The sequence below is a fragment of the Enterobacter cloacae complex sp. IR53030 genome (assembly GCF_049238365.1).
Taxonomy (GTDB): Bacteria; Pseudomonadota; Gammaproteobacteria; order Enterobacterales; family Enterobacteriaceae; genus Enterobacter; species Enterobacter kobei.
Genome location: NZ_JBMKHA010000006.1, coordinates 115,344 through 230,686, shown reverse-complemented (window position 1 = coordinate 230,686; position 115,343 = coordinate 115,344). Strand labels below are relative to the sequence as shown.

The following is a 115,343-nucleotide window of genomic DNA, read 5'->3' as shown; positions in this document are numbered from 1 at the left end:
TCTGCTGTCTGCCTCCGCAAATGGCAAAAAGGCCGTCGATGCGCTGGCCGGGCAGAGCGCGAAGCTGCTGAACGGTATCCCGATTGATGAGGATGATTTCTTCGGTCGCCAGCTGGCGTTCAACATGCTGCCACTGCTGCCGGATCGTGAAGGTTCCGTGCGCGAAGAGCGCCGTATCGTCGATGAAGCGCGCAAAATTCTGCAGGATGAGGGGCTGATGATCTCCGCAAACGTCGTGCAGTCGCCGGTATTCTACGGTCACGCGCAGATGGTAGGTTTTGAAGCCCTGCGCCCGCTGGCGGCGGAAGAAGCGCGCGATGCGTTTGGCCGCGGTGAAGATATCGTACTTTCCGAAGAGAGCGAGTTTCCGACGCAGGTGGGTGACGCCACCGGTAGCGCCCATCTTTCAGTCGGTTGCGTGCGGAACGATTACGGTATGCCGGAGCAGGTTCAGTTCTGGTCCGTTGCGGACAACGTTCGTTTTGGCGGCGCGCTGATGGCGGTCAAAATTGCTGAGAAACTGGTGCAGGAGTACCTGTACTGATGTCAGAAGTGGAACAAAAGCCGGTTCATAAAATTGCCCTCGGTATCGAGTACGATGGCAGTAAATATTATGGCTGGCAGCGTCAGAATGAGGTGCGTAGCGTCCAGGAAAAGCTGGAGAAAGCGCTCTCTCAGGTGGCAAACGAGCCGATTAACGTTCTGTGCGCAGGCCGTACGGATGCGGGTGTTCACGGTACCGGGCAGGTGGTCCACTTTGAAACCACTGCCGTGCGCAAAGATGCCGCCTGGACGCTGGGTGTAAATGCGAATTTACCTGGTGACATTGCGGTGCGTTGGGTGAAAGCTGTGCCGGATGATTTTCACGCGCGCTTCAGCGCGACGGCGCGTCGCTACCGCTATGTCATCTACAACCAGCGTCTGCGTCCGGCGGTGCTAAGCCAGGGCGTAACGCATTTTTATGAACCGCTCGATGCTGAACGCATGCATCGTGCGGCGCAGTGTCTGATTGGTGAAAATGACTTTACGTCGTTTCGTGCGGTGCAATGTCAGTCCCGTACGCCGTGGCGTAACGTTATGCACATAAACGTCAGCCGTTTTGGCGCGTATGTGGTGGTGGATATCAAAGCCAATGCCTTTGTACATCATATGGTGCGGAATATTGTAGGCAGCCTGATGGAAGTGGGTGCCGGACACCAGCCGGAGAGCTGGATTGCAGACCTGCTGGCAGCGAAGGACAGAACGCTTGCGGCAGCCACGGCGAAAGCAGAAGGACTGTATCTGGTTGCGGTAGACTATCCGGATCGGTTTGACCTGCCAAAACCGCCAATGGGCCCGCTGTTTTTAGCGGACTAAACAAAGGTGCAATTAAGGCTTAGACAATATGGACGTAATACGTTTTCTGATTGATTTCATTCTGCATATTGATGTTCACCTGGCGGAACTGGTCGCGCAGTATGGCGTCTGGGTTTATGCCATCCTGTTCCTCATTCTGTTCTGTGAAACCGGTCTGGTCGTTACCCCCTTCCTGCCGGGGGACTCCCTGCTGTTTGTTGCGGGTGCGTTATCGGCCCTACCGACCAATGACTTGAACGTGCATCTGATGGTGGTGTTGATGGTGATTGCCGCAATTATCGGGGATGCCGTCAACTATACCATTGGCCGGGTGTTCGGTGAGCGCTTGTTCAGCAATCCTGATTCGAAAATTTTCCGTCGCAGCTATTTAGATAAAACCCATGCGTTTTATGAACGTCATGGCGGAAAAACCATTATCCTTGCGCGTTTTGTGCCTATTGTGCGCACATTTGCACCGTTTGTGGCGGGAATGGGGCATATGTCCTATCGTCATTTTGCGATGTATAACGTCGTGGGCGCGCTGCTGTGGGTGCTGTTGTTTACCTATGCAGGCTACCTGTTTGGCGACTTGCCGGTGGTTCAGGAAAACCTTAAGTTACTGATTGTAGCGATTATTGTGCTTTCCGTACTGCCTGGCGTTATCGAGATTATTCGTCACAAACGCGCGGCGGCAAAGCAAGCGAAGTAAATGCACGCTGGCGGTTCGACCACTTTTTTATCCAAAGTTTCGGGCTGTTATGTTTTAATGTGCAACATTCATGGTCTGTTGGAGGCAAAAATGGCATTATTCGCCTCTTATAGCAAAACTGGCATACGACCAGGTTCAGGCAGAAAGGTTATCAATGAGCTGGATTGAACGAATTAAAAGCAACATTACCCCAACGCGCAAAGCGAGCATTCCTGAAGGGGTATGGACGAAGTGTGATAGCTGCGGCCAGGTTCTGTACCGTGCAGAGCTGGAACGCAATCTTGAAGTGTGTCCGAAGTGTGACCACCATATGCGTATGTCGGCGCGTAACCGCCTGCATAGCCTGCTGGACGAAGGTTCACTGGTAGAACTGGGCAGCGAGCTTGAGCCAAAAGATGTGCTGAAGTTCCGCGACTCCAAAAAATACAAAGATCGTCTGGCCTCTGCGCAGAAAGAGACTGGCGAGAAAGACGCGCTGATCGTCATGAAAGGCACCCTGCATGAAATGCCGGTTGTCGCCGCGGCGTTTGAGTTCTCCTTTATGGGTGGCTCAATGGGCTCTGTCGTGGGCGCACGTTTTGTGCGTGCCGTTGAGCAAGCGCTGGAAGATAACTGCCCGCTGATCTGCTTCTCTGCCTCTGGCGGAGCACGTATGCAGGAAGCGCTGATGTCTCTGATGCAGATGGCGAAAACCTCTGCGGCGCTGGCGAAAATGCAGGAACGCGGTCTGCCTTACATTTCCGTGCTGACCGACCCAACCATGGGTGGCGTCTCTGCAAGCTTCGCGATGCTGGGCGATCTGAACATTGCTGAGCCAAAAGCACTGATCGGTTTCGCTGGTCCTCGCGTCATTGAGCAAACCGTTCGTGAAAAACTGCCGCCGGGCTTCCAGCGCAGTGAGTTCCTCATTGAGAAAGGCGCCATCGATATGATCGTCCGCCGTCCGGAAATGCGCCTGAAACTGGCAAGCGTTCTGGCGAAGCTGATGAATCTGCCCGCGCCAAACCCGGATGAGCCGCGCGAAGGCGTGGTGGTACCGGATCAGGAACCCGAGGCCTGATAACTGAAAAGGGCAGGGCCAGATGGCGCTGCCCTTTTGCTTTATAACCTGCTAATGACAACCGGGCATCATGGAAAATAAAAGCATTCCTCAAGCCACGTCGCCCCTGGCCGCGTGGCTTTCTTATCTGGAAAACCTGCACAGTAAAACCATTGATATGGGGCTTGAGCGCGTAAGCCAGGTTGCCGCGCGTCTGGGCGTGCTGAAACCTGCGCCTTTCGTTTTCACCGTCGCAGGCACCAACGGTAAAGGCACTACCTGCCGTACGCTGGAATCCGTCCTGATGGCGGCGGGTTACAAGGTAGGCGTTTACAGCTCACCACACCTGGTACGTTACACTGAGCGGGTTCGCGTGCAGAACAGCGAGCTGCCGGAATCGGCGCATACGGCGTCGTTCGCGGAAATCGAAGCCGCGCGAGGTGATATCTCGTTAACCTATTTCGAGTACGGCACGCTTTCGGCATTGTGGCTGTTCAAACAGGCGCAGCTGGATGTGGTGATTCTGGAAGTGGGTCTTGGCGGGCGGCTTGATGCCACCAATATGGTGGATGCGGACGTGGCGGTGGTCACCAGTATCGCGCTGGACCATATCGACTGGCTGGGGCCGGATCGTGAAAGCATTGGTCGCGAGAAGGCCGGTATTTTCCGGGCGAATAAACCCGCCGTGGTCGGTGAGCCGGATATGCCGCACACTATTGCTGACGTGGCCCAGGAGAAGGGCGCTCTGTTGCTGCGCCGTGGCGTTGACTGGCAATATCAGGTTCAGGATAACGGCTGGCGCTTTAGCGATGCGCAGGGAGTGCTGGACAACCTGCCGCTGCCGCAGGTGCCACAGCCTAACGCGGCAACCGCGCTGGCGGCCTTGCGCGCCAGCGGATTAGCGGTCAGCGATCAGGCGATCCGCGACGGCATTCAGAATGCGCTGCTGCCGGGACGTTTTCAGATAGTGAGTGAGTCACCGCGCCTGATCCTGGACGTGGCGCACAACCCACACGCAGCGGCGTACCTCGCAGGACGTCTCAAATCGTTACCAAAAACCGGGCGCGTGCTGGCGGTTATCGGTATGCTTCATGATAAAGATATCGGTGGCACGCTGGCCTGCATGGAGAGTGTGGTCGATAGCTGGTATTGTGCTCCTCTTGAGGGGCCGCGTGGTGCGACGGCCGAGCAGTTGATGGAACATCTCGGCAAAGGCGCAATCTATAGTAGCGTGGCTCAGGCCTGGCATGCCGCGATGGCGGATGCTAAACCAGAAGATACCGTGCTGGTGTGTGGCTCTTTCCACACGGTGGCACATGTCATGGAAGTGATGGACGCGGGGAGAACCGGTGGCGAGTAAGTTTCAGAACCGTTTAACAGGAACCATTGTGCTGGTCGCGCTCGGGGTGATTATTCTTCCCGGGCTGCTCGACGGGCAGAAAAAGCATTATCAGGACGAGTTTGCAGCCATTCCGCTGGTGCCGAAACCGGGCGACCGTGATGAACCGGATATGCTGCCTGCGGCGACACAGGCGCTGCCTGCCCAGCCGCCGGAAGGGGCGGCTGAAGAAGTTCGCGCGGGCGATGCCGCTGCGCCGTCGCTCGACCCGTCGCGTCTGGCGGCGAATAACAACATCGAGATTGATCCGGTACCGGTAGAGAAGCCGAAGCCTGTTGAAAAACCGAAGCCGGTAGAGAAACCGCAGCCGAAGCCACCGCGTGATAAAGCGGCAGAGCAACTGGCTGCAGCGTCAGAAACCCCTCCGCCAGCGAAGCAAGACGCAGCCCCGACCGGCAAAGCCTATGTTGTGCAACTGGGCGCGTTGAAAAATGCCGATAAAGTTAACGAGGTCGTGGGTAAACTGCGCAGCGCGGGCTATCGTGTTTACACTTCACCTTCCACGCCGGTGCAGGGTAAAATTACCCGTATCCTGGTGGGGCCGGAAGCGTCTAAAGATAAGCTGAAAGGCTCGCTGGGTGAGCTGAAGCAGATCTCCGGTCTGAGCGGTGTGGTGATGAACTATAGCGCGAACTGATAAGATCTCCCCCTCACCCTAACCCTCGCCCCTCAAGGGAGAGGGCCTGGGTGAGGGGGAGAAGACGTCCACAGAGATGTCAAAAGGACCGTGGCGTTGATTATTTTTTCAGCGCCTTTTTTATTTACGCGCGGGAAGGAAATCCCTACGCAAACGTTTTCTTTTTCTGTTAGAATTCGCCCCGAACTGGATGACAGGGCGTTAAATCGTGGGACACATATGGTCTGGATTGATTACGCCATCATTGCGGTGATTGGTTTTTCCTGTCTGGTTAGCCTGATCCGTGGCTTTGTTCGTGAAGCGTTATCGCTGGTGACTTGGGGTTGTGCTTTCTTTGTTGCCAGTCATTACTACACTTACCTGTCTGTCTGGTTCACGGGCTTTGAAGATGAACTGGTCCGAAATGGAATCGCCATCGCGGTGCTGTTTATCGCGACGCTGATTGTTGGTGCTATCGTCAATTACGTGATAGGTCAACTGGTCGAGAAAACCGGTCTGTCAGGAACGGACAGGGTACTCGGGATCTGTTTCGGGGCGTTGCGAGGTGTGCTGATTGTGGCCGCCATCCTGTTCTTCCTGGATACCTTCACCGGGTTCTCCAAAAGTGAAGACTGGCAGAAATCGCAGCTCATTCCTGAGTTCAGCTTCATCATCAGATGGTTCTTTGACTATCTGCAAAGCTCGTCGAGTTTTTTGCCCAGGGCATAAACCCTGAGATGTGGCTTAACGAGGAAAAGACGAATGTGCGGTATTGTCGGTATCGCCGGTTTCATGCCGGTAAACCAGTCGATTTATGACGCGTTAACGGTGCTTCAGCACCGTGGGCAGGATGCTGCGGGTATCATCACCATTGATGCAAACAACTGCTTCCGTTTACGTAAGGCGAATGGCCTGGTAAACGATGTGTTTGAAGCCCGCCATATGCAGCGTCTGCAAGGTAATATGGGGATCGGTCACGTTCGTTATCCTACTGCTGGCAGTTCCAGCGCCTCTGAGGCACAGCCTTTCTACGTCAACTCACCGTATGGCATCACCCTTGCCCATAACGGCAACCTGACCAACGCCCATGAGCTGCGTAAAAAGCTGTTCGAAGAGAAACGTCGCCACATTAACACCACCTCTGATTCTGAAATCCTGCTCAACGTGTTCGCCAGCGAGCTGGATAACTTCCGTCACTACCCGCTGGAAGCAGACAATATCTTTGCTGCTATTGCTGCGACCAACCGCCAGATCCGCGGTGCATACGCCTGCGTGGCGATGATTATCGGTCACGGTATGGTTGCCTTCCGCGATCCAAACGGCATTCGTCCGCTGGTGCTGGGCAAGCGCGACCTTGGCGATGGCCGTACCGAATATATGGTTGCCTCTGAGAGCGTGGCGCTGGATACCCTGGGCTTCGAATTCCTGCGTGACGTTGCGCCGGGCGAAGCGGTGTATATCACCGAGAAGGGCCAGCTGTTTACCCGTCAGTGTGCCGACAACCCGGTCAGCAACCCGTGCCTGTTTGAATACGTCTATTTCGCCCGCCCGGACTCCTTCATCGACAAGATTTCCGTCTACAGCGCGCGCGTAAATATGGGCACGAAGCTCGGCGAGAAGATTGCTCGCGAATGGGACGATCTCGACATCGACGTGGTTATTCCTATCCCGGAAACCTCCTGCGATATCGCTCTGGAAATTGCCCGTATTCTGGATAAACCTTACCGTCAGGGCTTCGTGAAGAACCGCTACGTTGGCCGCACCTTCATCATGCCGGGCCAGCACCTGCGCCGTAAGTCTGTACGTCGTAAACTGAACGCCAACCGCGCCGAATTCCGTGATAAGAACGTTCTGCTGGTGGATGACTCCATCGTGCGTGGTACCACCTCTGAGCAGATTATCGAGATGGCGCGCGAAGCGGGGGCGAAGAAAGTGTATCTGGCGTCTGCCGCACCGGAAATTCGCTTCCCGAACGTGTACGGCATCGATATGCCAACCGCCAATGAGCTGATTGCGCACGGTCGCGAAGTGGACGAAATTCGTCAGATTATCGGCGCCGATGGCCTGATTTTCCAGGATCTGAACGATCTTATCGACGCGGTGCGCGCCGAGAACCCGGAGATTCAGCAGTTCGAATGCTCCGTGTTTAACGGCGTCTATGTGACCAAAGACGTCGACCAGCAGTACCTTGACTATCTTGATTCGCTGCGCAACGACGATGCGAAAGCCGTTCAGCTGCAAAACGATCTCGAAAGTTTAGAGATGCACAACGAAGGTTGATCTCTCTGCAGGTGAGGGCGCTCGCCCTCACTTGCAACTCCCCGCGAAATCCTGCACAGTCTGCCCTGAAATCAGTAAGGGAGAAAATCATGAAACGACTCATTGTTGGGCTCAGCGGTGCCAGTGGCGCTATTTACGGCGTACGTCTGCTGCAGGTTTTGCGCGACGTAGCGGAAGTCGAAACCCATCTGGTGATGAGCCAGGCGGCGCGACAAACCCTCTCCCTTGAAACCGATCTCTCCCTGCGTGATGTTCAGGCACTGGCCGACGTCGTGCACGACGCGCGCGATATAGCCGCCAGCATCTCCTCAGGCTCGTTTAAAACCGCTGGCATGGTGATCCTGCCCTGTTCAATTAAAACGCTCTCCGGCATTGTGAACAGCTATACCGACACGCTGGTGACGCGCGCGGCGGATGTCGTGCTGAAGGAACGTCGCCCGCTGGTGCTTTGCGTGCGGGAAACGCCGCTACATCTGGGGCATTTGCGCCTGATGACCCAGGCCGCCGAGCTGGGCGCCGTGATCATGCCGCCGGTACCGGCGTTTTATCATCGCCCGCAGTCGCTGGATGATGTGATCAACCAGACCGTCAACCGCGTGCTGGATCAGTTTGATATCGACCTGCCGGAAGATCTCTTCACCCGCTGGCAGGGAGCCTGATTCTGTGCACACATGCTGTGCATGAAAAGAGACGTTGCCCTGTTTCAGGGCAATTATGCAACGGCGATCATATCCTCGACATTTAATTCGTTTTTTCCCTTTTTCTCTCTCCGGTTCGTTCGGCAGACCTGCTATCTTTCACCATTAAGGCAATATCGCAACGTTTTATTAACATATTTAACGTCGAAGTTTTGACCAGACGGCAATGTGGCATAAGACCTGCAAGAGAAGCCTGCAACACAACACACAACACAATACATAATAAAATCACGGTACTTGAGGGTAAATGTATGAAGAAGACGGTTCTGGCTCTGTCTTTGCTGGTGGGGTTAAGTGCGGCGGCAGGTAGCTATGCGGCGCTTCCACAGACGGTTCGTATCGGTACAGACGCAACCTACGCGCCATTCTCTTCCAAGGATGCGAAAGGCGATTTCGTGGGGTTTGATATCGATCTGGGAAATGAAATGTGCAAACGCATGCAGGTAAAATGCACATGGGTGGGCAGCGACTTTGACGCATTAATTCCGTCGCTGAAAGCCAAGAAAATCGACGCCATTATCTCTTCTCTCTCTATCACCGAAAAACGTCAGCAGGAGATTGCCTTCTCTGACAAGCTCTACGCCGCTGATTCACGTCTGATTGCTGCTAAAGGCTCCCCGATCCAGCCGACCATCGACTCGCTGAAAGGCAAGCATGTTGGCGTGCTCCAGGGGTCAACGCAGGAAGGTTATGCCAATGCCAACTGGCGCGAGAAGGGTGTCGACGTGGTTGCCTATCAGAATCAGGATCTGATTTACTCTGACCTTTCGGCGGGCCGTCTGGATGCCGCATTCCAGGATGAAGTCGCCGCGAGCGAAGGCTTCCTGAAGCAGCCAGCCGGGAAAGACTACGCTTTTGCAGGCCCGTCCGTGAAAGACAAAAAATACTTTGGTGACGGCACCGGTATTGGCCTGCGTAAGGATGATACCGAGCTGAAAGCCGCCTTTGACAAAGCGTTTACAGAGCTGCGTAAAGACGGTACTTACGACAAACTGGCGAAGAAATACTTCGACTTCAACGTCTACGGTGACTGAGACCTGACGGTGATGCACTGAAAAGAGGCATCAGGCGAAGGGGTGATCCAGTATGGTGCGTTAAATGCACTATATTGGATCGCTTTGTGCATACTTACGCATTTATAATGCAAAATATCCCGGCCCGAAGGCATTAATCTTTGCCTGAAGGTGGGGATTAATGGCACATTAGCACCACCCCGTCGTCGTAAAAATCCCGTATGAAGACAGTTTGTTGAGGACAAATATGAAAAAACTCGTGTTGTCACTATCTCTGGTGCTGGCCTTTTCCAGCGCCACCGCGGCATTCGCAGCCATTCCGCAGAAAATCCGTATTGGTACCGATCCAACCTATGCGCCGTTTGAATCGAAGAATTCAAAGGGTGAGCTGGTGGGTTTTGACATCGATCTGGCCAATGAGCTGTGCAAACGCATCAAAGCGCAATGTACCTACGTTGAGAACCCGCTGGACGCGCTGATCCCATCCCTGAAAGCAAAAAAAATCGACGTAATTATGTCCTCGCTCTCCATCACTGAAAAACGCCAGCAGGAGATTGCCTTCACCGACAAACTCTACGCGGCCGATTCACGTCTGGTGGTGGCGAAGTCTTCTGATATTCAGCCAACGCTTGAGTCGCTGAAGGGCAAACGCGTGGGTGTGCTGCAGGGCACCACCCAGGAAACCTACGGTAACGAACACTGGGCGCCGAAGGGGATCGAAATTGTCTCCTATCAGGGCCAGGAAAATATTTACGCAGACCTGACGGCCGGCCGTATTGATGCGGCATTCCAGGATGAAGTCGCGGCAAGCGAAGGCTTCCTGAAAACGCCGGTGGGCAAAGATTACAAGTTCGGCGGTCCGTCCATTAAGGATGTGAAGTTGTTCGGTGTGGGTACCGGTATGGGCCTGCGCAAAGAAGACAACGAACTGCGCGAAGCGCTGAACAAAGCGTTTGCGGAAATGCGCGCTGACGGTACCTATGACAAGCTGGCGAAAAAGTACTTTGATTTCAATGTGTACGGCGGCTAATCGCTCCGTCAAATAACGTGCGGCCCCTCCCGATGCGGGAGGGGAAAAGACACGGTTTCACCACTCACGATACGACAGGGCTCGCGGTATGCTGTACGGATTTTCTGGCGTCATTTTACAGGGCGCGCTTGTCACCCTTGAGCTGGCTATCAGCTCCGTGGTGCTGGCGGTGCTGATAGGTCTGGCGGGCGCAGGGGCGAAGCTTTCGGCTAACAAACCGCTGGCGCTCATTTTTGAAGGCTATACCACGCTCATTCGCGGCGTACCCGATCTGGTGCTGATGCTGCTCATCTTTTATGGTCTGCAGATTGCGTTAAACAGCGTAACGGATGCGATGGGACTGGGACAAATTGATATCGACCCGATGGTGGCCGGTATTATTACCCTCGGTTTTATCTACGGTGCCTACTTCACCGAAACCTTCCGCGGTGCTTATATGGCCGTGCCGAAAGGTCACATTGAGGCGGCAACCGCATTTGGTTTTACCTCTTCACAAACGTTTCGCCGGATCATGTTCCCGGCCATGATGCGCTATGCGCTGCCGGGCATTGGTAACAACTGGCAGGTTATCCTCAAAGCGACGGCGCTGGTCTCTTTGCTCGGTCTGGAAGATGTGGTCAAAGCCACTCAGCTGGCGGGTAAAAGCACCTGGGAGCCCTTCTACTTTGCGGTGGTCTGTGGCGTGATCTATCTGGTCTTTACGACCGTCTCCAATGGTGTGCTGCTTCTGCTTGAGCGTCGCTACTCCGTGGGTGTGAAGAGGGCTGACCTGTGATTGAGATTATTCAGGAATACTGGAAATCCCTGCTGTGGACGGATGGCTATCGCTTTACCGGCGTGGCGATCACGCTGTGGCTGCTGATTTCGTCCGTGGTGATGGGCGGCATTCTGGCGGTGTTTCTCGCCATTGGCCGCGTGTCGAACAATAAATTTATTCAGTTCCCCATCTGGCTGTTTACCTACGTCTTCCGCGGTACGCCGCTGTACGTGCAGCTGCTGGTCTTCTATTCAGGCATGTACACGCTGGAAATCGTAAAAGGCACGGAAATGCTGAATGCGTTCTTCCGTAGCGGCCTGAACTGTACGGTGCTGGCGTTGACGCTCAACACCTGTGCCTATACCACCGAGATCTTCGCCGGGGCTATTCGTTCCGTGCCTTATGGTGAGATTGAAGCGGCGCGGGCGTATGGTTTTTCGTCGGTAAAACTTTATCGCTGCATTATTCTGCCATCGGCGCTGCGTATTGCGTTGCCTGCGTACAGCAACGAAGTGATTCTTATGCTGCACTCCACTGCGCTTGCCTTTACCGCGACGGTGCCGGATCTGCTCAAAATCGCGCGCGATATTAACTCCGCGACCTATCAGCCGTTTACCGCGTTTGGCATTGCGGCGGTGCTCTATTTAATTATCTCTTATGTCTTGATTAGCCTGTTCCGCAAGGCTGAAAAACGCTGGTTGCAGCATATAAAACCTTCTTCGACGCACTGAGAAAGATGATGGCTGAGAACAAATTAAACGTTATTGATTTGCACAAACGCTACGGCGAACATGAAGTGCTGAAAGGGGTGTCGCTGCAGGCGAATGCAGGCGACGTAATCAGTATCATCGGCTCATCCGGCTCGGGTAAAAGTACCTTCCTGCGCTGCATTAACTTCCTCGAAAAACCGAGTGAAGGCTCGATTGTGGTGAGCGGGCAGAATATTAATCTGATACGCGATAAAGACGGCCAACTGAAGGTGGCGGATAAGAATCAGCTGCGCCTGCTGCGCACGCGTCTGACCATGGTGTTCCAGCACTTCAACCTCTGGAGCCATATGACGGTGCTGGAGAACGTGATGGAAGCGCCGATTCAGGTGCTGGGCCTGAGCAAACAGGAAGCCCGCGAGCGCGCGGTGAAATACCTGGCGAAAGTGGGTATCGACGAGCGTCAGCAGATGAAATACCCGGTGCACCTCTCCGGCGGTCAGCAGCAACGTGTCTCCATCGCCCGCGCGCTGGCGATGGAACCCGAAGTGCTGCTGTTCGATGAACCGACTTCAGCGCTGGATCCTGAACTCGTTGGCGAAGTGCTGCGCATCATGCAGAAGCTGGCCGAAGAGGGCAAAACGATGGTGGTGGTGACGCACGAGATGGGCTTTGCCCGTAACGTTTCTAACCACGTCATCTTCCTGCATCAGGGCAAAATTGAAGAGCAGGGCCACCCGGACGACGTCTTAGCGAATCCGCAAAGCCCGCGTCTGCAGCAGTTCCTGAAAGGCTCCCTGAAATAACGGGGGTTTTCCCTCTCCCCGTGGGAGAGGGTTGGGGTGAGGGCATCAGACCGCAGTACAGCCCAATCGCCCGGTGGCGCTTCGCTTACCGGGCCTACAAAAACCGTAGTGCCGCCCGGCATTCAGACCGCACCACACTCCAGCCGATAGACCCAGTCGTCATACCGCACCCCATTAATTTCATATGCCTTTTCCAGTACCTGCGTACGCACAAACCCGGCTTTCTCCAGCACGCGCACTGACCCGCCGTTATCCGCCAGCACAAACGCGTTAATGGCCTTCACGCCGGTCTGGTTAAAGGCGTAATCACACACCGCGCGCAGCGCCTCGCTGGCAATACCTTTCCCCTGCGCAGCAGGCACAACCGTATAGCCGATATCTGCCTCTTCATGATTCGCCGGGCTGATTTGCAGGCCAATATCGCCAAGCGGGGTCTCCTCATCCCGAAAACGGATCACGAAAACATGCTCGGCCATCAGGCGCGCGGCAAACACGCGTCGGGTCTCTTTTTCCGGCGCGATGGCGGACATATAGCGCATGATGTCGCGGTTTTCACGCAGCGAGCGGAAGAAGGCCCAGTCGGTGGGTTCGAAAGGGGTGAGATGAAGCCGGGGAGTGGTGATGGTTGCCATTGTTACGCCATTTCATCGGAACATGGCGTACAACTGTAACATATTCACCGCACCACATCCCCCAGCGCCTCTTCTAAGTCATACCAGCGGAACGCGAACCCCGCCGCTTCCAGCCGTTTGGGGAGCGCCCGTTGTCCGCCTAAAACCAGCACGGACGCTTCACCCATCATCAGGCGAATCACCGTGGCAGGTACGCGCAATATCGCCGGGCGATGCAGGGCGTGCCCCAGAGCGTGAGCAAACTGTTCATTACGCACCGGATATGGCGCGACCATATTAAACGGTCCGCGCAGATCGTTATCCAGCAGCCAGAGAATGCCGTTGACCATATCGTCGATATGGATCCACGCCAGATACTGACGGCCGTTGCCAATGGGTCCACCGAGTCCCAGCTTAAAAGGCGGGAGCATTTTGCCCAAAATACCGCCGTTCGGCGCCAGTACCACACCGGTACGTAGCAGGCAGACGCGGGTACGATCGCTTTGCGCCGCACAGGCGATGCGTTCCCACTGGGCACAGAGTTTATGGGTAAATTCGTTGTGGGGCGGCTCTTCCTCGGTCACCACCACTTCGCCAAGATCGCCGTAATAGCCCGTCGCTGAGCCCGAAATCAGCACCGACGGCGGCGTGTGGCTGTTGCGAATCAGCTCAACCAGCTTCTCGGTGATGTTCCAGCGGCTGCTGCAGAGCCGCTGTTTCTGCTCTTCGGTCCAGCGCTTATCGGCAATGGGTTCACCCGCGAGGTTGATGACGGCATCAAAGCCGTCCAGATTTTGCTGCTCAGCCAGCCCTTTCCAGATGTCGACGCCTGCGCCCAGCACCTGACGCGCTTTTTCCGGGCTGCGCGTCACCACGGTGATGTCATGATGCAGCGCCTGAAGACGCGCAATGAGATGGCGACCAATCAGGCCCGTACCGCCGGTCAGCAAAATCTTCATACAACCTCCAGGTTTATCCCTGGCGTCGCCAGCTTAACGTCATAGAGACGGAGTCGGCGTAGCGCAGGGCGTGAAGTTTATCGATCTCTACTTCAGCATAAGTGACCCAGTGATGATCGCGTGCGATATCGAGCACATCCTGAGTTAATTTCTCCAGCAGAGAGAAGCGGTTGTTCTCCACGTACTGAATGATGTTTTTGGTTATCGTGCGATAGTTCAGCGCGTCATTGATGTCTTCGCTGGCCCGCGCTTTGTCGGCGGGATAGTGAATAACCACATTAATGACAATATCCTGACGGTTGGCAATCTCTTCCTCTTTGATACCGATGAAGGTACGCAAGCGTAAATTTTTTATACGAATAATAGCGTCTGGCTGTGACATTGCAGGTCTTCTCCGTGTCAGTAATTGCCGCCCATAATACATGAGAGGCTTGCAGGCACACAGCCTCCTATAAGGTTAAATCTGCTGGATTTTTTGCAGTGCGCGTTCGGTGGCCGGGCGGGTACGGATACGTTCAAACCAGTTGTTCACCGCCGGGTAGGACGCGAGATCAATCCGGTGTTTTTCATGGGTATTCACCCACGGCCAGCAGGCGATATCGGCAATGCTGTAATGATCTCCCCCAAGCCACGGCGTTTTTTCCAGCCGCTGGTTTAGCACGCCATACAGACGTTGCGTCTCCACCTGATAGCGTTCTATCGCATAAGGGATGGGCTGCGGGGCGTAAGCGGTAAAATGGTGATTCTGTCCCAGCATGGGCCCAAGTCCGCTCGTCTGCCAGAAGAGCCATTGCAAGGTATGGTGACGTTCACGCAGCTCCCCGCTCAGGAGTTTGCCGGTTTTCTCCGCCAGATAGAGCAAAATTTCGCCGGATTCAAACAGGCTCAACGGTCTTCCTCCGTCGGCCGGCTGATTGTCAATAATGGCCGGAATTTTATTGTTCGGCGAGATAGCAAGAAAGAGAGGACTGAACTGTTCACCTTTGCTGATATCCACGCGAATGATTCTGTAATCCAGTTCGGCTTCTTCGAGAAAGAGGGTGATCTTATGGCCGTTTGGGGTAGGGGCGTAATAAAGGTCAATCATTCTCAACTCCTGTCCATGCGAATAGTAGTGCCACGACAACTGAGTATAGGTAATTGTTGTAAATCGTGAGTTTTCATCAAGTGACAGCGGGGCAAAGAGATTATATGTTGAGTAAAAAACCGATCAGCCGATGAGGATGTTATGAACCAGCCCCTAATCACGTTGTGGTCCGATGCGAATTTCTTTTCCCCCTATGTCATGAGCGTGTACGTTGCGCTGGCTGAAAAAGGGCTTACTTTTACGCTGAAGACCGTTGATCTCGACGGCGGGGAACATCTCAAACCGCAGTGGCAGGGTTACGATCTCACCCGACGCGTGCCGGTGCTGGAGGTTGACGGCTTTGCGCTGAGCGAATCATCAGCGATCGATGAATACCTGGAAGATCGTTTTGCGCCGCCCGAGTGGGAACGGATCTATCCTCACGATCTGCAAAAACGCGCCCGTGCGCGGCAGATCCAGGCGTGGCTACGTAGCGACCTGGTGCCGATTCGTGTAGAGCGCTCGACGGATGTCGTGTTTGCCGGGGTGAAAAAGCCAGCTTTGAGCGCGGAAGGCACGAACAGCGCCCAAAAGCTGATTGAAACGGCCACGTCGCTTCTCGCGCACGGCAATCCGAACCTGTTTGGTGAATGGTGCATTGCCGATACCGACCTGGCGCTGATGCTGAACCGCCTGATCCTCAACGGCGATGAAGTCCCTCAGCTGCTGGTGGATTATGCAGCGTTCCAGTGGCAGCGCGCCTCTGTGCAGCGCTATGTGGCACTCTCCGCTAAGCGCGCGGGCTGATAAGACCTGACGCTTCAGGTATGATAAGGGCAGTGAGTTTTCCGAGGGAGAGACGAATGAAATTGATGTTTGCGTCGGATATCCATGGATCGCTGCCCGTGACCGAGCGCGTGCTTTCTCTGTTTGCGCAAAGCGGCGCGCAATGGCTGGTGATTCTGGGGGATGTGTTAAACCATGGCCCGCGCAATGCGCTGCCGGAAGGCTATGCCCCTGCGCAGGTCGCGGAGAAGCTCAATCTGTTTGCCTCGCGCATTATTGCCGTGCGCGGTAACTGCGACAGCGAAGTCGACCAGATGCTACTGCACTTTCCCCTTACCGCTCCGTGGCAACAGGTACTGCTGGAAAACAGCCGCCTGTTCCTGACCCATGGGCACCTTTTCGGCCCGGATAACCTCCCGGCACTCGCGGCTGGCGATGTCCTGGTTTACGGTCATACTCATATTCCGGTGGCTGAAAAACGCGGTGAAATTTATCACGTTAACCCGGGGTCGGTCAGCATACCCAAAGGCGGATATCCTGCGAGCTATGGCATGCTGGATGGAAATACCCTGAGCGTAATCGCACTTAATGATCAGCAAGTTATTGCGCAGGTAGCGATTAATCCGTAAGTTACACCTCAACTGCAAACGCGCCGAAAGAGCGCTTAGACGAGAAGGTTTCCCGATGGTGGAGCAGAATCATTTGGCAAGTACTGAATGGGTTGACATTGTCAGCGAAGAAAATGAAGTGATCGCGCAGGCCAGCCGCGAACAAATGCGTGCTGAGCGTCTGCGTCACCGTGCAACCTACATTGTTGTGCATGACGGCATGGGCAAGATTCTGGTTCAGCGTCGCACGGACACGAAAGATTTTCTGCCAGGTATGCTGGATGCCACAGCGGGTGGTGTCGTGCAGGCCGATGAAGTGCTGCTGGATTCCGCGCGTCGTGAAGCGGAAGAAGAGTTAGGGATTGCCGGTGTGCCATTTGCTGAACACGGGCAGTTCTATTTCGAAGACGAGCATTGCCGCGTCTGGGGCGGACTGTTTAGCTGCGTTTCCCACGGGCCTTTCGCCCTGCAGGAAGAAGAAGTGAGCGAAGTCTGCTGGATGACGCCGGAAGAGATTACCGCGCGTTGCGACGAGTTCACGCCGGATTCGTTAAAAGCACTGGCGCTGTGGATGACCCGCAACGCCAAAAACGAATCCGCTAAGCCGGAAAATAAAGCGGAAAAAGAGGAAGAGGCTGAATAAGCCTTAACAGCTTTCCCGCAGACACAGGCTGGACGCGATAGGTTTATGGTCGCGCCAGTCTCCATCATTCAGACGTTCCAGTAACGCTTTCCCGGCCTCAATTCCAATCTTTCGATGCGGTACCGCCATGGTCGTCAGCGGCGGCTGACAGACGCGGCTGACGTCGCTATCCCCAAAGCCCACGACGGCAAGATCGTCCGGCACTTTGATTCGCCGACGCTGACACTCATATAGCGCACCACAGGCCAGTTCGTCTGAAACGCATACCAGCGCATCCAGCTCCGGCCACGCCAGCAGAAACTCAGGCAGCTGCGCCGCACCGGTCGAGAAGCTCGGCGGCATGGCGGCGTTAATTACCCGGTTCGGCGACAGATGATGGCGCAGCATCGCTTTGTACCAGCCCTGTAAATGCTGTTGAAAAATCCACTGTTCCTGGTTGGCGCACAGCAGGCCGATATTCTGGTAGCCGCGCTTAATAACCATTTCTGTTAGCTCATACATGGCCGCCACGTTATCAATCCCGATATTCATATCAATCGGGTCGGCGCGCATAGCACCCATCTCCATCACCGGGATGGAGGCATTTTTCAGCCAGTGGCGAACGGTGTCGGTATGCTCCACGCTGAGCAGTATCGCGGCGGCAATATTTGACGCCAGCAGCGTTTCCAGCAGCTTTTCCTCCTGTTCAAGACGATGCTGAGACTCGGCCAGCATGATTTGGTATCCGGCAGGCTGAAGCACCTGCTGTAGCCCGGCAAACATCTCTGAACACCCAGCTTCGGAAAGATTAGGAACAACCATTGCGATCGTCCATGACGACGCGGATGCCAGTGCGCTGGCGGCGAGATTGGGCATATAACCCAGTTCCTGCACCGCAGCTTCAATTTTTTCACGCAGTTTATCGGAAACCTGTTCCGGCGTGCGGAGCGCACGGGAGACGGTCATCGTGCCAACTCCGGCAAGCTGTGCGACATCCGCGAGCGTGACTTTTCCGGTACTGCGCCGTTTTCGGGTTAAAGACATACACCTTCCTGCTGACCAGACGCGTTCTTATTTCCTTCACTCCAGGTGACAGGCAGTATACGCCTTAAATCCCTTTTTTTGCTGTGATTTCACACGATGATGGCATTTTGATAGCGCTATCACACTTCTGCATGTTAATAGTTGGTAGCGCTATCTTTGTGACAGGGATCGCAGTCAAGGATTGATGGGTTGAATAAAGTTTGCTCATCTTTGGCGTGACGACGGAGTGAAAAGTGCTCAAAAAGTGGATATATGATACAACCATCACGCTTCAGGAGAGCGTTGAAAGCTGGCCTCAGGCGCTGGAGATATGCGCGAAACCGTTACTGGAGCTGCAGGTGATTGAACCGGAATACGTGACGGCAATCATTCAGCAGCACCATGCTTTAGGACCGTATTATGTGCTGGCACCAGGGCTGGCCATGCCGCATGCGCGGCCGGAAGAAGGCGCCAAAGGACTGGGGTTGTCATTACTAAAACTAAAACAGGGTGTCTCTTTTGGTGCCGGGGAGTTTGACCCTGTCGATGTCATTATTATGCTCGCGGCACCGGACAAACATAGCCATATCGAGATGATCTCATCGCTGGCAGAGTTATTTTCCAGCGACGAAGATATGGAAAAATTACATCAGGCGAATACCCTGGAGGACATTAAAACCATTATTGACCGCTTCTGATTTAATTCTTTAATCCGATTATTCACAACATTACGCGCCAGCGTGATGGGGCGTGCTCTACTCATAAAAGGGGACAACAATGAAAATCATGGCTATTTGTGGGTCTGGCCTGGGCAGCAGTTTTATGGTCGAAATGAACATTAAAAAGGTGCTCAAAAAGCTGGAAATAGACGCCGAGGTTGAACACTCCGATCTCTCCTCCGCCACGCCGGGCGCGGCTGACCTGTTCGTGATGGCAAAAGATATTGCCGCCAGCGCCAGCGTACCGGAAAGCCAACTGGTGGTGATCAATAACATCATTGATATCAACGAACTTGAAGCGCAACTGCGCGCCTGGTTCGAAAGACAATAATCCTGATAAGGCGAGGTGGATATGTTTATCCTTGAAACGCTGAATTTCGTTGTTGATATTTTAAAAGTCCCTTCGGTGTTGGTCGGATTAATTGCCTTGATCGGTCTGGTTGCGCAGAAAAAAGCGTTTTCAGATGTGGTGAAGGGAACCATTAAAACGATTCTTGGTTTTATTGTGCTGGGCGGTGGCGCCACGGTACTGGTGGGGTCATTAAATCCATTGGGGGGTATGTTCGAGCACGCCTTTAATATTCAGGGCATCATTCCCAATAATGAAGCGATTGTTTCGATTGCGCTGGAAAAATACGGTGCCTCTACCGCGCTGATAATGGCGTTTGGGATGGTGGCGAATATTATCGTCGCGCGCTTTACCCGTCTGAAGTACATCTTCCTGACCGGGCACCACACGTTTTACATGGCGTGCATGATTGGCGTCATTCTCACCGTGGCGGGCTTTGAGGGGGTAGGGCTGGTCTTTACCGGATCGCTGATCCTCGGCCTGATTATGGCTTTCTTCCCGGCCATTGCGCAGCGTTACATGAAGCGCATCACCGGCAACGATGAGATCGCCTTCGGCCACTTTGGCACCCTGGGCTACGTGCTGTCTGGCTGGATTGGCAGCAAAGTCGGCAAAGGCTCTCGTTCAACCGAAGAGATGAACCTGCCGAAGAACCTGAGCTTCCTGCGCGACAGTTCGATCTCTATCTCCCTGACGATGATGATTATCTACCTGATCATGGCGGTGAGCGCCGGGCGGGAGTACGTCGAAGCCACCTTCAGCGGCGGTCAGAACTACCTGGTTTACGCCATTATCATGGCGATCACCTTCGCGGCGGGCGTTTTCATCATCCTGCAGGGCGTGCGCCTGATTCTGGCGGAAATCGTTCCGGCCTTTACCGGCTTCTCTGAAAAACTGGTGCCGAACGCACGCCCCGCGCTGGACTGCCCGGTGGTCTACCCGTATGCGCCAAATGCCGTGCTGATTGGCTTTCTGTTCAGCTTCCTCGGGGGGATTGTCGGGCTGTTCATCTGCGGGCAGTTCAGCTGGGTGCTGATCCTCCCGGGCGTCGTGCCGCACTTCTTTACCGGTGCAACGGCGGGCGTGTTCGGTAATGCCACCGGCGGACGTCGCGGGGCAATGATAGGCGCCTTCGCCAATGGTCTGCTGATTACCTTCCTGCCGGTTCTGCTGCTGCCGGTGCTGGGCGCGATTGGCTTTGCTAACACCACCTTCTCGGACGCCGATTTCGGCGCGGTGGGGATTGTGCTCGGTAACCTGGCGCGCTTCCTGTCACCGCTTGCCATCACCGGGCTGGTCGTGGCGCTGTTCGCGCTGCTGGTGGCCTACAACCTGTTTGCGAAAAACAAACCTGCGGGCGGTAACGCGCAGGAAAATACCGGAGCCAAATCATGAATGAGAATGAGATAACCGAGCTGGCGCGCCAGATTCGCCTTGAGACGCTGAAATCGCTGACGCAGCTCGGATTTGGACACTACGGCGGCAGCATGTCGGTGGTCGAAACGTTGGCCGTGCTGTACGGCGCGGTGATGAAAATCGACCCGGCAGATCCGGACTGGCCAGAGCGAGATTATTTTGTCCTGTCAAAGGGCCATGCGGGCCCGGCGCTGTACAGCACGCTGGCGATCAAGGGCTACTTCCCGGTGGAGGAACTGAGCACCCTGAACCAGAACGGTACGCGCCTGCCGAGCCATCCGGATCGCCTGAAAACACGCGGCGTGGATGCGACCACCGGTTCGCTGGGGCAGGGGATTTCCATTGCCGGCGGGATGGCGCTATCGCACAAGCTCGCGGGGCGACCGAATCGGGTTTTCTGCATTGTCGGTGATGGTGAGCTGAACGAGGGACAGTGCTGGGAAGCCTTCCAGTTTATTGCCCACCATCGTCTGAACAATCTGACGGTATTCGTCGACTGGAACAAACAGCAACTGGATGGAGAACTGGATGAAATCATTTGCGCGTTTGACCTCGAAGGGAAATTCCGTGCCTTTGGTTTTGACGTGGTGACCGTGAAGGGAGACGACATTCCGGCGCTGCTGGACGTGACGTCGCGCGTGCCGGCGAAAGACGCCCGCCCGCAGGTGGTGATCCTCGACAGCATTAAAGGGCAGGGGGTGCCGTATCTCGAACAGCTCAGCAATTCGCACCACCTGCGATTGACCGCGGAGAGCAAAGCGGCCCTCAACGAGACGATTCGCCAACTGGAGGCTTCATATGATTAAGGTTGCACCGGCAGGACAGAAAGACGCCGTTGAGATGCGCAAGGTCTACGCGGGCTTCGTGGCAAAGCAGATTGAGGCCGGAAGCGAGATTATCGCCCTGGAAGCGGACCTGATGAGTTCGATGGCGATGGACGGCGTGGCGCGCGATTATCCGCAGCACGTGATTAACTGCGGCATCATGGAGGCCAACGTGATCGGTACAGCTGCCGGGCTGTCGCTCACCGGTCGCAAACCGTTCGTGCATACGTTCACCGCGTTTGCCAGCCGACGCTGCTTCGACCAGCTGTTTATGTCCCTGGACTATCAGCGTAACAACGTGAAGGTGATAGCCTCGGATGCTGGCGTGACGGCCTGTCACAACGGTGGGACGCATATGTCGTTCGAGGATATGGGCATCGTGCGCGGTCTGGCGCACTCGGTGGTGCTGGAGGTGACCGACGCGGTGATGTTTGACGATGTGCTGCGCCAGCTTATCGATCTGGAGGGCTTCTACTGGGTACGCACCATCCGTAAGCAGGCGCCGAGCGTGTATGCGCCGGGCTCAACCTTCACCATCGGCAAAGGCAACGTGCTGCGTGAGGGAAGCGATATTACGCTTATCGCCAATGGCATTATGGTAGCGGAAGCGCTGGAGGCGGCGCGTCAGCTGGAGCAGGAGGGGGTCAGTGCAGCGGTTATTGATATGTTCACCCTGAAGCCCATCGACCGTATGCTGGTGAAAAACTACGCTGAGAAAACCGGGCGCATCGTGACCTGTGAAAACCACAGCATTCACAACGGCCTTGGCTCGGCGGTGGCGGAAGTGCTGGTGGAAACCTGCCCGGTGCCAATGCGACGCGTGGGGGTGAAAGAGCGTTACGGTCAGGTGGGGACGCAGGACTTCCTGCAGAAGGTGTACGGCCTGACGGCACATGACATCGTGTCGGCGGCGCGAGAGCTGCTGTAATAAAAAAGGCGACCCTTTGTGGTCGCCTTTTTGTTGCCCGGTGGCGCTAGCGCTTACCGGGCCTACGGTCCTGTAGGCCGGATAAGCGAAGCGCCATCCGGCAAGACCTTACAATTACTGCTGCTGTGAAGACTGGATCGCCGTCAGCGCGATGGTATAGACGATATCGTCAACCAGCGCACCACGGGACAGGTCGTTCACAGGTTTGCGCATACCCTGCAGCATTGGCCCGATGGAGATCAGGTCTGCTGAACGCTGTACCGCTTTATAGGTGGTGTTACCGGTGTTCAGATCCGGGAAGATGAACACGGTAGCGCGACCTGCAACCGGAGAGTTCGGCGCTTTGGATTTTGCCACGTCAGCCATCACGGCGGCGTCGTACTGCAGCGGACCGTCGATCATCAGATCCGGACGTTTTTCCTGAGCAATACGGGTCGCTTCACGCACTTTCTCTACGTCGCTACCTGCACCAGAAGTACCGGTGGAGTAGGAGAGCATCGCAACGCGCGGCTCGATGCCGAAGGCAGTCGCGGAATCTGCGGACTGAATAGCGATCTCAGCCAGCTGCTCTGCGGTTGGATCCGGGTTGATCGCGCAGTCGCCGTAAACATAAACCTGTTCAGGCAGCAGCATGAAGAACACGGAGGAGACCAGAGAGCTGCCCGGTGCGGTTTTGATCAGCTGCAGCGGTGGACGGATGGTGTTTGCGGTGGTGTGAACTGCACCGGAAACCAGACCGTCAACTTCGTCCTGCTCCAGCATCAGCGTACCCAGCACCACGTTGTCTTCCAGCTGCTCGCGCGCAACGGCTTCGGTCATGCCCTTGCTCTTACGCAGTTCAACCAGACGGGCAACGTAGCTTTCACGAACCACTTCAGGGTCAACGATTTCGATGCCCGCACCCAGCTCAACGCCCTGAGACGCCGCAACGCGGTTGATCTCATCCGGGTTACCCAGCAGCACACAGGTCGCGATGCCGCGCTCTGCACAGATAGCCGCCGCTTTAACGGTACGTGGCTCGTCACCTTCTGGCAGAACAACACGTTTGCCCGCTTTACGCGCCAGCTCGGTCAGCTGGTAACGGAATGCAGGAGGAGACAGACGGCGGCTGCGCTCGGAGGTCGCGGTCAGGGATTCGATCCAGTCTGCGTTGATGTAACCTGCAACGTATTCCTGAACTTTCTCGATACGCTCGTGGTCATCAACCGGCACTTCCAGGTTGAAGCTCTGCAGGCTCAGGGAGGTCTGCCAGGTGTTGGTATTCACCATGAAGACCGGCAGGCCAGTGGCAAACGCGCGTTCGCACAGCTTGCTCACGCGTGGGTCCATCTCGTAAGCGCCGGTCAGCAGGATGGCACCGATCTCTACGCCGTTCATCGCCGCCAGACACGCTGCAACCAGCACGTCAGGACGATCGGCAGACGTTACCAGCAGGGAACCTGCGCGGAAGTGTTCCAGCATGTGCGGAATGCTACGCGCACAGAAGGTCACGGACTTCACGCGGCGGGTATTGATATCGCCTTCGTTAACGATGGTCGCGTTCAGGTGACGCGCCATATCGATTGCACGGGTGGCAATCAGATCGAAGCTCCAGGGTACCGCGCCGAGAACAGGCAGCGGGCTGGAATCCTGCAGTTTCGCCGGATCAACTTTGACGACCTTCGCTTTGGAAGAGTCGTCGAAGATCTCAGACAGGTCTGGGCGAGTACGGCCCTGATCGTCAACCGGGGCGTTCAGTTTGTTCACGATCACGCCGGTGATGTTGGTGTTTTTCGTGCCGCCGAAGCTGCTGCGTGTCAGTTCGATACGCTCGTTCAGCTGTTCCGGGGTATCAGTGCCCTGGGACATGACGAAAACGATCTCTGCGTTCAGGGTTTTCGCGATTTCAAAGTTCAGAGACTGAGCAAACTGGTGTTTGCGCGTCGGGACCAGACCTTCAACCAGCACCACTTCTGCGTCCTGCGCATTTGCATGGTAGTTGGCGATGATCTCTTCCATCAAAACGTCTTTTTGATTGCTGGAGAGCAGCGACTCAACGTGACTCATCTTCAGCGGTTCAGCCGCAGGCAGATTGGAGTTTTTGCGAACGATGGTGGTGGTCTGGTCAGGCGCATCGCCACCGGCACGAGGCTGGGCGATTGGCTTAAAGACGCTCAGACGAACGCCTTTACGTTCCATAGCACGGATTACGCCAAGGCTGACGCTGGTCAGGCCGACGCTGGTTCCGGTAGGGATCAGCATAATAGTACGGGACACGGTTTATCCTCTTTCGTTACCGCCGACACGGGGCGGGTTACAAAACAGCACCGCCAGCATTGCTGGCGGTGTGGAATCAGGCAGTCAGGCGGTGTGCGTCTTGCGCGATGACCAGCTCTTCGTTAGTTGGGATAACGATAGCCGGACGGGTGCCTTCTTTGTTGATGAAGCCAGACTTGCCGAAACGCGCAGCCAAGTTACGCTCGTGATCAACGTCGAAGCCCAGAACGCCCAGTTTGCCCAGGGACAGTTCACGAACCATAGCCGCGTTCTCACCGATACCACCGGTGAAGATAACCGCGTCCAGACGACCGTCCATCAGCGCAGTGTAAGAACCGATGTATTTCGCCAGACGGTGGCAGTAAACGTCCATTGCACGTTTAGCGTCTGCTTTCTCTGCGTAGTTGTCTTCAACATAGCGGCAGTCGCTGGTGACTTCGGTCAGACCCAGCAGGCCAGACTCTTTAGTCAGCATTTTGTTGATGTCGTCAACGCTCATGCCCAGAGTGTCGTGCAGGTGGAAGATGATCGCCGGGTCGATGTCACCGGAACGGGTACCCATCACCAGACCTTCCAGCGGGGTCAGACCCATGGAGGTATCAACACATTTACCGTTGCGGATAGCAGAAACAGAACCACCGTTGCCCAGATGGCAGGTGATGATGTTCACTTCTTCAACAGGTTTGTTCAGGATTTTTGCGGCTTCCTGAGTCACAAAGAAGTGGCTGGTGCCGTGCGCGCCGTAACGACGTACGCCGTGCTCTTTGTAAAGGCTGTATGGCAGGGCATAGAGGTAAGACTCTTCCGGCATGGTCTGATGGAACGCGGTGTCGAACACGGCCACGTTTTTGTCTTTCAGATTCGGGAAGGATTTCAGCGCTTCAGCGATACCGATCAGGTGCGCCGGGTTGTGCAGCGGAGCAAAAGAGGCAGAATCTTTGATGCCCTGGATAACAGATTCGTCGATCACGACGGAGCTGGTGTATTTTTCGCCGCCGTGGACGATACGGTGACCAATCGCAGTCAGCTGAGCAGACAGTTCTGGTTTTTGTGCCAGAATAGTGTTAACGATAAAGTTCAGCGCTTCACTGTGAGCGGCGCCTGCACCTAAAGCCGCTTCTTGTTTGCTGCCGTCCATCTTCCACTTGATACGTGCTTCAGGCAGATGGAAACATTCGGCCAAACCAGAGAGGTACTCGTCACCGTTGAGCGCATCGATGATGGCGAATTTCAGTGAGGAGCTACCGCAGTTCAGAACCAGTACTAACTTACTCGACATGGAAGTACCTATTATTGATACGTGGCTAAAAAAACGTCAGTGAGTCTAACAGCGTAACGCATGATGACTCGGACATTTATGATTAACATCATGCCAAACGAACATTGTGGCATGATGGAAGAAATAACTATGATTTTATGCCATTTTGCACAATTTTCAGCCAATGGCATAATGTGCGATAATTTGACGAGTGAATGATTCTCGTCTATGGCCCAATCAGGCTGGCACAGGATACCCGATACGGGGTAGCGATGACAAAATATTTTGAACGTTGTCATAGCCTGTTGTGGTTTTGCACAAAAATTTTAATTTTTATACGTGAAGTTGAGGTACAGCCATGTCGACACCCGAAACCCCTACCGTGAATTTCTTCAGTCTGTTTCGTCGGGGACAGCATTACGCAAAGACGTGGCCGATGGAAAAGCGCCTTGCGCCAATGTTTATTGAGAATCGCACCATCCGCGCCACGCGCTACGCGATTCGCTTTATGCCCCCTGTCGCCATTTTTACCCTGTGCTGGCAAATAGCGTTAGGCGGACAGCTTGGCCCGGCCGTGGCGACAGCACTCTTTGCGTTAAGCCTGCCGATGCAGGGGCTGTGGTGGTTAGGAAAACGGTCCATCACGCCACTGCCACCTTCTATTTTACACTGGTTTTATGAAGTCCGTGGAAAACTGGAGGAGGCCGGGCAGGCGCTTGCTCCGGTTGAAGGCAAGCCAGATTACCAGGCGCTGGCGGACACGTTAAAGCGCGCTTTTAAGCAGTTGGATAAAACATTCCTCGATGACTTGTGATTGATCATCGAAACGACTAACAAAAAAAGGCACAGTAACAAACCGTTACCGTGTCTTTTTTTTTACAGTGCCATGCGCTACAGGAGTCGAAAGATGGAAATGACCCATGCTCAACGTCTGATTTTGTCTAACCAGTACAAAATGATGACAATGCTTGATCCCGATAACGCTGCGCGCTACAGCCGCCTGCAGACTATCGTCGAACGGGGGTTTGGTTTGCAAATGCGCGAACTGGACCGCGAGTTTGGTGAGCTGAAAGAAGAAACCTGCCGCATCGTGATCGACATTATGGAGATGTACCACGCCCTGCATGTTTCCTGGACTAATCTCAAAGATCAGCAGTCCATTGACGAGCGCCGTGTCACCTTCTTAGGCTTTGATGCAGCGACGGAAGCGCGTTATCTGAGCTATGTCCGCTTTATGGTGAATACCGAGGGGCGTTATACCCACTTCGATGCGGGTACCCACGGCTTTAACGCGCAGACCCCAATGTGGGATAAATACCAGCGCATGCTGAGCGCGTGGCACGCCTGTCCGCGTCAGTACCATTTAAGCAGCAACGAAATTCAACAAATCATTAATGCCTGACGGAGGTGCGTGTGCAGTGTAGAGGTTTTCTGTTTGATCTGGACGGTACGCTGGTGGATTCGCTGCCGGTTGTGGAGCGTTCATGGTGCCATTGGGCTGACAGACAGGGTATCGACCATCAGGACGTACTGAATTTCATCCATGGCAAGCAGGCCATAACCTCGTTGCGGCACTTCTTAGCGGGGCGTTCTGAGGAAGAGATTCAGGCGGAGTTCAAATACCTGGAGCAGATTGAGGCCACCGATACGGAGGGTATCACCGCGCTGCCTGGCGCACGCGAGCTGCTTGAACATCTTAACGAAGCGCAGATCCCGTGGGCTATCGTCACGTCCGGCTCTGTTCCGGTCGCGCATGCCCGCCACAAAGCGGCCGGTTTACCGAAGCCCGAGGTGTTCATTACCGCTGAGCGCGTTAAGCGCGGCAAGCCAGAGCCGGATGCGTTTCTGCTTGGCGCTGAACTGCTGGGCCTCGCTCCCGCTGAGTGCGTGGTCGTGGAAGACGCGGCGGCCGGCGTGCTGGCCGGGCTGAACGCCGGGAGTCACGTCATTGCCGTTAACGTTCCGGCGGGGTCTCCCCGGCTGAGTGAGGCGGACTTTGTGCTGGATTCCCTGACGGCACTGGCGGTGTCTAAGGCGCCCGATGGCGTTGTAACCGTCTCGCTAAAAATGTAATCCCATGATTTAGCCCCACGTTGCTGGGGCTTTTTTATGGCAAAATTCCTCATCTTCCACTGACAAGGATAGGTTGTGAACGGTGAACTGATTTGGGTCCTGAGCCTGCTTTTAATCGCCATTATTCTCTTCGCCACAGGCAAGGTGCGCATGGATGCCGTTGCCCTGTTTGTCATCGTCGCGTTTGTGCTGAGCGGCACGCTTACGCTACCGGAAGCTTTCTCCGGGTTCAGCGATCCTAACGTTATCCTGATTGCCGCCCTGTTTATTATTGGCGACGGCCTGGTGCGCACCGGTGTGGCGACCATCATGGGCGCGTGGCTGGTTAAAGTGGCCGGCAGCAGTGAAACCAAAATGCTGATCTATCTGATGCTGACGGTTGCCGGGCTGGGGGCGTTTATGAGCTCAACGGGCGTGGTCGCTATTTTTATCCCGGTGGTACTGAGCGTCTCCATGCGGATGCAAAGCTCGCCGTCGCGACTGATGATGCCTCTGAGTTTTGCCGGTTTGATAAGCGGTATGATGACGCTGGTGGCGACGCCGCCGAACCTGGTCGTCAACAGTGAGCTGCTCCGGGAAGGTTTTCAGGGCTTCAGCTTTTTCAGCGTCACCCCGTTGGGTCTGGTGATTCTGGCGATGGGCGTGGTCTATATGCTGCTGACCCGTTTTGCCCTGAAAGGCGAGAACCAAGACAAAAACAAAGACGGGTGGAAGCGGCGCACTTTCCGCGATCTCATCAAAGAGTACCGCCTCACCGGGCGGGCACGGCGTCTGGCCATTCGCCCCGGCTCGCCGATGGTCGGCCAGCGTCTTGACGACCTGAAACTGCGCGAGCGCTATGGGGCGAACGTGATCGGCGTGGAACGCTGGCGCCGTTTTCGCCGGGTGATCGTCAACGTCAATGGCGTATCGGAATTTCGGGCGCGTGACGTCCTGCTGATCGATATGTCCACTGCGGATGTGGATTTGCGCGAGTTCTGCAGCGAACAACTGCTGGAGCCAATGGTGCTGCGCGGGGAGTATTTCTCCGATCAGGCGCTGGATGTCGGTATGGCTGAAGTCTCGCTGATCCCCGAGTCCGAACTGTTGGGCAAAACCGTGCGCGAAATGGGGTTCCGCACCCGGTATGGCCTGAACGTCGTGGGGCTGAAGCGCGACGGCGTGGCGATGGAAGGGGCCGTCGTGGATGAACCGATCCTGCTGGGGGATATCTTCCTTGTGGTGGGAAACTGGAAGTTGATTAGCCAACTCGGGCAAAAAGGGCGTGATTTTGTGGTGCTCAACATGCCGGTTGAGGAGAGCGATGCGTCTCCGGCGCACAGCCAGGCGCCGCACGCGATTTTTTGTCTGGTGCTGATGGTCGCGCTGATGCTGACCGATGAAATTCCAAACCCCATAGCCGCCATCATTGCCTGTCTGCTGATGGGGAAATTCCGCTGTATCGACGCCGAGAGCGCTTATAAAGCCATTCACTGGCCGAGCATCATTCTTATCGTGGGGATGATGCCTTTTGCCCTCGCGCTGCAAAAAACCGGCGGGGTAGATTTAATCGTTAAAGGGCTCATGGACATGGGCGGCGGGTACGGACCGTATTTGATGATGGTGTGCCTGTTCATTATGTGCGCCACGATCGGGTTGTTTATCTCCAATACCGCCACGGCGGTGCTGATGGCACCCATTGCGCTGGCGATGGCGAAATCCATGGGCGTGTCACCCTACCCGTTTGCGATGATGGTGGCGATGGCGGCTTCCGCGGCATTTATGACGCCGGTTTCATCCCCGGTCAATACGCTGGTGCTGGGGCCAGGAAATTATAAATTCAGTGATTTTGTAAAGATTGGCGTGCCATTCACCGTGCTGGTGATGGTGGTGTGCGTGGTGTTAATTCCGGTTTTATTCCCGTTTTAGCGTGAGCGCAGAAACGAAGGCCGGGTAAGGCGAAGCCGCCACCCGGCTAAAATTACAACGGTGAATCCTGGCTAATCTCATCCAGCGATAAATGGAAGCTCGGCACAAACACCTGCATAAAATAATCCATCTCGTCGCTGCGGCGGGATGCCAGGGTTTTTTCCAGACGCGTTTTCGCCAGTAAAAACTCGTTATTGCCCGCAGACAACTCTTCAAGACACTTCAGATAGGCGCACAGCGCGTCGGCCTGTTTGACCAGCGACTTTTCATCTTCCGTATACTGATGCTCGTCGATGAGCGGTTCAAAGATATCGCGCAGCTCCTCCGGCACCATGTCGATCAACTTCTGCTGGGCGATTTTCTCAATGGCCTTATATTCCTGCGCAATCTGTGAGTTGAAATATTTCACCGGCGTCGGCAGATCACCGGTTAACACTTCTGACGCGTCGTGGTACATCGCCAGCAATGCGATGCGCTCGGCATTCACCTGCCCGTTAAATTTGCGGTTTTTAATGGCGGCCAGCGCGTGCGCGACCATGGCAACCTGAAGACTGTGCTCTGATACGTTCTCTGTTCGCACGTTGCGCATCAGCGGCCAGCGGTTGATGAGTTTCAGGCGGGAGAGGTGGGCAAAGAAATGACTCTGACTCATAGGTTACCTTTTGTCTTCACTGCGACAGGACTTCATTGTGCGGGGAGGGGAGGCAAGATGCAAATTTGCGGATTTTGTAGGCCGGGTAAGCGCAGCGCTACCCGGCAGAATGGCTACGTTACTGATGATAACCTGAGAGGAATCGCCCGAAGCGGCTGATAGCCATTTCGAGATCGTCCTCGCGCGGCAGCGTCACGATACGCACATGGTCCGGCCACGGCCAGTTAAATGCTGTCCCCTGAACCAGCAGCACTTTTTCCTGCAACAGGAAATCGAGCACCATCTTCTGATCGTCGTGAATATTGAAGCGCTTCGCGTCGATTTTCGGGAACATATAGAGCGCCCCATTTGGCTTCACGCAGGAGACGCCCGGGATATCGTTGATCAGCTCCCACGCGCGGTTACGCTGTTCGTACAGGCGGCCTCCAGGGACGATAAACTCGCTGATGCTCTGATAGCCACCGAGCGCGGTCTGGATTGCATGTTGTGCCGGCACGTTGGCGCAAAGACGCATAGACGCCAGCATTTCCAGCCCTTCAATATAGCCTTTGACGTGCTTTTTCGGGCCGTTGAGTACCATCCAGCCCTGGCGGAAACCGGCCACGCGGTAGGTTTTAGACAGGCCGTTAAAGGTAACGGTCAACAGGTCCGGGGCCAGCGCGGCAATGGAGTGGTGTTGCGCCGCGTCATAGAGGATCTTGTCGTAAATTTCGTCGGCAAAAATGATCAGGTTGTGCTGGCGGGCGATCTCAACGATCTCCATCAACAGCTCTTTTGAGTAGACCGCGCCCGTCGGGTTGTTCGGGTTGATAATTACGATGCCGCGCGTGCGAGGGGTAATCTTCGCGCGAATATCATCCAGATCCGGGAACCAGTCAGAGGATTCGTCGCAAAGATAATGGACAGCTTTACCGCTGGACAGTGATACGGCAGCCGTCCACAGCGGATAGTCTGGCGCGGGAACCAGCATTTCGTCACCGCTGTTCAGCAGCGCCTGCATGGCCTGGACGATCAGTTCAGATACACCGTTGCCAATGTAGATATCTTCTACGGTAACGTCACGCATGCCGCGAGCCTGGTAGTGCTGCATAATGGCTTTACGTGCGGAATAAAGTCCTTTTGAGTCGCAATAGCCTTGCGCTGTGGGCAGGTTGCGGATCACATCAACCAGAATCTCATCCGGCGCTTCAAAACCAAATGGCGCAGGGTTACCAATGTTGAGCTTCAGAACCTTATTGCCTTCTTCCTCAAGGCGTTTTGCCTCTTTCAGAACCGGGCCACGGATGTCATAACAGACGTTATCTAGCTTGCTGGATTTTTCGATAGGGGACATGAACCTTTAACCTTTTCGCTATTATTGCCACTCCCTGCCGTGGAAGTCAGCACGGAATAATGTACTCCCCCCACGCTTCGTTTTGAAGGGTGTGCAGTAGAAGATTTTGTGCATGTTGTGAAATTCTGGTGAATCTTTTTTGCTGTTTGTTGACGCTTTTACTGTCGTAACGTAAGGTAAAATGCGCTGGTTAAGGGTGATTGTGCTGAAAATCATTGTAAAAAATGGATATTATCCCGGTGTAAAATAAATGACCCGTAGAGGAGAGACGGAAGTCACGCTGCGTGACTTTTCGTAAAACCTGAGTGTTGAAAAAATCTTGCAGTAATACCCTGCAGCGGCTAAAAGTTACTCATGTGAAAATAATGTTAAGTGTTATTAATGAATGACCTTAATCGAAATTAAAATTTATTTATTATTAACCAACAAAATGCAACTTTAGTTAATTTTAATAAAATTAGTTGAGAAGCTTAACAAAGCGCTTTACTCCTTAATATTGCAATAAGACTTATAAATAAAGTGGATTTGGGTTAAGATGTCTTTAGGTAAAGCAGATGAAAGATACCCAAATGTTGTATATCTGAAACTGGTTTTCCGATTTAATTGATTGTTATTGTTAGAGTTATCTCTGGCTGGAATGTGTAAAACATCTCCTGCTACGTTGACAGCGCTGCGATAAAGATGGCAGAAAAGGTGTCACGCCTTTAATGTAATTTACATAAACCTGCGAACATCTAAATATCCTGAACGTTTAAGAGAATAAAAATATCGTCATGAAACGTGCTTTCTGACTGTTGATATAAAGCAGCACAATAACTATCTGTCAGGCAGTCTGCCGGGCCGGGATGCGAGGGAAAATCTTCAGAGGGAATTGCTTAACTGTTACACACACAGCTTCAACCCGGGCAGCTCCGCACGAGCAACCTGAAAGTGAATAGATATGATAAATGCAAATCGTCCGATAATGAATCTCGACCTCGATCTGCTGAGAACGTTTGTTGCGGTCGCCGATCTCAACACTTTTGCAGCAGCTGCTGCCGCCGTCTGCCGAACTCAGTCCGCCGTTAGCCAGCAAATGCAGCGGCTGGAGCAACTGGTCGGTAAAGAGCTTTTTGCCCGTCACGGACGCAATAAGCTCTTAACGGAACACGGTATTCAGCTACTGGGTTATGCCAGGAAAATTCTTCGCTTTAATGATGAAGCATGTATGTCACTTATGTTTAGCAACCTTCAGGGGGTGTTAACCTTAGGGGCATCTGATGAGTCAGCGGATACGATATTACCGTTTCTTCTCAACCGAATTAGTTCGGTTTATCCGAAACTTGCGCTGGATGTGAGCGTCAAGCGCAATGCTTTTATGGTTGAGATGTTAAATGAGAATAAGGTCGATCTGGTGGTCACCACGCATCGTCCCGGGCAGTTTGATTGCCTGACGTTGCGCAGATCGCCGACGCACTGGTATTGCGCGGCTGAATATGTGTTGCAAAAAGGGGAGCCCGTTCCACTGGTTTTACTGGACGATCCGAGCCCTTTCCGCGATATGGTGCTGACGGCATTAAATGAAGCCAATATTCCATGGCGTCTGGCGTATGTAGCGTCCACGCTGCCTGCGGTGCGTGCCGCCGTCAAAGCAGGACTTGGCGTAACGGCCCGTCCGGTGGAGATGATGAGCCCTGACCTGCGCGTTCTCGGTAAATCTGATGGTCTTCCTGCGCTGCCAGATACTGAGTATCTGCTTTGCCATAATGCGTCCAGTCATAACGAGCTGGCGAAAGTGGTGTTCGAGGCGATGGAAAACTACCATAACCCGTGGCAGTACGAGCATGTTACCTCCGAAGGAGGGGATGATTCCCTGATCGTTGAAGGTGACTTTGAGTGATCAAACGCTCAAAATTCTGGTAACAAAATGTAAGTGTAAAAAAAAGCCACTCGTGTCGTTTTCGCACGCAGTGGCTTTTTTTTGTCAATATTATCCCTGTTTGACGAAGGGGCTTCATAAATAGGGTCTATTTATCAATGCTATAAATGCTTTTGCTTAAATCTTGTTCGTTTTCAGTTCTAACTTCATCCATAACCTAACGATGTTAAAAAAACAGCAAATATGTTGCTGGTTTTTTGGTTGAATTAACAAAAGCGTGTCTCAGATCAAGAAAATACTCCTATTTGGGGGGAGGAATCGTTGGCAAATCCTGTCAAAATAGGAGGGTTATTTTTTTTACTTCCAAAACGGACACGATTCAACAACCTGCATTTGACGGAAAGTCATGTACCCACCAGGGTTAAAGGGCACCAAATGTTAATGAGAATCGCTCGATGTAATTTAATGTGAAGAAACCTTTGTTAAAGTTGACAAAAGGTTATAGAAAGGAGTAAAAAACCCCATCATTTTGCTGTCTACGTCTCATTTCAGACAGTTAGTGTAAGGTTATTTGTTCCTCCCCATGAATCGATGTGATGCCTATCTGCCAGCAAGAGCAGTGTCGTCGGTATCACTTTTGATGAGTAAGCAATGAGTATGTCAACATCCACAGAAGTCATCGCTCATCACTGGGCATTCGCAATCTTTCTTATTGTAGCCATTGGCCTGTGCTGCCTGATGTTAGTCGGCGGCTGGTTCCTGGGCGGTCGCGCCCGTGCAAGGCACAAAAACACACCTTTCGAATCAGGTATTGATTCAGTAGGTTCCGCTCGCTTACGCCTGTCTGCCAAGTTCTATCTGGTAGCGATGTTCTTCGTCATCTTCGACGTGGAAGCGCTCTACCTGTTCGCATGGTCGACCTCCATCCGCGAAAGTGGTTGGGTGGGCTTTGTCGAGGCCGCAATTTTCATTTTAGTGTTACTGGCCGGTCTGGTTTATCTGGTGCGTATTGGCGCGCTTGACTGGACGCCTGCGCGTTCACGTCGTGAACACATCAACCCGGAAAACAGTATCTCTAATCGTCAGCAGTAACAGCGAGGCAATAAGATGGATTATACGCTCACCCGCATAGATCCTAACGGTGAGAATGACCGTTACCCCCTGCAAAAACAGGAGATCGTAACCGACCCCCTGGAGCAAGAAGTCAACAAAAGCGTGTACATGGGCAAACTCGAACATGCCATGCACGATATGGTCAACTGGGGTCGTAAGAACTCTATCTGGCCCTACAACTTTGGCCTTTCTTGCTGCTACGTTGAAATGGTGACGTCATTCACTGCGGTGCATGACGTTGCGCGTTTTGGCGCCGAGGTACTGCGTGCATCCCCGCGTCAGGCTGACCTGATGGTGGTAGCCGGTACCTGCTTTACCAAGATGGCACCTGTTATTCAGCGTCTTTATGACCAGATGCTGGAGCCAAAATGGGTTATTTCCATGGGCGCATGTGCAAACTCTGGCGGCATGTACGACATTTATTCCGTTGTGCAGGGCGTTGATAAGTTCATTCCGGTGGATGTTTACATCCCGGGCTGCCCGCCGCGTCCAGAAGCCTATATGCAGGCGCTGATGCTGCTGCAGGAGTCTATCGGTAAAGAGCGTCGTCCGCTTTCATGGGTTGTTGGCGATCAGGGTGTCTACCGCGCGAACATGCAATCTGAGCGCGAGCGTAAACGTGGTGAACGTATTGCCGTCACCAACCTGCGTACGCCTGACGAAATTTAATTTGCGCCTGTGGGCCTGGAGAACACCTTCGCATATCACTACTCAAATAGCGCGAAGCCAGGCTTAACAGTCACCACGGACCATTTGCAATGGTGAACAATATGACCGACTTAACCGCGCAAGAAGCCGCATGGCAGACACGGGATCATCTGGATGACCCCGTCATTGGCGAACTGCGCAACCGTTTTGGGCCGGATGCCTTTACCGTTCAGGCGACCCGCACCGGGGTACCCGTTGTTTGGGTGAAGCGTGAACAATTACTGGAAGTGGTCGATTTCCTCAAGAAATTGCCAAAACCTTACGTCATGCTGTTTGACTTACACGGCATGGATGAGCGTCTGCGTACTCACCGCCAGGGTCTCCCTGCTGCGGATTTTTCCGTTTTCTACCACCTGATCTCAATAGACCGCAACACGGATATCATGCTCAAGGTGGCATTGTCTGAAAACGACATGCATCTGCCGACGATCACCAAACTTTTCCCGAACGCGAACTGGTATGAGCGTGAAACCTGGGAAATGTTCGGCATGACCTTCGACGGCCATCCACATCTGACGCGCATCATGATGCCGCAGACCTGGACCGGCCACCCGCTGCGTAAAGACTACCCGGCACGTGCAACCGAATTCGACCCGTTTGAGCTGACCAAAGCCAAGCAGGATCTGGAGATGGAAGCACTGACCTTCAAGCCGGAAGACTGGGGCATGAAGCGCGGTACCGAAAACGAGGACTTCATGTTCCTCAACCTCGGTCCGAACCACCCGTCTGCGCACGGTGCATTCCGTATTATTCTTCAGCTTGATGGCGAAGAGATTGTCGACTGCGTTCCTGACATCGGTTACCACCACCGTGGTGCTGAGAAGATGGGCGAGCGTCAGTCCTGGCACAGCTACATTCCGTATACCGACCGTATCGAGTACCTCGGCGGTTGCGTCAACGAAATGCCTTACGTGCTGGCCGTTGAGAAACTGGCGGGTATCGTTACGCCGGATCGCGTTAAAGTGATTCGCGTAATGCTGTCAGAACTGTTCCGTATTAATAGCCACCTGCTGTACATCTCCACGTTCATTCAGGACGTCGGCGCGATGACCCCGGTCTTCTTCGCCTTTACCGATCGTCAGAAAATCTACGATCTGGTGGAAGCGATTACCGGTTTCCGTATGCACCCGGCCTGGTTCCGTATCGGCGGTGTGGCACACGATCTGCCGCGCGGCTGGGATCGTCTGCTGCGTGAATTCCTCGACTGGATGCCGAAACGTCTGGCCTCTTACGAGAAAGCCGCACTGCGCAACACCATCCTGAAAGGCCGTTCCCAGGGCGTTGCTGCCTACGGCGCAAAAGAAGCGCTGGAGTGGGGGACGACAGGTGCAGGTCTGCGTGCGACCGGTATTGATTTCGACGTGCGTAAAGCCCGTCCTTACTCTGGCTATGAGAACTTCGACTTTGAGGTCCCGGTGGGCGGCGGTGTTTCCGACTGCTACACCCGCGTGATGCTGAAAGTGGAAGAACTGCGCCAGAGTCTGCGCATCCTTGAGCAGTGCCTCAACAATATGCCGGAAGGCCCGTTCAAAGCGGATCACCCGCTGACCACGCCGCCACCGAAAGAGCGCACGCTGCAACATATCGAAACCCTGATCACTCACTTCCTGCAGGTTTCCTGGGGTCCGGTCATGCCGGCGCAAGAATCCTTCCAGATGATTGAAGCGACCAAGGGTATTAACAGTTACTACCTGACCAGTGACGGCAGCACCATGAGCTACCGTACCCGCGTGCGTACGCCGAGCTTTGCGCACCTGCAGCAGATCCCGTCCGCCATTCGCGGCAGTCTGGTCTCCGACCTGATTGTGTATCTGGGTAGTATCGATTTTGTTATGTCAGATGTGGACCGCTAATTATGCACGAGAATCAACAACCACAAACCGAGGCTTTTGAGCTGAGTGACGCAGAGCGTGCCGCCATTGAGCACGAGATGCACCACTACGAAGACCCGCGTGCGGCGTCCATTGAAGCGCTGAAAATCGTACAGAAACAGCGTGGTTGGGTGCCGGATGGGGCGATCTACGCGATCGCAAAAGTGCTGGGTATTCCGGCCAGTGACGTAGAAGGCGTAGCCACGTTCTACAGCCAGATCTTCCGTCAGCCGGTGGGCCGCCATGTGATCCGCTACTGTGACAGCGTGGTCTGCCACATTACCGGTTATCAGGGCATTCAGGCTGCCATTGAGAAGAAACTCAATATCAAGCCGGGCCAGACCACGTTCGATGGTCGCTTTACTCTGCTGCCAACCTGCTGCCTGGGTAACTGCGACAAGGGGCCGACCATGATGATTGATGAGGATACTCACAGCCATCTGACGCCGGAAGCGATTCCTGACCTGCTGGAGCAGTACAAATGAAAACTGTAATTCGTACTGCTGAGACGCATCCGCTGACCTGGCGTCTGCGTGATGATAAACAGCCGGTATGGCTCGACGAATACCAGAGCAAAAACGGCTATGCCGGTGCGCGTAAAGCCCTTGGCGGCATGGCGCCGGACGACATCGTTAACGCGGTGAAAGAGTCGGGTCTGAAAGGCCGCGGCGGCGCAGGTTTCTCCACCGGTCTGAAGTGGAGCCTGATGCCGAAAGACGAATCCATGAACATCCGTTACCTGCTGTGTAACGCGGATGAAATGGAGCCGGGCACCTATAAAGACCGCCTGCTGATGGAACAGCTGCCGCACCTGCTGGTGGAAGGCATGCTGATCTCCGCGTTTGCGCTGAAAGCCTACCGTGGCTACATCTTCCTGCGCGGTGAGTACATCGAAGCGGCGGAAAACCTGCGTCGTGCGATTGCCGAAGCCACCGAAGCCGGCCTGCTGGGTAAAAACATCCTGGGCACGGGTTTTGACTTCGAACTGTTTGTGCACACCGGTGCCGGGCGATATATCTGCGGTGAAGAGACCGCGCTGATTAACTCCCTGGAAGGCCGCCGCGCGAACCCGCGTTCCAAGCCACCGTTCCCGGCAAGCTCCGGCGTATGGGGTAAACCGACCTGCGTCAATAACGTTGAAACCCTGTGTAACGTTCCAGCTATCCTCGCCAACGGCGTGGAGTGGTATCAGGGCATCTCCTCAAGCAAAGATGCCGGTACCAAGCTGATGGGCTTCTCCGGTCGCGTTAAAAATCCTGGCGTCTGGGAACTGCCGTTCGGTACCACCGCACGTGAAATTCTTGAAGACTACGCTGGCGGCATGCGTGATGGCCTGAAATTCAAAGCCTGGCAGCCGGGTGGGGCAGGGACAGACTTCCTGACCGAAGCCCATCTTGACCTGCCAATGGAATTCGAAAGCATTGGTAAAGCAGGCAGCCGTCTGGGTACGGCGCTGGCGATGGCCGTCGACCACGAGATCGGCATGGTCTCGCTGGTGCGTAACCTGGAAGAGTTCTTTGCCCGCGAGTCCTGCGGCTGGTGTACACCTTGCCGTGACGGACTGCCGTGGAGCGTGAAGATCCTGCGTGCTATCGAACGCGGCGAAGGTCAGCCGGGCGATATCGAGACACTTGAGCAACTGTGTCGATTCCTTGGCCCTGGTAAAACCTTCTGTGCCCACGCACCGGGTGCCGTCGAGCCGCTGCAGAGCGCGATTAAATATTTCCGCGACGAATTCGAAGCAGGCATCAAGCAGCCGTTCAGCAATACCCATTCTATCAATGGGATTCAGCCGAACCTGCTGAAAGCACGCTGGTAAAGACAGAATTTTGATTAACGCTCGGTTACGACCGAGCCAACTGGAAGCATGCTAATGGCTACGATTCATGTAGACGGCAAAGAATACGAAGTCAACGGGGCGGACAACCTTCTGGAAGCTTGTCTGTCTCTTGGCCTCGATATTCCGTACTTTTGCTGGCATCCGGCGCTGGGCAGCGTCGGTGCTTGCCGCCAGTGTGCGGTGAAGCAATATCAAAACGCGGAAGACACGCGTGGTCGCCTGGTGATGTCCTGTATGACGCCAGCCACCGAAGGCACCTTTATTTCGATTGATGACGAAGAAGCCAAACAGTTCCGCGAAAGCGTGGTGGAGTGGTTGATGACCAACCACCCGCACGACTGTCCGGTCTGTGAAGAGGGCGGTAACTGCCACCTTCAGGATATGACCGTAATGACAGGTCACAGCTTCCGTCGCTATCGCTTTACTAAACGTACCCACCGTAACCAGGATCTGGGGCCGTTCATCTCTCACGAAATGAACCGCTGCATCGCCTGCTACCGCTGCGTGCGTTACTACAAAGACTACGCAGACGGTCAGGATCTGGGCGTGTATGGCGCGCATGACAACGTCTACTTCGGTCGCCCGGAAGACGGAACGCTGGAAAGCGAGTTCTCCGGTAACCTGGTAGAAATCTGCCCGACCGGCGTATTCACGGATAAAACTCACTCCGAGCGTTACAACCGTAAATGGGACATGCAGTTTGCGCCTAGCATCTGCCAGCAGTGTTCCCTCGGCTGTAACACCAGCCCGGGTGAGCGTTACGGCGAACTGCGTCGTATCGAAAACCGTTACAACGGTACCGTTAACCACTACTTCCTGTGCGACCGCGGTCGTTTCGGCTATGGCTATGTGAACCTGAAAGACCGTCCGCGTCAGCCGGTTCAGCGCCGTGGCGATGACGTCATTACCCTGAACGCTGAGCAGGCGATGCAGGGCGCAGCAGATATTCTGCGTCAGTCGAAGAAAGTGATCGGTATCGGCTCCCCGCGCGCCAGCATCGAAAGCAACTTCGCGCTACGCGAGCTGGTTGGCGCGGATAACTTCTATACCGGTATCGCCGAGGGCGAGCAGGAACGTCTGCAGCTGGTTCTGAAAGTGCTGCGTGAAGGCGGTATTCATACCCCTGCGCTGCGCGAAATTGAATCCTACGATGCGGTTCTGGTGCTGGGTGAAGACCTGACGCAGACGGGCGCACGCGCGGCTCTGGCGGTTCGTCAGGCGGTGAAAGGAAAAGCACGTGAAATGGCTGCCGCGCAGAAAGTGGCTGACTGGCAGATTGCGGCGATCCTGAACATCGGTCAGCGTGCGAAGCATCCTCTGTTTGTGACCAACGTCGACAACACCCGTCTGGACGATATCGCTGCGTGGACCTACTGCGCGCCGGTTGAAGATCAGGCACGCCTTGGCTTTGCCATCGCCCACGCGCTGGACAACAACTCTCCCGCCGTTGAACTGGATCGCGATCTGCAAAACAAGGTTGACGTGATTGTTCAGGCCCTGGCAGGTGCGAAGAAACCGCTGATTATTTCCGGTACCAACGCCGGTAGCGCGGAGATCATTCAGGCGGCAGCTAACGTGGCGAAAGCGTTGAAAGGCCGTGGTTCAGACGTTGGTGTGACCATGATTGCCCGTGCGGTGAACAGCATCGGTCTGGGTATGATTGGCGGCGGCTCGCTGGAAGCGGCGTTAAGCGAACTGGAGTCTGGTTCTGCGGATGCCGTTGTGGTGCTGGAAAATGACCTGCATCGCCATGCTTCTGCCGCTCGCGTTGACGCCGCGCTCTCCAAAGCGCCGCTGGTCATGGTCATCGACCATCAGCGCACCGCGATCATGGACAAAGCACACCTGGTGCTCTCTGCGGCAAGCTTCGCAGAAAGTGACGGTACCGTTATCAACAACGAAGGTCGCGCACAGCGTTTCTTCCAGGTCTATGATCCGGCGTACTACGACAGCAACACCGTGATGCTGGAAAGCTGGCGCTGGCTGCACTCCCTGCACAGCACCGTACAGAGCCGTGAAGTGGACTGGACGCAGCTTGACCACGTTATCGACGCGGTGGTGGAAAAACTGCCTCAGCTGGCGGGCATTAAAGATGCAGCCCCTGAAGCAAGCTTCCGTATTCGCGGCCAGAAACTGGCACGTGAACCGCACCGCTACAGTGGCCGTACCGCAATGCGTGCCAACATCAGCGTACACGAACCGCGTCAGCCGCAGGATAAAGACACCATGTTCGCCTTCTCAATGGAAGGGAACAACCAGCCGTCTGCGCCGCGTTCGCAAATCCCGTTCGCATGGGCTCCGGGCTGGAACTCTCCGCAGGCGTGGAACAAGTTCCAGGCTGAAGTGGGCGGTTCCCTGCGCCACGGCGATCCGGGCGTGCGTCTGATTGAAGCGTCTGAAACCGGTCTGGATTTCTTCACGACCGTGCCAGCAAGCTTCCAGGCCCAGGACGGTAGCTGGCGTATTGCGCCGTACTACCATCTGTTCGGTAGCGACGAGCTGTCCCAGCGTTCACCTGTCTTCCAGACCCGTATGCCGCAGCCGTACATCAAGCTCAACCCGGCGGATGCCGCAAAGCTTGGCGTTAACGCGGGTGCGAACATTGCCTTTAGCTATGACGGCCAGACCATCAGCCTGCCGCTGATTATCTCTGAAAGTCTGACAGCAGGGCAGGTGGGGCTGCCGATGGGTATGCCAGGCATCGCGCCGGTTCTGGCGGGTGCGCGTCTTGATAATCTGCAGGAGGCAAAAGCATGAGTTGGTTAACGCCGGATCTTATCGACATCCTGCTGAGCATTCTGAAAGCGATTGTTATCCTGCTGGTGGTGGTCACCTGCGGCGCGTTCATGAGCTTCGGTGAACGTCGTCTGCTCGGTCTGTTCCAGAACCGTTACGGACCGAACCGCGTGGGCTGGGGTGGTTCACTCCAGCTGGTCGCGGACATGATCAAGATGTTCTTTAAAGAGGACTGGATCCCGCGCTTCTCGGACCGCGTGATCTTTACGCTGGCGCCGATGATCGCCTTCACCTCGCTGCTGCTGGCATTTGCTATCGTTCCCGTTAGCCCGACCTGGGTGGTCGCTGACCTGAACATCGGCATTCTGTTCTTCCTGATGATGGCAGGCCTCGCGGTTTACGCGGTCCTGTTCGCAGGCTGGTCCAGTAACAACAAATACTCGCTGCTGGGTGCGATGCGTGCTTCCGCGCAGACGCTGAGCTACGAAGTGTTCCTGGGACTCTCCCTGATGGGCGTGGTGGCGCAGGCCGGTTCATTCAATATGACCGACATCGTCAACAACCAGGCTGACATCTGGAATGTTATCCCGCAGTTCTTTGGTTTTATTACCTTTGCTATCGCGGGCGTGGCAGTGTGTCACCGTCACCCGTTTGACCAGCCAGAAGCCGAACAGGAACTGGCCGACGGTTACCACATTGAATATTCCGGTATGAAGTTCGGTCTGTTCTTCGTGGGCGAGTACATCGGTATCGTCACCATTTCCGCGTTGATGGTAACGCTGTTCTTTGGTGGCTGGCATGGCCCGTTCTTACCGCCGTTCATCTGGTTCGCGCTGAAAACCGCGTTCTTCATGATGATGTTCATTTTGATTCGCGCAGCGTTACCGCGTCCACGTTATGACCAGGTAATGTCCTTCGGCTGGAAAGTGTGCCTGCCGCTGACGCTCGTCAACTTGTTGGTAACGGCAGCTGTCATTCTCTGGCAGCAGCCATAAGGGGCTATAGACCATGACCTTAAAAGAATTACTGGTAGGCTTCGGTACCCAGGTACGCAGTATCTGGATGATCGGCCTGCACGCGTTTGCCAAACGCGAAACCCGGATGTACCCGGAAGAGCCGGTATATCTGCCGCCGCGCTACCGTGGTCGTATTGTGCTGACGCGCGACCCGGACGGTTCCGAGCGCTGCGTTGCCTGTAACCTGTGTGCGGTAGCGTGTCCGGTCGGCTGTATCTCTCTGCAGAAAGCAGAGACGGTAGATGGCCGCTGGTACCCTGAGTTCTTCCGCATCAACTTCTCACGCTGCATTTTCTGCGGTCTGTGTGAAGAAGCGTGCCCAACCACGGCGATTCAGCTGACTCCAGACTTCGAGCTGGGTGAGTACAAGCGTCAGGACCTGGTGTACGAGAAAGAGGATCTGCTGATTTCCGGTCCGGGCAAATACCCGGAATATAACTTCTACCGGATGGCGGGTATGGCAATCGACGGCAAAGATAAGGGCGAAGCAGAGAACGAAGCTAAGCCTATCGACGTCAAGAGCCTGTTACCGTAAGGAGAGGGCAATGGAATTCGCTTTTTATATCTGTGGCCTTATCGCCATCCTGGCTACGCTGCGAGTGATTACGCACACCAATCCGGTGCATGCGCTGCTGTACTTAATCATCTCGCTGCTGGCTATCTCCGGGGTGTTCTTCGCACTGGGCGCGCACTTCGCCGGTGCGCTGGAAATCATCGTCTACGCCGGGGCCATTATGGTGCTGTTCGTGTTCGTGGTGATGATGCTGAACCTGGGCGGCTCTGAAATTGAGCAGGAACGTCAGTGGTTAAAACCGCAGGTGTGGATTGGCCCGGCAATTTTGTCGGCCATCATGCTGGTTGTGATTGTTTACGCCATTCTGGGCGTGAACGATCAGGGCATCGACGGCACGCCGATCGGCGCTAAAGAGGTGGGTATCACGCTCTTTGGCCCATACGTTCTGGCGGTGGAACTGGCCTCTATGCTGCTGCTGGCAGGCCTGGTGGTTGCTTTCCACGTTGGTCGCGAAGAGCGTGCTGGCGAGGTGCTGAGCAACCGCACTGACGACCGCGCGAAAAGAAAAACGGAGGAGCGCGCATGATCCCCTTAACACATGGACTGATCCTCGCTGCGATTTTATTCGTTCTGGGTCTGACCGGTCTGGTTATCCGCCGCAATCTGCTGTTTATGCTGATCGGTCTGGAAATCATGATTAACGCCTCCGCGCTGGCCTTCGTGGTCGCCGGAAGCTACTGGGGCCAGACCGATGGTCAGGTGATGTACATTCTCGCCATCAGCCTCGCGGCTGCTGAAGCGAGTATTGGCCTGGCGCTGTTGCTGCAGCTCCATCGTCGCCGCCAGAATCTGAACATCGATTCAGTAAGTGAGTTGCGTGGATGAACATGCTTGCCTTAACCATTATTTTTCCGCTGATTGGCTTCGTGCTGCTGGCGTTTTCTCGCGGCCGCTGGTCTGAGAATCTGTCTGCGACCGTGGGCATTGGCTCAATCGGTCTGGCTGCGCTGGTCACAGCGTATGCGGGGATCGACTTCTTTAACAACGGACGTCAGCCTTTCAGCGTGCCGCTGTGGACCTGGATGTCGGTCGGTGATTTCAACATCGGCTTCAACCTGGTGCTGGACGGCCTCTCGCTGACCATGCTCTCCGTGGTCACCGGCGTTGGCTTCCTGATCCACATGTTCGCCTCCTGGTATATGCGCGGTGAAGAGGGTTACTCCCGCTTCTTCGCCTACACCAACCTGTTTATCGCCAGCATGGTGGTTCTGGTGCTGGCCGATAACCTGCTGCTGATGTATCTGGGCTGGGAAGGCGTGGGTCTGTGTTCTTACCTGCTGATTGGCTTCTATTACACCGATCCGAAGAATGGCGCAGCGGCCATGAAAGCGTTCGTCGTGACCCGCGTGGGTGACGTCTTCCTCGCTTTCGCGCTGTTCATTCTTTACAACGAACTGGGCACGCTGAACTTCCGCGAAATGGTGGAACTGGCGCCAGCGCACTTCGCTGCAGGCAACAACATGCTGTGGTGGGCAACGCTGATGCTGCTGGGTGGCGCTGTGGGTAAATCCGCACAGCTGCCGTTGCAGACATGGCTGGCCGACGCGATGGCGGGTCCAACCCCTGTCTCCGCGCTGATCCACGCCGCGACCATGGTCACCGCCGGTGTCTACCTGATTGCGCGTACCCATGGCCTGTTCCTGATGACCCCGGAAATTCTGCATCTGGTGGGTATCGTCGGTGCGGTCACGCTGGTGCTGGCAGGCTTTGCTGCGCTGGTACAGACCGACATCAAACGCGTTCTCGCGTACTCCACCATGAGCCAGATTGGTTATATGTTCCTGGCGCTGGGCGTTCAGGCGTGGGACGCGGCCATTTTCCACCTGATGACGCACGCGTTCTTTAAAGCGCTGCTGTTCCTCTCATCCGGTTCGGTGATTCTGGCCTGCCACCACGAGCAGAACATCTTCAAGATGGGCGGACTGCGTAAGTCCATTCCGCTGGTGTATGTCTGCTTCCTGGTGGGCGGCGCGGCGCTGGCGGCACTGCCGCTGATCACCGCGGGCTTCTTCAGTAAGGACGAAATCCTTGCGGGTGCCATGGCGAATGGTCATATCAATCTGATGGTTGCGGGTCTGGTCGGTGCATTCATGACCTCCCTGTATACCTTCCGTATGATTTTCATCGTATTCCACGGTAAAGAACAAATTCACGCTCACGCAGGGAAGGGGATTACCCACCACCTGCCGCTGATTGTGCTGCTGGTACTGTCCACCTTCGTTGGCGCAATGATTGTGCCGCCGCTGCAGGGCGTACTGCCAGACACCACCGAGCTTGAGCACGGTCGCGTTCTGACGCTTGAAATCACCTCCGGTGTAGTCGCTATTGCGGGCATCCTGATTGCGGCATGGCTGTGGCTGGGCAAACGCACGCTGGTGACCGCCGTTGCCAACAGCGCGCCTGGCCGTCTGCTGGGCACCTGGTGGTACAACGCGTGGGGCTTCGACTGGCTGTACGACATGATCTTCGTTAAGCCGTTCCTGGGCATTGCGTGGCTGCTGAAGCGCGACCCACTGAACAGCCTGATGAATATCCCGGCGATCCTCTCCCGCTTTGCAGGTAAAGGCCTGCTGTACAGCGAGAACGGTTACCTGCGCTGGTATGTGGCGTCCATGAGCATCGGTGCGGTTGTCGTGCTGGCGCTGCTGATGGTGTTGCGTTGATCGTTAAGTGAATTTTATTCGAATTCGTTGAAAATCAGGCCCCTGCTGGGGGCCTTAAAAAGGAATGTAAATCGCCATGTTACTACCCTGGCTAATATTAATTCCCTTCATCGGCGGCTTCCTGTGCTGGCAGACTGAACGCTTTGGCGTGAAGATGCCGCGCTGGATCGCGCTGATCACCATGGGATTGACGCTCGCGCTTGGCCTGCAACTGTGGTTGCAGGGCGGTTATTCACTGACCCAGTCTGCGGGCATCCCGCAGTGGCAGTCTGAGTTCATCCTGCCCTGGATCCCACGTTTCGGTATCACCATCCACCTGGCGATTGACGGTCTGTCGCTGCTGATGGTGGTGCTGACCGGTCTGCTCGGTGTTCTGGCGGTACTCTGCTCCTGGCGAGAAATCGAAAAATACCAGGGCTTTTTCCACCTGAACCTGATGTGGATCCTGGGCGGCGTGATCGGCGTGTTCCTTGCCATCGACATGTTCCTGTTCTTCTTCTTCTGGGAGATGATGCTGGTGCCGATGTACTTCCTGATCGCGCTTTGGGGCCACAAGGCTTCCGACGGTAAAACGCGTATCACGGCGGCGACCAAGTTCTTCATCTACACCCAGGCGAGCGGTCTGGTGATGTTGATTGCCATTCTGGCGCTGGTGTTTGTTCACCATAACGCAACGGGCATCTGGACCTTCAACTACGAAGATCTGCTGAAAACCCCGATGTCACACGGCGTTGAATACCTGCTGATGCTGGGCTTCTTCATCGCATTCGCGGTGAAAATGCCGGTGGTTCCGCTGCACGGCTGGCTGCCAGACGCGCACTCTCAGGCACCCACTGCGGGTTCCGTTGACCTGGCGGGCATCTTGCTGAAAACCGCGGCCTACGGTCTGCTGCGTTTCGCGCTGCCGCTGTTCCCGAATGCGTCCGCTGAGTTTGCCCCGATTGCCATGTGGCTCGGTGTGATCGGTATCTTCTACGGTGCCTGGATGGCCTTCACGCAGTACGACATCAAGCGTCTGATTGCCTACACCTCCGTTTCCCACATGGGCTTCGTGCTGATTGCCATCTACACCGGCAGCCAGCTGGCGTACCAGGGCGCGGTGATCCAGATGATTGCACACGGTCTGTCCGCTGCCGGCCTCTTCATCCTGTGTGGTCAGCTGTACGAACGTCTGCACACGCGTGACATGCGCATGATGGGCGGTCTGTGGAGCAAAATTAAATGGCTGCCAGCGCTCTCCATGTTCTTCGCGGTTGCCACCCTGGGGATGCCAGGCACCGGTAACTTCGTCGGCGAATTTATGATTCTGTTCGGCAGCTTCAAAGTGGTGCCGGTGATCACCGTGATCTCCACCTTTGGTCTGGTGTTCGCTTCCGTCTACTCGCTGGCGATGCTGCACCGCGCTTACTTCGGTAAAGCGAAGAGCGAAATTGCTGCACAAGAACTGCCGGGGATGTCGCTGCGTGAGCTGTTCATCATCCTGCTGCTGGTCGTACTGCTGGTGCTGCTGGGCTTCTTCCCGCAGCCGATTCTGGATACCTCGCACAGTGCGATGGGCAACATCCAGCAGTGGTTTGTTAATTCTGCTTCTACTACAAGGCCGTAAATCGCCATGACAATAACTCCACAACAACTGATTGCGCTGCTACCGCTGCTGATCGTCGGATTGACGGTGGTGGTTGTGATGCTCTCCATTGCGTGGCGACGCAATCACTTCCTGAATGCCACGCTGTCGGTCATCGGCCTGAACGCCGCGTTAGTCTCTCTCTGGTTTGTTGGCCAGGGCGGTGCGATGGACGTCACGCCGCTGATGCGCGTTGACGGCTATGCCATGCTCTACACCGGTCTGGTGCTGCTGGCGAGCCTGGCGACCTGTACCTTTGCGTACCCATGGCTCGAAGGCTACAACGACAACAAAGAAGAGTTTTATCTGCTGGTTCTGATTGCCGCGCTGGGCGGCATTCTGCTGGCGAATGCTAACCATCTGGCCGCGCTGTTCCTCGGTATTGAGCTGATCTCTCTGCCGCTGTTCGGTCTGATTGGTTACGCCTTCCGTCAAAAGCGCTCTCTGGAAGCAAGCATCAAGTACACCATCCTGTCTGCTGCTGCGTCCTCGTTCCTGCTGTTTGGTATTGCGCTGCTGTACGCACAGTCCGGTAACCTCTCTTTCATGGCGCTCGGCAAGAGCCTCGGCGACGGCATGCTCCACGAGCCGCTGCTGCTGGCGGGTCTGGGCATGATGATTGTAGGCCTTGGCTTTAAACTCTCACTGGTTCCGTTCCACCTGTGGACACCAGACGTATACCAGGGCGCGCCTGCGCCGGTGTCGACCTTCCTGGCGACAGCGAGCAAAATCGCTATCTTCGGTGTGGTCATGCGTCTGTTCCTGTACGCGCCGGTGGGTGACAGTGAAGCGGTTCGCGTGGTGCTGGGCATCATCGCGTTCGTCTCCATCATCTTTGGTAACCTGATGGCGCTGAGCCAGACCAACATCAAGCGTCTGCTGGGCTATTCATCCATCTCTCATCTGGGCTACCTGATGGTGGCGCTGATTGCGCTGCAGAGCGGTGAAATGTCGATGGAAGCCGTGGGCGTGTATCTGGCCGGTTACCTGTTCAGCAGCCTCGGCGCCTTCGGCGTGGTGAGCCTGATGTCCAGCCCATACCGTGGCCCGGATGCCGACTCACTGTTCTCTTACCGTGGTCTGTTCTGGCACCGTCCGATCCTGTCCGCGGTGATGACCGTGATGATGCTCTCTCTGGCGGGTATCCCGATGACGCTGGGCTTTATCGGTAAATTCTACGTGCTGGCCGTCGGTGTGCAGGCACACCTGTGGTGGCTGACTGCCGGTGTGGTTATCGGTTCCGCGATTGGTCTCTATTACTACCTGCGCGTTGCCGTGAGCCTCTACCTGAGCGCGCCTCAGCAGCTCAACCGCGATGCGCCATCTAACTGGCAGTACAGCGCCGGTGGTATCGTAGTGCTTATCTCAGCCCTGCTGGTGCTGATCTTCGGTATCTATCCGCAGCCGCTGATTGATATCGTGCAGCGAGCGATGCCGTTGATGTAAAAACAAAAAACCCGCCTCGGCGGGTTTTTTTTATGGTTTTCTCCCTCTCCCTGTGGGAGAGGGCCGGGGTGAGGGCACCAGCCCGCACCAGACCTAAGCCAGCTGCTTGCGGCTAATCAACGGCCCATCAATCTTCTTCATCGAGCGATCCAGCACCTCTTCAATCACCGACGACAGCTCGTTCAGCTCAAACTTCGCCACGTACCCGTCCGCCTTCACCTTGCGAATATGGTCTTCGTTGGCGTTGCCGGAAAGGGAAGAGTGGATCACCACCGGAATATCCTTCAGTACCGGGTCGGTTTTGATTTTGCGCGTCAGCGTAAAACCGTCCATCTCCGGCATTTCGAGGTCGGTCAGCACCAGGGCAATCTTATCGGTGAGCGGCACACCTTCGGCCTGCGCCTGAGCGGCCAGCAGGCTAATTTTTTCCCACGCATCTTTGCCGGTGATATGCAGCTGCGCCGGGATCTCCATCGCCTGCAAACCTTTCTCCAGCATCGAGCGCGCCACTTTGGAATCTTCCGCCACAATCGCCACAGAACCCGGCTTGATGTTGAATTTAGTGGTCTTCAGATTCGTGGCGTGCAGGTCGTGATTCGCCGGGGTGATGTCATACAGGATCTGCTCAACGTCCAGCACCATCGCCAGTTCGTTGGTATCGGCCTTCTCGTCCAGGCAGGCAATACTGGTGATGTAGCGCCCGCTGACGGCAGTTTCCGCCGCGTGCACCTGCTTCCAGTCCAGACGCATGATGTTCTCAACCGACTCCACGGCAAACGCCTGCACGCTGCGGGCATATTCGGTAATCAGCAGGATGTTCAGCCCGGTGGTGGGTTTACAGCCCGCCACGGCGGCCAGATCGATCACCGGGATCACCTGATCGCGAATATTCACCATCCCCATCAGCGGAGACTTCATGCCGGCAGGTTTCGTGAACTCCGGCATCGGTACAATTTCGCGCAGCTTGAAAACGTTAATACCAAACAGCTCGGATTTGTTGTCGTTCAGAGAGGTGCCAAGACGGAACAGCAACAGTTCAAAACGGTTCGACAGGGTCAGATTCGCCCTGTCATCAATATCTTTCTGGAAATTATCCATTGTACCCTCGAGAGAAATGCTGGCCTTTTAATCGTTATCGGCATCCTGAGGGAAAAATGAAGGGCTAAACGCTGACCTTAGCGAAATCTTCGGCCAGCTCACATTCCGGGAACAGCGCCCGACACTCTGCCAGCAGGCTTTCGCACCCCCGCGCGTCGTAACGCGAGCTGACATGGGTGATAATGAGCCTGCCGACAGCTGCGTCACGGGCAAGCAGCGCCGCCTGACGCGTTGAGCTATGGCCCCGACTGTTGGCTTTCTCTTCCATCGCCGTCTCCAGCGTGGCTTCATGCACCATCACGTCCACGCCCTGAGCAAGCTGAACGGCGGCAGGGCACGGTGCCGTGTCACCAAAAATGGCCAGTTTTTTGCCCGGCTGAGGTGCGGCGAGATAATCCTGGCCGTTGATGATGCGCCCGTCCTCCAGCGTAACGTGCTCTCCGTGCTTCAGGCGCTGGAACAGCGGTCCAGGCTTTACGCCATCGGCGATGAGCGCGGCGGCATCCAGCGCGCCGGGTTTGTCGTGTTCCTCAATGCGGTAGCCATAGCACTCCACCGGATGATTAAGCGGTCGGGCGGTGACCTGATAATCCCCATCGTCGAAAACCAGGCCTTCGGTAATCTCAACGACCTCAAGCGGATAGTCGGTCCAGGAGCCGCTGAGGCGTAGCGCGGTTTCAACAAATTCCCGGATCCCCACAGGCCCATAAATCGTCAGCGGGTTGGCATTACCGGCCATTGAGCGGCTGCAAAGCAAACCGGGAAGGCCAAAAAGATGGTCGCCATGCAGGTGAGTGATGAAAATTTTATCCAGCTTGCCGGGGTGATAAGCGGTATGTAAAAGCTGATGTTGTGTCCCTTCACCACAGTCAAACAGCCATAGCCCGCCACGGGTGGGATGTTTAAGATCCAGCAGTATCGCGGTCACATTTCGTGATCGGGTTGGCACGCCAGCAGACGTCCCCAGAAAAATCAGTTCCATAATGCAATCAGCCCTTTGCCGAACGGGGAGGGGTTTAGTATAACGTGATGAACCCCAGGAAGGAGAAAGAGATGATCCAGTGGCAAGATTTACACCATAGTGAGCTCACCGTTCAGTCGCTCTACGCGTTGCTCAGACTGCGCTGCGAAGTGTTTGTGGTTGAACAAACCTGTCCGTATCAGGATATCGACGGTGATGATCTCACAGGGGAAAACCGTCATATCCTCGGCTGGAAGGATAACGAGCTGGTGGCGTATGCGAGGATTCTGAAAAGCGAGGACGATTTTGAGCCCGTCGTGATAGGTCGCGTCATTGTCAGCAACAAAGCACGGGGCGAAAAACTCGGCTATCAGCTGATGGAAAAAACGCTGGATGCGTGCCGGGAACAGTGGCCGGACAAGGCGTTATACCTGGGCGCGCAGGCGCACCTGCAACCCTTCTACGGCCATTTTGGTTTTACGCCGGTTACCGACGTTTATGACGAAGATGGCATCCCGCACATCGGCATGGCACGGGAAGTGAAACAGGCGTAATGGCACGTCGTTGTCTATAGTTAGCGGACTGGTGTACTAACATGGAGAAAAATATGTCATTTCAATCCTGGGATACCCGTATCGACGACGACCTGGCTTTGCTGAGCGAAACGCTGGAAGAGGTGTTACGTTCCTCGGGCGACCCTGCCGATCAGAAATATATTGAGTTAAAAGCCCGTGCTGAACAGGCGCTGCATGAAGTGAAAAACCGCGTCAGCCATGCGTCTGATACTTACTACTACCGTGCCAAAAAAGCGGTTTATCGTGCCGATGACTATGTCCATGAAAAACCGTGGCAGGGCATTGGGGTGGGTGCTGCCGTAGGGCTGGTGCTGGGTCTGCTGCTGGCCCGTCGTTAAGCCGCTTAACCACTCCCTATACGTGGGTACTGCTATTTATGTTCAGTACCCCGTATAATATGCGGTTTTAACAGGGAGAGGTTCGCGTGAATTCGATTTTCCTTGCGCTGGAGCAACTGCAAACCCAGCTTTCGCAAGCGTTACCCGCCACACCCGGCCTGCGTCATTTCGACGTCTCTTTCCCGTTAAACGACGCCTTCGATCCTCTCGCCTGGCTTGGCGAGCAGCAGTGCTATCCGCAATTTTACTGGCAGCAGCGTAACGGTGATGAAGAGCTGGCTGCGCTGGGGGCGGTCACCCAATTTTCCTCTCTGGCGCTGGCCTCACAGTTTTTGCGTGCAGAACATGCGCCAAAAGAGACGCGCATCTGCGGCCTCAACGCATTCAGCCCGGAGCAGGGCAGTCTTTTTCTGCCGCGCCTGCTCTGGCGACGTACCGCTGGCAACGCCACCTTGCGCCTGCAGCTGTGGAGTGATCGCTCGCTTCAGGACGACGCGCGCACTGCCCTGGAATTACTCCAGCAACTCCGTCCAGCCAGAGCCATTCGTCCGCTGTCTGTCCAGGTTGAGCGCGAAACGCACCTGCCGCAAAAACCGGAATGGTTGACCCTGATCGGCAAGGCGACGGAGACTATCGCGCGCGGCGATTTCGAAAAGGTCGTGCTTGCCCGGGCCACCGATCTGCTGTTTAAACAGCGGGTTAATCCTGTCGCACTGATGGCCGCCAGCCGCGCCCTGAATCTCAACTGCTATCATTTCTGCATGGTATTCGACGCCCGCAACGCGTTCCTCGGCTCCACGCCCGAGCGCCTCTGGCGGCGACGTGGCAAGCTGCTGCGCACCGAAGCGCTGGCGGGCACCGTCGCCAGCCATACGGATGATAAACAGGCGCAGCGCCTGGGCGAGTGGTTGCTGAATGATGATAAAAACCAGCGTGAAAATATGCTGGTCGTGGAAGATATCTGCCAGCGTCTTCAGCACCATACGCAGACGCTTGAGGTATTGCCTGCTCAGGTCGTCCGGCTGCGTAAAGTCCAGCATTTACGACGCTGTATCTGGACGGAGCTAAAACAGGCCGATGACGAATTGTGTCTGCATGTGCTCCAGCCGACAGCCGCCGTTGCCGGGCTTCCGCGACAGCCCGCGCGTGCGTTTATCCACAACGTTGAGCCTTTCAACCGCGAATGGTACGCCGGTTCGGCCGGGTATTTATCGCCCGATCAAAGCGAGTTCTGTGTGGCGTTGCGCTCGGCGCGCGTCCAGGATGACGCCCTGCGGCTCTACGCCGGGGCGGGCATCGTCAGCGGATCTGACCCGGAGCAGGAGTGGCAGGAGATCGAAAACAAAGCCGCTGGCTTGCGCTCTCTGCTCCTTAGGGATTAATACTGATTCGCGCAATCCCGATTCATATCAAAATTCCAATTTTTTCTATTATTTATACTGTGTCGCATTCTTGATACCGGACAATCTCATGTCAGTAAGTTCTTTTAACCGACGCTGGGCGGCGGTGATCCTTGAAGCCCTGACGCGCCATGGCGTCAGGCACGTGTGTATTGCACCGGGTTCTCGCTCAACGCCGCTGACGCTGGCGGCCGCCGAAAATCGGGCGTTGATTCATCACACCCATTTTGATGAGCGTGGCCTTGGGCATCTGGCGCTTGGGCTGGCAAAGGTCAGCAAAGAACCTGTGGCGGTGATTGTCACCTCCGGTACCGCCGTGGCGAACCTCTACCCGGCCCTGATTGAAGCGGGGCTAACCGGTGAAAAGCTGATCCTGCTGACGGCCGACCGTCCTCCTGAGCTTATCGACTGCGGAGCGAATCAGGCCATTCGTCAGCCGGGACTCTTTTCCTCGCATCCTTCGCAGACGGTTTCGCTGCCGCGTCCTACCCAGGATATTCCGGCAAGCTGGCTGGTCTCCACGGTCGATCACGCCATGGAGACATTGCGCAGCGGGGCGTTGCACATTAACTGTCCATTTGCCGAGCCGCTGTATGGCGAACTGGACGATACCGGCCTTGACTGGCAGCGCTCCCTCGGTAACTGGTGGCAGAGTGAAAAACCGTGGCTGCGCGGGCAAACGCATCTTGAGAGCGCGAAACAGCGCGACTGGTTCTTCTGGCGCCAAAAACGCGGCGTGGTAATTGCCGGGCGCATGAGCGCCGCCGAAGGCCGGCGGGTCGCCGAATGGGCGCAAACCCTCGGCTGGCCGCTGATTGGCGACGTGCTTTCCCAGACCGGTCAGCCGCTGCCGTGCGCCGATCTCTGGCTCGGGAATGCGAAGGCGGTCACTGAGCTTTCACAGGCGCAGATTGTGGTCCAGATCGGCGCCAGCCTGACCGGGAAACGCCTGCTGCAGTGGCAGGCGACCTGCACGCCGGAAGAGTACTGGCTGGTCGACCCGCTGGAAGGGCGGCTTGACCCGGCGCACCATCGCGGCCGCCGTCTGGTGAGCAACATTGAGAACTGGCTGGAACTGCATCCGGCGGAAAAACGTCAACCCTGGGCGGTGGCAATCCCCGAATTGTCTCGTCAGGCGTGGGAAATCACCAAAGCGCACTGTGAGACATTCAGCGAAGCCGGTCTGGCGCACCGTATTCGTCAGTATCTGCCTGAACAGGGCCAGCTGTTTGTCGGTAACAGCCTGGTGGTGCGTCTGATTGACGCCTTTTCGAAGCTGCCTGCGGGCTACCCGGTTTACAGCAACCGCGGCGCCAGCGGCATCGATGGGCTGATCTCGACGGCGGCGGGCGTGCAGCGCGCCAGCGCGAAATCGACGCTGGCGATCGTGGGCGATCTCTCCGCGCTCTACGATCTCAACGCGCTGGCGCTGCTGCGTCAGGCTTCCGCACCGTTTGTGCTGATCGTCGTGAACAACAACGGCGGGCAGATTTTCTCTCTGTTGCCAACGCCCCAGAGCGAGCGTGAGCGTTTCTATCTGATGCCGCAGAACGTGCAGTTTGAACATGCTGCGGCAATGTTCAGCCTGAAATATCACCGCCCGGAGAGCTGGGAACAGCTGGAAGCCGCGCTAAGCAGCGCCTGGAAGCAACCGGGCGCGACGCTGATCGAGCTGGTCGTGAACGATGCCGACGGTGCGCAGAGCCTGCAAAGCCTGCTGGCACAGGTGAGCCAGCTGTGATCCTCGCAGGCGTGCAGCAGACCGGAGAACCAGGCTATCCCTGGCTGGTCTTTTTGCACGGTTTTTCCGGAGACTGCCGCGAGTGGCAGGTTGTCGGGGAGACGCTGAGCGAGTATCCCCGGCTCTATCTTGACCTGCCGGGGCACGGTGAATCCCGGAATATTACCGTGACGGGGTTCGAGGAGATGAGTACGTTACTTACCCGAACTCTGATTAGTTACAACATACTTAACTACTGGATGGTGGGGTACTCCCTCGGCGGCCGCATTGCGATGTTTCACGCCTGCCAGCAGCCGAAGGGGCTGTTGGGCGTGATGGTTGAGGGCGGACATCCGGGCCTGCAGAACGCCGACGATCGCCATGCGCGGCGGGTATCCGACCACCGCTGGGCGACACGTTTTCGCACCGAACCGTTGGATAAGGTCTTTGCTGACTGGTACCAGCAGCCGGTGTTTGCCTCTCTCCCGGACGCTGAGCGGAAGGCGCTTATTACCCTGCGCAGCCAAAACAACGGCATAACGCTGGCGAAAATGCTTGAAGCGACCTCGCTGGCTGGGCAGCCGGATTTACGTCCCGCGCTCAGCACCCGCCATTTCTCTTTTGATTACCTCTATGGCGAACGTGATAAAAAGTTCGCGGCCCTTGCCGCCGAACTGCACGCTGTTAGCCATGCAATTCCAAACGCCGGACACAACGCCCACCGGGAAAACCCCGCTGCGGTCGCCGCGAGTCTGGCTCAGATACTGCGTCTTCGAACAAAGGACACTCTATGATCTATCCTGATGAAAACATGCTTTACGCGCCGGTCGAATGGCAAGACTGCTCCGAAGGCTACACCGACATTCGTTACCACAAATCCGCTGACGGCATCGCCAAAATCACCATCAACCGTCCGCAGGTGCGTAACGCCTTCCGTCCGCTGACCGTCAAGGAGATGATCCAGGCCCTGGCGGATGCTCGCTATGACGATAACATCGGCGTGATTGTCCTGACCGGCGAAGGTGAGAAAGCCTTCTGCTCCGGTGGCGATCAGAAAGTGCGCGGTGACTACGGCGGATACCAGGACGATGCGGGTACGCATCACCTGAACGTGCTCGATTTCCAGCGCCAGATCCGCACCTGCCCGAAACCGGTGGTGGCGATGGTGGCGGGTTACTCCATCGGCGGTGGTCATGTGTTGCACATGATGTGTGACCTGACCATTGCCGCCGAGAACGCCATCTTCGGCCAGACCGGTCCGAAAGTGGGCTCTTTCGACGGCGGCTGGGGCGCTTCCTACATGGCGCGCATCGTCGGGCAGAAAAAAGCGCGTGAAATCTGGTTCCTGTGCCGTCAGTACAACGCCCAGGAAGCGCTGGATATGGGCCTGGTGAATACCGTGGTACCGATTGCCGATCTCGAAAAAGAGACCGTCCGCTGGTGCCGTGAAATGCTGCAAAACAGCCCAATGGCGCTGCGCTGCCTGAAGGCGGCACTCAACGCTGACTGTGACGGTCAGGCGGGCCTGCAGGAGCTGGCGGGCAACGCCACCATGCTGTTCTACATGACCGAAGAGGGTCAGGAAGGACGCAACGCGTTTAACGAAAAACGCCAGCCTGATTTCAGCAAATACAAACGGAACCCGTAATGCGTCGCGCGCAGGTTTACCGCTGGCAGATACCGATGGACGCGGGCGTGGTGCTGCGTGAACGGCGGTTAAAAACCCGTGATGGCTTCTTTGTGTATCTTCAGCAGGGTGAGCGAGAAGGCTGGGGCGAGATTTCGCCGCTGCCGGGCTTTAGCCTGGAATCGCTCGATGATGCACAGGCTGCGCTGCTGGCGTGGGCAGGTGCGTGGCGTGAGGGCGCGAACCCGGCGTTGCCGGACGTGCCTTCTGCGGCCTTTGGTATCAGCTGTGCGCTGGCAGAACTGGAGGGCAGCCTGCCGGAAGAGGGCAATTACCGCGCGGCACCGCTGTGCACGGGCGACCCGGACGAGCTCTTTGCGTTGCTCTCCACCATGCCGGGCGAGAAAGTGGCGAAAATTAAGGTCGGTCTCTACGAAGCGGTGCGCGACGGAATGGTCGCCAACCTGCTGCTGGAAGCGATTCCCGATTTGCACCTGCGTCTTGACGCAAACCGCGCCTGGACGCCGCTTAAGGCGCAGCAGTTTGCGAAATACGTCAACCTGGCGTACCGCAGCCGCATCGCCTTCCTGGAAGAGCCGTGCAAAACCCGCGACGATTCGCGCGCGTTTGCTCGTGAAACGGGGATTGCTATCGCCTGGGATGAAAGCCTGCGCGAAGACGATTTTGAATTTATTGCCGAGCCGGGCGTCAGCGCAGTGGTGATTAAACCGACGTTAACCGGCAGCCTGGCGAAGGTCCGCGAGCAGGTTGCCGCGGCGCATGCGCTGGGTCTGACGGCGGTGATCAGTTCGTCGATTGAGTCCAGCCTTGGGCTGACCCAACTGGCACGTATTGCCGCCTGGTTAACGCCTGACGCTGTCCCCGGCCTCGATACGCTGAACCTGATGCAGGCTCAGCTTCTCCGCCAGTGGCCGGACAGCGCGCTGCCGTGCCTCAGCGTTGAGGCGCTGGAGCCGCTGCTATGAGTTTTACCGACTGGCCATGGCGGCACTGGTGTGCGCAGTTTGCCGACAAACCTGCTCTCAGGCTGAACGACGACGCGCTGAGCTGGCAACAGCTGTGCACGCGTATCGATCGTCTTGCCGCGGGCTTTCATCAGCAGGGGGTGGAGGAGGGTGACGGTGTTCTGCTGCTGGCCTATAACCACCCGCAAACGCTGATGGCATGGCTGGCGCTGCTCCAGTGCGGCGCGCGTATTCTTCCAGTGAATCCACAGCTGCCGCGTCCGCTGCTGGACGTGCTGCTCCCCCAGATGACCCTGCGCTTTGCGCTGGTGCTGGACGGCAGCTACGACGCTCTTCCTGCCCTGAGCATGCGTGAGCCAGCCGACGCGTACCGCGTTGCATGGCAACCGGCGCGGCTGGCCTCGATGACGCTCACCTCCGGCTCGACCGGGCTACCGAAGGCGGCGGTGCATACCTGTGCCGCCCACCTTGCCAGCGCACGCGGCGTGTTGTCGCTGATGCCCTATGGGGACAACGACGACTGGCTCCTTTCGCTGCCGCTGTTTCACGTTTCCGGTCAGGGAATTTTATGGCGCTGGCTGGTGGCCGGGGCACGCTTAACGGTGCGCGAGAAACAACCTCTGGAACAGGCGTTACGCGGCTGCACCCACGCCTCGCTGGTGCCGACCCAGCTCTGGCGTCTGCTTAATCGTCACAAGCCTGTTGCACTGAAAGCGGTGCTGTTGGGCGGGGCTGCAATCCCCGTTGATTTAACACAGCAGGCGCGCGAACAGGGTATTCACTCCTTCTGCGGTTACGGCCTGACCGAGTTTGCCTCTACCGTCTGTGCGAAAGAGGCAGACGGCGAGCAGGACGTAGGGTATGCGCTGCCGGGCAGAGAGGTGCAGGTCGTTGACGGTGAAGTCTGGATCAGGGCGGAAAGTATGGCTTCCGGCTACTGGCGGGACGGTGCGCTGATGCCGTTGACCAATGCGCAGGGATGGTTCGCCACCCGCGACCGTGGGGAATGGCATAACGGGCGACTGACGATTTTAGGCCGCATAGACAATCTCTTTTTCAGCGGAGGAGAGGGGATCCAACCGGAATCGCTGGAACGTGTTATCGCCGCACACCCGCAGATTAACCAGGTGTTTATCGTCCCGCTGGACGATGCCGAGTTTGGACAACGTCCGGTGGCGGTGGTGGAGTGCGAGCCGGGAACGGATATCGCGCAATTTCCTGACTGGATCCAGGGCAGACTGGCGCGCTTTGAGCAGCCGGTCCACTGGCTGGTACTGCCGGCTGAGCTAAAAAATGGCGGGATTAAGATCTCCCGCCAGGCGTTAAAACAGTGGGTGAATGCCCAGCTGTCGGCGTAATTATCCGATATCCGGCTCCGGTTTGCGCTGGCGACGGCGCAGCAGGCGTAATACCGGCGGCACCACAATCACCATGATTGCCAGCGCTAACAGGACCTTCGCGACGCTGCTGTCCCACAGGATCGACATATTGCCGTTACTGATGGACAGCGCGCGGCGCAGGTTCTGCTCCAGCATCTCGCCAAGCACGAACCCCAGAATCAGCGGTGACATCGGGAAGTGCATCTTACGGAGTATGTATCCCAGCACGCCCAGGACCACCATCAGCACCAGGTCAAACGTGGTGCTGTGCACCGCGTACACCCCTACAGCAGAGACGGCGGCAATCGCCGGGACCAGGAACCACAGGGGAATGGTCAACATGCGGGTGAACAGCCCAATCAGCGGGATATTCATCACCAGCAGCATCACGTTAGCGATCAGCAGGGCGGCAATCAGCCCCCAGACAATATCCGGCTGCTCGGTAAACATTGCCGGTCCCGGCGTGATGTTGTAGAGCGTCAGGGCGCCCATCATCACCGCCGTGGTGCCGGAGCCCGGTACGCCAAGGGTCAGCATCGGGATAAACGAGCCACAGGCCGAGGCGTTATTGGCCGCCTCAGGCGCCGCCACGCCGCGAATATCGCCTTTACCAAAGCTGTCGCTGTTGCCGCTGAGCTTTTTCTCGGTCATGTAGGTAATGGCGCTGGCGATGGTGGCCCCGGCGCCCGGCAGGATGCCGACAAAGAAGCCAATTACCGATGAGCGCAGCGTGGTGCCGATGCACTGCGCGCCCTCTTTAGCGCTAAAGAGCATCCGGCCGGTTTTGCGCACCAGCGTCTGCCCGCTGCTGGTATGTTCCAGCATCAGTAAGATTTCAGAGACAGAGAACAGACCAATCACGACCACGATAAACTGCACGCCGTCGGACAGGTGAACGCTGTCGAAGGTAAAGCGATAGACCCCGGTGTTGGCATCCACGCCGACGGTGGCTAACCCTAAGCCAATCAGCGCGGACAAAAACGACTTGAGCGGATTTTGCGCCATCATGCTGCCGAGACAGGCAATGGCAAACACCATCAGGGCAAAATATTCTGCCGGACCAAACGCCAGCGACCACTGGGCCAGCGCAGGCGCAAACAGAATGATGCCGCCAATGGCAACCAGCGAGCCAAAGAACGAACTGACCGCTGAAATGGAGAGCGCCACGCCCCCGCGACCCTGTCGCGCCATCGGATAGCCATCCAGCGCGGTCATGATCGCCGCCGCATCTCCCGGCACGTTAAGCAGGATCGACGAGATGCGCCCGCCATATTCACAGCCGATATAGACCGTTGCCAGCAGGATCAGCGCCGATTCCGCAGGCAGATGCAGGGCAAAGGCCAGCGGAAGTAAAATTGCTACCCCGTTGATCGGCCCAAGACCCGGCAGCAGGCCGACAATCGTGCCCACGAAACAGCCGATCAGGGCGATCACCAGGTTTTCCGGGGTCATCGCCACGGCGAACCCCTGTGAGAGGTAAATCCAGGTATCCATAGCGTGCTCCGTTAATTAAGCCAGGCGCCGAGCGGTAACGTCACGTCCAGCAGGCGGTCAAAGGCGTACCACAGTAAAATCCCCATCACCACGCCTGAGATCCCTGCCGCAGGCAGGGTGGCGTTAAATAGCATGCCGATCACCATCGTCAGGATGGCGGTCGCCACCGGGAAGCCGAGCCATTCAAAGCCCCAGGCGTACATCAGCAGGACAATGACCATCACCAGCAGACGCTGCAGAATGCGACGCGGTGGCCACTCGACGGTGTCCGGGTGGCGCAACAGCAGCGCCACCGAGCAGAGCAGCATCAGGCCGACGATGCCCATCGGGAAGGGGCGTGGCCCTACGGGTTCATAGCTGTATTCGCTGTGGATCTGCCAGGCGACAAACATCCCGCCAACGCAGAGCAGCAGCCATATCCCGGCAAAAATACGATCGCTCATAGCGCCTCCGGTTATTTCGCCAGACCAAAGGCTTTCGCCTGCTCGCGGTAGTCATTTACCTGTTTTTTGACGTACTCATCCAGTGGCTTACCGGTCAGGTTAAATTCAAACAGCCCGCGCAAATCGCGCTGTTTCTTAAACTCTTCGGTCTGCTGGAGTGTGTTGAACGCGTCGACCCACCATTGGTACTCGGCATCGGTCACTTTTGGCCCGACGAAGAACCCGCGGATGATCGGCCAGACCAGGTTGTAACCCTGCTCTTTGGCGGTCGGCACGTTAGCCAGCTGTCCCGGCAGACGGTTTTCCGAGAAGACCGCCAGCACGCGGATTTTGTCCCCGTTCAGGTAGGGCACCATCTCGCTGAGATCGCCGGAAACGGCCTGAACGTGGTTGCCCATCAGTGCCGTAACCGGCTCGCCGCCGCCTTCAAAGGCCACGTAGCGCATTTTGTGTGGGTCAACCTTCGCCTGTTGCGCGAGAAGGGCGGCTTTCATCCAGTCCTGGCTACCGATCGACGCGCCTGCGCCAATCACCACGCTGTTCGGATCTTTTTCCATGGCGGTGAGCAGGTCTTTCAGGGACTTCCACGGTGAGTCGGCACGCACGGCAATCATCCCGTAGTCGGTACCGACGGTCGCCAGCCAGCGCACGTCATCCACGCCATACCGGCCAAACTTGCCCTGAGACAGGTTCAGCAGTGAACCACCGGAGAAGGCCACCACCGTCCCCGCTTCCGCAGGTCGTTGTGCGACGATGGCGTTATAGGCCACCGCGCCCACGCCGCCGGGCATGTAGGTCACGCGCATCGGTTTCTCGATGGCCTTCGTCTCCAGCATGCTGACCTGAATCAATTTGCAGGTGAGATCGAAACCGCCACCCGGTTTGGCCGGGGCGATACATTCGGTACGGGACGGGGCGTCCTGCGCCTGAACGACAGAGGTACTCAACAGGAATGCGCTTGCAGCAAGGGTAGAAAGTAAGTGTTTTTTCATCGTTTATCCTCACGCCGGGGTACGGGTATGGGTCTTTTTTCTGATTATGTGAACCGCCTTGTAGCGGTTCCGTTGCGTGATTGTTAAAACAATAACCTTTCATTTCCCTTTCAATGGGGAACCAACTTTACAGGATGTGACATGCGTCTCTTACTCGCAGAAGATAATCGTGAGCTGGCTCACTGGCTGGAGAAAGCGCTGGTGCAGGAGGGCTTCGCCGTGGATTGCGTGTCTGACGGGCGTGCCGCCGACCATCTGCTGCAGGGGGAACATTACGCGGTTGCTATTCTGGACATCGGCATGCCCGGTTTTGATGGCCTGGAAGTGGTCCATCGCCTCAGAAAACGGGGGCAGACGCTGCCCGTCCTGTTCCTGACTGCGCGCAGCAACGTGGCGGACCGGGTAAAGGGCCTGAACGCCGGGGCGGATGATTATCTGCCAAAACCGTTTGAGCTGGAGGAGCTTGACGCCCGGCTGCGTGCCCTGTTGCGAAGAAGCGAGGGGCGCACGCAGGAACGTCAGCGTCTTGGGGAGCTGGAGTATGACGACGAGGGCTTTTTCCTGCTCCGCGATGAACCGCTTTCCCTGACGCCGCGCGAGCTCTCTCTGCTGAAAGTGCTGATGCACCGCCGCACACGTCCGGTTTCGCGGCAGCAGCTTTTTGACCAGGTGTTCAGCCTGAACGACGACGTCAGCCCTGAAAGTATCGATCTTTATATTCACCGCCTGCGAAAGAAGCTCACCGGCAGCGGCGTGCGGATCACCACGTTACGGGGGCTGGGATACGTGCTGGAGTGCGGCGATGAGAGGGTTTAAGCCGCAGTCGCTCTACCTGCAACTGCTGCTTTTTCTTGGCCTGCCGCTACTGTTGCTGTGGGGATTGTCAGCCTTTAACAGCTACGTCAGCGCGTTGCAGGCGGCCACGCAGGCTTACGACCGCACGCTGTTATCCTCTGCCCGCACCATCTCGGAACGACTGGAGGTGCGCGACGGCAAGCTGGCGGTGGACGTGCCCTGGGTGGTGCTTGATAGCTTTGAGCTCAACATGAACGACCGGCTCTATTACAAGGTGGTCGACCCCGACGGGCGGGTGATCTCCGGCTATGACGATCTGCCGAAGATGCCGCCTGCAACGTCGCGTACCACGCTCTACCCCGCGCTGGCGTGGTTTTACCATACCGAATATCGCGGGCAGGCGATTCGGGTGGCGCGTCTGCTGCAGCCCGTGAATCAAGATTCTATTTTTGGCATGGCGGAAATTTACGTTGCGGAGACGCTCCAGTCACGCCGCTATCTCGCCAGCCAGTTGCTCTTTTCATCCTGGGTTTCGCAGGGGCTGCTGGTGCTGCTGACGCTGGTGCTAACCGCCTGGATGCTGCGCCGCGTGTTGCGCCCGATGCGCCAGCTCTCCTCGCTGATGGTGCGGCGCGAGCCGGGCCTGCTGGCACCGCTGCCGGAGCTGCTGCCCTGGTCCGAGACCCGGCTGCTGATTGTGGCTTTTAACCGCTATATCGACCGTCTGCGCGGCGTGCTTTCGCGTCAGGAACGTTTCAACGCGGATGCATCGCACCAGCTCAAAACGCCACTGGCGGTACTTAAAACACAGGTGTCTGTCGCGCTTACTCGCCAGGATCCCGCTTTGTGGCAGGAGAGTCTGCGGGCAATGAACGCCACGCTGGATGAGACTATCGTACTCACCGAGCGGCTGTTGCAGCTTTCGGCGGTGAAGGGGAGAGAGCAGGGCGATCGTCAGTTCTCGCCTGTGGATCTGGTTCAGGTGGTGCAGAACTGCTGCTTCTCCCGACTGGCGCAGGCGCGGAGCAAAGGGATCGATCTGGGTTACGACGGTGTGGAGCAGCCGGTCATGATCGAAGGCGATGACGTCCTGCTGGGCGAACTGTGCGCTAACCTGCTGGAGAACGCGATTAAATATACCCCAGCAGGCGGGACCGTGACCGTTTTCCTGCGCGCGGAGGCCGGTGCCGTTGAGCTGCGCGTTGAAGACAGCGGCCCCGGCATTGAAGAGGATCAGATCCACCAGGCAATGCTCCCTTTCCACCGCCTGGACAACGTCGGGGACGCTGCCGGTTCCGGGATCGGGCTGGCACTGGCGGGTGACATTGCCCGGCTGCACCGCAGCCATTTGCAACTCAACCGCAGTGAATCCCTGGGTGGCCTGTGTGTCAAAATGCGCTTTCTGTTGCTTGCATAAAAAAGCCGCAAGTTTCAAATCGTTACAATCTTCCCCCCCGCCGCACGCAGAGTGCTTGATCCCCGGGAGACTCAGGTTAAAATCTCGCGGTTTTGGGACTTCTCTATAAAATTGCGCGGGATCATGACAATGAAAAAAGTGGCATTACTGGGCTTCGGCCTGATGGTTGTATCTGCGGCGGCTAACGCCATCAGCTTCAACGGCTCGGCGGGTCAGGACTATACCCACCTGGGCTTTGGCCTGGGAACAGAGACTTCCGGTCTGGCGATGACCGGTGGCTGGACGCATAACGATGACGACGGCGATGCGGCAAGTCTCGGTCTGGGTCTGAACATTCCTCTTGGTCCATTCCTGGCGACCGTCGGCGGTAAAGGTATCTATACCAACCCGAACGACGGTGACGAAGGGTATGCGGCAGCGGTGGGTGGCGGCCTGCAGTGGAAAATTGGCGACAGCTTCGGTCTGTTTGGCGAGTATTACTACTCTCCGGACTCGCTCTCCAGCGGTATCGACAGCTATGAAGAAGCCAACGCCGGCGCGCGCTGGACCATCATGCGTCCGATTACCATCGAAGCGGGCTATCGCTACCTGAACCTGGCGGGCAAAGACGGCAACCGCGACAACGCGCTGGCCGACGGTCCCTACGTGGGCGTAAGCGCAGGCTTCTAATCCTGTCGGCGCGGCGTTCCGTCGCGCCAGTTTCTCTCTTCTCCCTCCCGCGATTGCGCTATAGTGTTTTCACCAAATAAGCGGGAGAACACAATGATTAACGTGGAGATGTTATCCACCGGCGACGAAGTGCTGCATGGACAAATTATTGATACCAATGCTGCCTGGCTTGCCGATCTTTTCTTTGAGCAAGGATTACCGTTAACGCGTCGCAATACGGTAGGCGACAATCTTGAGTCGCTGGTCAGCATTCTGCGTGAGCGGAGCGAACACTGCGATGTGCTGATCGTGAATGGCGGACTCGGTCCTACCAGTGACGATCTCAGCGCGCTGGCCGCCGCAACCGCAAAAGGTGAAGGGCTGGTGCTGCATGAGGCATGGCTTTCACAGATGGAACGCTTTTTCTCCGAACGTGGCCGCGTTATGGCCCCCAGCAACCGCAAGCAGGCTGAAATCCCCGCCAGTGCTGAGCTGGTTGATAACCCGGTCGGCACCGCGTGCGGGTTTGCCCTGCAGCTGAACCGTTGCCTGATGTTCTTCACGCCCGGCGTACCTTCCGAATTTAAAGTGATGGTTGAGCAGCAGATCCTGCCGCGCCTTCGCGACCGTTTTACCCTGCCTGAACCTCCGCTGTGCCTGCGACTGACCACGTTTGGCCGTTCTGAAAGCGATCTGGCCCAGAGTCTTGACCACCTGCAATTGCCGCCGGGCGTGTCCATGGGCTATCGCTCCTCTATGCCGATCATTGAGCTCAAGCTGACAGGACCGGCGACGCAGAAAGCGGCGATGCTGGCCCTGTGGCCCGAAGTGCAGCGCGTGGCGGGCGAGAGCCTGATCTTTGAAGGGACGGAGGGGTTGCCTGCGCAGATTGCGAAGCACCTGCAGGATCGTCAGCTGAGCGTGACCTTAAGCGAGCAGTTCACCGGTGGCCTGCTGGCGCTGCAATTGTCGCGCGCCAGCGCGCCGCTGCTGGCCAGCGAAGTGGTGCCGTTCCAGCAGGAGACCCTGGCGCAAACCGCCCGCTGGGCCTCGGAGCGACGGGTTAAACATTTTGCCGGTCTGGCGCTGTTCGTGGGTGGGCTGGATGAGGAACACCTTAACGTCGCGCTGGCGACGCCGGAGGGGACCTGGGCTCTGAGGGTTAAAATGAGCATCACTCGCCACAGTCTGGCGGTGCGTCAGGAAGTCTGCGCCATGATGGCGCTGAATATGCTGCGCCGCTGGCTCAATGGCAAAGAGGTCGCCAGCGAGCACGGCTGGATTAACGTTGTTGAGTCGCTGTTCGTCGAGTAATGTTTGTGCCGGGGCGTTCGCCCCGGCCATGTTCAGCCCAGCGCGTTCGCCAACAGGGTAATCGGATGCTCACAGCGCTTGCTGGTGGACATCTCAATCTGCCATTTACAGGTTTCGCAGTCGGTCACCACGATATCTGCGCCGCTCTCTTCGATCTGTCGGAACAGCGGGGCGCCAATCGCCTGGGAGGTTGCGTAGTTTTCGCGCTTAAAGCCGTAGGTTCCCGCAATCCCGCAGCAGCGCGAATCCAGCACCGTCAGCTCAAGTCCGGGAATTAACCGCAGCAGCTCAAGCGTATAGAGCGACCAGCCCATTTTCTCCATATGACACGGGGTGTGATACACCACTTTCAGGGGCAATTTCCCCAGCGGCAACGTCTGCCCGCTATCGAGCTTGCGCCACAGGAAGCGTGTCGCCAGCTCGATGTGCTCGCGCAGGCCGGTATTATCCACGTCCAGAAGATGCGGGTACTCATCGCGCAGGGTGAAGGTACAGGTGGACGAGGTCGCCAGCACCGGAATACCTTTATCGACAATCGCTTCGCGCAGTGACGTGACATTGCTCTGAGCCTGCCTGCGCGCTTTATCGGTAAACCCGTTGGCGATCAGCGGTACGCCGCAGCACTTCTCTTTGTTCAGTAGCTGAACGCCCGTTCCCATGGCGTTCATCACCTTCAGCAGATCTTTGCCCAGCTGCGGGTGGTTGTAATTCACATAGCAGCCGTGGAAAAAGGCCACCTGGTCGGCGTACTGCGCCTGCTCCGCCGCGACGGATTTGTACCAGCGGCGGAAGGTGCCGTGAGAATATTTCGGCAGGCTGCGGTGATGGTCTATCTTCAGCGTCGCATCCAGCAGCTGGCGCACCGGCTTGAGCGAGGTCGCGGCATTCACCAGCGGTGCAAACGGCGTCGAGACGCTGCCCATCAGATCGGTATGGCTCAGAATTGCGTCACGCAGCGTCGGCTTTTGCGTGCTGTAGCGCGCCCGGGCGCGCTGGATGATATCGCCGATTTTCACATCCGACGGGCAGGCGACTTCACAGCGTTTGCAGTTGATACAGTATTTCAGCGCCTCGTCGTACAGCTTACCGTCCTTCAGACGCAGACGCTCGCCGTCAGGCCCGGCCTGTTTCGGTCCGGGATAGCGCGGGTTCACGCCGCTGACCGGGCAGACGGTCGTGCAGACCGTGCATTTAATGCAGCTTTCAAAACGGGTATCGTTCATTGTTCCGCCTCCGCGCGCTGGCTAATCTGCTCTGCCACATACAGCGCCGTGACGGCGCAGACCCCGCCACCGCACCCCTGAGTTATGGGATCGTATCCGCCCAACAGCGAGCCAATGGCAAAGAGATTCCTGACGGGCTTACCGGACAGTTGCGGGTGCAGCTGGTTATCAACCATCACGCCGAACTGTTGCCAGGGCTGCGGCGAGAAGAAATCACTCTGATACCAGTCCGTGCGGGAGGCGCCTTGCCGGACATCAAGCCCCATAATGGCTTCCCGGATGCCCTCCCGGCTGCTCAGCAGCCCGTTGCTGAAGAAACTGCCGCTTGCCAGCACCGTATAGCGGGCGCGAAGCGGAATATCACCGTGGTTGCGGGTCCAGATTTCGCTCACCGCGCCGTCCCTCAGGGTGATTTTTTTCACCTCGTCACCCGCCATCCACACGCCGCCCTGCGCCACAAACTGGCGCTGGAGCTGGGTATGCAGGCGAATGCCGGGCACGGAAGGGGGAAGCGTTGGCAGCAGGCCGAGCGAGCAGGGCAGACGGTCCGACAGCCAGCGCCACAGGCGGTTATCGCTGAGTCCAAAGCAGGCAGGCATCAACAGCGTATCGCAGGTTTCACCGAGCGGTCTGAGCGCCTCATACAGCAGCGGCCATCTGTCTTCGTTATCCAGAAAGCGGGCGATATTCACCGCGCGAAACTCGCTCGGGTTTTCGCGCAGGACATCCAGTTCAGGCAGTTCTATCTCTGCCGTCTCGGCGTTCACGCCCTGGCGACACAGTGACGCCGCCGCAAGATGGGGCTGAAAATCCAGAAAGCCGCTAATACCCACGACCCGTACCCGTCCTGTGCTCACAGGGGCAACGGGTACCTCCTCCGGGCTGAGCCACGCGGAACGCAGGGTGCCAAGCGGCGTGATGCGTTGATGATTTTGCCTGGCGCTCCCCTTCAGACGCGCACCGCAGTCAGCCAGCAGCGCTTCGGTTTCCAGCGCAAAGCGGTCAATATGCTGCGCGCCAACCCGATGATACGGGTGCTCCGGCGGCAGTTTGTCGCGGTACGTGTCGTCCACCAGATCCAGCGATCCCGACGAGAAGTGCAGGGCACTCTGGCCCCGGGTGATAATGGCGCAGCGCAGCCCCTGCTTCGTGAGCTTGATGCCACAGAGCAAGCCCGCCAGCCCGCCGCCGACAATCACGGTATCAAATTTCATCGTGTTGCTCCTTCTCAAGACCGCAAAGCCCCTGGTAGACCCAGCGGGTAAACTCGCTCTCACGCAGGGCATCGCCCCAGGCGACAGGCTGAATGCCTTTCCAGCGCTCGTTTAAAAAGGCGCTGAGCTGATCGAGCGACTGGGTGGCAGTCGTGGTATGAAAACGCTGCAGCAGACCCGCCGCACGGCAGGCGCACAGTTCACCCTGGCAGGTTCCCATGCCGACGCGGGTGCGACGGCGGAGATCGAGCAGGCTCTTGACCGTCAGGTTCTCCACCGCGTATTGCACCTCGCCCGCGGTGACGGCTTCGCACTCGCACACCAGGCTGCGGCTCAGCCGACCTTCGCCGAGCCAGACCGGCGTTCTGTCCCCGTGGCGGTAAATCGCGGAACCGCGCAGCGGGGCGGGCAGGGAGATGATTTTTTGCAACGTTTTTTCGGTGGACTGACGCGATCCTGGCAGCGGTTGTTCTGCCGTCACGCACGGCTCGGTATTCCCCAGCTTGCGGCAGACTGCATCGGTGGCCCATTCGGCCATCAGGCGGTAGGTCATTAGTTTGCCGCCTGTAATGGTGATAAATCCGTCCATGCCGTCGCGTTCGGCGTGGTCGAGCAGCACGATGCCCCGGCTGACGTTACGTCCGCTCGGATCGTTATCGCTGGCGACAAGAGGACGCACGCCCGCGTAGGCACGCAGAATACGCGTCTGGGCCATCACCGGGGCCAGTTTCTCGCCTTCACGCAGCAGGATATCCACCTCTTCGGCGGTCACGCGGTTGTAGTCAATGTCGCTGTAGTCGACGTGGGTTGAGGTCGTACCAATCAGCGAAATGGTATCGCCCGGCACGAGGATATCGGCATCAGACGGTTTGCGGCAGCGGTTGATCACATGGTTATTGATGCGATGGTCGAGGATCAGCAGCGAGCCTTTCGCCGGGAACATGCGCACCGACAGGTCAGCGTATTCTGCAATGCGCTGCCCCCAGATCCCCGCGGCATTAATGACGACGGAGGCAAACAGCTCGCTGTGTTCGTGGTATTGCGTATCAAACACCCGCACGCCGCAGACGCGATGGCCTTCGCGGATAAGTCCGGTCACTTCATGCCCGGTCAGAATGCGCGCTCCATGTTCCCGGGCATCCAGCATATTGGCGGCGGTCAGGCGGAACGGATCGACGGTGCCATCCGGGACTTTCACTGCGCCAATAAGCGCCGGGTTGACCGACGGTTCCAGCTGCCGTGCCCGCGCCGGATCCATGGCCTCCGCCTGAATACCTGCTGCGTTACAGGCGGTGATAAAGGTTTCCTGAAAGGCGAGGTCATCTTCAGGAAGGGTGATAAAGAGGCCATCGGTCGGTTCAATGCAGTGGCGGGCGATACGCTTGAGGATCTGGTTTTCCGCAATACATTCCCGTGCCGACTCACCGTCAGTGACGGCGTATCGCGCGCCGCTGTGGAGCAGACCGTGGTTTCGCCCGGTCGCGCCCGTGGCAATATCGTGGCGTTCCAGAAGCGTGACGCTTAATCCGCGAAGGGCGCAATCGCGAGCGATACCGGCGCCGGTGGCACCACCGCCAATGATAATCACATCGCTGTAGCGAGGATCGTGAATTGTCATTGTCTTCCCTCAATGTTCGTTTTTTTATCATTTAGCCACATGAAAACTGTGGTTTGTTTGATTTCGAACATAAACGCGCGAAATTCGAAAGTGAAACGTGATTTCATGCGCTTTTTTGCGCATTCTGTCATATTTCTGTAACAATCTGTGCGTTGATTCACAGTAACAATCACCATGATTTCTTAACATCCCCGGCTCTGGAATTCAGGTGCGAGCCACCTGCTCATTCAATTCAAGGCCACGGAGGCTGTCATGCTCAGTATTTTCAAACCCGCGCCGCATCGGGCGCGTCTGCCAGAGGCAGAGATTGATCCGCTATACCGTCGTCTGCGTTGGCAAATTTTCCTGGGGATCTTCTTCGGGTACGCGGCGTACTATCTGGTGCGTAAAAACTTTGCGCTCGCCATGCCGTATCTGGTGGAGCAGGGCTTTTCACGCGGCGATCTGGGGTTCGCGCTGTCGGGGATCTCTATCGCGTATGGTTTTTCCAAGTTCATTATGGGGTCCGTGTCGGATCGCTCGAATCCGCGCGTGTTTCTGCCCGCCGGTCTGATTCTGGCGGCTGCGGTGATGTTGTTCATGGGTTTTGTGCCGTGGGCAACCTCCAGCATTGCCGTTATGTTCGTGCTGCTGTTCCTCTGTGGCTGGTTCCAGGGGATGGGATGGCCGCCATGCGGACGTACCATGGTGCACTGGTGGTCGCAGAAAGAGCGCGGCGGCATTGTGTCGGTGTGGAACTGCGCGCATAACGTGGGTGGCGGTATTCCGCCGCTGCTGTTCCTGCTGGGGATGGCCTGGTTCAACGACTGGCACGCTGCGCTCTACATGCCTGCGTTTGGCGCCATTCTGGTGGCGATTATTGCCTTCGCGCTGATGCGCGATACGCCGCAATCCTGCGGCCTGCCGCCGATTGAAGAGTATAAAGACGACTACCCGGATGATTACAGCGAGAAGCACGAAGAAGAGCTGACCGCGAAGCAGATCTTCATGAAGTACGTGCTGCCTAACAAACTGCTGTGGTACATCGCGGTGGCCAACGTGTTCGTTTATCTGCTGCGTTACGGCATTCTGGACTGGTCACCGACCTACCTGAAAGAGGTGAAACACTTCGCGCTGGATAAATCCTCCTGGGCCTACTTCCTGTATGAATACGCGGGGATCCCGGGCACGCTGATCTGCGGCTGGATGTCGGACAAAGTGTTTAAAGGTAACCGTGGTGCAACAGGCGTGTTCTTCATGACCCTGGTGACCATCGCCACCGTGGTGTACTGGCTCAACCCGCCGGGCAACCCGGGCGTAGACATGGCCTGTATGATCGTCATCGGCTTCCTGATTTATGGCCCGGTCATGCTGATTGGCCTGCATGCCCTGGAACTGGCACCGAAAAAAGCGGCGGGCACGGCGGCAGGCTTTACCGGTCTGTTCGGCTACCTGGGCGGTTCAGTCGCGGCGAGCGCCATCGTGGGCTACACCGTGGACTTCTTCGGTTGGGACGGCGGCTTTATGGTGATGATTGGCGGTAGCGTGCTGGCGGTACTGCTGTTGATTGTCGTAATGATCGGTGAGAAACGTCACCACGCGGAAGTGCTGGCGCGTCGTCAATAAGGAACATGACCATGAAATTATCTCATTTAACCACCGGTCTGCTGCTGGCGGGCCTGATGACAGGCTCCGCGCTGGCGGCGGATAAAATCGTGATTGCCCACCGCGGCGCGAGCGGCTATCTGCCGGAGCATACGTTGCCGGCGAAAGCGATGGCCTATGCGCAGGGCGCGGATTATCTGGAGCAGGATCTGGTGATGACGAAGGACGACCAGCTGGTCGTCCTGCATGATCACTATCTTGACCGCGTAACGGACGTGGCGGAGCGTTTCCCGGACCGTGCGCGTAAAGATGGCCGTTTCTACGCCATTGATTTCACCCTGGCGGAGATCCGCTCCCTGAAGTTTACCGAAGGGTTCGAGATTGAAAACGGCAAGAAGGTACAGGTCTATCCGGGACGTTTCCCGATGGGCAAATCTGACTTCCGTATTCACACCTTCCAGGAGGAGATAGAGTTTGTTCAGGGGCTGAACCACTCGACCGGTAAAAATATCGGTATCTACCCGGAAATCAAAGCGCCGTGGTTCCATCATCAGGAAGGGAAGGATATTGCCGCGAAAACCCTGGAGGTCCTGAAGCAGTACGGCTACACCAGCAAGAAGGACAAAGTTTACCTGCAGTGTTTTGACGCCGCCGAGCTGAAGCGCATTAAAACCGAGCTGGAGCCGAAGATGGGGATGGATCTCAATCTGGTGCAGTTGATTGCCTACACCGACTGGAATGAAACCCAGGAGAAACAGCCAGACGGGAAGTGGGTGAACTACAACTACGACTGGATGTTTAAGCCGGGCGCGATGAAGCAGATTGCGCAGTACGCTGACGGCATCGGGCCAGATTACCACATGCTGGTGGCAGAAGGCTCCACGCCGGGTCACGTGAAGCTGACGGCGATGGTGAAAGAGGCGCATGCCAGCAAGATGCAGGTCCATCCGTATACCGTGCGCGCAGACCAGCTGCCGCCGTATGCCACGGACGTGAATCAGCTTTATGAGGTGTTGTATAACCAGGCGGGCGTGGACGGGTTGTTTACGGATTTCCCGGATAAAGCGGTGAGTTTTTTGAAGGATTAACACTGGAATTGCCGGGTGGCGGCTGCGCCTTACCCGGCCTACGAACTAACCCTCTCCCACAGGGAGAGGGAACCAGGGCAATTACATCTCGATCTCAATATCGCCTTTTGCCCGGCAGCAGCAGGGCAAAATTTCCCCTTCGTTGATAAAGGCCAGCGGTTCAGTCAGCCAGTCCACCTGGCCGGCGACCAGACGGCAGCGGCAGGAGCCGCAATAGCCGGAACGACACTGGTACTCTACTTCTACCTGATGCGCCTCAAGCGCCACCAGCAGAGAAGGGTGCTCCTCCCGACACAGCACCTCAGTGCCGGAAAGACTTAACGTGACGCGTGACATCAGAGCTGGAAGTCGCTCAGGTCGTCAGTGTTGACTTCAGAATCAATCTGACCGACCAGGTAAGAACTTACCTCCACTTCCTGAGGCGCAACCTGCACGTTATCGGACACCAGCCAGGTGTTGATCCACGGGATTGGGTTAGAACGCGTCTGGAACGGCAGGTCGAGACCGACAGCCTGCATACGGATGTTGGTGATGTACTCAACGTACTGGCAGAGAATGTCTTTGTTCAGGCCAATCATGGAACCGTCGCGGAACAGGTAATCTGCCCACTCTTTCTCCTGCTGAGCCGCCAGCACGAACAGATCATAGCACTCCTGCTTGCACTCTTCGGCGATTTCCGCCATCTCCGGGTCATCCGTACCGCTGCGCAGCAGGTTCAGCATGTGCTGGGTGCCGGTCAGGTGCAGGGCTTCATCACGGGCGATCAGACGGATGATTTTGGCGTTGCCTTCCATCAGTTTGCGCTCGGCAAAGGCGAAGGAGCAGGCGAAGCTCACGTAGAAGCGGATCGCTTCCAGCGCGTTGACGCTCATCAGGCACAGGTACAGCTGTTTTTTCAGCGCGCGCAGGTTCACGGTAACGGTTTTACCGTTCACGTTATGCGTACCTTCGCCCAGCAGGTGCCAGTAGCTGGTCATCTCAATCAGTTCGTCGTAATAGTGCGCAATGCCTTCCGCACGCTTCTGGATCTGCTCGTTGGTGACGATATCGTCAAACACCACCGCCGGATCGTTCACGATGTTGCGGATGATGTGTGTATAAGAGCGGGAGTGGATCGTCTCGGAGAACGCCCAGGTTTCCACCCAGGTTTCCAGCTCGGGAATGGAAATCAGCGGCAGCAGCGCTACGTTCGGGCTACGGCCCTGAATGGAATCCAGCAGCGTCTGGTACTTCAGGTTGCTGATGAAGATATGCTTTTCGTGATCCGGCAGCGACTGGTAATCAATGCGATCGCGGGAGACGTCTACTTCTTCCGGACGCCAGAAGAAGGAGAGTTGCTTTTCAATCAGCTTTTCGAAGATGTCATATTTTTGCTGATCGTAGCGTGCCACGTTGACCGGCTGGCCAAAGAACATCGGCTCTTTGAGCTGGTCGTTTTTCGTCTGTGAAAATGTGGTGTATGCCATTGCGGTGAGTCCTGTTGAGATTTTATTGCCCGGCAACACTGCGTTTGCCGGGCCTACAAAACCGTAGGCCGGGTAAGCGTAGCGCCACCCGGCGAAGTGCTTAGATCTTACATGCGCCGCTTTCGCAGCCATCGTCCTGAATTGACGGTACCATGTCGTCCTGCGCGTCTTCTGCACCGTCACGGGTGTTGTGATAGTACAGCGTTTTCACGCCAAATTTGTAGGCGGTCAGCAGGTCTTTCAACAGCTGCTGCATCGGTACCTTGCCAGACGGGAAACGCGTCGGGTCATAGTTGGTATTGGCAGAGATCGACTGGTCGATAAACTTCTGCATGATACCCACCAGCTGCAGGTAGCCGTCGTTGTTTGGCATTTCCCACAGCAGCTCGTAGTTGTTCCCGAGTGTTTCGTAGTCCGGTACCACCTGACGCAGCACGCCGTCTTTCGACGCTTTGATGCTGACGTGGCCGCGCGGCGGCTCAATACCGTTAGTGGCGTTGGAGATCTGCGAAGAGGTCTCAGACGGCATCAGGGCAGAGAGCGTGGAGTTGCGCAGACCGTGAGTCTTGATGGACTCGCGCAGGCCTTCCCAGTCAAGGTGCAGCGGCTCGCTGACGATCGCATCCAGGTCTTTCTTGTAGGTGTCGATCGGCAGAATGCCTTTTGCATAGGTGGTTTCGTTGAACCACGGGCATGCGCCTTGCTCTTTCGCCAGCTCGTTAGACGCTTTCATCAGGTAATACTGAATGGCTTCGAACGTCTGGTGCGTCAGGTTATTGGCGCTGCCGTCGGAGTAACGCTTACCGTTTTTCGCCAGCCAGTAGGCGAAGTTAATCACGCCGATACCCAGGGTACGACGACCCATCGCGCCACGTTTAGCGGCCGGAATTGGGTAATCCTGGTAGTCCAGCAGGGCGTCGAGCGCGCGAACCGCCAGCACGGCCAGCTCTTCCAGCTCGTCCAGGCTTTTAATTGCACCCAGGTTGAACGCAGACAGCGTACACAGCGCAATTTCGCCATTTTCGTCGTTCACGTCTTCCAGCGGCTTGGTCGGCAGGGCGATCTCAAGGCACAGGTTAGACTGGCGTACTGGCGCAACCACCGGATCAAACGGGCTATGGGTGTTGCAGTGGTCAACGTTCTGGATGTAGATACGGCCGGTAGAGGCACGCTCCTGCATCATCAGGGAGAACAGATCGACCGCCTTCACGCGCTGCTTGCGGATGCTGTCGTCTTTTTCATATTTGGTGTACAGACGCTCGAACTCGTCCTGATCGGCGAAGAACGCGTCGTACAGGCCCGGGACGTCGGACGGGCTGAACAGGGTAATGTCTTCCCCTTTCAGCAGACGGGTGTACATCAGTTTGTTGATCTGTACGCCGTAGTCCATGTGACGCACGCGGTTGCCTTCCACGCCACGGTTGTTTTTCAGCACCAGCAGGCTTTCCACTTCCAGGTGCCACATTGGGTAGAACAGGGTCGCAGCACCGCCGCGCACGCCGCCCTGAGAGCAGGATTTCACTGCCGTCTGGAAGTGCTTGTAGAATGGGATACAGCCGGTGTGGAACGCTTCACCGCCGCGAATCGGGCTGCCCAGTGCACGGATGCGACCGGCGTTGATGCCGATACCGGCGCGCTGGGAGACGTATTTCACAATGGCGCTGGAGGTCGCATTGATGGAATCCAGACTGTCGCCACACTCGATCAGTACGCAGGAGCTGAACTGACGGGTAGGGGTACGCACGCCAGACATGATTGGCGTTGGCAGAGAAATCTTGAACGTCGATACCGCATCGTAGAAACGCTTCACGTAATCCAGACGGGTGTCACGCGGGTAGTTTGAGAACAGGCAGGCGGCCACCAGAATATAGAGGAACTGGGCGCTTTCGTAGATCTCACCGGTAACGCGGTTCTGAACCAGGTATTTGCCTTCGAGCTGCTTCACCGCCGCATAGGAGAAATTCATATCGCGCCAGTGATCGATAAACCCGTTCATCTGCTCGAACTCTTCTTCCGTATAGTCTTCCAGCAGATGCGTGTCGTATTTGCCCAGCTCAACCATTTTCACCACGTGATCGTAAAGCGCAGGCGGCTCAAACTGGCCGTAGGCTTTTTTACGCAGGTGGAAAATCGCCAGACGTGCAGCAAGGTACTGATAATCCGGTGCGTCGCGGGAGATCAGATCTGCCGCTGCTTTGATAATCGTTTCGTGGATATCAGACGTTTTGATGCCGTCGTAGAACTGAATGTGGGAACGCAGTTCAACCTGGGAGATAGATACGTTGTTCAGTCCTTCTGCTGCCCAGTCGAGAACTCGATGGATTTTGTCCAGATTGATACGCTCGGTCGTCCCGTCGCGCTTTGTCACCAGCAGACTCTGATTCATGTGGGTTTTACCTGTCCGTGAAATAAAAAATATCCCCCGCTTATCCACAGAACCGTCTTGTGACTAACTCTGTGGATAAATACTACATATAGGGGGTTTGCGATAAGAAAAACGCTATATGGTGAGTATTCTAGTATCGAATCTTTTCAGCACAAGGGTTGATTTTGACGTTAAATTGAGGTTGTGAAAGGGTAAAAAAGGCTAAGTCCTCGTACCGTAAGGCCTGGACGACATGTCAATAATTAAGAAAAAAAATTCAAAATTTGATCGAGTGCTGATTTCTTCAACGGGAGGGCAGAATTGCGCAACATGATGTCGCGCAATCTTTATAAGAATAACGAATGACGTTAGTCGTTTTTGGCGGTTGTATGCAACATATAGTTAACATCCACGCCCGGGGCGAGTTTGAATTTATCGGTCAGCGGATTGTAGTGCAGGCCGGTAATGTGCTGCTCTTTGAGCCACGTCCGATCAACCCAGCTCAGTAATTCAGCAGGCTTGATGAATTTCTTCACGTCGTGCGTGCCTTTTGGCACCATGCGCAGCACATATTCCGCGCCGACAACGGCCATCAGCCAGGCTTTACCGTTACGGTTGATGGTTGAGAAGAAGACCTGGCCGCCCGGTTTCACCAGTTTTGCGCAGGCGTTCACCACGGATTGCGGATCGGGAACGTGTTCCAGCATCTCCATGCAGGTCACCACATCATACTGGTGGGCATGTTTTGCCGCGTGTTCTTCCACGGTTTCCTGCACGTATTCAACCTGGATCCCTGACTCCAGCGCATGGAGACGGGCCACCTGCAAGGGTTCAAAGCCCATATCCAGACCGGTGACCGTCGCGCCTTCGCGCGCCATGCTCTCCGCCAGGATGCCGCCGCCGCAGCCGACATCAAGCACCTTCTTACCGAACAGGCCGCCGGAACGCTCCGCGATATAGCCCAGACGCAGCGGGTTAATGCGATGCAGCGGTTTGAACTCACCTTCGAGATCCCACCAGCGGGACGCCACCGCTTCAAATTTGGCAATCTCTTCGTGGTCAACGTTGTGAGCCACCGGGGATTTTTCGGCATTCATGGGCGCTTTTACTCCTTATTTAGCAAGACAAAGGAGTATATCAGGCAATCCCCATGAATAAAGCGTATAGGTTTACCTCAATCACCGCGGCTGTGTTATAATTTGCGACCTTTGAATCCGGGATACAGTAGAGGGATAGCGGTTAGATGAGCGACCTTGCGAGAGAAATTACACCGGTTAACATCGAGGAAGAGCTGAAGAGCTCCTATCTGGACTATGCGATGTCGGTCATTGTTGGCCGTGCGCTGCCGGACGTCCGAGATGGCCTGAAGCCGGTACACCGTCGCGTACTATACGCCATGAACGTATTGGGCAATGACTGGAATAAAGCCTACAAAAAATCTGCCCGTGTCGTTGGTGACGTAATCGGTAAATACCATCCCCATGGTGATTCCGCGGTGTACGACACTATCGTCCGTATGGCGCAGCCATTCTCGCTGCGTTACATGCTGGTAGATGGTCAGGGTAACTTTGGTTCTATCGACGGCGACTCCGCCGCGGCAATGCGTTATACGGAAATCCGTCTGGCGAAGATTGCCCATGAGCTGATGGCCGACCTGGAAAAAGAGACGGTTGATTTCGTTGATAACTACGACGGCACGGAAAAAATCCCTGACGTCATGCCGACGAAAATCCCTAACCTGCTGGTGAACGGCTCGTCCGGTATCGCCGTGGGTATGGCAACTAACATTCCGCCGCACAACATCACGGAAGTGATCAACGGCTGCCTGGCCTATATCGAAGATGAAGACATCAGCATTGAAGGGCTGATGGAGCACATCCCGGGCCCGGACTTCCCGACGGCGGCGATCATCAACGGTCGTCGCGGTATTGAAGAAGCGTACCGCACCGGTCGCGGCAAGATTTACATCCGTGCCCGCGCCGAAGTGGAAGCGGACGCTAAAACCGGCCGTGAAACCATTATTGTTCACGAGATCCCGTATCAGGTGAACAAAGCCCGTCTGATTGAAAAAATCGCCGAGCTGGTAAAAGAAAAACGTGTTGAAGGCATCAGCGCGCTGCGTGACGAGTCTGATAAAGACGGTATGCGCATCGTGATTGAGATCAAACGCGACGCGGTGGGTGAGGTTGTACTGAACAATCTGTACTCCCAGACTCAGCTTCAGGTCTCCTTCGGTATCAACATGGTGGCACTGCACCATGGTCAGCCGAAGATCATGAACCTGAAAGAGATCCTGAGCGCGTTCGTGCGTCACCGCCGCGAAGTGGTGACCCGCCGTACCATCTTTGAACTGCGCAAAGCGCGCGACCGTGCGCACATCCTTGAAGCGCTGGCGGTTGCGCTGGCCAACATCGACCCGATCATTGAACTGATTCGTCGCGCGCCAACCCCGGCAGAAGCAAAAGCCGGACTGGTATCCCGTCCGTGGGATCTGGGTAACGTGGCGGCGATGCTGGAGCGTGCGGGTGATGACGCGGCGCGTCCTGAGTGGCTGGAACCTGAGTTCGGCGTACGTGACGGTCAGTACTACCTGACTGAACAGCAGGCCCAGGCGATTCTGGATCTGCGTCTGCAGAAACTGACCGGCCTTGAGCATGAAAAACTGCTCGACGAATACAAAGAGCTGCTGGAGCAAATTGCCGAGCTGCTGCACATTCTGGGCAGCGCAGAGCGCCTGATGGAAGTGATCCGCGAAGAGCTGGAGCTGGTCCGCGACCAGTTTGGCGACGAGCGCCGCACCGAAATCACCGCGAACAGCTCTGATATCAACATTGAAGATCTGATCAACCGCGAAGATGTGGTGGTCACCCTGTCTCACCAGGGCTATGTGAAGTATCAGCCGTTGACCGACTACGAAGCACAGCGTCGTGGCGGCAAGGGCAAGTCTGCGGCACGTATTAAAGAAGAAGACTTTATTGACCGTCTGCTGGTGGCCAACACCCACGACACGATCCTCTGCTTCTCCAGCCGTGGCCGTCTGTACTGGATGAAAGTCTATCAGCTGCCTGAAGCGAGCCGTGGCGCGCGTGGTCGTCCAATCGTCAACCTGCTGCCGCTGGAAGCGAACGAACGTATCACCGCCATTCTGCCGGTACGCGAGTACGAAGAGGGCGTGAACGTCTTTATGGCGACCGCCAGCGGTACCGTGAAGAAAACCGCGCTGACCGAGTTCAGCCGTCCACGTTCCGCCGGGATCATCGCGGTGAACCTGAACGAAGGCGACGAGCTGATCGGTGTGGATCTGACCTCCGGTTCTGATGAAGTCATGCTGTTCTCTGCGGCCGGTAAAGTGGTGCGCTTCAAAGAGAACGCTGTGCGCGCAATGGGTCGTACAGCGACCGGTGTACGCGGTATCAAACTGGCGGGTGAAGATTCCGTTGTTTCCCTGATCGTTCCTCGCGGCGAAGGTGCAATCCTGACCGTCACCCAGAACGGTTACGGTAAACGTACCGCGGAAAGCGAATACCCGACCAAATCACGTGGCACGCAGGGCGTTATCTCTATTAAGGTTACCGAGCGCAACGGTTCCGTTGTGGGTGCGGTACAGGTCGATGATGCCGACCAGATCATGATGATCACTGATGCCGGTACGCTGGTGCGTACACGCGTATCTGAGATCAGCGTGGTGGGTCGTAACACCCAGGGCGTTATCCTCATCCGTACTGCGGAAGATGAAAACGTGGTGGGTCTGCAGCGCGTGGCTGAGCCGGTGGATGACGAAGAGCTCGATTCCATCGACGGTAGCGTTGCGGAAGGTGACGATGAAATCGCGCCGGAAGCGGACACCGACGATGATGCAGCGGATGACGCTGACGAGTAATGTCTCCTGACGCAAAAAGGGCCGGATTCCGGCCCTTTTCTTTTACGTAAGCAGACAAGTGAACGTTGCGGCAAGCCGCGTTTACCGCTACCTTAACCACATTCTTTTGACCCCGACGGCGGAGCCTCGCCCCTTTGAAATACCTCGTCTCCTTTCGTACCACGCTGAAAGTTTCTCGCTATCTGTTCCGGGCGCTGGCGCTCCTGCTTTGGTTGCTGGTGGTCCTGCTGTCGGTGTTCTACATCGTCAACGCGCTGCACAAGAAAGAAGCGGAGATCCGCCAGGAGTTTAATTTAAGCTCCGATCAGGCCCAGCGTTACATTCAGCGAACATCTGATGTAATGAAGGAGCTGAAGTATATTGCCGAAAACCGACTGACGGCGGAAAACGGCATCCTGGCGCTTCGCGGGCGTAATGACAAAACCGAAGTGCCGGACTTCCAGCCGCTGTTCCCGGACTCCGACTGCTCCACCATGAGCAACACCTGGCGCGGGTCGCTGGAATCCCTCGCCTGGTTTATGCGCTACTGGCGCGACAATTTCTCCGCCGCCTACGATCTCAATCGCGTCTTCCTGATTGGCAGCGAAAATCTCTGCATGGCTGACTTCGGCCTGCGCGATGTGCCCGTCGAGCGTGATGATGCGCTGAAAAGCCTGCATGAGCGTATTGTGAAATATCGCAATGCGCCACAGGACGAGCGCGGGAATAACATCTTCTGGATTAGCCAGGGGCCGCGCATGGGCGTGGGCTATTTCTACGCGCTGACGCCGGTTTACCTCGGTAACCGCCTGCAGGCTCTGCTGGGCATTGAGCAGACCATCCGCATGGAAAACTTCTTCACCCCAGGCAGCCTGCCGATGGGTGTGACCATTCTTGATGAAAACGGACATCAGCTGATCTCGCTTGCTGGGCCGGATAACCGTTTGAACGTCGATCCGCACTGGATGCAGGAACGCTCGTGGTTTGGTTACACCTCCGGCTTTCGTGAGCTGGTGCTGAAAAAAAGCCTGCCACCGTCGTCGCTGAGTATCGTCTACTCGCTGCCGGTCGATATGGTACTGGAGCGGATACGCATTCTGATTATGAATGCAATTCTGCTCAACCTGCTGGTGGGAGGGGCGCTGTTTACGCTGGCGCGCATGTATGAGCGAAGAATCTTTATTCCCGCCGAAAGCGACGCCCAGCGTCTGGAAGAGCACGAGCAGTTTAACCGTAAGATAGTTGCCTCGGCACCGGTGGGGATCTGTATTCTGCGTACTCAGGACGGGACCAACATCCTGAGTAACGAGCTAGCGCACAACTATCTGAACATGCTGACGCATGAGGATCGCCAAAGGCTGACGCAAATCATCTGCGGTCAGCAGGTAAACTTTGTCGACGTGCTCACCAGCACCCATACCAACCTGCAGATCAGCTTTGTTCACTCCCGCTATCGTAATGAAAACGTGGCGATTTGCGTGCTGGTGGATGTCTCCGCACGCGTGAAGATGGAGGAGTCGTTGCAGGAGATGGCGCAGGCGGCGGAGCAGGCCAGCCAGTCGAAATCTATGTTCCTTGCCACCGTCAGCCACGAGTTGCGTACGCCACTGTACGGGATTATCGGTAACCTCGACCTGTTGCAGACGAAAGAGCTGCCGAAAGGGGTCGACAGGCTGGTGACGGCGATGAACAACTCCTCCAGTCTGCTGCTGAAAATCATCAGCGATATTCTCGATTTCTCTAAAATTGAGTCTGAGCAGTTGAAAATCGAACCGCGGGAGTTTTCGCCGCGTGAAGTGATGAACCACATCAGCGCCAACTATCTGCCGCTGGTGGTGCGTAAACAGCTGGGGCTCTACTGCTTTATTGAACCGGATGTGCCGCTGACGCTGCACGGCGATCCGATGCGCCTGCAGCAGGTCATCTCTAACCTGCTTAGCAACGCCATCAAATTCACCGATATTGGCTGTATCGTGTTACACGTCTGCCGGGCGGGGGATTACCTGAGCATTCGCGTCCGTGACACGGGTGTGGGCATCCCGGCGAAGGAAGTGGTTCGCCTGTTCGACCCGTTCTTCCAGGTCGGCACCGGCGTGCAGCGTAACTTCCAGGGCACCGGTCTGGGGCTGGCGATTTGTGAGAAGCTCGTCAGCATGATGGACGGTGATATCTCGGTGGATACCGAGCCCGGCATGGGCAGCCAGTTCACCATCCGTATTCCGCTCTATTCGGCGCAGTATCCGGCAAAAGCGACGGTTGACGGGCTGAGCGATAAGCGCTGCTGGCTGGCGGTGAATAACGCTTCGCTGAATGATTACCTGACGGCGCTGCTTACCCATAGCGGCGTGAGGGTGTGCCGCTATGAAGACCAGACGCCGGACGCGGATGACGTGCTGATCGCCGACGAGATGCCGGAACAGGCGTGGCAGGGGAGAGGAACGGTACTCTTCTGTCGTCGCCACATTGGCATACCGGTTGAACGTGCGCCGGGAGAGTGGGTACACAGTGTCGCCACGCCGCATGAGCTGTTGAGCCTGCTGGCACGCATCTACAAAGTGCAGCTGGAAGAGAACGACGGAGCCGGTGAATTGCCGTCACCGGAAGGTCTGGCGTCAGTGAATGACGATATGATGATTCTGGTCGTGGATGACCATCCGATTAACCGCCGACTGCTGGCAGACCAGCTCGGGTCGCTTGGCTACCAGTGCAAAACGGCCAATGACGGCGTGGACGCGCTGAATGTGCTGAGTAAAAATCATATTGATATCGTTCTCAGTGACGTCAACATGCCTAACATGGACGGCTACCGTCTGACGCAACGTATCCGCCAGCTTGGCCTGACGTTGCCGGTGGTGGGCGTCACGGCGAACGCGCTGGCGGAAGAGAAACAGCGATGCCTGGAGTCAGGCATGGACAGCTGTCTGTCGAAACCGGTCACGCTGGACGTGCTGAAGCAGACCTTGTCGGTCTATGCGGAACGCGTCAGGAAAACGAGGATCTAAAAAAGGCCCTTTCGGGCCTTTTTTATTTGCCCGGCGGCGCTTCGCTTGCGCGAACACCACCCGGCATTTACTGCGGTGATCAATCCTTGTCCGTTGCGCTCAGCGTCACGGAGGAGAGATAGTTCAGCAGGGCAATATCGTTGTCCACACCCAGCTTCATCATTGCGGATTTCTTCTGGCTGCTGATGGTTTTAATACTGCGGTTCAGCTTCTTGGCAATCTCGGTCACCAGGAAACCTTCAGCGAACAGGCGCAGAACTTCGCTCTCTTTCGGTGACAGACGTTTGTCACCGTAGCCACCCGCGCTGATTTTTTCCAGCAGACGAGAGACGCTCTCAGGCGTGAACTTCTTGCCTTTCTGCAGCGCAGCGAGCGCTTTTGGCAGATCGGTCGGTGCGCCTTGTTTCAGCACAATCCCTTCGATGTCCAGATCCAGCACGGCGCTCAGGATCGCCGGGTTGTTGTTCATGGTCAGAACAATGATCGAGATGTCCGGGAAGTGACGTTTGATATATTTGATGAGCGTAATCCCATCACCGTACTTATCTCCAGGCATGGAGAGATCGGTAATGAGCACGTGCGCATCAAGCTTTGGGAGGTTATTGATCAGTGCTGTAGAGTCTTCAAATTCACCGACTACATTCACCCACTCGATCTGTTCAAGCGATTTGCGAATACCGAACAGTACAATCGGATGGTCATCGGCAATAATTACGTTCATATTGTTCATGTATAAGGCTACCTTGCTACAGCAAGCTTTTGACGTAGTCGTCAATGTCGCTGATGTATTTTTCAATGCCAGAGGCATCTTTCTCACGAATTAGATGTTCCAGCGTTTCACATAACTGCTTGCCGGGAACCAGATTAAGCATGGCAAACACCCCTTTAAGCCGGTGTGCTGTCTGCGCCAGCGCTGCAAAATCATTCGCAGCGGACTCAGTATACAACCGCTTAACATCATCTGGTACTGTATCAACAAAGAGTGAATAGTATCCGCTGGCGTGAAGCTCGGCGTTTTCATTGCCGCCTAACGGGGATTCCGTTATCTCATCCTGCGCCAGCTGCTCTTCTATTAGTTGTAGTACAGCTTCCTGCATCGCATTGCTTATATTAAAGTTGACGCGCAGCTGGCCAGGGCCGATTTTCCGCACGCCTGACTCATCATCGCTTAAAAGCAAGCCCGAGGCAGTAAGATTAGACGGATTATCCGTTAAAAACAGATCAAATTCTTGACTTGCCAGTCGTTCATCCGGCGTGATGCAGGCCGCGCCCCAGTTTTCTAACTGACGCACCACGATGTTGCGGATCTCGTTTGAGGTCACATCCACCATCGCCACCACGTCATCCAGCAGGCGCTCTTCATCTTCTTCCTGCGGATTGACGGCCATTTTCACGTGCAGAGAGTAGCGAGTGCCGAGCGATTCACGTGCTTTGATATTCAGGTGGCCGCCGAGCTTACGCGCCAGCTGATCGCACAGCCAGAAGGTCAGGGCATTAGCCTTACCGTAATGATCGCTTTGTGTGTCATTCAGGAACGGGAAGTGCAGATTATCAATTTCACTCGTCGTGACGCCTTCACCGGTGTCCAGAATGCGGAACGTCAGGCGATCTTCTGCCGACTCGTCGGTGCTCACTTCGAGGGTGATCTTGCCGATCTGCGTGGTGGTCACGGCATACTGAATAATCATCAGCAGAATGCGACGTAGCGCTTCGCGATCGCCATGGCGTTCGTCATTCGCCGGTAAATGGTTGTTGATCAGCAGCTGCAGACCTTTACGCTTGATCACCGGCAGGACTTCCGGAACCACTTCATCGATCAGATCCTGAATGGAGAAGAGGGAAGGCGTACCTTTCCAGAAATCATTCTCCAGCATGTTCGCTAACTGGATCTCATCCACCATACGAACCAGCGAGTCGGCCTGGCAGGCAAGCTGGTGGCTTTCAGAGGTGTTTAACGCAGCCGCCTGGGTTGCCAGCGTTTTTAATGGCTGTTTGAAGGCGTCGCCAATATTCTGCATAAAGGCGGCGCGCCCCTGCTGGTTCTTCTCATACAGCCTTTGCGCCTGCTTGAGTTTCTTATTCACCAGCACTTCGCGATCCTGGTCGCGAATAATGAAGATTTGCGTGCGTGGGGCTACCTGACTGCGGAACTGACGGATCTCGTACAGTTCATTATTGATGGTGGCCTGAATAACCCCCTGGTGCTGATCCGCCATGGTGGTGATGTTCTGCAGGTTAAGATGCGGCAGCAGATGGTCTGCAATTTTATTGCTCATCACCGTGCGGTTCGCTTCCTGATCGTGGACTAACACGCCCAGCGGCAGCACGGAAACAATCTCTTCATTGAGCGCGCGTAACACGCGAAGTTCATTCGTGTTGCCCGAGGTGACCGCAGAGGCGTCGCTCTGACGTCCCGGCTGGAAGCGGAAGGTGCTGTAGCCAAACAGCGCCAGCGCCAGCAGGCCGATATTCAGCAGCAACGGCAGCAAAATATTTTGCAGGGTATCGAGCAGCAGGGTGCCAAACGGTACCTGCCACACCAGGCGCATGCCGGTTGAGTTCAGTGACGAGGCAATTTCAATTTTCGAGCCGTTAAAGGAGATGGTGACGCTCTCTGCGGCCTCTTTGTCGGACGCCGCGCGCATGTTCTGGGTACTGCTGTCTGGCTCCATACGGAAGCTGTCGAGCGGCATATCCGGCGGGATCAAATCATTAATAGGCAAATCAAACGCCACGACCGTCGCCAGATGTCCCGGCTGGTTGAACGTGGTACGCAGGGTAAAATAGTGACCATTTTGCCAGGCCAGGCGGCGCAGCGATGAGAAACTTTCACGCTCATCAAGGGCATTCGCCTGCTGCAGCATTTCTGCACGGCGGGAATCGACGATGCCGCCAACGGTCGTCTCTTTAAAACCAGAAGAGAGATCTTTCAATGGCAGCGTCGAGATCAGGATCATGCTGTTGTCCTGACCATTCAGATAGTACATCGACCACGGCACCGTCTCGGCACCCCAGAGGGTATCCAGATAGGTTGAAATACGCTGCGTCATCTCAAGCGTTGCGCTGTCGTGAGAGCCAAAGATAAGCGCCTCAGTCTTACGCTGCGGTTTTTCGAGATAGTAGACATCCTGCTTAAGCCGGGTCTCCTGAAGCCCATCCCCCGATGCGCTTGCAGGCGCTGCGGCAATATTGTCGTAAATCTGCCAGGTGGCGTAGCGCCAGGTATCAATGCGCTTGTGGACGGCATGAGTGATATCAACCACCTGGTAGCTCTTGTCCTTCAGCCAGGCGTTTACCGCGCTCTGCACCATCACGCCCAGGGTGACTAATAACACAACGATCAAAAGAAGAAAGAAACGGGTGATGCTCCCGGGAAGAAGGGAGAATTTGCTCGGGGCGGTAGTTTCAGTCTGACTCATTGATATCTTTAACCCGTAATGGTCGTGCTCTGTGGCGATAGGGCAGTATAAAGGGTAATACCTGAATTTCCAGCGCCACTGGCCTGGAACAGGCGACTTTTTCAGGGAACACTGAGGAAGAGGCGATGTGCGTTAAAAGTGTACAAGTTCACGATGCGTGTACAAATAAAAGAAACTTCTCGCCAGTAAATAGCACGAATTAACAAGAAATTAAGTTTCTGCTGAATTTTTGCACGTTGGTTGACCCTCGTAACGGGATTAGTTAATAGTCGTTACAATTTCGTGCTGGTAGCACATAAAAAGAAAAGTTACGTAAAGAAGGGTAAAAAAAAACCGAATGCGATGCATTCGGCTCAATTAGGGATAAACAGACATTCAAAACTGAATGACGGTAATAAATAAAGTTAATGATGATAGCGAGAGCTATTTTAGAGATTAGGTGCGATCTTGTTTTGTCATTCAGTGCTGTAACGATTTATATCCCAACACATTGAAATTTAATGGAATAATATTAATTTTGATAATAAATGCTAATTTTCTAAGCTATTTGTGCTTTGTAAAAGTTCCTTGATATTAACATTCTGAAACATGTTGATAGATGAATGAAACATCTTCAAAGTTTTCGTATCATATTCGCATTGGATTATTCTGTAATTTTGCGGAGAATGAAATTGCCGACTGGTTAATGAGGGTTAGCCAGTAAGCAGTGGCAATTATAAGGCATATAACAGAGGGTTAATAAAATGAAAGTTAAAGTACTGTCCCTCCTGGTACCAGCACTGCTGGTAGCAGGCGCAGCAAATGCGGCTGAAATTTATAACAAAGATGGCAACAAATTAGATCTGTACGGCAAAGTTGATGGTCTGCACTATTTCTCTGACGACAAGAGTGCTGACGGTGACCAGACCTACATGCGTCTTGGCTTCAAAGGCGAAACTCAGGTTAACGATCAGCTGACCGGTTACGGCCAGTGGGAATACCAGATCCAGGGCAACACAACAGAAAGCGACAACCAGGCCTGGACCCGTGTGGCGTTTGCTGGTCTGAAATTCGCTGAAGCGGGTTCTTTCGATTACGGTCGTAACTACGGTGTGATCTACGACGTAACATCCTGGACTGACGTGCTGCCAGAATTTGGTGGTGATACCTACGGTGCAGACAACTTCCTGCAATCTCGTGCTAACGGCGTGGCAACCTACCGTAACCAGGACTTCTTTGGTCTGGTGGATGGCCTGAACTTTGCTCTGCAGTATCAGGGTAAAAACGGTAGCGTAAGCGGTGAAAACGACACCGGTCGTAGCACCCTGAAACAGAACGGCGACGGTTACGGTGCGTCCCTGACCTATAACCTGGGCGAAGGCTTCAGCATCGGTGGTGCAATGTCTTCTTCCAAACGTACCGCCGATCAGAACAACACGGCTAACCCAGCCCTGAAAGGCGAAGGCGATCACGCCGAAGTCTATACGGGTGGCCTGAAATACGATGCCAACAACATCTATCTGGCCGCGCAGTACTCTCAGACTTATAACGCAACACGTTTCGGCAACTCTCAGAGCAGCAGCGATATCTACGGTTTCGCTAACAAAGCGCAGAACTTCGAAGTGGTTGCTCAGTACCAGTTCGACTTCGGCCTGCGTCCATCCGTGGCTTACCTGCAGTCTAAAGGTAAGGACATCGAAGGGTATGGCGACCAGGATCTGCTGAAATATGTTGATGTGGGTGCGACTTACTACTTCAACAAAAACATGTCCACCTACGTGGATTACAAAATCAACCTGGTTGATGAAAATGAGTTCACCCGTCAGGCCGGTATCGGTACTGATGATATCGTCGCGCTGGGTCTGGTTTACCAGTTCTAATCGCGTCGTAGTATGACTCAGGGGCCTGATGGCCCCTTTTTTGTGCGTGTTTTTGGATCTCACAATTGACCCGTTTTGGTGTACTCTTGCCGCCCTGGCATGAGGATAATAATGAATGGATATGACTTTTTTACGCGCCAGCTTTCTGGCTATGCTTTTTTTCCTGACCGCATGTAACGATCCCGCCCCCGTGGCGAAAACCGACGCACCCGCTGCCACGGTGCTCGAAGGCAAAACGATGGGCACCTTCTGGCGCGTCAGCGTGATGAATCTCGATAAAACGCGCACGGAAGAACTTCGCGGCAAAATCCAGGCTCAGCTGGACGCCGACGATCAGCTGCTGTCAACCTACAAAAATGACTCGGCGCTGATGCGCTTTAACCTCTCCACCAGTACGTCTCTGTGGCCGGTGAGTGAAGCGATGGCTGATATCGTCACCGAGTCCATTCGCGTGGGATATAAAACCAACGGTGCGATGGACGTGACCGTCGGGCCGCTGGTGAACCTCTGGGGATTTGGCCCGAATAAACAGCCGGTGGTGACGCCCGATCAGGCGGCTATTGATGATGCCCGTGCCCGGACAGGGCTGCAGCATCTGACGGTGATCAATCAGTACGGCCAACAGTACCTGCAAAAAGATATCCCCGATCTGTTTGTCGATCTGTCGACGGTAGGGGAAGGCTACGCGGCGGATCACCTTGCCGCGCTGATGACGCAGGAAGGCATTTCGCGCTATCTGGTCTCCGTGGGCGGCGCGTTAGTCAGCCGGGGCATGAACGCCAGCGATAAACCGTGGCGCGTAGCGATTCAAAAACCGACCGATCGGCAAAATGCCGTGCAGGCGATAGTCGATATCAACGGACATGGCATCAGCACCTCCGGGAGTTACCGTAACTATTACGAGCTTGACGGGAAGCGCATCTCGCATGTTATTGATCCGCAGACCGGGCGGCCGATCGCGCATAATCTGGTCTCGGTGACGGTGATTGCGCCGACGGCGCTGGAAGCCGATGCCTGGGATACCGGCTTAATGGTCCTCGGCCCGGAAAAAGCGAAAGAGGTGGTTCGTCAGGAAGGGCTAGCGGTGTACATGATCACCAAAGAGGGCGACGAGTTTAAAACCTGGAGCTCGCCGCAGTTCAACAGTTTCCTGGTGGGCGACAAAAATTAAAAAGCAAGGTTGCGGGTTTTTTATCAGTGGCACTCAGGCACGCTACAGGTATGCTTGTAAGAGGAGCTGATGATGAAAAATCCAACCTATATGACCGATGAGGATCGCTGGCAGGCTGTACTGGCTCGCGATCCGCGTGCTGACGATCAGTTTGTCTTTGCCGTGCAAACGACGGGGATTGTCTGTCGTCCGTCATGCCGGGCACGTCACGCCCAGCGTAAAAACGTCCACTTTTATCCTGATGTTCACCATGCCATTGAGGCAGGGTTTCGCCCGTGCAAGCGCTGTATGCCGGATAAACGCAATCCGCAGCAGCAGAAGCTGGCGAAAGTGGAGCACGCCTGTCGCCTTCTGGAGCAGGATCCTGCGTTAACGCTGGACGGTCTGGCGCAGCAGGTGGCCATGAGTCCTTTTCACTTCCACCGGCTGTTTAAGTCCGTCACCGGAATGACGCCAAAAGCCTGGCAGCAGGCGGCGCGCGGTCAACGTCTGCGCACGGCGCTTGCCCAGGGGGATACCGTTACCGATGCCGTGCTGGCCGCAGGCTTTCCCGACAGCAGCAGCTATTATCGTAAAGCCACGGATGCGCTTGGTATGACGGCGAAACAGTACCGCAAAGGCGACGTGGCGGTGCAATACGCCATCGACGACTGCTCATTAGGACGCTGTCTGGTTGCTGAAAGCGAGCGGGGGATTTGCGCAATACTGCTCGGTGACGACGATGCCGAATTAGCCGGGGAGCTGGCGACGCTGTTTCCAAAAGCAGAGCCCGCGCCGCAGGAAGATGCCTTCGCGCAGCGTATCCGCCAGGTGATTGCCAGTATTGATAACCGCGCAGCGCCGCTTGAACTGCCGCTGGATATACGCGGAACCGCGTTCCAGCAGCGAGTCTGGCAGGCCCTTCGTGAAATTCCCTGCGGTGAAACGGCAAGTTATCAGCAGGTGGCGCAGGCGATTGGACAACCCAACGCGGTACGTGCCGTCGCGGGAGCCTGTGCGGCAAACAGGCTGGCGATTGTGATCCCCTGTCACCGCGTTGTCCGTAACGATGGCGCACTGTCGGGTTACCGATGGGGGACGGCGCGAAAAGCGCTATTGCTAAAACGTGAGGCGAAACGCCAGGAGGGATAATGCTCGATCTTTTTGCGGATGCGGAACCCTGGCAGGAACCACTGGCACCGGGGGCGGTTATTTTGCGTCGCTTCGCGCTCTCCCGTGCGGCGGCGCTGCTTGCGGGTATAGAAGAGGTGACGGCGGTTTCCCCGTTTCGCCATATGGTCACGCCGGGCGGTTACACGATGTCGGTGGCCATGGCGAACTGCGGCGAATTAGGGTGGGCGACGAATGAACGAGGCTACCTGTATGCGCCTAACGATCCCGCGACCGGCCAGCCGTGGCCCCCGATGCCTGCGGTTTTTCAGGCTCTCTGCCACGAGGCTGCCGTTGCCGCTGATTATCCTGACTTCCGACCGGATGCCTGCCTGATTAACCGCTACGCCGTCGGCGCGAAACTCTCCCTGCATCAGGATAAAGATGAACCCGATCTCCGCGCGCCCATCGTCTCGGTATCGTTAGGGCTTCCTGCCGTCTTCCAGTTTGGCGGATTACGCCGTAACGATCCGCTCAAACGCATTATTCTGGAGCATGGCGACGTGGTGGTGTGGGGCAGGGAATCGCGGCTGTATTATCACGGCATTCAGCCTCTGAAACCCGGGGTGCATCCCCTCACTGGCGAGTACCGTTTTAACCTGACGTTTCGCCAGGCAGGGTTTAGTAAACAAAAATAAGAATTATTCTTGATGTACACGCCGGGCAGTTTACACTGCTGGCTGATTTTTATTGTCCGGATTGCCTGCATGCAACTACTTCTCCTTGTCTGGCGTCAGTATCGCTGGCCCTTCATTGCCGTCATGGCGTTAAGCCTTGCCAGCGCCGCATTGGGTATTGGCCTGATCGCGTTTATTAACGTGCGGTTGATTGAAATGGTCGATACCTCACTCTCTGTTTTGCCAGAGTTTCTCGGCCTGCTGCTGCTGTTGATGGCGGTTACGCTTGGCTCTCAGCTGGCGCTAACCGCGCTCGGCCACCATTTCGTTTTCCGTTTGCGCAGCGAATTTATCAAGCGGATCCTGGACACTCAGGTTGAACGGGTGGAGCAACTTGGCAGCGCCTCCCTGCTGGCGGGGCTGACCAGTGACGTGCGGGCTATCACCATCGCGTTTGTTCGTCTGCCGGAGCTGGTGCAGGGGATCATTCTGACCTTTGGCTCGGCGGCTTATCTTGCCTGGCTCTCCAGTAAAATGCTGGCGGTGACCGCTCTGTGGATTGCCATTACCATCTGGGGCGGCTTTGTGCTGGTGTCACGCGTCTATAAACACATGGCGGTGCTGCGCGAAACGGAAGATAAACTGTATAACGATTACCAGACGGTGCTGGAAGGGCGCAAGGAGCTGACCCTGAACCGCGAGCGCGCCGAGTATATCTTCAATCACCTCTATATCCCGGACGCGCGCGAATATCGGCATCACATCATCCGCGCCGATACTTACCACCTGAGCGCGGTGAACTGGTCAAATATCATGATGCTGGGCGCCATTGGCCTGGTATTCTGGATGGCGAACAGCCTGGGCTGGGCGGACACCAACGTGGCGGCAACCTACTCACTGACGCTGCTGTTTTTACGCACGCCGCTGCTCTCGGCGGTCGGCGCATTGCCCACCTTGCTGAGTGCACAGGTGGCATTTAACAAGCTCAAAAAATTCGACCTCGCGCCATTTAAGGCGGAATTCCCGCGCCCGCAAGCCTTCCCGGACTGGCATACGCTGGAGCTGCGCGACGTGACGTTCCGCTATAAGGACAACGCCTTCTCCGTGGGGCCGGTCAACCTGACGATTCACCGCGGTGAACTGCTGTTCCTCATCGGCGGTAACGGCAGCGGTAAATCCACGCTGGCGATGTTGCTCACCGGACTCTACCAGCCGCAGTCGGGCGAGATTTTGCTGGACGGTAAGGCGCTGAGTGCCGGGAAACCTGAGGACTACCGCAAGCTCTTTTCGGCGGTATTTACCGACGTCTGGCTGTTCGATCGGCTGCTCGGCCCTGAAGGGCAGCAGGCCAATCCTGTGCTGGTGGAAAAATGGCTGGCACAGCTGCAGATGTCGCACAAGCTGGAGCTTCAGGACGGTAAAATTCTCAACCTGAAGCTCTCTAAAGGGCAGAAGAAGCGCGTGGCGCTGCTGCTGGCGCTGGCGGAAGAGCGCGATATCATTCTGCTGGACGAATGGGCGGCGGATCAGGATCCCCACTTCCGCCGTGAGTTCTATCAGGTGCTGCTGCCGCTGATGCAGGAGATGGGCAAAACCATTTTCGCCATTAGCCACGACGATCACTACTTCATTCACGCCGACCGTCTGCTGGAGATGCGCGATGGCAAGCTGAGCGAATTGACCGGTGACGAGCGTGCGGCGGCCTCGCGTGATGCGGTGGCGCGCACGGCCTGATGCCCTCACCTTAACCCTCTCCCACAGGGAGAGGGGATAGATCGTGGCGGTAATGCCGTTTTTTTCTTCATCCCGTCCCGTTGTTTATTCTTATTTACATATCCTCGCGCTATGCTTAACGCCAACTCATTTAATGGATTTATGATTGATGTCGGTATTAAAGAAAAACAGCGCCAGGCAGCGCGATCAGGAGCGTGCGCGACTCATCTGGCTTCTCACGACCGATAAAGCGGTCACTTCTACGTTATTAGGCAAACTGACCCTGGCTGAGCAATATGATGTCGGCACTTTAGCCGACGATATTGCTGAGGTAGGTGCGCTGGTTGCTCATTTACCCCCGCCGGATCTGGCGGATACGCTCGAAGCACTTCCCTCCGAAGAGCGTCACGCCCTGTGGCGTCTGGTGCAGGATCACGAGCGCGGGCAGGTACTGCTTGAAGCTTCGGAAAACGTCTGGGATGACCTGATCGACGAGATGAGCGACCGGGACATCCTCGATGCGCTGCAAACGCTGGATATCGACGAACAGATTTACCTTGTACAACACCTGCCGCGTAACCTGACCGGTCGCCTGCTGGCCTCCCTGCCTGCCGATGAGCGCGCGCGTGTCCGTCAGGTGATGCACTACGAGAAAAATAGCGTCGGCGCGATCATGGAGTTTGGCGTTATCACGGTGCGTCCGGACGTCACGCTCGGTACCGTGCAGCGCTACCTGCGTCGCCTAGGCAAGATGCCGGATAACACCGATAAACTGTTCGTCACCTCGCGGGATAAAACCCTGCTTGGCGAGCTGGAGCTGAAAACGATCCTGCTTAACAGCACCCAGCGGCGAGTCAGTGAGGTGATGGAAAACGAGCCGATGGTCTTCTCTCCGGAAGACGATGCTGAAAAAGCGGCACGTACCTTCGAACGTGACGACCTCGTGAGTGCGGCCGTCGTGGATTCCGTCGGCAAGCTGATGGGCCGTCTGACGGTTGATGAGATCGTTGACGTGGTCTACGAAGAGACCGATAACGACCTGCGCGCGCTCGGGGGGATCAGCGCCGAAGATGACGTCCACGCCTCCGTCGGTAAGGCGGTGAAAACGCGCTGGGCGTGGCTTGCCATTAATTTGTGTACCGCCTTTATCGCCTCCCGCGTAATCGATGGCTTTGAACACACCATTTCACAGCTGGTGGCCCTGGCGTCATTAATGCCGATTGTGGCCGGGATTGGCGGCAACACCGGAAACCAGACCATCACGATGATCGTCCGCGCGCTGGCGCTGGAAAATATTCAGCCCGGCAATTTCGCCTTTCTGATCTTCAGGGAGATGGGGGTGGCGCTGATCAACGGCCTGGTGTGGGGCGGCATTATGGGGGGCATCACCTGGTGGCTGTATGACGATATGGCCTTAGGCGGGGTGATGATGCTGGCGATGGTGCTGAATTTACTGGTGGCATCGATGATGGGGGTCATTATTCCACTGACCATGACCAAGCTGGGGCGCGACCCCGCGGTGGGGTCGAGCGTGATGATCACTGCCATCACCGATACCGGTGGTTTCTTTATTTTTCTTGGGCTTGCAACGCTTTTTCTGCTTTAAGACGACGTTTAATGCGGGCGGGAAGCAGTGCCATGACGATAATCCCCCCCAGCACGCCAATCGCCAGGTTACCGGTTGATACCGTTGCGGCGACCGTCACCAGCATCACGACGGTTTCCGCAACAGGTGCATTTTTTACCGTTGCGGGCTGAATGCTGTGCCAGCTGAAGGTTTTGATGGCGACTATCGCCATAATGCCTGCCAGCACCGCCATCGGAATTTTAGCCATCACGTCGCTCAGCGCCGTCACCAGCACCAGTAAAACGATACCAGCCGCTAACGTTGAAATACGGCTTCGGCCTTTCCCCATCTCCACGTTGACGATGGTTTGTCCAATCATCGCGCAGCCTGCGATCCCTCCATAGAGCCCGGCCAGGATATTGCCCACGCCCAACCCGATGCTTTCACGGCGTTTACTGGACGGGGTGACGGTCAGTTCATCCACCAGCTTCGCCGTCAGCAGTGACTCCAGCAGCCCGACGAACGCAATGCTTAACGCGCACGGCCAGATAATGCTTAACGTTTCTATGTTCAGGGGGACCAGCATTTCCGTCAGTCCCGGTAACCCGCCACTCATCGAGCCTTCATCACCCACCGTCGGCAGAATTTGCCCGCTGGTAACGGTGAACAACGTGAGCACCACTATCGCAATCAGCGGGGAAGGGATGCTTTTGATATAGCGCGGCACCCACAGCACGATAAGCAGCGTGAGCACGAACAGGCCGACGATTAACGGGCTTCGGCTCCAGAAGTGCGGAACCTGAGCAAAGAAAATTAAGATGCCGAGGGCGTTAACAAACCCGGTCATCACCGACTGAGGGATAAAGCGCATCAGCCTTGCCATGCCCAGTGCGCCAAACAGTATTTGGATCACCCCCGCCATGAGAACCGCCGGAAGAATGTACTGCACGCCGTGCTGGTGCACCATCGGGCCAATAACCAGCGCCACGGAACCGGCCGCCGCCGTGACCATCGCCGGACGACCGCCCAGCACAGACAAAGCAAAACACAACACCACGGAGGCGATCAGGCTGACTTTGGGATCAACGCCTGCAACCACCGAAAATGAGATCACTTCAGGGACCAGGGCCAGGGCGGTAATGACGCCCGCCAGCGTTTCACGCACCAGAAGTTTTGGCGAGCTAAGGACCGTGGTGACGCGGTCTTCGCCGGGTACAGCAGAATGGGGTAAGGACATAACTCTTCGCAGATTAGGGCAGGCTTCCGTGCGCGCGATCACAAAACGCCACATACTAGCCAGTAAACCCACGATTTACCAGCCACATCGATAATTCCTTACAAACAACCCACCATTAAATTTCACAATTACAATAATTTCGTAACCTTTAAACAATATTTAAAAGTTGTTACCGTGCCTCCGCAGCTTTTTTCACCTGCAATTTCCACGCATCAAGCACTTTTACACTAAGGCATAAATTATGAAAAAAATGACTGCCATGCTCTTTTCTCTGGCCGTGGGGCTTAACACCGTCTCTATGGCGGCGAAAGCTGACACCCCTAAAGAGCAGGAAACGGACGTCCTTTTAATTGGTGGCGGTATCATGAGCGCCACGCTGGGAACCTATCTGCAAGAACTTCAGCCGGACTGGTCCATGACCATGGTCGAGCGCCTTGATGGCGTGGCGCAGGAAAGTTCGAACGGCTGGAACAACGCCGGTACCGGACATTCGGCACTCATGGAACTGAACTATACGCCGCAGAAAAAGGACGGTTCCATTAGTATCGAGAAGGCGGTAGAGATCAACGAAGCGTTTCAGATCTCACGCCAGTTCTGGTCTCACCAGGTCAACAGCGGCGTGATGCATGACCCGCACTCCTTCATTAACACCGTACCGCACATGAGCTTTGTGTGGGGCGAGCAGAACGTCAACTTCCTGCGCGCGCGTTACGCTGCGCTGCAGCAGAGCACGCTCTTCCGTGGGATGAAATACTCTGAAGACCACGCTCAGATCAAAGAGTGGGCGCCGCTGGTGATGGAAGGTCGTGACCCGAACCAGAAAGTGGCCGCGACCCGGACCGAAATTGGTACCGACGTTAATTATGGCGAAATTACCCGTCAGCTGGTGACGTCTCTGAAGAAGAAAGAGAACTTCAACCTGCAGCTCAGCACCGAAGTGCGTGGTTTTAAGCGCAACGCGGATAACAGCTGGAGCGTGACCGTTGCCGATCTGAAAAACAACGAAGCCGAGCACGTCATCAAGGCGAAGTTTGTCTTTATCGGTGCCGGTGGGGCGGCGCTGAAACTGCTGCAGGAGTCCGGTATTCCTGAAGCTGACGACTATGCGGGCTTCCCGGTTGGCGGTCAGTTCCTGGTATCCGAGAACCCGGAAGTGGTGAATCGTCATCTGGCAAAAGTGTACGGTCAGGCTTCCGTCGGTGCACCGCCGATGTCTGTTCCGCACATCGACACCCGTATGCTTGACGGTAAGCGCGTGGTGCTGTTCGGACCGTTCGCGACTTTCTCCACCAAGTTCCTGAAAAATGGCTCCCTGTGGGATCTGCTCAGCGCCACGACCACCTCTAACGTCAAGCCGATGATGGACGTGGGTCTGGATAACTTCGATCTGGTGAAATATCTCATCAGCCAGGTGATGCTCTCTGACGAGGAACGCTTCGAGGCGCTGAAAGAGTACTATCCGCAGGCGAAGAAAGAAGACTGGCGTCTGTGGCAGGCGGGACAGCGCGTTCAGATCATCAAGCGTGACCCGAAAGAGGGTGGCGTGCTGCGTCTGGGTACGGAAGTGGTGAGCGATAAGGATGGCACGATTGCCGCGCTGCTGGGCGCGTCACCGGGTGCATCTACTGCTGCGCCAATCATGCTGCACCTGATGGAAAAAGTGTTTAAAGATAAAGTTGCCAGCCCGGAATGGCAGGCGAAGCTGAAAACGATCATTCCATCCTACGGTACGAAGCTGAACGGGAATGTCGACGCGACGGAGCAGGAGCTGGAATACACCAGCCGCGTATTGCAGTTGCAATATGTGAAGCCGCAGGCAGCGGATGCTGCGCCAAAGGCGGAACTGAAGCCTCAGGCGGAAAACAAACCGGTTGCGGATATCGCCCTGTAAGGTAAAAGCAAAACGGTAACATTCGTTACCGTTTTTAGTGTTGTAGGTCGGGTAAGGCGAAGCCGCCACCCGACTTAATTTCAACGTACTACCGCTTGTCCGACATTCTCATCCGCTTTCCATACGCGGTATTTCACTTCTACATTTTCAGGCGTATACACCACGACAGGCAACTTGCTGTTATAGCGCAGCAGACTGTTATCACCCAGATATGCCGTTACAAATTTCTTCTCTTTCTTGCCGTCCGGGCACGCCATCATGGTGGAGACGGGGGAGGTCACTTTGTCGAAGACGTAGTAATCGTAGCCCCAACCTTCCAGCGTTTTGCTCTCCAGCTGGCCGCCCAGTCGGTGCTGGTTACAATCCACTTCCAGCGTTTTACCAATCAACAGCTCCACTTTGTAGTTCGCTTCGTCCTGCAGAACCGGTAGCTGAATCACCTGACGTTTCATCCCTTTGTCCGCTTTCGGATAGGGGGCAACTTTTTCCAGCGGCTGCTCTTTTTGGGTTTCGCTGGCGAAAGCGCCGGTGCTGATGCACGCGGCAATCAGGGCGATGGCACATTTAGGTGCGTTTTTCATTGTCATTCCTTTATGTCAAAACGAGCCGAATCAGATTAGCATAACACTTATGAATGATTAGCGTCATTTACTTACATTTTCAATATAAGTGGTGTAATGAACCTGACTTGCACTATAAATCCAGTTTTTTGTGCTGAAATGGTATCTGGCGGCAGATCGTGTTATTTTGAACGCCACATAATGTTATTCATCTGTAAAGGGAAGAGAGATGGTTCGTGCAAAACTGAAAACACCTGAAGGCCGCAAGTTCCTCCTGGCGCTACTGGTTGTGTTTATGATTGCGGCCGCGTGCGTGGGGCGGGCAACCATTGTTGGCGTTATCGAACAGTACAACATTCCTCTCTCCGCCTGGACCACCAGCATGTATGTTCTGCAATCGGCGATGATCTTCGTTTACAGCCTTGTCTTCACCGTTCTGCTTGCCATCCCGCTGGGTATTTTCTTCCTGGGTGGACGTGAGAAGCACTAAGCGCCGACGTGCGATAAGGAAGCCATCCTGCGGGGTGGCTTTTTTATGCATAAAAAAAACCAGCCATAAGAGGCTGGTTTTCAATGTATTTTTGGTCGGCACGAGAGGATTTGAACCTCCGACCCCCGACACCCCATGACGGTGCGCTACCAGGCTGCGCTACGTGCCGACGCATAAAAAGATACTACTCGATTCCGTTTCGAATGCAAGAGAATCTGTCGCTAACTGGTTTATAATTAATCAGTTAGCGATAAAGCGCTTCTCATCCGTCAGGACCTGCAGCAACAGGCTCAGCTGCGGTTTCTGGTCCTTCAGCCGTTCACCCTGCAGATTATACGTCTGGTAATTTCCGTTACTGTTCAGCACCAGCGTCAGCGTCGGTGTGGTCACCGCCAGCGTGTTACCGTCTGCTGATGTCACCCAGTTATGGCGACGCGCGGCGCTGAAGAGATCCTGCCCCTGCGAATACTCGTTTGCTGGCGTACTGACGTGCAGCAGGCGTTGCATCAGGGTCGTCATAACATCTTTATGTTCAGTGAGCATATTGATGCGCTGCGCAGGCGTTCCCGGCCAGTGGATCACCAGCGGTACATGCAGGTTCGGGCGTGACCAGCTCATGCTCTTCGTTTCGTCGCCGAGCGGTACACCATGACCTGCGGTCACAATCACGACAGTGTTATCGAGCTTGCCTGATTTGCGTAGCGCGTCAAGAACGCGGCCGATCTGCGCGTCAACATTGCTGGCCGCACGGCTGTATCGGCGGGCAAAGCCAGTCTGGTTGCTGTCGTCAAGCGTGGTGCCGTTAAAGGCCACCCACGAGAACCAGCGGTTATCTTCCTGGGCGTAGCGCTGCAGCCAGTTTATCCACTGGTTTGCGGTCTGGGTATCAGACTGGCTCTGCGCAGCAGGCAGCGAGAAATCAGACAACAGCGCCTGGCGGTAGAGTGGGCTGTTAAAGCCATCGGATGAGAACAACCCTAACTGATAGCCTTGCTGATTCAGTCCGGTAATTAGCGCCGCAGGAATGCGTGCAGCCAGAACGCCATCCATGTATCCGGCAGAAATGCCATAGAACAGGCCAAAGATGCCCGCATCGGTAGTGTTCCCGGAACTCATATGCTGGGTGAACGAGACGTTTTGACTCGCGAAATCGGCCAGCGCAGGCATCTGCTTCTCGTAACGGGAATAGTTCAGACCATCGACGGTAATCAGCAGGACGTTTTGTCCGCGGCCCATATCGCGATAGCGCAGTTCACTCAGCGGATACTGAACGCTGACCGCTTCCGGATTACCCTGTTCGACCAGACGACGCTGATACTCCTGGGCATCTAACAGGCCGTGTTTCTCAAGGAAGCGACGGGCCGTCATTGGGTACGAGAGCGGCAGGTTGGCACGCTGCATCGTAATAGGGCGATAGAAGTTCGCATCCGCCCAGATGTACATGATGTGCGAACTGATAAATGAGATGAAAAAGAGTGCGGCGACGGGCTTCGCGTAGTGGCGGCGTCGGGTCAGGCTGCGGAGCTTTTGCCAGCTCCAGGTGGCGAACAACATCTCAATCAGCAGGATCACCGGGACGCTGATAAACATCAGCTGCCAGTCACGGGCCGTTTCGTTCTGGTCAGGGTTGATCACCAGTTCCCAGACGATAGGGTTAAGATGCAGGTGGAAACGGGTGAACACTTCACTGTCGATAAGCAGCAGCGTCATCCCTGCTGTGGCAAGGATCGCGGATAAGAACCGCATCAGACGCTGCGACATGACGATAAACGTCAGAGGAAACAGGATCAGCAGATAGGTGGCGAATACCAAAAAGCTAAAGTGACCGACAACGCTTATCCAGGAGTAGATACGCCCGGTTAGCGTGGTTGGCCAGTCTGCGACAAACAGATAACGACAGCCAATCACCGCCGCTAACAGAATGTTAAACAGGGCAAACCAGTGTCCCCAGCTGACCATCTGGGAGACTTTTTCACGGTAGCGCTGACGATTCGTCACCATAAACTGTTGTTCGTTTCCCTTAATGGGCCTGGTCGTTGCTGACGGATGACTGTAACGCCTGGGCGAAAGATTTTGCGATCGCCTGACGCTGAGCCGGAGCAACGCTGGTGTTGATAAGGTTGGTGACCATATTTCCCAAAACCATCAGGGAGAGATCGGTCGGCGTTTTATGTTTTTCCAGTACGTTGACCAGCTCACTGAGCAGTTGTTCAACGTGTTCATCACTGTAGCGGGAATGTTGTGGCATAAATCAAAATCAGTTTGTTGATGAAAGGGCAACATATTACCGTAGCAACAGCTTTTTTTCCCCTTTTTTATCTGTTGTTGCACACATGTCCTGGTGGTGGTTGAATACCGCCCGGTCTAAAAGGAGAGTTTATCATGAGTCTGGAAATCAACCAGATTGCCTTGCACCAGCTTATCAAGCGTGATGAGCAAACCCTTGAAGTGGTGCTACGCGATTCGTTACTGGAACCCACGGCGACCGTTGTGGAAATGATGGCTGAGTTGCATCGCGTCTACAGCGCCAAAAATAAAGCCTATGGTCTGTTCAGCGAAGAGAGTGAACTGGCTGATAGCCTGCGCCTGCAGCGTCAGGGGGAAGAGGATTTCCTGGCGTTTAGCCGCGCGGCCACCGGGCGTCTGCGCGACGAGCTGGCAAAATATCCCTTCGCCGACGGCGGCATCGTCCTGTTCTGCCACTATCGCTACCTGGCGGTAGAGTATCTGCTGGTTACCGTGCTGAATAACTTGAGCAGCATGCGCGTGAATGAGCAACTGGATATCAGCTCGACGCATTATCTGGATATCAACCATGCGGATATTGTGGCGCGGATTGATTTGACCGAGTGGGAAACCAACCCGGAATCGACCCGCTACCTGACCTTCCTGAAAGGGCGTGTGGGCCGCAAAGTGGCCGATTTCTTTATGGATTTCCTCGGCGCCAGCGAAGGACTTAACGCCAAAGCGCAGAACAAAGGGCTGTTGCAGGCGGTAGATGACTTTACGGCTGAGGCGCAGCTCGATAAATCTGAACGCCAGAACGTGCGTCAGCAGGTTTACAGCTACTGCAACGAACAGCTGCAGGCGGGGGAAGAGATTGAGCTGGAGTCGCTGTCAAAAGAGCTGGCGGGCGTCAGCGAAGTCAGCTTCCAGGCGTTCACCGCAGAGAAAGGCTATGAGCTTGAAGAGAGCTTCCCAGCGGATCGCAGTACGCTGCGTCAGTTAACCAAATTTGCCGGGAGCGGCGGTGGGTTAACCATCAACTTCGATGCCATGCTGCTGGGGGAACGTATCTTCTGGGATCCTGCCACCGATACGCTGACCATCAAAGGCACGCCGCCAAACCTGCGCGATCAGCTTCAGCGTCGCACCTCGGGCGGTAAATAACCGCCATAAAAAACCCCGCCGAAGCGGGGTTTTTCTCGACAGGTTTGCGATTACGCGCGAACGAAGTCGATGTGAGTCAGTTTTGGCTTGAACGCGTGACGCTGAACAGCCTGAACTTTCACTTTTTCTTCTTTACCGCCAACAACGATGGTCAGAACTTCGCTGTAGAATTCAGCTTTGGTCTGCAGGTTCCATACTTTGTCGTGATCCAGTTCGATTGCAACTGGAGCAGCTTCGCCACCGTAAACGATAGCCGGGAACTTGTTAGCGGTACGCAGGCGGCGGCTCGCACCCTTACCCTGCACGTTACGTACTTCTGCTTCGATAGTGAACATTGATTTCTCTCTGTATTTAAAACCCTACTACAGGCGACCCAGCAGCAGGTGAGTGTTCTGCCCCACGGATGTGAAGCGGGCGGCATTTTATACTCAAACGCTGTCCACATCAATGAAAAGTCCTGCTAACCACGCAATTCATTTGCCCGACGATAGCGACCTTCATAGTCAAAGACCTTCTCACGTACCTGCCAGAACTGGCCTTTTTTGCGGGCGACAACAAAATCCGGATGGCGCAGCAGCGCCTGCTGATGCACGATATCCGCCACGGTGATCCAGCGCAGCGGCACGCCAGGCGTGCGGGTATGCGGGCGGATAAACAGTTGCTCAAATGCCGTGCGCTGGGCTGGCGTCTGTACCCGGAACCGCTCGCTGACGTCAGCGCCGTCCTCGTCGTAATAGGTAATTTTTAGCCACTCGCCTTTTTCATCCGCGCCCGGCTGTAAGGCCATGCCGGAACAGCGCAGCACCAGCGCATCTTTCAGCTTCAGCGCCGCTTTCAGCATGTCGTCCGGGTCGACCAGCACCGTGTCGCACTCACGGCAGCGGCGGGCGGCAATGTCATTTTCGGCGTTGCACTGTGGACAGTTTTTGAAACGAAAACGGAAATCGCACTGCTCGCGATGCCCGTCATCATCTTCAAACCAACCCTGACAGCGGCGGCCAAAGTGTTCGATCAGCGTGCCGTCGGCGGTGGTTTTCCCCCAGAAGGTGTTGGCAAACCCGCAGGCTGGACAAAACACCTGTACCGGCACGTTGTCACTTTTGCCTTTTGGCGTGCCCACTTCGGGAGAGTAAAGATCGTGCGGGTTACCGGCGTAATCGAGGATCAGACAGTCAGTTTTGCCCGGTGCCAGGCGCAGACCACGACCGACAATCTGCTGATACAGGCTGACGGATTCCGTCGGGCGCAAAATCGCAATCAGGTCGACGTGCGGGGCGTCAAAACCGGTGGTTAGCACGGAAACATTCACCAGATAGCGGAACTGCTGGGCTTTAAACGCCTCAATTAGTCTGTCACGCTCAGGGCCGGGCGTTTCGCCGGTAATTAACGCGGCATCGTCAGCGGGGAGCAGTCCGGTAATTTCTCGCGCGTGCTCGACTGTCGCGGCAAAGATCATCACCCCTTTGCGCGTCGCGGCAAACTCCTCAATCTGGCTGATGATATGCGGCGTTATGCGCTTTTGCTTATTCAATTCCTGGTTGAGATCCGCTTCGCTGAATAAGCCGTTGCTCTGCGCCTGTAACCGGCTGAAGTCGTACTGTACCACCGGCATATCCAGCCGCTCGGGCGGCGTCAGGTAGCCGTGTTTAATCATGTAGCGCAGCGGAAGTTCGTAGATACAGTCGCTGAACAGCGCTTTTTCATCGCCACGCACCATGCCGTGATAATGAAAGCGGTAAATCCAGCCTTTGCCCAGGCGAAACGGGGTTGCCGTCAGGCCCAGCAGGCGTAAGTGAGGGTTCACCTCTTTCAGGTGCGTGAGGATTTGCTGATACTGGCTGTCGTCGTCATCGCTGATGCGGTGACACTCGTCGACAATCAGCAGCGAAAATTCGCTGCGAAACAGATCCAGGTTGCGGGCGACCGACTGCACGCTGCCAAAGACAACCTTACCGTGGCTCTCTTTACGCTTGAGCCCGGCGGCGAAAATATCGGCCTCCAGCCCCAGCGCGCAATACTTGGCGTGGTTCTGCGCGACCAGCTCTTTGACGTGCGCCAGCACCAGCACGCGGCCACGCGCCAGGCGGGCCAGCTCGGCAATGACCAGGCTTTTGCCTGCGCCGGTCGGGAGGACAATCGCCGCCGGTTCCCGGTGTTTGCGAAACCAGGCGAGGGTGGCGTCAACGGCTTCCTGCTGATAGGGACGAAGTGTAAAAGTCATGGTGTCTCAGTTTCGTTAATCCGCATATAGTATGCCACGAAACTTTTTCCCTTGAGTGGCGCAACCAGACCATTATACTGAACCGTTCCTGACTGCTTCTTTTTCGGACGCACGGTCCGACTTCCAGCACCATTAAGGCTAAAAAGATTTCATGCGACTTGATAAGTTTATCGCTCAGCAACTCGGCGTAAGCCGCGCTATTGCCGGGCGCGAAATTCGCGCCAGCCGCGTTACCGTGGATGGCGACATTGTGAGAGACAGCGCTTTCAAACTTCAACCTGAGCATCAGGTTGAATACGACGGCAATCCGCTGACCCAGCAGAACGGCCCGCGCTACTTCATGCTCCACAAGCCGGAAGGCTACGTCTGCTCAACGGACGATCCCGATCACCCGACGGTACTCTATTTCCTCGACGAACCGGTGGCGCATAAGCTCCATGCCGCGGGCCGCCTCGACATCGACACCACCGGGCTGGTGCTGATGACCGACGACGGGCAGTGGTCACACCGTATTACTTCCCCACGTCACCACTGCGAGAAAACCTATCTGGTCACGCTGGAGTCGCCGGTTGCGGATGACACTGCAGAGCAATTCGCGAAAGGCGTTCAACTACATAATGAAAAAGACCTGACTAAACCGGCGGTGCTGGACGTGATCACGCCGACGGAAGTCCGTCTTACCATCAGCGAAGGGCGTTACCATCAGGTTAAACGCATGTTTGCCGCAGTGGGTAACCGCGTTGTCGGTCTGCATCGCGAACGTATTGGCGCAATCGCGCTCGATCCCGACCTGGCGCCTGGCGAATATCGCCCGCTGACGGAAGAAGAGATCGCCAGCGTCGGTCTGCCTTCGCACTAATTTCAGGAGATTTCTGTGACCACCAGGCCACACTCGTCGTTCAAAATTGTCTTCATTCTTGGCCTGCTGGCCATGTTGATGCCGCTGTCTATAGATATGTATCTGCCCGCGCTGCCGGTCATTTCCGCGCAGTTTGGGGTACCTGCTGGCAGCGCACAGATGACGCTCAGCACCTATATTCTCGGCTTTGCTCTCGGCCAGTTATTGTACGGCCCGATGGCCGACAGCCTGGGGCGCAAACCGGTTATTCTGGGCGGAACGCTGGTCTTTGCCGGGGCGGCGGTGGCCTGCGCGCTGGCGCAAACCATCGATCATCTGATTTTCATGCGATTTTTGCACGGTCTGGCCGCTGCTGCAGCGAGTGTGGTGATCAACGCCCTGATGCGTGATATCTACCCGAAAGAAGAGTTCTCCCGCATGATGTCGTTTGTCATGCTGGTGACGACGATTGCGCCGCTGGTGGCTCCGATGGCCGGTGGGGCGGTTCTGGTGTGGTTTAGCTGGCATGCGATTTTCTGGATCCTGGCGCTGGCTGCACTGCTGGCCTCGGCAATGATTTTCTTCTTTATTGATGAAACGCTTCCTGCCGAGCACCGCCAGAAATTCCACATTCGCACCACAATAGGTAACTTTGCCTCGCTGTTTCGCCACAAGCGCGTGCTGAGCTATATGCTGGCAAGCGGGTTCAGCTTCGCCGGGATGTTCTCCTTCCTGAGCGCCGGGCCGTTTGTTTATATCGAGCTGAACCATGTTTCTCCGCAGCACTTCGGCTATTATTTTGCGCTCAATATCGTCTTCCTGTTTGTACTGACTATTATTAACAGCCGCTTTGTCCGGCGGGTCGGCGCGCTGAACATGTTCCGCGCCGGGCTGTGGATCCAGTTTGTGATGGCTGTCTGGCTGGTGGTCAGTGCATTCCTGGGAGTGGGCTTCTGGGCGCTGGTGATTGGCGTGGCGGCCTTTGTGGGCTGCGTGTCGATGATATCCTCAAATGCGATGGCGGTGATCCTCGATGAATTCCCGCATATGGCGGGAACCGCATCGTCACTGGCGGGGACGTTCCGCTTCGGCATTGGCGCCATCGTCGGGGCATTACTGTCTATGGCGACCTTCACCACGGCCTGGCCTATGCTATGGGCGATGGCGTTTTGCGCAACCAGCTCCGTCCTCTTCTGTCTTTATGCCAGCCGGCCACGGAAAGCGGCTCATTGATGAGCAGATAAGGCCCGACAGGGCCTTTTTTGTTGATACATATCAACCAAACCCGCGTTCGTTTATCCCGTGTTTGTTTATTTTATGTAAAATCTATTTATGTAAAAAGTCACATCATTGTATTCAAAAAGGTTGAGTTAGATCGCAGAAACGGGTACATATAGCGCCGACGCGAACCTCTATACCGATAAAAAAGCGCTGAATAGTGCAGGTTAGCGATGATGTGTTACTATAAATGTAAATAAATTGTGAAGTAAATTTTGCTTCCGGGGAACGAACGTGAATACATTACAACTCTCCATTGTCCATCGCTTGCCCCAGAGCTATCGCTGGTCGGCGGGTTTTGCAGGTTCGAAAGTTGAACCGATTCCGCAAAACGGCGCGGGCAGTGACAATTGCCTCGTGGCGTTCAAACTGTTGAGCCCAAGCGACGAAAATGCGTGGCGGGTGATGGAGCGTCTCAGTCAGGCCCTGACGGATATCGAAGTGGACAGCTCCGTACTGGAGTGCGAAGGCGAGCCGTGCCTGTTTGTTAAAAGCCAGGATGAATTTGCCGCCACCTGCCGTCTGAAAAACTTTGGTGTTGCGATTGCTGAGCCTTTTTCCGGCCAGTACCCGTTCTGAGCGCTAGTCTGCTGCCAGCAGCTGGCGCGTGTAGCTCTGCGTTGGCGCAGTAAATACGCGCTGGCATTCTCCCTGTTCGACCACCTCACCCTGTCGCAAAACAATCACCTGATGGCATAGCGCCCGCACCACCTGCAGATCGTGGCTGATGAAGATATAGGCCAGCCGATGCTTTTCCTGTAGCCATTTCAGCAATGCCAGAATCTGCGCCTGGACGGTTCTGTCCAGAGAGGAGGTGGGTTCATCCAGAATAATCAACTCCGGTTTCAGGATCAGCGCACGGGCGATGGCGATACGCTGGCGCTGCCCGCCGGAAAATTCCGCAGGATAACGGTGACGGGTATCGGGATCTAAGCCCACTTCGGCCATCGCCTGTATGACCTCCTGCTCACGCTGCTGCGCGTTCAGGCCGGGCTGGTGAACGCGCAAACCCTCTTCGACAATCTGCAATACGCTGAGCCGCGGGTTAAGTGAGGAGTTGGGATCCTGAAACACCACCTGCATACGCGGGCGCACCGGCAACATCTGGCGGCGGTTCCAGCGGTGCAGCGGCATGTCGTCAAAAAGGATCTCGCCCTGAGAGGCAATTAAGCGCAGCAGTGCCAGACCGGTGGTGCTTTTACCCGAACCGGATTCACCCACCAGCCCCAGGGATTCACCGGGACGCAGCGAGAAGCGGATATTTTTGAGGACCGGGTTTGGGTCGATGATACGCCGCAGAATGCCTTTGCGGATCGGGAAGGAGACGGACAAATCCTCAACGCGCAGCAGCGGAGTGCTGTCCGCCGTGAGCGGAACCGGGTCGCCGGAAGGTTCGCTGTTGAGCAGACGCTGCGTATAAGGGTGCTGTGGCGCGTTTAGCAGCGTGGATGCGCTATTCTGTTCAACGCATCGGCCGTTTTGCATGACCGCGACGCTGTCCGCCAGCTTTTTCACAATACTCAGGTTGTGCGTGATAAACAGCAGGCTCATGTTCAGCTCGTCGCGCAGCTCCCGCAGCAGCGTCAATATTTGCGCCTGCACCGTCACGTCCAGCGCCGTCGTCGGCTCGTCGGCAATTAACAGTTCGGGCCGGGTGAGCAGAGCCATAGCAATCATCACTCGCTGGCGTTCACCGCCGGAGAGCTGATGCGGAAAATCATTCAGCCGTTTGGCCGCATTGCGTATGCCCGTCCGTTCAAGACAATCCAGTATTTCCCCCCGCGCAGCCTCTTTGCGCATGCCCCGGTGCAGAGACAAGACTTCATAGAGCTGTTTCTCCAGGGTATGCAGGGGGTTGAGAGAGACCATGGGCTCCTGGAAGATCATGGCAATTTTATTGCCGCGAATACCGCGCAGGGTATGTTCGTCGGCATGAAGCAGTGAACTGCCGTGAAAAAGAATATCCCCCTGCGGATAGCTCGCCGGTGGTGAAGGCAGCAGCCGCAGGATAGAGAGCGCTGAAACACTCTTACCTGAACCGGATTCCCCCACCAGGGCCAGCGTTTCACCGCGCTGGATCTGCAGCGACAAATCGGTGACCACGGTGCGCGTCTCACCCTGTTTCGAGAAAGCAATCGACAGGTTATCAATACTGAGAAGAGGCTGGGTCATCTTATACCGCCTTATTGGGGTCAAAGGCATCGCGCACGGCTTCGCCAATAAAAATCAGCAGCGAAAGCAGCACGGCCACGGAAAGAAAGGCGGTGATGCCTAACCACGGTGCCTGAAGGTTATTCTTGCCCTGCAGCAGCAGTTCGCCGAGCGACGGTGAGCCCAACGGCAGGCCAAAGCCCAGAAAATCCAGCGAGGTGAGGGTGGTAATGGAGCTGCACAGAATAAACGGCAGGAAGGTGAGCGTGGCCACGACGGCATTAGGCAGCATATGGCGGAAGATGATCCCCCGGTCGCTCACCCCAAGCGCCTGCGCGGCGCGAATATAGTCGAAATTGCGGGTGCGCAGGAACTCCGCCCGCACGACACCCACCAGCGCCATCCAGCCGAACAGAACGGTGATGCCGAGCAGCCACCAGAAGTTCGGCTGTACCACGCTGGACAGCAGGATGATCAAAAATAGCGTTGGCATACCGGACCAGACTTCGATGATACGCTGGCCCCACAGGTCAATTTTCCCGCCGTAGTAGCCCTGAACGGCACCCGCCACCACGCCCATCACGCTGGAGAAGATTGTCAGCATCAGCCCAAAGAGAATTGAAATCCGTGTGCCATAGAGAATGCGTGCCAGCACATCACCACCGTTAGCGTCCGTCCCCAGCCAGTTTTGCGTCGAGGGTGGGGAAGGGAAGGGGGTCGTGGTGGCAAAGTTTATGCTGTTCGCACCAAAACGCACCGGCGCCCAGAGGGCCCAGCCGTGCTGCTCAATCTGCTGGCGCAGCCACGGATCCTGATACTCCGCCGGTGTTGCAAACGGGCCACCAAAGTCGCTTTCGCTGTAGTTAGCCAGCACCGGCACATACCAGCGGTCGTTAAAATGCACCAGCAGCGGTTTGTCGTTGGCGATAAGCTCCGAACACATGCTCAGGACAAACAGGACGGCAAAAATCCACAGCGACCAGTAGCCGCGACGGTTGTAGCGAAAACGGGCCCAGCGGGCCTGGTTGACGGGGCTTAAACGCGGCATCAGCGGCCCTCAAAATCAATTCGGGGATCGACCAGCGTATAGCTGATATCGCTGACGATATTCAGCAGCAGGCCAATCAGGGTGAAAATATAGAGTGTGCCAAACATCACCGGATAATCACGCGACACGGTGGCCTCATAGCCCAGCAGCCCCAGACCGTTGAGCGAGAACATCACCTCTATCAACAGTGAGCCGGTAAAAAACATACTGATGAACGTGGCGGGAAATCCGGCAATCACCAGCAGCATGGCGTTGCGGAAGACGTGTTTCCACATAATCTGCTTCTCGCTGACCCCTTTGGCGCGGGCCGTGACAACATACTGCTTGCGGATTTCATCGAGAAACGCGTTTTTGGTCAGCATGGTCAGAGCGGCAAACCCACCGATCACCGTGGCCAGAACCGGCAGCGTGATATGCCAGAGATAGTCGGTGATTTTCTGATACCACGGCAGCGTGCTGAAATCGGCGGAGACTAAACCTCGTAGCGGGAAGATGTCGAAATAGCTGCCCCCGGCAAAGAAGACGATCAGCAGGACGGCAAACAGGAACGCCGGGATGGCATAGCCGATGATGATGAAGGTGCTGCTCCAGATATCGAAGCGGCTGCCGTTGTAAACCGCTTTACGGATCCCGAGCGGGATAGAGACCAGGTAGATAATCAGCGTTCCCCACAGCCCCAGCGTGACCGAAACCGGCAGGCTTTGCTTGATCAACGTTAACACTGACGCACTGCGAAACAGGCTATCGCCAAAATCAAAGCGGATATAATCCCAGAGCATCTTGAAATAGCGCTCGTGAATGGGCTTATCGAAGCCGTAGCGGTGGGTGATCTCGGCGATCACCTCAGGATCAAGCCCGCGCCCGCCGCGATAGTGGCTTTCACTGATATTCCCCACGCCGGTACGCGCATGGCTCGCGCCCATGCCTTCGCCGCCGCCGCCGGGCATGCCGCCGTTGTTACCAAACTCAATAGCAGCAATCGCCTGATCGACCGGGCCGCCGGGGGCGATTTGCACGATAAAAAAGTTAATGGTGATGATGGCCCACAGCGTGGGAATGACCAGCAGCAGACGGCGAATCAGATAGGCACCCATGATGATTCCTTATCGCCGCTCAGCGGGCAGTCTGGCGGCTTTATTGACGTCATACCACCAGGTGTCAAAGCCCAGCGAGTAGACAGGGCGCACGGCAGGTACGGAGAATTTATCCCAGCGTGCCAGACGGTCTTCGCCCATATACCACATGGGCAGCATGTAGTAGTTCCAGGTTAAGACCCTGTCGAGGGCACGGCCGAGCGGCAGGAGTTTTTCTTTATCGCCCTGCGCCGCCACAATTTTCGCAATCAGCGCATCAATCGCCGGGCTTTTTACGCCTGGCGCATTGTATGAGGAGTCGATGTAGCTGGAAGCCCAGGAAATTTGCAGGTCCGAGCTCGGCCACGGCTGGGCGGGCCACAGACGCTGCATCATGTCGTAATCACGGCTGCGCATGCGGTTGGTGATCTGTGCGTTATCAACCTGGCGAATGTTCATGGTAATCCCCAGTCGCTCCAGGTTGTGCTTAAACGGCAGTACCCACTGATCGTTGCCCCCGGATGAGAGCAGCAGCTCAAAGCTGAGAGGCTTACCCGTTTTGGCATCCACGCGCTTTTGATTTTTAAGGTGCCAGCCCGCCTCATCCAGCAGCTTGCTGGCCTTCAGCAGGTTGTCGCGGTCGTAGCCGTCACCGTTTGAGGCCGGGGGCTGAAAGACCGTGGTAAACACCTCCGGCGGCACTTCCGCCTTCAGCGGGGCCAGCAGAACCAGTTCGTCGGCTTTCGGATAATCACGCGCGGCATATTCCGTATTCTGGAAATAGCTGTTCGCACGGCTGTAAGCCCCGTAAAACAGCGCTTTGTTCATCCATTCAAAATCAAAGGCCAGGGAAATCGCTTCCCGAACGCGGCGGTCAGCGAATACCGGACGCTGAATATTAAACGCCAGCCAGCGCGTGTCCTGGGCGGATTCGTTTTTATGCTCGTCTTTAACGATATAGCCTTTCGCGAAATTCTTGCCGATATAACGGGTCGCCCAGTTTTTCGCGCTGCTCTCCACGCGTAAATCGAAGGCGCCCGCTTTGAACGCTTCAAATGCGACATTATCGTCAAGGTAGTAATCATAGCGAAGGGTGTCGAAATTCCAGCGCCCACGGTTTACCGGCAGGTTTGCCGCCCAGTAATCTTTCACCCGGGAATAGACCACGTACTGCCCCATGCGCCAGTCGGTGATGCGGTAGGGGCCGCCGGCCAGCGGCGGCGTGGAGAGCGGGTCGCTGAGCTTATGATTTTTCCAGAACGATTCAGGCATAACCGGCAGCGAAAACAGGCTGAGCATATTCTCTTTATTCGGCTCGCTCAGCTCGATGCGCACGGTCAGGGGGGCAATGGCGCGCACCGTTGCGCCTTTATACACAATGCGGAACTGGGGTACGCCTTCGGTCATAAATTTATGAAACGTAAAGGCCACGTCGCTGGCCTTAACCGGCGAGCCATCGTGAAAACGGGCCCGGGGGTTGAGCGAAATTTCGGCCCAGGCGAAGTTATCCGCATAGCGGACATTATCAGCAATCAGCGGATAGTAGCTGCCGGGTTCATCATCGGAGGTCACAAAAAGCGTATCGTAAAGGGATTCCGTTCGCGCCGCCGCGACGCCACGCAGGGCGAAGCGGTTAAAGTTGTCAAATGTTCCCGTGGCGGAGAGTGTGACCTTTCCGCCTTTGGGGGCGGCAGGATTGACGTAATCGAAGTGCGTAAAATTGACCGCGTACTTTGGCTCGCCAATCACGGCGAACGCGATGTTTTCTTTGATGGTTTGCGCCTGGCTCGACAGGCTTGCTAATACCAACAAAAGCAACATGAAGCGCATAAACATCTCGCGGCGGCTCCCTTTTTTACAGACCGGCTCAGTTAAGCTGAATAATAAGTGACGTCACGGGCAATGTGAAATTATTCGGCCTGAGACGACACCTTATTTTGCCAGGTGCGGAACTGTTCCAGCGGCATAGGACGGCTAATCCAGTATCCCTGCAGGAAGTGGACGCCATGCTCACGCAGCCAGGCTGCCTGTTCCGGCGTTTCCACCCCTTCCGCAACGGTTAACATATTCAGCTTTCTTGCCAGCGTCAGCACAGCATCCAGCACCGGAGAGGTGACGGTTTCGGTGCCAATTGCGTTGACAAACCCACGGTCGATTTTCAGGTAGTCCATGGTGAAATGTTCAAGATAGATCAGCGCACTGTGGCCGGTACCGAAATCATCAATGGCGATTTCGAATCCTTCGTTATGTAGCCATTCGAAGAGGCTGCTGGCTTCCCGATGGTTAAGCATGTCGCGCTCGGTGATCTCCAGCACGATCTGGAAGTAATCTGGCGGCAGTAAGCTTTTGAAGGTGCGCATATCATCTTTGAAGCTTTCCGCATGCAGATGCCCCGGCGCGATATTGATCCCCAGCTTTGCGCCCGGCGGCAGCACGGTTTGTAACACCGGCGCATTGCGAATGATGAGGTCAAACAAATGCAGCGTCAGCGGGACAATCAGCTTTTGCGCTTCGGCAAAATTGATAAAGGCGTCCGGTGGGATCTCACCCATGGTCGGGTGTTTCCAGCGCATCAGCACTTCAACGCCCCGCATCTGAAGTGCATCCGTATCCACCACTGGCTGATAAACCACATAAAACTGACCGCGCTTGATGGCGCTCAGAATTTCTTTGCCCGGGTTGAGACGCAGGGTGAGGATGTAGAAGTTAAGCGATCCTGCCGCAATCCCGCATAACAGGCCGAAGAACAGGGCGAAGAGGATCTCGTCGCTCGTCCACTCCCTGGCGTACAGTTTGATGGTGAGAGGGACCTCTGTGAGCGTCGCGGTGCGCGCGGGCGTTTGATGTAAATCACTCGCCCTGACGAGGGTGCTTGAGGAGGTGGATAGTGCATTGTCGCCGATGATAATCGCGATGCCGGCAAACTCTTCCTGGCGCGCGGTATAAAGCAGGTACGGCGTCAGGTTGAGATTCACCGAGGTGAATACGCCGCCGTCCTTCACTAACGGATTACGATACCAGATGGCAATGGCGGGTCTGTTGGGCAGCATGGGCGTGCCGGGCAGCAGCGCGATATCAATCTGCTTGTTGATGTGCAGTTCGGGTATCAGCTCCTCCATCGGCGTATTCATCGGCCCTGTGGCTGACGAGCAGAACGCCATTTTGTTTCTGACCAGCAGAAAGGCGCGCACGTTGATGCTGAAGGCCGCGCGCGAGGTAAGCTCCGCGTTAACGTCCTGGCAATTATTCAGCGTGAGCGGCTGGAGTACGTCGATCGAGGTTTTCAGCTCCTCGAAATAGTTCTCCATGTAGATGCTCACATCCTTAATTAGCGTATCGAATCGGATTTCCCGCTTATGGTAGCTCCAGAAAAATTGCAATGAGCCCAGTAGGATAGCCGCGATCAGGCCGGTAATAATGCTGAAGAACAGTATCTTGCGATGACTGGCGAAGTAGCGGGTGAGCATAAACGTCGTGATTCCTGAATTGCCGCTGATTATATTCAGTGTAACGGGCAAAAAAAAGCACCGCCTAAGCAGTGCTTTTTTTTATTATATCGCCAGCCAAGGGATAACCAGCGATACAATCATGATATTAACTGCGTGTCAGTACGCGGCGCGCTTCGTTGTAGCGCTTCTTCCAGTACGGTTCGTTCATGCTGGAGATGGTGACGCCGCTGCTGGTGGAGGCATGTACAAACTGGTCATTACCAATGTAAATGCCAACGTGTCGACCTGTTGAACCAGCACGGAACAGAACTAAGTCACCGGTGCGCAGCTTGGTGCGGGAAATTGACTTGCCCATCTCCTGCTGTTCGTAGGTCGAACGCGGAAGAT

At 55.9% G+C, this 115,343-nt stretch carries 103 protein-coding genes and 1 tRNA gene (2 of these 104 cut by a window edge); 68 read left to right on the top strand and 36 right to left on the bottom strand.

The features are described 5' to 3' along the window. The 14 genes from ACOTXR_RS08940 to hisP form a co-directional block, all read left to right on the top strand. Window positions 1-544: the 3' portion of an aspartate-semialdehyde dehydrogenase gene (locus ACOTXR_RS08940; RefSeq protein WP_023330985.1), read on the top strand. The gene continues 470 nt to the left of window position 1, outside the view; only the last 544 of its 1,014 coding nucleotides appear in the window; the start codon falls outside the window, past its left edge; the stop codon is at window positions 542-544. Then, a complete protein-coding gene (truA, locus tag ACOTXR_RS08935) occupies window positions 544-1,356 on the top strand; it encodes a tRNA pseudouridine(38-40) synthase TruA (protein WP_014884669.1) in 813 nt (270 codons plus the stop codon). The genes ACOTXR_RS08940 and truA overlap by 1 nt, the downstream gene beginning before the upstream one ends. 28 nt (window positions 1,357-1,384) lie before the next feature. Next, complete coding sequence (locus ACOTXR_RS08930; RefSeq protein ID WP_014884668.1) at window positions 1,385-2,044, top strand: DedA family protein; 660 nt, start codon at window positions 1,385-1,387, stop codon at window positions 2,042-2,044. Between the two features lie 154 nt (window positions 2,045-2,198). After that, window positions 2,199-3,104 carry an acetyl-CoA carboxylase, carboxyltransferase subunit beta gene (gene accD, locus ACOTXR_RS08925; protein WP_014884667.1) on the top strand — a complete coding sequence of 302 codons (906 nt, stop codon included), beginning with the start codon at window positions 2,199-2,201 and terminating at the stop codon, window positions 3,102-3,104. Window positions 3,105-3,174: 70 nt separating this feature from the next. Next, complete coding sequence (gene folC, locus ACOTXR_RS08920) at window positions 3,175-4,443, top strand: bifunctional tetrahydrofolate synthase/dihydrofolate synthase (protein ID WP_058691114.1); 1,269 nt, start codon at window positions 3,175-3,177, stop codon at window positions 4,441-4,443. After that, the gene (dedD, locus tag ACOTXR_RS08915; RefSeq protein ID WP_014884665.1) at window positions 4,433-5,119 is read left to right on the top strand and encodes a cell division protein DedD; all 687 of its coding nucleotides are present in this window, start codon (window positions 4,433-4,435) and stop codon (window positions 5,117-5,119) included. Before folC ends, dedD begins: the two co-directional genes overlap by 11 nt. Before the next feature lie 219 nt (window positions 5,120-5,338). Then, window positions 5,339-5,827 (top strand): colicin V production protein, encoded by a 489-nt coding sequence (gene cvpA / locus ACOTXR_RS08910; RefSeq protein ID WP_000262116.1) that lies wholly within the window; start codon window positions 5,339-5,341, stop codon window positions 5,825-5,827. Between the two features lie 33 nt (window positions 5,828-5,860). Next, window positions 5,861-7,378, top strand: coding sequence for an amidophosphoribosyltransferase (purF, locus tag ACOTXR_RS08905; protein WP_014884664.1), 1,518 nt, complete (start codon window positions 5,861-5,863; stop codon window positions 7,376-7,378). Window positions 7,379-7,467: 89 nt separating this feature from the next. Then, a complete protein-coding gene (locus ACOTXR_RS08900) occupies window positions 7,468-8,037 on the top strand; it encodes a UbiX family flavin prenyltransferase (RefSeq protein WP_014884663.1) in 570 nt (189 codons plus the stop codon). 290 nt (window positions 8,038-8,327) lie between these two features. Continuing rightward, window positions 8,328-9,110, top strand: coding sequence for a lysine/arginine/ornithine ABC transporter substrate-binding protein ArgT (gene argT / locus ACOTXR_RS08895; RefSeq protein WP_014884662.1), 783 nt, complete (start codon window positions 8,328-8,330; stop codon window positions 9,108-9,110). A 226-nt stretch (window positions 9,111-9,336) separates the two neighbouring features. Next, window positions 9,337-10,119 (top strand): histidine ABC transporter substrate-binding protein HisJ, encoded by a 783-nt coding sequence (hisJ, locus tag ACOTXR_RS08890; protein WP_008502592.1) that lies wholly within the window; start codon window positions 9,337-9,339, stop codon window positions 10,117-10,119. A gap of 88 nt (window positions 10,120-10,207) precedes the next feature. Further along, window positions 10,208-10,894 (top strand): histidine ABC transporter permease HisQ, encoded by a 687-nt coding sequence (locus ACOTXR_RS08885; protein ID WP_014884661.1) that lies wholly within the window; start codon window positions 10,208-10,210, stop codon window positions 10,892-10,894. Next, a complete protein-coding gene (locus tag ACOTXR_RS08880) occupies window positions 10,891-11,607 on the top strand; it encodes an ABC transporter permease (protein ID WP_008502590.1) in 717 nt (238 codons plus the stop codon). The genes ACOTXR_RS08885 and ACOTXR_RS08880 overlap by 4 nt, the downstream gene beginning before the upstream one ends. An 8-nt stretch (window positions 11,608-11,615) precedes the next feature. Next, entirely contained in the window at window positions 11,616-12,389 is a 774-nt protein-coding gene (gene hisP, locus ACOTXR_RS08875) for a histidine ABC transporter ATP-binding protein HisP (RefSeq protein WP_014884660.1), read from the top strand. 122 nt (window positions 12,390-12,511) lie between these two features. On the opposite strand, the gene ACOTXR_RS08870 is transcribed toward hisP, so the two are convergent. From ACOTXR_RS08870 to yfcG, 4 genes are all read right to left on the bottom strand, one after another. Next, complete coding sequence (locus tag ACOTXR_RS08870) at window positions 12,512-13,021, bottom strand: GNAT family N-acetyltransferase (RefSeq protein ID WP_023330979.1); 510 nt, start codon at window positions 13,019-13,021, stop codon at window positions 12,512-12,514. A gap of 44 nt (window positions 13,022-13,065) precedes the next feature. Beyond that, window positions 13,066-13,959, bottom strand: coding sequence for a TIGR01777 family oxidoreductase (locus tag ACOTXR_RS08865; RefSeq protein WP_023330978.1), 894 nt, complete (start codon window positions 13,957-13,959; stop codon window positions 13,066-13,068). Between the two features lie 13 nt (window positions 13,960-13,972). Then, window positions 13,973-14,341: a dihydroneopterin triphosphate 2'-epimerase gene (gene folX, locus ACOTXR_RS08860; protein ID WP_023330977.1), complete on the bottom strand. Its 369-nt coding sequence runs from the start codon at window positions 14,339-14,341 to the stop codon at window positions 13,973-13,975. 75 nt (window positions 14,342-14,416) lie between these two features. Continuing rightward, window positions 14,417-15,046 (bottom strand): GSH-dependent disulfide bond oxidoreductase, encoded by a 630-nt coding sequence (gene yfcG, locus ACOTXR_RS08855; protein WP_058691113.1) that lies wholly within the window; start codon window positions 15,044-15,046, stop codon window positions 14,417-14,419. 141 nt (window positions 15,047-15,187) lie between these two features. Here yfcG and yfcF point away from each other — a divergent pair, with 141 nt between their 5' ends. Genes yfcF through yfcD form a run of 3 tightly spaced genes read left to right on the top strand, consistent with a single transcriptional unit; the run spans window position 15,188 to window position 17,062 of the window. Further along, on the top strand, window positions 15,188-15,832 hold the full coding sequence (gene yfcF, locus ACOTXR_RS08850; protein WP_032635979.1) for a glutathione transferase: 645 nt from the start codon (window positions 15,188-15,190) through the stop codon (window positions 15,830-15,832). Between the two features lie 56 nt (window positions 15,833-15,888). Next, window positions 15,889-16,440 (top strand): phosphodiesterase, encoded by a 552-nt coding sequence (yfcE, locus tag ACOTXR_RS08845; RefSeq protein WP_058691112.1) that lies wholly within the window; start codon window positions 15,889-15,891, stop codon window positions 16,438-16,440. 55 nt (window positions 16,441-16,495) lie between these two features. Then, the gene (yfcD, locus tag ACOTXR_RS08840) at window positions 16,496-17,062 is read left to right on the top strand and encodes an NUDIX hydrolase YfcD (RefSeq protein ID WP_006811396.1); all 567 of its coding nucleotides are present in this window, start codon (window positions 16,496-16,498) and stop codon (window positions 17,060-17,062) included. A 3-nt stretch (window positions 17,063-17,065) separates the two neighbouring features. On the opposite strand, the gene ACOTXR_RS08835 is transcribed toward yfcD, so the two are convergent. Beyond that, window positions 17,066-18,085, bottom strand: coding sequence for a LacI family DNA-binding transcriptional regulator (locus ACOTXR_RS08835; protein ID WP_014884650.1), 1,020 nt, complete (start codon window positions 18,083-18,085; stop codon window positions 17,066-17,068). A gap of 233 nt (window positions 18,086-18,318) precedes the next feature. Here ACOTXR_RS08835 and ACOTXR_RS08830 point away from each other — a divergent pair, with 233 nt between their 5' ends. The 5 genes from ACOTXR_RS08830 to ACOTXR_RS08810 all read left to right on the top strand — a co-directional run bounded on the left by ACOTXR_RS08830 (window position 18,319) and on the right by ACOTXR_RS08810 (window position 22,300). Next, entirely contained in the window at window positions 18,319-18,762 is a 444-nt protein-coding gene (locus ACOTXR_RS08830; protein WP_014884649.1) for a PTS sugar transporter subunit IIA, read from the top strand. A 79-nt stretch (window positions 18,763-18,841) separates the two neighbouring features. Continuing rightward, window positions 18,842-19,114, top strand: coding sequence for a PTS sugar transporter subunit IIB (locus ACOTXR_RS08825; protein ID WP_014884648.1), 273 nt, complete (start codon window positions 18,842-18,844; stop codon window positions 19,112-19,114). A 21-nt stretch (window positions 19,115-19,135) separates the two neighbouring features. After that, complete coding sequence (locus ACOTXR_RS08820) at window positions 19,136-20,527, top strand: PTS ascorbate transporter subunit IIC (RefSeq protein ID WP_014884647.1); 1,392 nt, start codon at window positions 19,136-19,138, stop codon at window positions 20,525-20,527. Further along, a complete protein-coding gene (locus ACOTXR_RS08815) occupies window positions 20,524-21,354 on the top strand; it encodes a transketolase (protein ID WP_421767018.1) in 831 nt (276 codons plus the stop codon). Before ACOTXR_RS08820 ends, ACOTXR_RS08815 begins: the two co-directional genes overlap by 4 nt. Next, entirely contained in the window at window positions 21,347-22,300 is a 954-nt protein-coding gene (locus ACOTXR_RS08810) for a transketolase family protein (RefSeq protein ID WP_058691111.1), read from the top strand. The genes ACOTXR_RS08815 and ACOTXR_RS08810 overlap by 8 nt, the downstream gene beginning before the upstream one ends. Before the next feature lie 114 nt (window positions 22,301-22,414). Here the strand turns inward: ACOTXR_RS08810 and pta are convergent, their stop codons facing one another. Together pta and ackA are read right to left on the bottom strand one after the other, a co-directional pair. Then, a complete protein-coding gene (gene pta, locus ACOTXR_RS08805) occupies window positions 22,415-24,556 on the bottom strand; it encodes a phosphate acetyltransferase (RefSeq protein ID WP_023330971.1) in 2,142 nt (713 codons plus the stop codon). A 76-nt stretch (window positions 24,557-24,632) separates the two neighbouring features. Continuing rightward, complete coding sequence (gene ackA / locus ACOTXR_RS08800) at window positions 24,633-25,835, bottom strand: acetate kinase (RefSeq protein WP_014884643.1); 1,203 nt, start codon at window positions 25,833-25,835, stop codon at window positions 24,633-24,635. A 337-nt stretch (window positions 25,836-26,172) separates the two neighbouring features. Between ackA and yfbV the strand changes: the two genes are divergently transcribed. From yfbV to ACOTXR_RS08780, 4 genes are all read left to right on the top strand, one after another. Further along, complete coding sequence (gene yfbV, locus ACOTXR_RS08795) at window positions 26,173-26,628, top strand: terminus macrodomain insulation protein YfbV (RefSeq protein ID WP_014884642.1); 456 nt, start codon at window positions 26,173-26,175, stop codon at window positions 26,626-26,628. Between the two features lie 93 nt (window positions 26,629-26,721). Next, entirely contained in the window at window positions 26,722-27,216 is a 495-nt protein-coding gene (locus ACOTXR_RS08790; protein ID WP_008502874.1) for a YfbU family protein, read from the top strand. An 11-nt stretch (window positions 27,217-27,227) separates the two neighbouring features. Continuing rightward, window positions 27,228-27,887 (top strand): sugar phosphatase, encoded by a 660-nt coding sequence (locus ACOTXR_RS08785; protein WP_014884641.1) that lies wholly within the window; start codon window positions 27,228-27,230, stop codon window positions 27,885-27,887. Between the two features lie 75 nt (window positions 27,888-27,962). Further along, window positions 27,963-29,795 carry an SLC13 family permease gene (locus ACOTXR_RS08780; RefSeq protein WP_023338572.1) on the top strand — a complete coding sequence of 611 codons (1,833 nt, stop codon included), beginning with the start codon at window positions 27,963-27,965 and terminating at the stop codon, window positions 29,793-29,795. A 52-nt stretch (window positions 29,796-29,847) separates the two neighbouring features. Here ACOTXR_RS08780 and yfbR read toward each other — a convergent pair whose 3' ends face one another. Both yfbR and alaA read right to left on the bottom strand, forming a co-directional pair. Then, window positions 29,848-30,447, bottom strand: coding sequence for a 5'-deoxynucleotidase (yfbR, locus tag ACOTXR_RS08775; RefSeq protein WP_014884639.1), 600 nt, complete (start codon window positions 30,445-30,447; stop codon window positions 29,848-29,850). Window positions 30,448-30,565: 118 nt separating this feature from the next. Then, entirely contained in the window at window positions 30,566-31,780 is a 1,215-nt protein-coding gene (alaA, locus tag ACOTXR_RS08770) for an alanine transaminase AlaA (protein WP_058691110.1), read from the bottom strand. A 940-nt stretch (window positions 31,781-32,720) separates the two neighbouring features. Here alaA and lrhA point away from each other — a divergent pair. The 14 genes from lrhA (at window position 32,721) to nuoN (ending at window position 49,229) form a co-directional block, all read left to right on the top strand. Beyond that, window positions 32,721-33,659 carry a transcriptional regulator LrhA gene (gene lrhA / locus ACOTXR_RS08765; protein ID WP_014884638.1) on the top strand — a complete coding sequence of 313 codons (939 nt, stop codon included), beginning with the start codon at window positions 32,721-32,723 and terminating at the stop codon, window positions 33,657-33,659. A 630-nt stretch (window positions 33,660-34,289) separates the two neighbouring features. Continuing rightward, window positions 34,290-34,730: an NADH-quinone oxidoreductase subunit NuoA gene (gene nuoA / locus ACOTXR_RS08760; RefSeq protein WP_014171000.1), complete on the top strand. Its 441-nt coding sequence runs from the start codon at window positions 34,290-34,292 to the stop codon at window positions 34,728-34,730. A gap of 15 nt (window positions 34,731-34,745) precedes the next feature. Then, complete coding sequence (gene nuoB / locus ACOTXR_RS08755) at window positions 34,746-35,420, top strand: NADH-quinone oxidoreductase subunit NuoB (protein ID WP_003861482.1); 675 nt, start codon at window positions 34,746-34,748, stop codon at window positions 35,418-35,420. 89 nt (window positions 35,421-35,509) lie between these two features. Further along, on the top strand, window positions 35,510-37,312 hold the full coding sequence (gene nuoC / locus ACOTXR_RS08750; RefSeq protein ID WP_072205420.1) for an NADH-quinone oxidoreductase subunit C/D: 1,803 nt from the start codon (window positions 35,510-35,512) through the stop codon (window positions 37,310-37,312). A 2-nt stretch (window positions 37,313-37,314) separates the two neighbouring features. Further along, window positions 37,315-37,815, top strand: coding sequence for an NADH-quinone oxidoreductase subunit NuoE (nuoE, locus tag ACOTXR_RS08745; protein ID WP_014884636.1), 501 nt, complete (start codon window positions 37,315-37,317; stop codon window positions 37,813-37,815). After that, window positions 37,812-39,149, top strand: coding sequence for an NADH-quinone oxidoreductase subunit NuoF (gene nuoF / locus ACOTXR_RS08740; protein WP_003861487.1), 1,338 nt, complete (start codon window positions 37,812-37,814; stop codon window positions 39,147-39,149). Before nuoE ends, nuoF begins: the two co-directional genes overlap by 4 nt. A gap of 54 nt (window positions 39,150-39,203) precedes the next feature. Further along, complete coding sequence (nuoG, locus tag ACOTXR_RS08735; protein WP_058691109.1) at window positions 39,204-41,927, top strand: NADH-quinone oxidoreductase subunit NuoG; 2,724 nt, start codon at window positions 39,204-39,206, stop codon at window positions 41,925-41,927. Then, entirely contained in the window at window positions 41,924-42,901 is a 978-nt protein-coding gene (gene nuoH / locus ACOTXR_RS08730) for an NADH-quinone oxidoreductase subunit NuoH (protein ID WP_008500211.1), read from the top strand. Before nuoG ends, nuoH begins: the two co-directional genes overlap by 4 nt. Window positions 42,902-42,914: 13 nt before the next feature. Then, the gene (nuoI, locus tag ACOTXR_RS08725) at window positions 42,915-43,457 is read left to right on the top strand and encodes an NADH-quinone oxidoreductase subunit NuoI (protein WP_003861491.1); all 543 of its coding nucleotides are present in this window, start codon (window positions 42,915-42,917) and stop codon (window positions 43,455-43,457) included. Between the two features lie 10 nt (window positions 43,458-43,467). After that, window positions 43,468-44,022: an NADH-quinone oxidoreductase subunit J gene (nuoJ, locus tag ACOTXR_RS08720; protein ID WP_008500212.1), complete on the top strand. Its 555-nt coding sequence runs from the start codon at window positions 43,468-43,470 to the stop codon at window positions 44,020-44,022. Further along, window positions 44,019-44,321: an NADH-quinone oxidoreductase subunit NuoK gene (gene nuoK, locus ACOTXR_RS08715; RefSeq protein ID WP_003861496.1), complete on the top strand. Its 303-nt coding sequence runs from the start codon at window positions 44,019-44,021 to the stop codon at window positions 44,319-44,321. The genes nuoJ and nuoK overlap by 4 nt, the downstream gene beginning before the upstream one ends. Next, window positions 44,318-46,159, top strand: a complete 1,842-nt coding sequence (nuoL, locus tag ACOTXR_RS08710; protein WP_014884634.1) for an NADH-quinone oxidoreductase subunit L — start codon at window positions 44,318-44,320, stop codon at window positions 46,157-46,159. Before nuoK ends, nuoL begins: the two co-directional genes overlap by 4 nt. 76 nt (window positions 46,160-46,235) lie before the next feature. Beyond that, window positions 46,236-47,765, top strand: coding sequence for an NADH-quinone oxidoreductase subunit M (gene nuoM, locus ACOTXR_RS08705; RefSeq protein WP_014884633.1), 1,530 nt, complete (start codon window positions 46,236-46,238; stop codon window positions 47,763-47,765). A 6-nt stretch (window positions 47,766-47,771) separates the two neighbouring features. Next, window positions 47,772-49,229, top strand: a complete 1,458-nt coding sequence (nuoN, locus tag ACOTXR_RS08700) for an NADH-quinone oxidoreductase subunit NuoN (RefSeq protein ID WP_014884632.1) — start codon at window positions 47,772-47,774, stop codon at window positions 49,227-49,229. Window positions 49,230-49,322: 93 nt separating this feature from the next. On the opposite strand, the gene ACOTXR_RS08695 is transcribed toward nuoN, so the two are convergent. Then, window positions 49,323-50,327, bottom strand: a complete 1,005-nt coding sequence (locus ACOTXR_RS08695) for a chemotaxis protein (RefSeq protein WP_058691108.1) — start codon at window positions 50,325-50,327, stop codon at window positions 49,323-49,325. 64 nt (window positions 50,328-50,391) lie between these two features. Beyond that, the gene (rbn, locus tag ACOTXR_RS08690) at window positions 50,392-51,309 is read right to left on the bottom strand and encodes a ribonuclease BN (protein WP_058691107.1); all 918 of its coding nucleotides are present in this window, start codon (window positions 51,307-51,309) and stop codon (window positions 50,392-50,394) included. A 71-nt stretch (window positions 51,310-51,380) separates the two neighbouring features. Here rbn and ACOTXR_RS08685 point away from each other — a divergent pair, with 71 nt between their 5' ends. From ACOTXR_RS08685 to menE, 8 genes are all read left to right on the top strand, one after another. Further along, on the top strand, window positions 51,381-51,842 hold the full coding sequence (locus ACOTXR_RS08685) for a GNAT family N-acetyltransferase (RefSeq protein WP_058691106.1): 462 nt from the start codon (window positions 51,381-51,383) through the stop codon (window positions 51,840-51,842). Window positions 51,843-51,895: 53 nt separating this feature from the next. Then, window positions 51,896-52,201, top strand: coding sequence for a stress response protein ElaB (elaB, locus tag ACOTXR_RS08680; RefSeq protein ID WP_008500219.1), 306 nt, complete (start codon window positions 51,896-51,898; stop codon window positions 52,199-52,201). 86 nt (window positions 52,202-52,287) lie between these two features. Further along, window positions 52,288-53,583: an isochorismate synthase MenF gene (gene menF, locus ACOTXR_RS08675; protein WP_058691105.1), complete on the top strand. Its 1,296-nt coding sequence runs from the start codon at window positions 52,288-52,290 to the stop codon at window positions 53,581-53,583. Between the two features lie 88 nt (window positions 53,584-53,671). After that, complete coding sequence (menD, locus tag ACOTXR_RS08670; protein WP_058691104.1) at window positions 53,672-55,342, top strand: 2-succinyl-5-enolpyruvyl-6-hydroxy-3-cyclohexene-1-carboxylic-acid synthase; 1,671 nt, start codon at window positions 53,672-53,674, stop codon at window positions 55,340-55,342. Then, complete coding sequence (menH, locus tag ACOTXR_RS08665; RefSeq protein ID WP_047026919.1) at window positions 55,339-56,115, top strand: 2-succinyl-6-hydroxy-2,4-cyclohexadiene-1-carboxylate synthase; 777 nt, start codon at window positions 55,339-55,341, stop codon at window positions 56,113-56,115. The genes menD and menH overlap by 4 nt, the downstream gene beginning before the upstream one ends. Next, window positions 56,112-56,969, top strand: coding sequence for a 1,4-dihydroxy-2-naphthoyl-CoA synthase (menB, locus tag ACOTXR_RS08660; RefSeq protein ID WP_013098093.1), 858 nt, complete (start codon window positions 56,112-56,114; stop codon window positions 56,967-56,969). The genes menH and menB overlap by 4 nt, the downstream gene beginning before the upstream one ends. Beyond that, a complete protein-coding gene (gene menC / locus ACOTXR_RS08655; RefSeq protein WP_058691103.1) occupies window positions 56,969-57,934 on the top strand; it encodes an o-succinylbenzoate synthase in 966 nt (321 codons plus the stop codon). Before menB ends, menC begins: the two co-directional genes overlap by 1 nt. Further along, complete coding sequence (gene menE, locus ACOTXR_RS08650; RefSeq protein WP_045268975.1) at window positions 57,931-59,292, top strand: o-succinylbenzoate--CoA ligase; 1,362 nt, start codon at window positions 57,931-57,933, stop codon at window positions 59,290-59,292. Before menC ends, menE begins: the two co-directional genes overlap by 4 nt. On the opposite strand, the gene ACOTXR_RS08645 is transcribed toward menE, so the two are convergent. The 3 genes from ACOTXR_RS08645 to ACOTXR_RS08635 are packed head-to-tail and all read right to left on the bottom strand — an operon-like array spanning window position 59,293 to window position 62,242. After that, window positions 59,293-60,807 carry a tripartite tricarboxylate transporter permease gene (locus tag ACOTXR_RS08645; protein ID WP_014884623.1) on the bottom strand — a complete coding sequence of 505 codons (1,515 nt, stop codon included), beginning with the start codon at window positions 60,805-60,807 and terminating at the stop codon, window positions 59,293-59,295. Window positions 60,808-60,818: 11 nt separating this feature from the next. Further along, window positions 60,819-61,250, bottom strand: coding sequence for a tripartite tricarboxylate transporter TctB family protein (locus tag ACOTXR_RS08640; protein WP_014884622.1), 432 nt, complete (start codon window positions 61,248-61,250; stop codon window positions 60,819-60,821). A gap of 11 nt (window positions 61,251-61,261) precedes the next feature. Then, the gene (locus ACOTXR_RS08635; RefSeq protein ID WP_032635989.1) at window positions 61,262-62,242 is read right to left on the bottom strand and encodes a Bug family tripartite tricarboxylate transporter substrate binding protein; all 981 of its coding nucleotides are present in this window, start codon (window positions 62,240-62,242) and stop codon (window positions 61,262-61,264) included. Window positions 62,243-62,383: 141 nt separating this feature from the next. Between ACOTXR_RS08635 and tctD the strand changes: the two genes are divergently transcribed. The 4 genes from tctD (at window position 62,384) to ACOTXR_RS08615 (ending at window position 66,416) form a co-directional block, all read left to right on the top strand. Continuing rightward, window positions 62,384-63,058, top strand: coding sequence for a transcriptional regulator TctD (tctD, locus tag ACOTXR_RS08630; RefSeq protein WP_014884620.1), 675 nt, complete (start codon window positions 62,384-62,386; stop codon window positions 63,056-63,058). Then, window positions 63,045-64,454 (top strand): sensor histidine kinase, encoded by a 1,410-nt coding sequence (locus ACOTXR_RS08625; protein WP_023330956.1) that lies wholly within the window; start codon window positions 63,045-63,047, stop codon window positions 64,452-64,454. Before tctD ends, ACOTXR_RS08625 begins: the two co-directional genes overlap by 14 nt. 129 nt (window positions 64,455-64,583) lie before the next feature. Then, on the top strand, window positions 64,584-65,123 hold the full coding sequence (locus tag ACOTXR_RS08620) for a YfaZ family outer membrane protein (protein WP_023330955.1): 540 nt from the start codon (window positions 64,584-64,586) through the stop codon (window positions 65,121-65,123). 93 nt (window positions 65,124-65,216) lie between these two features. Next, window positions 65,217-66,416 carry a nicotinamide mononucleotide deamidase-related protein YfaY gene (locus ACOTXR_RS08615; RefSeq protein WP_023330954.1) on the top strand — a complete coding sequence of 400 codons (1,200 nt, stop codon included), beginning with the start codon at window positions 65,217-65,219 and terminating at the stop codon, window positions 66,414-66,416. A 32-nt stretch (window positions 66,417-66,448) separates the two neighbouring features. On the opposite strand, the gene glpC is transcribed toward ACOTXR_RS08615, so the two are convergent. From glpC to glpA, 3 genes are read right to left on the bottom strand one after another with little or no spacing between them, the layout of a single operon-like run. Further along, window positions 66,449-67,639 (bottom strand): anaerobic glycerol-3-phosphate dehydrogenase subunit GlpC, encoded by a 1,191-nt coding sequence (glpC, locus tag ACOTXR_RS08610; protein ID WP_058691102.1) that lies wholly within the window; start codon window positions 67,637-67,639, stop codon window positions 66,449-66,451. Then, window positions 67,636-68,853, bottom strand: a complete 1,218-nt coding sequence (glpB, locus tag ACOTXR_RS08605) for a glycerol-3-phosphate dehydrogenase subunit GlpB (RefSeq protein WP_047026912.1) — start codon at window positions 68,851-68,853, stop codon at window positions 67,636-67,638. The genes glpC and glpB overlap by 4 nt, the downstream gene beginning before the upstream one ends. After that, a complete protein-coding gene (gene glpA, locus ACOTXR_RS08600; protein WP_047026911.1) occupies window positions 68,843-70,471 on the bottom strand; it encodes an anaerobic glycerol-3-phosphate dehydrogenase subunit A in 1,629 nt (542 codons plus the stop codon). Before glpA ends, glpB begins: the two co-directional genes overlap by 11 nt. Before the next feature lie 252 nt (window positions 70,472-70,723). Here glpA and glpT point away from each other — a divergent pair, with 252 nt between their 5' ends. Further along, window positions 70,724-72,076 (top strand): glycerol-3-phosphate transporter, encoded by a 1,353-nt coding sequence (gene glpT, locus ACOTXR_RS08595; RefSeq protein WP_014884613.1) that lies wholly within the window; start codon window positions 70,724-70,726, stop codon window positions 72,074-72,076. An 11-nt stretch (window positions 72,077-72,087) separates the two neighbouring features. Beyond that, window positions 72,088-73,143 carry a glycerophosphodiester phosphodiesterase gene (glpQ, locus tag ACOTXR_RS08590; RefSeq protein WP_050862915.1) on the top strand — a complete coding sequence of 352 codons (1,056 nt, stop codon included), beginning with the start codon at window positions 72,088-72,090 and terminating at the stop codon, window positions 73,141-73,143. An 81-nt stretch (window positions 73,144-73,224) separates the two neighbouring features. Here the strand turns inward: glpQ and yfaE are convergent, their stop codons facing one another. From yfaE to ubiG, 4 genes are all read right to left on the bottom strand, one after another. Further along, window positions 73,225-73,479, bottom strand: a complete 255-nt coding sequence (yfaE, locus tag ACOTXR_RS08585; RefSeq protein ID WP_008500234.1) for a class I ribonucleotide reductase maintenance protein YfaE — start codon at window positions 73,477-73,479, stop codon at window positions 73,225-73,227. Continuing rightward, window positions 73,479-74,609, bottom strand: a complete 1,131-nt coding sequence (gene nrdB / locus ACOTXR_RS08580; protein WP_014884611.1) for a class Ia ribonucleoside-diphosphate reductase subunit beta — start codon at window positions 74,607-74,609, stop codon at window positions 73,479-73,481. Before nrdB ends, yfaE begins: the two co-directional genes overlap by 1 nt. Window positions 74,610-74,709: 100 nt before the next feature. Beyond that, a complete protein-coding gene (gene nrdA / locus ACOTXR_RS08575) occupies window positions 74,710-76,995 on the bottom strand; it encodes a class 1a ribonucleoside-diphosphate reductase subunit alpha (protein WP_014884610.1) in 2,286 nt (761 codons plus the stop codon). A gap of 347 nt (window positions 76,996-77,342) precedes the next feature. Beyond that, the gene (ubiG, locus tag ACOTXR_RS08570; RefSeq protein ID WP_014884609.1) at window positions 77,343-78,071 is read right to left on the bottom strand and encodes a bifunctional 2-polyprenyl-6-hydroxyphenol methylase/3-demethylubiquinol 3-O-methyltransferase UbiG; all 729 of its coding nucleotides are present in this window, start codon (window positions 78,069-78,071) and stop codon (window positions 77,343-77,345) included. A gap of 146 nt (window positions 78,072-78,217) precedes the next feature. On the opposite strand from ubiG, the gene gyrA reads away from it, so the two are divergent. Further along, window positions 78,218-80,854 carry a DNA topoisomerase (ATP-hydrolyzing) subunit A gene (gyrA, locus tag ACOTXR_RS08565; protein ID WP_014884608.1) on the top strand — a complete coding sequence of 879 codons (2,637 nt, stop codon included), beginning with the start codon at window positions 78,218-78,220 and terminating at the stop codon, window positions 80,852-80,854. Between the two features lie 134 nt (window positions 80,855-80,988). Next, window positions 80,989-83,835: a two-component system sensor histidine kinase RcsC gene (gene rcsC, locus ACOTXR_RS08560; RefSeq protein WP_023330948.1), complete on the top strand. Its 2,847-nt coding sequence runs from the start codon at window positions 80,989-80,991 to the stop codon at window positions 83,833-83,835. A 79-nt stretch (window positions 83,836-83,914) separates the two neighbouring features. Here the strand turns inward: rcsC and rcsB are convergent, their stop codons facing one another. Further along, complete coding sequence (gene rcsB, locus ACOTXR_RS08555) at window positions 83,915-84,565, bottom strand: response regulator transcription factor RcsB (RefSeq protein WP_003859405.1); 651 nt, start codon at window positions 84,563-84,565, stop codon at window positions 83,915-83,917. 16 nt (window positions 84,566-84,581) lie between these two features. Beyond that, a complete protein-coding gene (gene rcsD / locus ACOTXR_RS08550; RefSeq protein ID WP_058691099.1) occupies window positions 84,582-87,254 on the bottom strand; it encodes a phosphotransferase RcsD in 2,673 nt (890 codons plus the stop codon). Between the two features lie 743 nt (window positions 87,255-87,997). Between rcsD and ACOTXR_RS08545 the strand changes: the two genes are divergently transcribed. The 6 genes from ACOTXR_RS08545 to mgtE all read left to right on the top strand — a co-directional run bounded on the left by ACOTXR_RS08545 (window position 87,998) and on the right by mgtE (window position 95,369). After that, window positions 87,998-89,113: a porin OmpC gene (locus ACOTXR_RS08545; RefSeq protein WP_014884606.1), complete on the top strand. Its 1,116-nt coding sequence runs from the start codon at window positions 87,998-88,000 to the stop codon at window positions 89,111-89,113. A 115-nt stretch (window positions 89,114-89,228) separates the two neighbouring features. Next, window positions 89,229-90,284: an FAD:protein FMN transferase ApbE gene (gene apbE / locus ACOTXR_RS08540; RefSeq protein ID WP_045134321.1), complete on the top strand. Its 1,056-nt coding sequence runs from the start codon at window positions 89,229-89,231 to the stop codon at window positions 90,282-90,284. 72 nt (window positions 90,285-90,356) lie between these two features. Then, on the top strand, window positions 90,357-91,415 hold the full coding sequence (ada, locus tag ACOTXR_RS08535; protein ID WP_058691098.1) for a bifunctional DNA-binding transcriptional regulator/O6-methylguanine-DNA methyltransferase Ada: 1,059 nt from the start codon (window positions 90,357-90,359) through the stop codon (window positions 91,413-91,415). Then, the gene (alkB, locus tag ACOTXR_RS08530) at window positions 91,415-92,071 is read left to right on the top strand and encodes a DNA oxidative demethylase AlkB (protein WP_421767017.1); all 657 of its coding nucleotides are present in this window, start codon (window positions 91,415-91,417) and stop codon (window positions 92,069-92,071) included. The genes ada and alkB overlap by 1 nt, the downstream gene beginning before the upstream one ends. Window positions 92,072-92,140: 69 nt before the next feature. Then, window positions 92,141-93,784 carry a multidrug ABC transporter permease/ATP-binding protein gene (locus ACOTXR_RS08525; RefSeq protein ID WP_058691122.1) on the top strand — a complete coding sequence of 548 codons (1,644 nt, stop codon included), beginning with the start codon at window positions 92,141-92,143 and terminating at the stop codon, window positions 93,782-93,784. Window positions 93,785-93,932: 148 nt separating this feature from the next. Continuing rightward, entirely contained in the window at window positions 93,933-95,369 is a 1,437-nt protein-coding gene (gene mgtE / locus ACOTXR_RS08520) for a magnesium transporter (RefSeq protein WP_014884601.1), read from the top strand. Here mgtE and ACOTXR_RS08515 read toward each other — a convergent pair. Beyond that, window positions 95,332-96,621 (bottom strand): SulP family inorganic anion transporter, encoded by a 1,290-nt coding sequence (locus ACOTXR_RS08515; RefSeq protein WP_058691097.1) that lies wholly within the window; start codon window positions 96,619-96,621, stop codon window positions 95,332-95,334. The genes mgtE and ACOTXR_RS08515 overlap by 38 nt on opposite strands. 187 nt (window positions 96,622-96,808) lie before the next feature. Here ACOTXR_RS08515 and mqo point away from each other — a divergent pair, with 187 nt between their 5' ends. Then, window positions 96,809-98,458 (top strand): malate dehydrogenase (quinone), encoded by a 1,650-nt coding sequence (gene mqo, locus ACOTXR_RS08510; RefSeq protein WP_014884599.1) that lies wholly within the window; start codon window positions 96,809-96,811, stop codon window positions 98,456-98,458. Window positions 98,459-98,538: 80 nt separating this feature from the next. On the opposite strand, the gene eco is transcribed toward mqo, so the two are convergent. Further along, window positions 98,539-99,039: a serine protease inhibitor ecotin gene (gene eco, locus ACOTXR_RS08505; protein WP_222834604.1), complete on the bottom strand. Its 501-nt coding sequence runs from the start codon at window positions 99,037-99,039 to the stop codon at window positions 98,539-98,541. Between the two features lie 208 nt (window positions 99,040-99,247). On the opposite strand from eco, the gene ACOTXR_RS08500 reads away from it, so the two are divergent. Next, on the top strand, window positions 99,248-99,508 hold the full coding sequence (locus tag ACOTXR_RS08500; protein ID WP_008500962.1) for a DUF2534 family protein: 261 nt from the start codon (window positions 99,248-99,250) through the stop codon (window positions 99,506-99,508). Window positions 99,509-99,600: 92 nt separating this feature from the next. Here the strand turns inward: ACOTXR_RS08500 and ACOTXR_RS08495 are convergent. The 3 genes from ACOTXR_RS08495 to ACOTXR_RS08485 form a co-directional block, all read right to left on the bottom strand. Then, window positions 99,601-99,677, bottom strand: a tRNA-Pro gene (locus tag ACOTXR_RS08495). 71 nt (window positions 99,678-99,748) lie between these two features. After that, window positions 99,749-101,509 (bottom strand): LPS biosynthesis-modulating metalloenzyme YejM, encoded by a 1,761-nt coding sequence (gene yejM / locus ACOTXR_RS08490; RefSeq protein ID WP_058691096.1) that lies wholly within the window; start codon window positions 101,507-101,509, stop codon window positions 99,749-99,751. A 19-nt stretch (window positions 101,510-101,528) separates the two neighbouring features. Beyond that, on the bottom strand, window positions 101,529-101,756 hold the full coding sequence (locus ACOTXR_RS08485) for a YejL family protein (RefSeq protein WP_014884596.1): 228 nt from the start codon (window positions 101,754-101,756) through the stop codon (window positions 101,529-101,531). Window positions 101,757-101,890: 134 nt separating this feature from the next. Between ACOTXR_RS08485 and yejK the strand changes: the two genes are divergently transcribed. Continuing rightward, window positions 101,891-102,898, top strand: coding sequence for a nucleoid-associated protein YejK (gene yejK, locus ACOTXR_RS08480; protein WP_014884595.1), 1,008 nt, complete (start codon window positions 101,891-101,893; stop codon window positions 102,896-102,898). 50 nt (window positions 102,899-102,948) lie between these two features. Here yejK and rplY read toward each other — a convergent pair whose 3' ends face one another. Then, window positions 102,949-103,233, bottom strand: coding sequence for a 50S ribosomal protein L25 (rplY, locus tag ACOTXR_RS08475; protein ID WP_014884594.1), 285 nt, complete (start codon window positions 103,231-103,233; stop codon window positions 102,949-102,951). A 125-nt stretch (window positions 103,234-103,358) separates the two neighbouring features. Then, the gene (locus ACOTXR_RS08470; protein ID WP_045281821.1) at window positions 103,359-105,119 is read right to left on the bottom strand and encodes a DEAD/DEAH box helicase; all 1,761 of its coding nucleotides are present in this window, start codon (window positions 105,117-105,119) and stop codon (window positions 103,359-103,361) included. 151 nt (window positions 105,120-105,270) lie between these two features. Here ACOTXR_RS08470 and rsuA point away from each other — a divergent pair, with 151 nt between their 5' ends. From rsuA to ACOTXR_RS08455, 3 genes are all read left to right on the top strand, one after another. Next, the gene (gene rsuA / locus ACOTXR_RS08465; protein WP_014884592.1) at window positions 105,271-105,978 is read left to right on the top strand and encodes a 16S rRNA pseudouridine(516) synthase RsuA; all 708 of its coding nucleotides are present in this window, start codon (window positions 105,271-105,273) and stop codon (window positions 105,976-105,978) included. A gap of 15 nt (window positions 105,979-105,993) precedes the next feature. After that, window positions 105,994-107,190 carry a Bcr/CflA family multidrug efflux MFS transporter gene (locus tag ACOTXR_RS08460; RefSeq protein ID WP_014884591.1) on the top strand — a complete coding sequence of 399 codons (1,197 nt, stop codon included), beginning with the start codon at window positions 105,994-105,996 and terminating at the stop codon, window positions 107,188-107,190. 279 nt (window positions 107,191-107,469) lie between these two features. Next, window positions 107,470-107,814 (top strand): YejG family protein, encoded by a 345-nt coding sequence (locus ACOTXR_RS08455; protein ID WP_421767016.1) that lies wholly within the window; start codon window positions 107,470-107,472, stop codon window positions 107,812-107,814. 3 nt (window positions 107,815-107,817) lie between these two features. Here ACOTXR_RS08455 and yejF read toward each other — a convergent pair whose 3' ends face one another. The 6 genes from yejF to mepS form a co-directional block, all read right to left on the bottom strand. Further along, a complete protein-coding gene (gene yejF / locus ACOTXR_RS08450; RefSeq protein ID WP_058691095.1) occupies window positions 107,818-109,407 on the bottom strand; it encodes a microcin C ABC transporter ATP-binding protein YejF in 1,590 nt (529 codons plus the stop codon). A 1-nt stretch (window position 109,408) separates the two neighbouring features. Further along, window positions 109,409-110,434, bottom strand: coding sequence for an ABC transporter permease (locus tag ACOTXR_RS08445; protein ID WP_058691094.1), 1,026 nt, complete (start codon window positions 110,432-110,434; stop codon window positions 109,409-109,411). Continuing rightward, window positions 110,434-111,528, bottom strand: a complete 1,095-nt coding sequence (locus ACOTXR_RS08440; RefSeq protein WP_032636009.1) for a microcin C ABC transporter permease YejB — start codon at window positions 111,526-111,528, stop codon at window positions 110,434-110,436. The genes ACOTXR_RS08445 and ACOTXR_RS08440 overlap by 1 nt, the downstream gene beginning before the upstream one ends. Before the next feature lie 9 nt (window positions 111,529-111,537). After that, the gene (locus tag ACOTXR_RS08435) at window positions 111,538-113,343 is read right to left on the bottom strand and encodes an extracellular solute-binding protein (protein WP_058691093.1); all 1,806 of its coding nucleotides are present in this window, start codon (window positions 113,341-113,343) and stop codon (window positions 111,538-111,540) included. Between the two features lie 74 nt (window positions 113,344-113,417). Then, window positions 113,418-114,974 carry a cyclic di-GMP phosphodiesterase gene (locus ACOTXR_RS08430; RefSeq protein ID WP_222834603.1) on the bottom strand — a complete coding sequence of 519 codons (1,557 nt, stop codon included), beginning with the start codon at window positions 114,972-114,974 and terminating at the stop codon, window positions 113,418-113,420. A gap of 127 nt (window positions 114,975-115,101) precedes the next feature. Further along, window positions 115,102-115,343, bottom strand: the 3' portion of a protein-coding gene (gene mepS / locus ACOTXR_RS08425; RefSeq protein WP_014884584.1) for a bifunctional murein DD-endopeptidase/murein LD-carboxypeptidase. It continues 328 nt past the right edge of the window; only the last 242 of its 570 coding nucleotides appear in the window; its start codon lies beyond the right edge, outside the window; it ends in the stop codon at window positions 115,102-115,104.

Coding starts and splice junctions, on each gene's coding strand:
- truA (WP_014884669.1), top strand. CDS start 544: ATGTCAGAAGTGGAACAAAAGCCGGTTCATAAAATTGCCCTCGGTATC.
- ACOTXR_RS08930 (WP_014884668.1), top strand. CDS start 1,385: ATGGACGTAATACGTTTTCTGATTGATTTCATTCTGCATATTGATGTT.
- accD (WP_014884667.1), top strand. CDS start 2,199: ATGAGCTGGATTGAACGAATTAAAAGCAACATTACCCCAACGCGCAAA.
- folC (WP_058691114.1), top strand. CDS start 3,175: ATGGAAAATAAAAGCATTCCTCAAGCCACGTCGCCCCTGGCCGCGTGG.
- cvpA (WP_000262116.1), top strand. CDS start 5,339: ATGGTCTGGATTGATTACGCCATCATTGCGGTGATTGGTTTTTCCTGT.
- purF (WP_014884664.1), top strand. CDS start 5,861: ATGTGCGGTATTGTCGGTATCGCCGGTTTCATGCCGGTAAACCAGTCG.
- ACOTXR_RS08900 (WP_014884663.1), top strand. CDS start 7,468: ATGAAACGACTCATTGTTGGGCTCAGCGGTGCCAGTGGCGCTATTTAC.
- argT (WP_014884662.1), top strand. CDS start 8,328: ATGAAGAAGACGGTTCTGGCTCTGTCTTTGCTGGTGGGGTTAAGTGCG.
- hisJ (WP_008502592.1), top strand. CDS start 9,337: ATGAAAAAACTCGTGTTGTCACTATCTCTGGTGCTGGCCTTTTCCAGC.
- ACOTXR_RS08885 (WP_014884661.1), top strand. CDS start 10,208: ATGCTGTACGGATTTTCTGGCGTCATTTTACAGGGCGCGCTTGTCACC.
- hisP (WP_014884660.1), top strand. CDS start 11,616: ATGGCTGAGAACAAATTAAACGTTATTGATTTGCACAAACGCTACGGC.
- ACOTXR_RS08870 (WP_023330979.1), bottom strand. CDS start 13,021: ATGGCAACCATCACCACTCCCCGGCTTCATCTCACCCCTTTCGAACCC.
- ACOTXR_RS08865 (WP_023330978.1), bottom strand. CDS start 13,959: ATGAAGATTTTGCTGACCGGCGGTACGGGCCTGATTGGTCGCCATCTC.
- folX (WP_023330977.1), bottom strand. CDS start 14,341: ATGTCACAGCCAGACGCTATTATTCGTATAAAAAATTTACGCTTGCGT.
- yfcG (WP_058691113.1), bottom strand. CDS start 15,046: ATGATTGACCTTTATTACGCCCCTACCCCAAACGGCCATAAGATCACC.
- yfcF (WP_032635979.1), top strand. CDS start 15,188: ATGAACCAGCCCCTAATCACGTTGTGGTCCGATGCGAATTTCTTTTCC.
- yfcE (WP_058691112.1), top strand. CDS start 15,889: ATGAAATTGATGTTTGCGTCGGATATCCATGGATCGCTGCCCGTGACC.
- yfcD (WP_006811396.1), top strand. CDS start 16,496: ATGGTGGAGCAGAATCATTTGGCAAGTACTGAATGGGTTGACATTGTC.
- ACOTXR_RS08835 (WP_014884650.1), bottom strand. CDS start 18,085: ATGTCTTTAACCCGAAAACGGCGCAGTACCGGAAAAGTCACGCTCGCG.
- ACOTXR_RS08825 (WP_014884648.1), top strand. CDS start 18,842: ATGAAAATCATGGCTATTTGTGGGTCTGGCCTGGGCAGCAGTTTTATG.
- ACOTXR_RS08820 (WP_014884647.1), top strand. CDS start 19,136: ATGTTTATCCTTGAAACGCTGAATTTCGTTGTTGATATTTTAAAAGTC.
- ACOTXR_RS08815 (WP_421767018.1), top strand. CDS start 20,524: ATGAATGAGAATGAGATAACCGAGCTGGCGCGCCAGATTCGCCTTGAG.
- ACOTXR_RS08810 (WP_058691111.1), top strand. CDS start 21,347: ATGATTAAGGTTGCACCGGCAGGACAGAAAGACGCCGTTGAGATGCGC.
- ackA (WP_014884643.1), bottom strand. CDS start 25,835: ATGTCGAGTAAGTTAGTACTGGTTCTGAACTGCGGTAGCTCCTCACTG.
- yfbV (WP_014884642.1), top strand. CDS start 26,173: ATGTCGACACCCGAAACCCCTACCGTGAATTTCTTCAGTCTGTTTCGT.
- ACOTXR_RS08790 (WP_008502874.1), top strand. CDS start 26,722: ATGGAAATGACCCATGCTCAACGTCTGATTTTGTCTAACCAGTACAAA.
- yfbR (WP_014884639.1), bottom strand. CDS start 30,447: ATGAGTCAGAGTCATTTCTTTGCCCACCTCTCCCGCCTGAAACTCATC.
- alaA (WP_058691110.1), bottom strand. CDS start 31,780: ATGTCCCCTATCGAAAAATCCAGCAAGCTAGATAACGTCTGTTATGAC.
- lrhA (WP_014884638.1), top strand. CDS start 32,721: ATGATAAATGCAAATCGTCCGATAATGAATCTCGACCTCGATCTGCTG.
- nuoA (WP_014171000.1), top strand. CDS start 34,290: ATGAGTATGTCAACATCCACAGAAGTCATCGCTCATCACTGGGCATTC.
- nuoB (WP_003861482.1), top strand. CDS start 34,746: ATGGATTATACGCTCACCCGCATAGATCCTAACGGTGAGAATGACCGT.
- nuoC (WP_072205420.1), top strand. CDS start 35,510: ATGGTGAACAATATGACCGACTTAACCGCGCAAGAAGCCGCATGGCAG.
- nuoE (WP_014884636.1), top strand. CDS start 37,315: ATGCACGAGAATCAACAACCACAAACCGAGGCTTTTGAGCTGAGTGAC.
- nuoF (WP_003861487.1), top strand. CDS start 37,812: ATGAAAACTGTAATTCGTACTGCTGAGACGCATCCGCTGACCTGGCGT.
- nuoG (WP_058691109.1), top strand. CDS start 39,204: ATGGCTACGATTCATGTAGACGGCAAAGAATACGAAGTCAACGGGGCG.
- nuoH (WP_008500211.1), top strand. CDS start 41,924: ATGAGTTGGTTAACGCCGGATCTTATCGACATCCTGCTGAGCATTCTG.
- nuoI (WP_003861491.1), top strand. CDS start 42,915: ATGACCTTAAAAGAATTACTGGTAGGCTTCGGTACCCAGGTACGCAGT.
- nuoJ (WP_008500212.1), top strand. CDS start 43,468: ATGGAATTCGCTTTTTATATCTGTGGCCTTATCGCCATCCTGGCTACG.
- nuoK (WP_003861496.1), top strand. CDS start 44,019: ATGATCCCCTTAACACATGGACTGATCCTCGCTGCGATTTTATTCGTT.
- nuoL (WP_014884634.1), top strand. CDS start 44,318: ATGAACATGCTTGCCTTAACCATTATTTTTCCGCTGATTGGCTTCGTG.
- nuoM (WP_014884633.1), top strand. CDS start 46,236: ATGTTACTACCCTGGCTAATATTAATTCCCTTCATCGGCGGCTTCCTG.
- nuoN (WP_014884632.1), top strand. CDS start 47,772: ATGACAATAACTCCACAACAACTGATTGCGCTGCTACCGCTGCTGATC.
- ACOTXR_RS08695 (WP_058691108.1), bottom strand. CDS start 50,327: ATGGATAATTTCCAGAAAGATATTGATGACAGGGCGAATCTGACCCTG.
- rbn (WP_058691107.1), bottom strand. CDS start 51,309: ATGGAACTGATTTTTCTGGGGACGTCTGCTGGCGTGCCAACCCGATCA.
- ACOTXR_RS08685 (WP_058691106.1), top strand. CDS start 51,381: ATGATCCAGTGGCAAGATTTACACCATAGTGAGCTCACCGTTCAGTCG.
- elaB (WP_008500219.1), top strand. CDS start 51,896: ATGTCATTTCAATCCTGGGATACCCGTATCGACGACGACCTGGCTTTG.
- menD (WP_058691104.1), top strand. CDS start 53,672: ATGTCAGTAAGTTCTTTTAACCGACGCTGGGCGGCGGTGATCCTTGAA.
- menB (WP_013098093.1), top strand. CDS start 56,112: ATGATCTATCCTGATGAAAACATGCTTTACGCGCCGGTCGAATGGCAA.
- menC (WP_058691103.1), top strand. CDS start 56,969: ATGCGTCGCGCGCAGGTTTACCGCTGGCAGATACCGATGGACGCGGGC.
- menE (WP_045268975.1), top strand. CDS start 57,931: ATGAGTTTTACCGACTGGCCATGGCGGCACTGGTGTGCGCAGTTTGCC.
- ACOTXR_RS08645 (WP_014884623.1), bottom strand. CDS start 60,807: ATGGATACCTGGATTTACCTCTCACAGGGGTTCGCCGTGGCGATGACC.
- ACOTXR_RS08640 (WP_014884622.1), bottom strand. CDS start 61,250: ATGAGCGATCGTATTTTTGCCGGGATATGGCTGCTGCTCTGCGTTGGC.
- ACOTXR_RS08635 (WP_032635989.1), bottom strand. CDS start 62,242: ATGAAAAAACACTTACTTTCTACCCTTGCTGCAAGCGCATTCCTGTTG.
- tctD (WP_014884620.1), top strand. CDS start 62,384: ATGCGTCTCTTACTCGCAGAAGATAATCGTGAGCTGGCTCACTGGCTG.
- ACOTXR_RS08625 (WP_023330956.1), top strand. CDS start 63,045: ATGAGAGGGTTTAAGCCGCAGTCGCTCTACCTGCAACTGCTGCTTTTT.
- ACOTXR_RS08620 (WP_023330955.1), top strand. CDS start 64,584: ATGAAAAAAGTGGCATTACTGGGCTTCGGCCTGATGGTTGTATCTGCG.
- ACOTXR_RS08615 (WP_023330954.1), top strand. CDS start 65,217: ATGATTAACGTGGAGATGTTATCCACCGGCGACGAAGTGCTGCATGGA.
- glpC (WP_058691102.1), bottom strand. CDS start 67,639: ATGAACGATACCCGTTTTGAAAGCTGCATTAAATGCACGGTCTGCACG.
- glpB (WP_047026912.1), bottom strand. CDS start 68,853: ATGAAATTTGATACCGTGATTGTCGGCGGCGGGCTGGCGGGCTTGCTC.
- glpA (WP_047026911.1), bottom strand. CDS start 70,471: ATGACAATTCACGATCCTCGCTACAGCGATGTGATTATCATTGGCGGT.
- glpT (WP_014884613.1), top strand. CDS start 70,724: ATGCTCAGTATTTTCAAACCCGCGCCGCATCGGGCGCGTCTGCCAGAG.
- glpQ (WP_050862915.1), top strand. CDS start 72,088: ATGAAATTATCTCATTTAACCACCGGTCTGCTGCTGGCGGGCCTGATG.
- yfaE (WP_008500234.1), bottom strand. CDS start 73,479: ATGTCACGCGTCACGTTAAGTCTTTCCGGCACTGAGGTGCTGTGTCGG.
- nrdB (WP_014884611.1), bottom strand. CDS start 74,609: ATGGCATACACCACATTTTCACAGACGAAAAACGACCAGCTCAAAGAG.
- nrdA (WP_014884610.1), bottom strand. CDS start 76,995: ATGAATCAGAGTCTGCTGGTGACAAAGCGCGACGGGACGACCGAGCGT.
- ubiG (WP_014884609.1), bottom strand. CDS start 78,071: ATGAATGCCGAAAAATCCCCGGTGGCTCACAACGTTGACCACGAAGAG.
- gyrA (WP_014884608.1), top strand. CDS start 78,218: ATGAGCGACCTTGCGAGAGAAATTACACCGGTTAACATCGAGGAAGAG.
- rcsB (WP_003859405.1), bottom strand. CDS start 84,565: ATGAACAATATGAACGTAATTATTGCCGATGACCATCCGATTGTACTG.
- rcsD (WP_058691099.1), bottom strand. CDS start 87,254: ATGAGTCAGACTGAAACTACCGCCCCGAGCAAATTCTCCCTTCTTCCC.
- ACOTXR_RS08545 (WP_014884606.1), top strand. CDS start 87,998: ATGAAAGTTAAAGTACTGTCCCTCCTGGTACCAGCACTGCTGGTAGCA.
- apbE (WP_045134321.1), top strand. CDS start 89,229: ATGGATATGACTTTTTTACGCGCCAGCTTTCTGGCTATGCTTTTTTTC.
- ada (WP_058691098.1), top strand. CDS start 90,357: ATGAAAAATCCAACCTATATGACCGATGAGGATCGCTGGCAGGCTGTA.
- alkB (WP_421767017.1), top strand. CDS start 91,415: ATGCTCGATCTTTTTGCGGATGCGGAACCCTGGCAGGAACCACTGGCA.
- ACOTXR_RS08525 (WP_058691122.1), top strand. CDS start 92,141: ATGCAACTACTTCTCCTTGTCTGGCGTCAGTATCGCTGGCCCTTCATT.
- mgtE (WP_014884601.1), top strand. CDS start 93,933: ATGTCGGTATTAAAGAAAAACAGCGCCAGGCAGCGCGATCAGGAGCGT.
- ACOTXR_RS08515 (WP_058691097.1), bottom strand. CDS start 96,621: ATGTGGCGTTTTGTGATCGCGCGCACGGAAGCCTGCCCTAATCTGCGA.
- mqo (WP_014884599.1), top strand. CDS start 96,809: ATGAAAAAAATGACTGCCATGCTCTTTTCTCTGGCCGTGGGGCTTAAC.
- eco (WP_222834604.1), bottom strand. CDS start 99,039: ATGAAAAACGCACCTAAATGTGCCATCGCCCTGATTGCCGCGTGCATC.
- ACOTXR_RS08500 (WP_008500962.1), top strand. CDS start 99,248: ATGGTTCGTGCAAAACTGAAAACACCTGAAGGCCGCAAGTTCCTCCTG.
- yejM (WP_058691096.1), bottom strand. CDS start 101,509: ATGGTGACGAATCGTCAGCGCTACCGTGAAAAAGTCTCCCAGATGGTC.
- ACOTXR_RS08485 (WP_014884596.1), bottom strand. CDS start 101,756: ATGCCACAACATTCCCGCTACAGTGATGAACACGTTGAACAACTGCTC.
- yejK (WP_014884595.1), top strand. CDS start 101,891: ATGAGTCTGGAAATCAACCAGATTGCCTTGCACCAGCTTATCAAGCGT.
- rplY (WP_014884594.1), bottom strand. CDS start 103,233: ATGTTCACTATCGAAGCAGAAGTACGTAACGTGCAGGGTAAGGGTGCG.
- ACOTXR_RS08470 (WP_045281821.1), bottom strand. CDS start 105,119: ATGACTTTTACACTTCGTCCCTATCAGCAGGAAGCCGTTGACGCCACC.
- rsuA (WP_014884592.1), top strand. CDS start 105,271: ATGCGACTTGATAAGTTTATCGCTCAGCAACTCGGCGTAAGCCGCGCT.
- yejF (WP_058691095.1), bottom strand. CDS start 109,407: ATGACCCAGCCTCTTCTCAGTATTGATAACCTGTCGATTGCTTTCTCG.
- ACOTXR_RS08445 (WP_058691094.1), bottom strand. CDS start 110,434: ATGCCGCGTTTAAGCCCCGTCAACCAGGCCCGCTGGGCCCGTTTTCGC.
- ACOTXR_RS08440 (WP_032636009.1), bottom strand. CDS start 111,528: ATGGGTGCCTATCTGATTCGCCGTCTGCTGCTGGTCATTCCCACGCTG.
- ACOTXR_RS08435 (WP_058691093.1), bottom strand. CDS start 113,343: ATGTTTATGCGCTTCATGTTGCTTTTGTTGGTATTAGCAAGCCTGTCG.
- ACOTXR_RS08430 (WP_222834603.1), bottom strand. CDS start 114,974: ATGCTCACCCGCTACTTCGCCAGTCATCGCAAGATACTGTTCTTCAGC.